Below are 115,343 nucleotides of genomic sequence, written 5' to 3'. Positions count from 1 at the left end.
TAACCGGACGAGAATTATCGGATATAGAAAATAGAATAGGTATAAAAAATAATATAATTTATTCGGGAAATCATGGTTTTGAAATAAAAAGCTATTATAAGTATTTTAAATTAAATTTCTTAACGGAAAACGCGGATACATATATTCCCTTGTTGACCGATATTTTAGACAAGGTCAAAGATATAAGATTAGATAATCTTATATTAGAAAATAAAAAATTTTCTATAAGCGTACATTACAGGCTTTTAGACAATGACAGCGCAAAATATCTTAAAAAAAAGGTCAAAGATATCTTAAACGGAAATCCTGAGTTCAAAAAATATTTACACATCGCAAGAGGAAAAAAAATAATTGAAATAAGGCCTAAAATAGACTGGAATAAGGGGTCCGCATGTAAATATATCACTAAAGAATTACTAAAAGCAGATGCCTTAATATCTCATCGGGTTTTAAATCACGACACTGCCGTCGATAACAACAAGATCAGCATTCTCAAGGTAAGTCTGGGCGACGACGTCACCGACGAAACGATGTTTTATGATGATTATTCATTTACCGAAGGGAACATTGCCGCTGACGTATATACTATAAACTGTGTCGTAGGCAAAAAACAATCGGCGGCAAATTTTTATATCGAAAACCATAACTATACCCCTGCTTTTATTAAGAAAATTCTAACAACATTCGATGAGAGACACTCAACTAAAACCTAAGCTTTAAACCTGCCTCTGGACCTTCAAACTCTAAGCTCCCATCCACGCTATTCGTATCAACGTGAACCTTATCATAAACGTAGTCTGCAAAAACGGAAAGAGGACCTATGGCTTTATAGTCTACTCCGACATTTACGTGATAGTAATAACCGGTAGAGCCCAAAGCAAATCCTTGAAATTTTCCCACAAACGAAAAATCGTTTAATGGAGAAATTCTCAACCTCACACCCATTAACGGTATGGGCAGATTAACATCTTTCGACTCCGTTGCATATAAGGAATTGAGTTCCGTTTTAACGGTTATAAGATCTACGCCGACACCTAAACCTATAGACACGTAGTTGCTTATATCAAAATTACGGGTGTAAAACATCTTATAGCTATAAATGTCCAATTGCGACGTGACATCAGTATTGACGTCATATGTTTTCCCGTTAAAATCAATCTTTTTTGATAATACCCTTGAACCGTTATAAACATACGGAACATAGGTGAAAGAAATTCTATTATCGTATAACATTAGAAATGCAACTTTAAACATGGGTTCGGTTTTGGTAGTTCGTAACCCTATATCCGAAGGGGTTATATTAGTAGGACCGTAACCGTTTATAGAATTTCCAATCTTTAAGTGCCCCGAAAGATTCTGAAAATAGGCTCCCCCTTTAAATTCAATCCCAAGCATGCCGGAGGCATAAACCTTCGGCGCGCTTACCGTTCCGATAAATATTAAAATTAAACTCATCAAACCCGTCAAGCTGATTAAACCTACAAAAAAAGCACGTGCGGATTTTCCGGCCAACAACGTAAACATGATAAAATCCTCCATCTTAGTTATAGTTAGTTTAATTAATTAAATATTTATTATTGTTTAATCAATTTATTTCTGGTCTTAGGCAGAGACTGGGGATACTTATCCTTAATAAAGGCTATAATTTTTTCTCTTACAAAACATCTTAAATCCCATAATCTTGACGAATCGGATGCGCTCATAAGTGCCCTTAATTCAAGCGTTTGTTCCTTTGCATCGGTAACCTGAAGCCCCCACGTTTTTTTGTCCCACAGGTCAGTCGTCTTAAGTATGTTTAATAACTCCTCCCTAACATAGTCCACATTAACACTGTAATCCGTGTATATAAAAACGGTACCTAAAAGATTAGCGGAAACCCTGGTCCAGTTTTGAAAGGAGTTTTCGATAAAATAATTTATCGGGATCACAAGCCGCCTTAAATCCCAAATTTTTAATACTACATAAGTAAGAGAAACTTCTTCCACTCGTCCCCACTCCCCGTCGATGATCAATACGTCGTCTATTTTAATCGGCTGAGTAATTGCTATTTGAAGACCCGCTATAAATAAATTTAAGGTTCTCTGCGCGGCGAAACCGGCAATTATACCTATTATTCCGGCGGAAGCCAGTATTGCAGTCCCTATCTCCTTAACCTCTCTAAACTGCATTAAGATGAACGATAAACCTACCAATGCAATTATTATAATAAGAATTTTTTTAAGAAATTTGGTTTTCGTGTAAACCTTGCGCGCCTCAAAATTATTTTGCGTTTTTATATTATATTTTCTTATAATAAGCTCTTCGAGAATATAGGTTGATTTTATAATACCAAAAGCAAAAATACCTATATAAGAGATAATTATAAACTTTGAAGCAATAATAATCGTCGTATTATTATTAAAATGCAAAAAAGGAAAAATAACGGAAAATGCAAAAATAATAATTAGAATCCTTGAGAAAAATCTCATGTGTTTCGGTATTAAATCGGAATTAGGAATATACTTAGTGATATAAGGATAGATCTTGAAAATTAACAGGGTTAATAGATAGCCGACAATAATAGATCCTACGCCTGCTATAATTACCATAATGAGATCGCTGATGTTTTTTAAATTAAGCATAAAAAAATCTAATTTGAAATCTTAATAAGTTTATTTTTAGCCTTTAATCCTTTAATAATTTCTATATTTTTTTTGGGAATATTTAGAATCTCGGATAGATATTTTATTATAGCCTTATTAGCTTTGTTATCAACGGGCCTTTCCAAAATATAAAGCTTAATTTTTATACCGTCCGCTCTTTCGGATATCTCAAATTTTTTTAATTTTGAACCCGTTTTTACTTCTATTTCAATTAAACAAGGTAAATGACCAAGTATCATTAGATATTATTATATATAGCTTTTAATTATTGTCAATATTTATTAAAAAACGATTCATTATAATAAAACAATACGAATCAAGGATTTTCGGCCGAAAGTTGGAATTTGCGTCTTAACAAGCCTCCGCCGGCTATCATAGCGAATATCGTAAATACCAAGCTAAACAATATCACGTATGTATATCCAAAATGCGTTGCTATTACACCGCCTATAAATCCTCCTATTACGTTATCGAAGCTTTGAAGCATATTTGCAACACCCAACAGCTCTGACCTCTTTGATTCATTTACGAGTCTAACTATACTGATATTCATGCCCACGGCAAGAAACGACCAGGCAATAATCATGAAAATAAAGCCGATCACGCCTAATAGATGCAGCGACGTATATATACCTAAGAACATCAATACAAAACTCAATATGTATAAAAATATACCGATATTAAAAGAAAAAAAGGGGCTGTGCTTTTCGGATATTTTCCCCGCCATTATGAAAAAAACTACGCCTAATCCGGTGCTAATCGCATAAATTAGAGAAGATAACGACTCTTTAACAAAAAACATATGTTTCATTAAAAGAGGATACATGGCATAAATAGGCGCAGCCGCCAATAAGGCAAAAATCCAGCCAAGATTAATTAGTAATATCCGCTTGTTTTTGAGATGGAGAATATGTTTTATTTTAAATCTATGATAAAAATATCCAGTAAATATCTCGGAGAAATGCATTTTTGGTTTCAACAAAGAGGAATTAAGCTCGTGATGTTTGGCGATATGATTATGATATCGTGCTAAAGGAATATAGGATAAAAAACCTATGATCAAAAAGGGAACGGCAACTATGGCATTTGTATAAGCCGATACGATAAGTAATCCGACGACGGTTCCAATCGTCATAACCGCCTGCATTAACGATATATATTTATCCCACTGCGGTTTATCGTAAGTATTCGTAATAATAACACTTGCAAGCGCAAAGATACCGGCTGCAAAAAAACCAAAAACAAATACGAGCGGTATTAAAAATGCGTTATGGAATAAAATTATCAACAACCAACCGACGCAAGACAGGATACTACTTGCAAATATAAGGTTTTTAATCTTTATCGTATGCGATAGAATGCTCCACATTATCGCACCTATGCCGATACCCATATTTAACATAGCAAACGCCAATCCTGCTTTCATGCTTGTTTGCGCCAATAAGGGTATGACCATGATGCCGATACCCCAAACCACTCCGTTCACTATGGAAAAGGGAAGGGCCAAATGAAAAAAATTAGGCTTTTTTTTAGACTGTTCCGTAAGCTTATACCCCTCTAAAAAGTATAGGATAGATCTTTTCAAAGTTCAACAATAAATAGGGCGTTTTTCTCGTCTTCTTTATGGTTGCGACATTAAAACTCTTCATGCTAAAAAAACCGTAACCGCTATTCTCTCTATAATCCCCTCTTACCCAAGAACCGAACGAAATAATTTTCTCAACTTTACAGCCGGTTTTTTCTACTTCTCCGTTAATTATAGCACAAATCAATTCATAAAATATTTGAACAGCTGACAGTATGCTGTGCTTTTTTCTTAACGGGTTCGATTTTAGTCTTAGGTTTGAGCAGTGTGGGGCGCCTCATCCTTCATGCGGAAAAAAAGAATATTTGTTTTAACTGGTCGGGACGACTGGATTCGAACCAGCGACCCCTTGCTCCCGAAGCAAGTGCGCTACCGAGCTGCGCCACGTCCCGAAAATAAGCAGAAAAACAGGATTTAATCTATCTTAGGTCGGATATCAAACTATTTGCTATTATACCATATTTGCTTGACGCTTTTCATTAAATTCTTTCTCTCATCTCGTCAATCGTTTTTTTATAATCGTCCGTATTGAATATTCCCGAACCGCTGACAAAAATGTCCGCTCCCGAATTGGCGACATCTGCGATATTTACTACCTTTATCCCGCCGTCCACTTCCAAAAACGTTTCTAATTCTCGCTGTATTATAATTTTGCGCATCTTTTCTATCTTAAACAAAGAGGAATATATAAAATCCTGACCGCTAAAACCCGGATTAACGGACATAATCAAGACTAAATCAATATAATTAAGTATTTCGCTTAAAAAATCCACGGGTGTAGCCGGATTTATAGCAACACCGGGACTTGCATCAAGTTCCCTTATTGTTTCAACCATTCTGTGCAGATGAATGGCACCCTCATAATGTACAGTTAAGATATCCGCTCCGCTTTTTACAAACTGTTTTATATATCTTTCGGGTCTGTCTATCATTAAATGGACGTCTAAGGGAATATCCGTCCGAGATTTTATAGCCTCAACAATATTCCACCCTGCAGTAATATTAGGGACAAATATACCGTCCATGATATCTATATGTATTAAATCAGGTGCCGCCTCTTCTATAAGTTTTATTTCTGCCGCAAGATTCAATAAATTCCCCGAAAGAATCGAAGGTGCTATCTTTTTCAAAATGCCTCCCTTTTTTATTTTTTATTCACCAGCTTTTATTCTATAACCCATCTTGCATATTTTAAACATTATATTTATGCGATGCCGTTTCTTGCCATTTCTCTAAGTTTTCTAATTCTATCTTCCGTAGGGGGATGTGTACTGAAAAGTTTTTTAAACGTGACCCCTTTAATGGGATTGACGATAAACATATGAGCAGTAGCATTAGTCATCTGATTTGTAGGCATAGGCGTTTTATCGTTTCCGGCTTCTAATTTATTTAGCGCGCTTGCCAGATATAAAGGGTTGCCGCTTAATTTTGCGCCCCCTTTATCCGCAGCATACTCTCTCTGCCTTGATATGGCAAGCTGTATTATGGTAGCAATAAGAGGAGCTATTATAGCCATGGCAATTATACCTATTATATTTCCTTCCCTATCATCGTTTCCTCCTCCAAAACCGCCTAAGATAGCTCCCCATTCTGCCATCCATGCAAGTATACTAACTGCACCCGTGACCGTAGCGGCAATAGAACCTATGAGTATATCCCTATTTTTTACATGCGTCAGTTCATGCCCTATAACGCCGGACAGTTCGTTATCGTTTAAAATTTTCATAATACCCGTCGTAACGCAGACGGCGGCATGTTGAGGATTTCTTCCGGTAGCAAAAGCATTAGGGGCATCTTCTTCCAATGTATAAACCTTCGGCATCGGAATATTACCCCTTGTTGCGAGGTTTCTAACTATGGAATAGAGCTTGGGTTGTTCGGATTCTGTCACCGGCGTCGCATGATATATAGATAAAACAATCTTATCACTGAACCAGTATGACCCGATATTCATTGCGGCCGCAAGTACCAGTGCTATAATCATGCCTGTTTCTCCGCCCATTATTCCTCCGGCTACAATAAGAATAGCCGTAAGAAACACCATCAGCAGAAAAGTTTTAAAATAATTCATCGTACAATTAACCCCCGCAAAAATCCGACAAATAAGTATATATAATATAAGTTTCTCTATCTGTTTTTTATATAGAATTTACAATATAACATTATATATTATATCATAAATTCAGTGAATATAAAATGTTATGCATTCCACTGCATGCCCCGTGATATTGCATATCGGCATATTCGCAATTTAGAATAATCGTCCATCACTGTCTTTATTGTTATCGTAGTCCGAATCCGCGGGATGCTCGTCCCCCGCGTTTTGCGCCCCGTCGTTTTTTTTAATCACGTCTTCCATTTCTTTAACTGAAGGCAGATCCTTTAAATTGCCTAGATTAAAAACCTCAAGAAAGTAATCGGAAGTTTTGTAAATCAACGGTTTTCCGACAATATTCTTTCTACCCGCAACCTTAATAAGATTTTTTTCTAAAAGAAATCTTATTATACTAGCAGAATCAACCCCCCTTATCGTATCTATTTCACCCTTCGTAATAGGCTGCTTATATGCAACAATTGATAATGTTTCAAGCTGTGGACCGGTAAATTTTATCGGCTTAATCTTTAAATATTCCGATACTGCGTCAAAGTATTCCGGCTTTGTTTTAAAACTTATACCGCCATCATTGATAGATAAATATATACCGCGGCTATTTTTTTCATTAAACTCTTTTTTTATATATTCAAGCGCCTTTAGGATGATATCCTTCTTTGTCCTGTTCTCCTTTCTTTTTTTATCTTTAATAATCTTAACCTTATCGCCATTAGCATGTTCCTTTTTCTTTATGCTTTCATCGTCGTCTATATTGAATACATCAAGGAGCCTTTCTATAGAAACAGGCTCTCCGGATGCAAAAATTACCGCTTCTATTGCTGGAATAATTTCTTCTGCATTTCTCAAATAATTATTTAATAAACCGGAATGACTCATATATTATACACCAAAATATCACCGACATCCTTACAACTGCCGACACACATCGCCTGCGGCAATTTGCTCATCGGAGTCATATGCCGCATATTCAATTATAATAGCATATTTTAATTAAAGAGAAATGGGTAGAAGGCTACTCGCTCAGGATTATTTATTTGGAATATATTCCTAAATTCAGATTGTTGAACCAGTTCAAAAACTTGCCGACCATATCCTTTCCTTTAAAAATTAAACCATGTTGCGGAACTATCATTTCTACGTCCAGCTTCGAAACCCTATCTATCCAAATTTTCTTCGGTTCATTGGAAGGCATAAATCGCTTATGAAAAAATTCCATATATTTAGTATGATTATCAAAGTCTTGAACAAAAACGTTAGGTCTTCTCTTGCCTTTCAAATCCTCTTTAGGAATTAATGCGGCTCCAATATCCCCTGTAAAAAGTATTTTGGATATAGGGTCGTATAGATTTAATTGTCCCGGAGAATGCAAATAATGGGCAGGTATTATATCGAAAGCATAATCTTTAGTCATATTAAACTTCATACCCCCGTCTTCGACCATAATCATATTATTCGGCTTTGCCCCGTAATGCGAAATAAAAGCCGACCAGATTCTATCTATAATAATCTTGGAATCGGTAATGGAAAGCCATAGCGCCAAAGCCGAAACTACGTCCGGGTCCTGATGCGAAGAAAAAATAAACTTCACGTTCGACATCCTGACTTCGCCGGCAAAGGCCGATGAAACCGATGAAAACATTTCAATTCCACCGGGGTCTATAATCGTTGCAACCTCATCATGAATTAACAGATATTGATTCGTATCTATAATATAATCAGGTCTATCTACATCCTTGCCTATATAAATAAATTTATGATTCGGAGACTCGTATAAAATTTCTGACGTCATAATGCAAAATCCCCCTTTATATTATTAAAGATATATAAAATTATAAACTAAACCGACCGTATTGCAATTATACGCAGAGGTCGCCGATTTTACCGTCGATATTTTTAATGATTTTCATAAGCCCTTCATTCAATTTGTCGTCTATCCTAAGCATATCGTTAAGTTTTGCGCTTACTTTTCTTATCCCGAAAAGCACATTAGATATTTCTTTAGTCGAGCTTGACGATTTTTCCGACAATTTCCTTACCTCATCCGCAACTACGGCAAACCCTCTCCCTGCCTCTCCGGCTCTTGCAGCTTCTATTGCAGCATTCAACGCCAGCAAATTAATCTGATTAGTGATAGAAACGATAGCGCTGAGAATCTCATCGGTAAAAAGAGTAAGTTTATAAAGCTCGACGGAATCGTCATATGTTTTTCCGAGCATGGAAAATGAACTTGAATACATATGAGCCAAGGAATCCACGAAAATTTTAATGACCGACTTTGTATCTTTGCATTTTGAGGTAAATTGATTAAATTCTTCGGTAACCTTCGGAAGTTTTTCAGAATCCCTTAAGCATGAATTTAAAAGGTCGCTTTTACCGGCAATATCATCCTCAAGCGAAGCGATTTTAGATTTTAAGTCTTCTAACTCGTTTTCGTAATCGTTTCTTACTGAAGAAATCTCAGAATCCTTTCTTCTCAGGGATAGCTCTAAATCGTTATTTTTTCTTTTAAGCCCCCCTATTTCGCTTATTAATCTTTGATATTCGCCACCGGATAAAAATTTCATAAAACACCCGTTTATTTTAATGTTTAAAATTAATAAAATCCTAAAACTCCTTGGGCTTATTTTATATTTTTTAAGGTACGATTGCAATAAAAATCTTAATCTACGGCACCTATTCGATTTGTTTTATTATTCGCTACCGGTCATGTTTTCGGCTTCGGGTTTTTAAACCGTCTTTTGATAATACCCAATCTTTCAATATCTTTCGGCAATTTTTGCCGCTATTGCCGCCGCACACTTAATTCCATCCATAGCGCTTGTCATTATGCCGCCGGAATATCCGGAACCTTCACCGCAAGGATACAAGCCCTTAATGGATACAGACTCCAAATTCGTTCCCCTTTTAATTCTCACTGCTGACGACGTACCCGTTTCCAACCCCGTTAAGACCGACCTGTCACCGAATCCTTTGAATCTCGATTCAAATTCAATTAACGACCCTGCAATAGATAGGTTTAAGATATTAGGCAACAGTTTAAACAGATTGAAATATTTAACCGAAGGTGAATAAGACGGCTTCGGCATCTCGTTCATTTTAATTTTTTTATTTTTATAATCGGTCTCAATAACCCCGTCGGCAGCCGCAGCAATGTCCCCTATATAATCCTGGGTATATTGAAACGGAGCGCCATAATTTCCGCCCCCGGCTTCAAATGCATTAATCTCTAAATCCTTTCTGAATATTAGACCACCGGTTCCCGAAGCATACCTATCGTTATCTAAATGCTCGAGTATTTCCGGTCTGACTGCGGTAACCACGGCGCTGTTGGAATTTTCCATATCCCTGCCGGAATAACTCATGCCGTTTATAGAGAGAAGGTTTTTGTCAGGGCTTGAATTTATAACTAAGCCTCCCGGGCACATACAAAATGAATACCCCCCATATTTTTTAGAGGATATATTATAATACAAGCCTTTAAGTTTAATGCCTTCTATGCCTTCATTTCCCTTAAAAAACAGTTTGTCTATAAAATCCCTTTTATGCTCTATCCTAAAACCCACAGCAAAGGGCTTTTTTTCCATATAAACTGCTCGCTTTCTCAACAGTTCATAGGTATCGTAACTGTTTGCCCCCGAAGCCAGTACCAAAAAGTCCGTCTCGAAAGATCTTTTGTCCGTGATAATAGAATGCATTGCCTTATGCTCGTCAATACCCATATCTTTCATTTCTTCATCAAAATAAATCTCTACCCCTCCTCGAATAAGATATTCTCTGATGTTTTTAAGTATAGAAATCAAACCGTCGCTCCCGATATGCGGCTTGTGTTCGGTTAAAATACCCTTTTTAGCCCCCATTTTTACCAAAAAGTTCAAAACGTAAAACACTGCGGGATCGTTTTTTCTAGTCGTAAGTTTGCCATCGGAAAAAGTTCCTGCGCCGCCCTCTCCGAATACCGTATTGCTTTTTTTGTCAAATACGCCGGCGTTAAATAGATTGTCAACATCTTTTATTCTATTCTCAATGGACATGCCCTTCTCTATTAATACCGATCTTATACCCCGTTCCAATAGATAAACGGCGGCAAAAATTCCTGCAGGACCGGTTCCTACTATTAAAACCTTGGGTTTAATATTTTTTACACCGTTTTTATCGGACAGACCCCCCTCGTTACGTTTATCACACGCGTTGCACTCGCTATATTCATCCCCCGCACTACTCGCTTTTACTCCGTTTTTGTTTAAAAAATTAACAAGGGCATTCTCTAAATCCGGCACGTTGACATCGTCTGCGGCTTCGCCGGTTTTATGTTCGTATGCGGCACGCTTAAACTTAATTATTGCCTTAAAAACCGCTTTAGCCTCTTTTTGTCTCAAATCAAGTGATTTTTTAATGATTTTTATTTCAAAGGGCAGGCCTGAATACCTTAAATTTTCGCCGGTTTTAGAAAAAAACTCAAATTTACCGGTAAGCAAACTCAAACTATCGAGAAAAAGCTCTTCACTCCCCTTTTCTTTGCGCTTATCCGAGCTATTTATCGGAATCTTGAAATCGTGAATAAGTATCATAAAATTAATTAAGTGATTACTAAATATGAAAATTTTCGGGATTAGAATTTTACTAAGGGTTTATCAAGGATATAGCCGGGTCTTTAACCAATTCATCCTCCGTCGACTCTACAATATTTTTTAGAGGAATTAAAAGTACGGGACAAATGGAATTTTTTGCAACGGCAAAGGAAACCGACCCAAAAACAAACTCTTTAAAACCTATTCTTTGATGCGTCCCTATCGCGATTATATCAATACCTATTCTTTTTGGAAAATTAAGGATCTCCGATGCCGTTGCACCGAAAGAAACAAATATTTCATAATTTAAATAGTGTAACCCCGTTTCTTCCAGTTTATGCTCTACCGACTTACGAGCCTCGTCTGTTTTTGACTGAAGCATTTTTTTTTTATTTATAAATGAAAATGCGCCGGCAGGGACTATGTGCAAAACATAAAACTTAACCGAAGCCTCCCTGAAAAGAGATACTGCAGACCTCAATATAAAAGGAGTTTCGAAGTTTAAATCAATACCTATCAATACCTTTTTTTCGATTTCCATATTTTTAATATTATCTGATTAGACTATTTTTTTCAAGATGAAACTTTTATACGCCTCAATTCTACAACGGTGAGGATTATTTCCCGCAATAAAATAATCCTTTTCAAAAAAAGCTCTTATATGTTATAATTACTGTTGAGTAATCCGACGACACGGTGTTGAGGTTGAGAACCCCGCCAGGGTCGAAAGGCAGCAACGGTATCAATTCAAGGTGCGTGTGTCTTAATCGGATTGCTCTTTTTTCTTCTTTGTTTAAAACTTTAATCGACCGCAAGTTCAATTAAATGATTAAATATTGGCTATTACTATCAATAATAACTCCAAAGCTCTTCTAACAGGAAACGAAGCAATAGCTCTAGGCGCATATGACGCAGGTGTTTGTGTCGCTACCGGTTATCCGGGCACTCCAAGCTCTGAGATTTTACCATTCCTCTCAAAATTAAGCGATGCAATGGTGAACTAGTCTATAAACGAAAAGACTGCACTGGAAATTGCCGCAGGCGCATCTATCGGTTATAAACGATCGATGTTTACGACAAAGCATGTCGGTTTAAACGTAGCCTCCGATCCGCTCATGACTCTTGCAATTACCGGAGTTAAAGGTGGTTTAGTCATAATTACGGCAGACGACCCGAATATGCACAGCTCCCAAAACGAACAGGACAATAGATTTTACGCTAAGTTCGCCAAAATACCCCTATTGGAGCCCTCGGACAGCGAAGAGTGTTTGAATCTTACATCTATGGCATTCGACATAAGCGAAAAGTTTGATACTCCGGTGATTATAAGAATTACAACGAGAATATCCCATTCTGGAAGCATAGTCGCTATGCCGAATGTATCCAATGAGTACAATCGCCGTTGTCGTACCCCGCAACCGTATAAAAAAGATATAAAAAAATTCGTTATGGTTCCGGTTTATGCCCGGGAAAGACATAAAACGGCAATAGAAAGGCTTGAACGCCTTAGGGAATATTCAAATAATTCCGGTATTAATAAAATAGAATATAACAGCAGAGAGTTCGGTATCGTTACGAGTGGTATTTCATATCAATACGCTAAAGAAGCGGCGCCGTTCGCATCTTTCTTAAAACTTTCTTTCTCTTACCCCATTCCAGACTTACTTATTGAAAAATTTGTAAAAAATATTAAAAATATAGTAGTCATTGAGGAATTAGAGCCTTTTATTCAAGAAGAAATATCGTCTTTAGGTTTAAACTCAGTCGGAAAAGAATATTTCGAAAGGTACGGAGAGCTTACCCCGGATTTAGTCAAAAAAGGACTGATTAAGGCGGGCTTTTTATCCGTCGATAATGCTAATACCGACGTTAACATTAATAAAAACGTCAAGGTAAATTGTGATGATTTGAACTACCTTTATAAAATGCTGCCCTCAAGACTACCTGCATTATGCAGCGGATGCCCTCACACGGCAATATTTTACGCTCTGAAAAAATTAAGGGTTCCGGTTATGGGAGACATAGGGTGTTACACACTCGGCGCTCTTCCGCCGCTTAGCGCCATGGACAGCTGTATATCTATGGGTTTGGCTTTCGGAGCGGCGCAGGGGTTGGCTATGACAAATTCGTCCGTTAAAAAAATAACCGGCATAATGGGCGATTCCACCTTTTTCCATTCCGGCATAACATCTCTGATAGACGCAAAATATAATAACGCATGCTTTACTGCAATTATTCTGAATAACTCGACAACCGCAATGACCGGCGGGCAGGACCACCCCGGAACGGGTAAAAACTTATCTCTCAATCAAACCGTCTCTAATAAAATAAATATAAGGAAAGTCGTGGAAGGCATCGGAATAGACGAGATTTATACCGTAGACACTTATAATTATAACGAAACATATGCAACACTAAAGAAAGCCCTGGATTCCAAAAAATTAAACGTTGTCATTACCGACAGACCATGTGTATTGTATCCAAAAAAATTATACATAAGAAAAAAATTTAAGGTTTTGAGCGGATGCAACGGATGCAGTCTGTGTATGCAAATAGGGTGCCCTTCTATCCTGTCTTCTTCTAACCACCCTATCGGCGCAGATGAAAATATACCTCTTATAGATGACTCCTGTGTAGGATGCTCCATCTGCATGGACATATGCATATTTAATTTTATAGAAGAAATAAAATGAAAATAAACGACACGCAAGGCGTACAGAATATTTTAATATGCGGCATAGGGGGGCAGGGGGTCGTGCTTGCCGGCAAAATTATCGGCGCAGCCGCTTTTGAAAGCGGTTTGGATATTAAAAAATCCGAGGTTCATGGTATGTCCCAAAGGGGAGGATCTGTATCGACACATATAAGGTTCGGCGAAAAGATTTTTTCTCCATTGATACCGAAGTATGCCGCATCTACGATTCTTTCATTCGATATTTACGAAACGCTTAGATATGTCAAAAATTTTGCGAATAATAAAACGGTTGTAATATCGTCGGATTACGGCATGATGCCTTTATGGACGTCTAAAAATAAAAATGATAAACTAGGAAACGGCCCGATTACCGCAGAAAATATTTCTAACGCATTGAGAATAGAATTTAAATATTTACATTTAGTAAACAATAAAAAAATTGCCGCCAATTTAGGAAATATTAAGGTTTCCAATATAGTATCTATAGGATTGCTATCTAATTATACCGACATAGAAAAGGAAATCTGGTTAGGGGTCATCAGGCAAAATGTTCCTGAAAAGACGGTAAATTTAAATTTAAAAGCATTCCTGATAGGCAGAAATGAAGGAAACAAATAAAAACTGAAAATAGTAAAAATAAAGCCGATAAGGTAATTAAAACAGTGTTGGATATAACTTATTTCGATAAAAAATATGAAACTATCGACCTTTCCGAGTTAAAAGCCCTCCAGACGGAACGGTTCAAGAAAACCCTTAAGCAAATTTTTACAGGCGAGAGTAATCCCCTGAAAGCCAAGCTGAATGAATCAGGCATAAAAAACATTAATGATATAGAGAGAATTAAGCGCATTGCCGAAATCAAAAACATTCCTTTTACGTCAAAGTCAGACCTCGTGAACAATTACCCCTACGGCATGTTTTCAAGTCCGTTAAGCAATATGGTCAGGATCCATGCTTCGTCCGGCACGACCGGAAAACCGATTATAGCCGGCTATACCAAAGGGGATATAAAAACATGGTCAGAGCTAATGGCGAGAGTCCTTTGCGCGGCGGATATTTCTAAACACGATGTCGGGCAAAATGCATATGGATACGGTCTTTTTACGGGGGGACTCGGATTTCACTATGGGGCAGAGAAACTCGGCATGATGATTATTCCAATGTCCACCGGCTTCACAGAAAGGCAGTTTACTATGATGCAGGATATAGGATCTACTGCTCTTTTTTGCACTCCGTCTTACGCCCTTTTTTTATCCGAAGAAATCGGAAAATATGTAAAGGATAAATCAAAAATTAAATTAAAAAAGGGCATCTTCGGCGCAGAACCCTGGTCAAACGAGCTTAGAAAAAAAATAGAGAATTCTCTCGGCATAGATGCCTACGACATATATGGATTAAGCGAGATTTTAGGACCGGGAGTAGCTTTCGAATGCGTATATAAAAATGGATTACACATAAATGAAGATAATTTTTTTCCTGAAATAATAGATCCGAAAACAGACGAGGTTCTTGGGGACGGAGAGACCGGTGAATTGGTCCTTACGAGCCTTAATCGGGAGGCAATGCCCCTCATAAGATTTAGAACCAAAGACATAACAAGACTTATTCGCGAAAAATGCGATTGCGGAAGGACTTTCGTCAGGATGGCAAAAATTAAAGGAAGAACCGACGATATGATAATAATAAAAGGGGTGAACGTATTCCCTTCTCAGATAGAGTCTGTCCTATTCCACTATAAGAACTTAGAACCGGTTTATCTAATAGAACTTTATACCGATAATCTTCTTGATACGATAAATATCGTGATAGAACCTAAAAAAGAAATTTTTAATGCCGGCAAGGATAGAGTCGACAGAGTAATAAAAGAAGTTTCTCATTCAATATACGAATTAATTGGAATAAGGGCAAAAATAACGGCAGTCCCCCCGAAAACACTTGAGCGGAGTAAGGGGAAAGCAAAGCGAGTTAACGACCTCAGAAAAAAGATTTAAGGGGATAATGCTATTCTTCCGATAAGCTCGCTCAAGGCACTTATGTCTACGAATGTATCCCTGCAGGGCCCGTTGGGTCTCATATTGGATAAACCGTAAACCGGCAGCGGAAAACCATCTATAATCCCGGAGCTTAAATCTCTCTCGCATGCAACTGCAATCACCGCTTGAGGTCTTTTTTCCTCTAAAACCATTCTTGCAAGGGTGCCACCGGTCGCAACAGCAATAAACATGCCTTTTTTATCCGCCAGTATCGCAAGCTCTTTAATATTGCACTTTCCGCAACTGAGGCAGTTATGGATATCGTCCGTAATTTTAGCCTTGCAATTATGCAGCTGCAGGCAATGAGGAAGGAGAATTAAAATTCTGTCTAAAGACACCTGCTTATTCATGGAAAAGAGTAAAAAATTGTTTATATCTATAAAAGAATTCTGCATCTTATCCCTGTTTATTCTAAAAATAGACGTAATAAAAAAAGCCATCGGATATAAGATTTTAATCAAAATATACCTGGACGGATAAACCAATAAAGATTTATTTTTACCATGTTTTTTAAACAAACCGAGTAAAAAAATAAAAATAATTAATAACAAAGCGGCGTCTAAAAATAAAAATATATATACCGGTAAATTGGGGCTTATCTTTTCCAATCCGCCCGAAATAATCCAAAAGAGAAAAGACAGGATGAACAGTATAATAAAAATAGAAACCGATATTATTTTTAAGAAATAAATATGCTCCTTTTTTATCGACATATATCTCCCGGCTTTATCCTGTAACCGTTAATAAAATCTATATAACTTATGTCTTTTTTCCCTTCCGGTTTTAACCGTAAAAGTTTGATATAAACCCCATTTCGAGTCGTGGCAACGATTAAAGATAACCTGTTTGCCGCAACTATCGCCCCCGGCGAAGATTTAACGTCTTTTGGTAAGATATCATTATTATCCATTCCCGAAGACAAGGAATTAACATAGTCGTTGTAATTATAAAGCAGACCGTCTTCGTCCTCGGAAGCGGATCTTTTGTACTCTTTGCCGTTAATAAATAATTTTGCTTCAATAAGTTTAACAATTTTATTCCTAAAAATGAAATATGCCCCTCCGACCCCGGTAAATGCCCTTATCCTGTTATAGATTTCTAACGGTTCGTCTTTTAAAAAATCAACCCTTCGTTCATCTAAGCCGATTAACCCCGTAGCGGTTAAAGCATTATTGTCCGCGTCAGACTGTACAAATCCGGATTCCGACATATTTACCTTAATTTTAAAAATAGTTTTTATAACCTCTGATAATAAGACTGAGCCTGCAGTGGATAATCGTTCATAGAGGCTTTCGCAATATTCATCTTTTCCTATATCGACCTTTTGTTGAGCTATAATGGGACCGGTATCCACTCCGGCATCTAATGCCATTATGGAAACGCCGCTGAATATTAACCCTTTCAATATAGCGTGATGAATCGGGCTTGGACCTCTTAAATCAGGCAGGAGAGAGGGATGAAGGTTTAAAACGCCGTATCTTGGAATATTTAAGATATCTATGGGTAAAATATGTCCGAACGCAACCACTATAATCAGGTCTATGTCTAAGGATTTTAAAAAACTTATCTCGTTAGCGTTTTTTTTAAAGGTTATAGGTGTTCTTACGCCTATATCATGCTTCAGCGCTAATCGGTTTACCGACGACATGACAAGTTTCCTTTTTTTATTATTCCAGACAGGAGGTTTTGTATAAACCGATTTTAAATTTAATACGCTTGATTCCTGTAATTCTAAAATACATTGAAGCGATACCGAGGCAATATTCGGGGTACCCATAAAAACAATGTTCAAAAGAGGCATAAATTATTTTAGTTTTTATAAGAAGTAGAATAAATTAAATATAACTCGGACTCTTTCCGCGCTTCGCTACTCCGGCTTTTTTTAAAAAAGCATTATGCAGAGAACGTTTTAAAGGGGAAACTTTATCTATGAACAGGGTTCCATTAAGATGGTCTATTTCATGTTGAAAAGCAACGGCAAGCAAATCCTTTGCCTCTAACACAACCTTTTCTCCGGAAACATTAATCGTTTTAACCCTGATATATTCCGCCCTTTCAATATCTGCGTTAAATCCGGGTATCGACAAACATCCTTCTTCATATACGGTCTTTCCGTCTCTAAAAATTATTTCCGGATTTACAGCGATAACAAGTCCTTCGTTCTCCGTAAGTATATTAGACTCACCCAAGGAAAATATTTTACTTTTATTACTTTTCCTGCTCATATCTATTACTATTACACGTTTGTTTATACCGACCTGAGTAGCGGCAAGCCCTACTCCATCCGCCTTGTACATAGTATATGCAAGATTTTTAATAAAAGAAATATCCGCAGATATATTGTCTTTATCTAAGGGTTTTGCTTTTATCCGCAACTTTGGATCCGGATATTTTAATATTTCAATAAGCTCCATACCTATATTATAGTATAATGCAATAAAAAAATAAACATGGTTAATGACCGTTCCCTACTGCTCCGTTAAAATTAAACCTCTTTTGGTAAATGACCAATCCGTGAAGCGTTAGCGGCATATTATATAAATGCCGGGTAACAGCGTTAGGTAAGGGGTGTTTTACCGGATTGGGGGGGATCTTTAAAGCGGCAAAACCGGCGGGAATATTCTTCTTTTTTACCTTTAAGAGCGGACCATGCCTGAGAGGCGAAGGGATATCCTTTTGAATCGCTATGCCAAACATTCCGTTTATTTTCTTTGAATCAAACCATATTCCCTTGTTCCAAAAATAGTAAGTATCGTTATAACGGTAATAAACTTTTCGGTTTTTTTTGTTTATATATGCCTTAAGATTCTTAGACATTTTAAGTATAATAAATTCTTTGTTTTCCGTATAAAACTTCTTATTATGGCTACTATTATCGGCGTATCCCAACCGCTTTGTAAGATTTTTCGACCGGGCAAAACCGATGTTGGGAATTAACGAGATAAAAACCGCGATAGACAAGCCGAATATTATGATCGTTAGTACCCCGTTTAAAGCCTGACCAATACTGAGCCGTCCGTCTAATTTAATTTTAAATTGTTCATGCATGCAGGTTTCACCTGTTTTTTTGTTATATTTTTATTTCATTTATGTTTTTAATTATACATTATAAACGATAAAAATCAACTTTAGAGAGGAACGATGGACAGATTATCGAAACGGAAAACTTAGAGACGTTACATCTGAAATAAACTATTATTTAACGTATCCTTCCATAACTTTCTCTAAAAATGCAGCTTCTGAAACGGCTCCGGTTACTTCGGCAACATCATTCATTACCGTTTTCGGAACGCTGAAAACTTCATATCTGTCTGAAAGGTTAGGAAATTCTTGAATTTCAACGACATCTGAAGTAATATTGTCGTTCATAATGGCAAAATTGTGAGCAAGAACCGCCGCCGGCGGACAGTGAGGTCAAGTGGGGGTTACAAATACCTGAACATTATAGGGCTTCGTGATTTCTTTGAGTCTTTCGACAGTTTTCTCCGAAAAACCGATATTTTTAGTAGAAACATTTATTATGCCATGAACTAAGGTCATAAACTCATGACCCGCCGGTATTCCGTAAAAACGAACCCCGTAATCCTTGTCGCCTTCTATAACTATTGCAGGCGCTCTTTTCACGGCATACTGCCTTACCTTGTCTGCATCATTATCGAAATCATATTCTTCAATGCTTATTTTATCGCTGAGGTCTGCTACTTCTATTAATATTTCTTTCGCTTCTTTGCAGTAAAGACAATTATTTTCCGACTTAAAAAATATGAGATTAATATTATTTTTAAGTTTATCGTTAAAATCTTTTTTTAAAAATCCGGCATCTTGTTCACTTAACAGAGACATTTTTCCTCCCTTTTGCGTCTATCTTTTTGACGACATACAATAATATTTATCTTTTTATATTGTAAAATATTTTATATGCAAATTGCAACAGTTTAAATTCTAAAGCAAAATTATAACATTCTTTAATTCCGCTTCATTTTATTCCCAGCTATCGGTTTACATCTGATGTTTACTCATCCGTTATCCTTTTTTACTCCTTAAATTATTAAAATAAATATTGAATTATTCTATAAATATGGTATAAGTATATTATGTAAATGTTTTTATTATTATCAATAACTTAATCAATAGGGGACTATAAATATTCAATAATCAATTATGCAGCCTAAACTCCATAACTATTGTATAGAAAAGACTTTCGAGCTTTTATATAACGATTCTAAAGAAAATGTTTTAAATACAATTTTTGACCCTAAAATTTCAAGCGTTCGAGCCGATGAACGAATTAACCTTATGCAACACGGTTCATATATTATTGATAGACTCGCAATAAAAAGACTGAGAATCCACTGGTTCGGAGGACACTATCTCTATCCCCATTCGCATGCAGGTTATATCAGCGGTTTTTCCGATGCAGGCACAAAATGCCTTCAGCTGTTTAATATAGCCGTAAGGGATTGGAATCACGGCAGGTTTAAAAAATCCTTCATAGCCCTCGGGGGGGCAACTCATTTAGTCCAGGATTTATGCATTCCTTTTCACACTACAAACTTAGCCTTAAAAAAACACGTGGTTTTTGAAAGATGGATGTCGGTGCATTATTTAGACATAGATTTAAAATTAGAAGGGGGTATATACGAATTTAGGTCATTGAGAGAGCACTATAGGGATACTGACCCTTTCGGATGGGTAGATTATAATGCCCATAACTCTTCGATGTTTTTACCCGAATTGCTATATGCTAGAACAAAAATAGAATACTTTAATTCTATGAATAGAATACTGCCGGAAGCGATAAGAACATCTGCAGGTTTTCTTGAGTTATTTACTAAAAAAGTAAATAAAATCGAGAGCAAATAGCAATCGTGAATAAGACATCCTTTAACGCGTCTTTATGCCACGGCGGCAACATTTTAACGTATGGTTGCAACAATGGAATTATAGACTTTTCCGCCAATATTAATCCTGCCGGTTTATGCAAAAATGCAGTAAAAATACTAAAGGATTTTAAGAAAATAAGATTTTTTACGGAAAATTATCCGGAAACATATCCGAAATCATTTATAAAAACACTGTCGGATTACCATAACATAGATAAAAGATTTATCCATACCGGAGCCGGGGCTACCGACCTGATTTTTAACATTGTCGATATCTTTAAACCTGCAACCGTAGTCATAGTAGAGCCTTCTTTTGCCGAATATGAAAGGGCGGCGCTTGTTTCTCAATCAAAAATTATACATATAAATACGCACCCTTCGGAAGGCTTTGAACTTAAAGAAAAAAGCCTATCAAGTCTTTTGGAGCGTATAAACAAAATCGGAGAAAACGATCTCGTTTTTATCTCCAACCCTTCAAACCCCGCCGGAATAATAACATTTAAAGATACCTTAACCGAAATATTAAACCGTTTAAAAAAAAAGGGGGCTTTTTTAGTTTTGGACGAATCTTTTATGGATTTTTGCGAGGAATTCTCTGCCAAACATATGATAAAATATTGCGATAATTTAATTGTTATACGTTCTTTGACTAAATTTTTCGCAATGCCGGGGCAGAGATTGGGTTATACCCTTGCAGATCATAGAATTATAAGAAAACTTGCAGAAACAACCGCACCATGGAAGGCAACATCTCTCGGAACGGAAATCGCTTCGGCTTCCCTGACAGACGCAGAATATATTTTGAATACCCTAAAATTAATAGATAAATTGAAAAAAGACCTTCGGGTAAAAATTGAACGGTTGAAGACATTTCAAATAATACCGGGAACGGCTAACTTTTTTTTGTTGAAGATAACAAATGCCGGAGAATTTAACGCCTTAGATTTAAAAAAATATTTAATTAAATCCCGTATCTTAATAAGATACTGTGGAAATTACCGCGGCCTTAACAATAAATATTTCAGAATAGCAATCAGGAAAAAATCAGAGAACGATTATCTCATAAAAAAATTAAAAGAATTCATAAGTTAAAATAATCGTATATATTCCTTGCCGCTTTTTTACTTATGCCCTTAACGGCGGAGAGTTCTTCGATCGAACTGTTTTTTATATTTTCGATGCTGCCCAAACCGACTGTTAGATTGATGTACGTTTTTTTTCCTACACCGTCGATATTTAATAATTCCGAGGTAATCAACGATTTGGTCTTAAGTTTGGAAAAATACGTTAACGCAACCCTGTGCGCCTCATCCCTCAATCGCATAAGTAAAAATATCGCATTCTTATTCCTTCCGAAATTAACCTCGTTCTTTCTATCGGACATATAAATTTTATCCGTTTCGCTTATTTTTTTTAACGGCTCTCCTGTTTTCATTTTTAAAACTTTTGTCTTGGCTATTGCAATTAATACCGGCATATTCTCGGTTTTTACAATATCATGACCCTTATTCCTTTCTCTAAATTCTTTTGCGGCACCGACGAGAACGTTTAGTTGTCCCTTTCCGCCATCGACCATAATAATATCCGGTAAGGGGTCTTTTCCATTAACCGCATTATTAAAACGCCTGCATAAGACTTCATACATCATTGCATAATCGTCGGGGGTGTTTTTTGATTTTATCCTATACCGCCTGTACAACGACGTATCCTTTACACCGTTATTAAAGACTGCCTTAGATGCTACGGCATATGTTCCTGAAATATTAGAAATGTCAAAGCATTCTATAATATCTGGCACTTTGTTGAGATGCAAAATACTTTTTAACGCAATCAATGCGTACCTTACAATACCATTGGCGTCTTCATCTTTGTCCCGGTCGATATACTTTTTCCCGTGAATATCGATATTGTTATCAACGGCACTATTCGCTTCCTCATCAGCATAAAATTTTTCCATAAAGTTCTTTTTTGCATTTTCTATTGCCATTGCCGTAACAATATCATATCTATGCCTCTTTCCGCTTTCTACATATATGACCTTAACATTCTTGGAGGAAAATTGCTTTACGTAGGATACGAGACAATCTTTATCTTCATCTTCTATTTTTATCGGAATTAAAATCTCATCGGGAATATTTGCGCTTATCTCTAAATTTTTTAAATAGTATTGATCTAAAAAAGCCGCCAACATCTCGCCGTCATTCAAATAAACATTTTTAAAAAAGAAATTTTTTGTTCCGATAATCCTGCCGTCCCTTACAATAACGACAACAACGTCGGCTTTGCCGTCCAGGGAATAGAATCCCATAACATCCATATCTTTTTCGTTTTTAAATACGGCGGTCTGTTTTTCGCTGATTGTTATTATCGCATTAATTTTATCCCTTAATTTTATAGCCGCCTCAAAATTTAACCTCTTAACGTGAATATTCATAGACCGTTTTAATTCTTTTAATAATTGTCTGTTTTTACCGTTCAGCAAAAGACGTATTCCATCTATTGATTTCCCGTATGCCTTGTCGTCTACATATCCGCAACATGGGGCACTACACCTGCCGATTTGATAATAAAGGCAGTATTTTTTTCTAATCGCGTAAGAATTAAACTTATTTTCACTGCATGTTCTTATTTTGAAAATCTTATTTACCGTTTTTATTACCTGCGTTACGGCAAATACACTGGAATATGGACCAAAATACTCTCCCTCTCCCTTTTTAAAATTTCTTGTTTTGATTATATAAGGGAAACCGGTCTTTGAGCTTGCTATTTTTATATAAGGATAGGATTTATCATCTTTTAGGCTTATGTTGTATTTAGGTTTATACCGCTTTATCAGGGTATTTTCAAGTAAAAATGCATCAAGTTCGTTTTGAGAAACTATTGTTTCGATATCGCAAATCTTTGAGATAAGATGCTCTGTCTTTATGCTTACATTTTTACCGGAAAAGTACTGTGACACCCTCTTTTTTAATTTTTTTGCTTTGCCGACATATATAATGTCCCCGTTAATGTTTTTCATAAGATAAACGCCGGGGGACACGGGTATACTTTTAAGTTTCGCCGTTAATTTCTCGTTCATCTCTCAAACACTGTCCATCAGCAGCATATTCTTTTTAATAGAATTAATTTCATCTCTTATTAGAGCGGCCTCTTCAAAATTTAATCCTTTGGCGGCTTTTTTCATTTTCTTGGAAAGATTTTTTATTCTCCTTTCCGCCTCTTTAGGGTCTAATATCAAAGGAGAATTATTATCGAAACCACCGGATATATCGATATAATCCTGTTCAAATATGGTGGTTAATAATCCCGGTATATTCTTTTGTATGGATTTTGGGGTTATATTATTTTTATCGTTATAATCTTTCTGAATTTTTCTTCTCCTTTCCGTTTCTGAAATTGCAAACCGCATAGATTCGGTAATTTTATTTCCGTACAATATGACTCTCCCCTTAATATTCCTTGCCGTCCTCCCTATGGTCTGAATTAGCGAGGTTTTAGAACGTAAAAAACCCTCTTTGTCGGCGTCCAATATTCCTATCAACTCAACCTCCGGAATATCCAATCCCTCCCTTAAAAGATTTATACCCACTAAAACGTCAAAATCGCCGCGCCTCAACTCTCTGATAATTTTAAATCTCTCTAAGGAATCTATATCGGAATGTAAATACCTTGCACTAATACCGCTGTCTATTAAAAAATCGGTTAAATCTTCCGACATTCTTTTTGTCAGTGTGATAACAAGCACCCTGCCGCCTTCAGCCACTGCCTTCTTAATTTCACTTATTATGTCATCGACCTGATTCGTCTCCGGTCTTACCTCTACCATAGGGTCGATTAAACCTGTAGGACGAATTATCTGCTCCACTACGGTAGAACTTACGCTTAATTCATACTCGGCAGGGGTTGCCGAAACAAAAACAAGATTTTTTATATGAGATGAAAATTCTTCAAAATTCAGGGGTCGATTATCTAATGCGCAGGGGAGCCTGAAACCATATTCTACAAGCGTAGATTTCCTAGAAATATCCCCGTTATACATCCCTCTGATTTGCGGAACGGATACATGAGATTCGTCAATCATAATAACAAAGTCATCCGGAAAATAGTCGAGAAGCGTTGGGGGCGGCTCACCCTCTTTCCTACCCGTTAAATGCCTAGAATAATTTTCAATACCGGAACAATAACCGATCTCCTGCATCATTTCAAGGTCATATATCGTCCTCTGTTCAAGCCTTTGCGCCTCCACTATCTTGCCGAGGGCTTTAAGCTCAATCAATCTGTCTTTCAACTCCTCTTTAATGGATTTAACGGCACTTTTCAATGTCGATTCGTCTGCGACGTAATGTGACGCAGGATAAATAGCTGCCTTAGAAAGCCTTCGTATAATCGACCCTCTTAAGGGGTCTATTTCCGCTATCATAGAAATCTCGTTTCCGAACAATTCTATCCTGATTGCAATCTCTTCTTCATAAGCCGGAAAAATATCGACCGTATCCCCCCTAACCCTGAAAGTACCTCGATGAAAATCTACGTTGTTTCTTTCGTATCTTATATCCGTCAGTTTGCTTAAGACATCGCTTAGATTGACTTCCTCTCCCTTTTTAACTTCAAGAAGCATGCCTGCATAACTCTGGGGGGAACCGAGACCGTATATACATGAAACCGATGCGATCACGATAACGTCTCGTCTTGAAAGAATAGACCTCGTGGCAGAATGCTTCATTTTATCAATCTGGTCGTTAATTGCGGAGTCTTTTTCTATATAAAGGTCTTTTGACGGAACATAAGCCTCGGGCTGGTAATAGTCGTAATAACTTATAAAAAATTCTATTGCATTTTCCGGAAACAACGATTTGAATTCGGAATAAAGCTGTCCGGCAAGGGTTTTGTTGGGGGCTATTATAATGGTAGGCCTCTCGAGTTCTTTGATGACATGTGCCATCGTAAACGTCTTTCCCGAACCCGTAACCCCCAAAAGTGTTTGGTATTTTAAGTTTTTATCCCTTATTCCCTCAACTAACGAGTTTATCGCTTTAGGCTGATCTCCGGTCGGACTGTTTTCCGAAACAAGATTAAATAACGCCATAATAAGATTACTTTAACATTTTTCGGGATTTTTTTAAATGGAGCGGGCAACGGGGGTCGAACCCGCGACACCAAGCTTGGGAAGCTTGTACTCTACCAACTGAGCTATACCCGCTTGTCTTAAGTAATGATTAAGATATATCATAAAAACAAAGAATTGTAAAGAATAATAGGGGGTCGGCGTCATTAACCGCCCGATCGCTAAAAACTATCGGACCCATATTTCTTTAACCGGGTTTAAATTTTACACCTATATCGGCATAACCGCATGCTTAGGCTTAAGATTATAAGTATCTCGAAAAGATTTGACCATAATATCGGAAAGATGCCCAAAGCTTAATGTATATAAACCGAAATGAATGCCGGTTTTTCTCATTTCCTGCTTTATACCGGTAATGTTATTAAAATAATCCGAATTAAAACTGCCGCCCTCAAATAACTCCAAATGTTCGGCCGGATTATAATCTACATAAATAGAGCCGTGCTGTAAGAATGCAGATTCATTTCGTCTCTGCGAATTACCGCAAATTTTCTTGCCGTCAAACGTTATTTCATACGAATGTGTTTTCAAAAAACAGTTAAAACCATTCCCTCTTTTAGACGCAACATTACTTTTTTCGTTTACCTTTAGAGAAACCTCGTTATCGGGACTTAAACCTAAGTTGATAAAAAACATATATATAAACTTTCCGACCTTCTTATATGTTTCTAAAAGTTTCCCCGCAAAAATACCCTCTTTATAGGATGCTGCTATACTGTAAGTTATTTCACTCTTGTGCAGTACTGCCCTGCCTCCGGTAGGTCTCGAAACGATATCGTAGCCCTTGTTTTTTGCCTTTGCAATAATACCTTCATCTATATTTTTATCTTTTTGGAAAAACCCCAACGAAAGAGCAGGCGGGTCAAAATAGTAAATCCTCAATGTCGGACGACTTGAAAAATCCGAAATCATTTTGTACTTATTCAGCAAGGATAAGTCGGCTGACATATTAAAACTGCCGGCACAACCCGACGACACTATCAGATTAAAATATCCATCGTTTTTAGCGCTTATCATGTTGCTATTTCACGACGAAAATCGGCTAAGCATATCCGCATTTTACTACTCGCTACTTTTCAAATATTCTTCATATTGACTCTGTTCCATCAAGTTGTTTAACTCATCTTCGTTCGTAAGCTTGACCTTAAGCAGCCATCCGGAATCGTAAGGTTCCTCGTTAACAAGCTCCGGCTCATCCTTTAACGATTCGTTAATACTAATCACATGACCGCCGACGGGTGCATATAACTCCGAAACCGATTTGGCAGACTCTATGGTTCCAAACGATTCATTTTGTTCCAACTCATAGCCCACCTCCGGTAAATCCACATATATTATATCTCCCAGCTGATCCTGCGCATGATCGGTAACCCCGATAAGCGCATTGTCCCCGTCAACTTTAACCCAGATATGTTCAGAATTGTATTTCAAACCCTTTGGAAAATCCATAAATCCCCCCTTTTTTATCTTTTCTCACATATTAATTATACGCTTCATTTCCCATAAGACTATGTTTATATTTTAATAATTTAACTCCTGTATTTGCAAGGTAAAAATTAATAATTAATTCTCTTTATCCTTCTATAAATCTCTGAGCATACCCTATGTCAAATTTACCGGAGATATAATCGCTATCGTTCAACATTTTTCTCAGAAACGGGATATTTGTCTCTATCCCCTCAACCCTAAACTCATTAAGAGCGCTTTTAGCTCTGTTTATGGCGCCTAAACGGGTCGTATCATAAACGATAAGTTTTGCTATTAAAGAATCGTAAAAAGGCTGAATATTGCAGCCGCAGCAAATAAAGTCATCGACTCTTACGTTTAAACCGCCCGGTTTATTATAAAATGTTATCGTACCCGGTGAAGGTTTGAAATTTATCGAATTCTCGGCATTAATTCTAAGCTCTATACTGTGACCTTTAATCTTAACGTCGTCCTGTTTAATCTTAAGCTTATCTCCGTTTGCAATTTTTATCTGTTCTTTAACGATATCGGTATTAGTTACGAATTCCGTAACGGGATGTTCTACTTGAATCCTCGTGTTTACCTCCATAAAATAAAACTCTCCGTTATCTGCCAAGAGAAATTCAAAGGTAGCCGCATTGACGTAATTTATTTTTTTAACTACTTTTAGTATTAAGTCCCCCATTTTTTTTCTTGCAGCAGATTTTACCGCAATAGACGGTGCCTCTTCAATGATCTTTTGATGTCTCCTTTGAATAGAGCAATCTCTTTCTCCAAGATATACAGCGTTGCCGTGCCTATCCGCGAGTACCTGAAACTCTATATGTCTCGGATTTTCACAGTACTTTTCCAAATAAACGTCTTTATCTCCGAAGAAGGATTGAGCTTCCTGTCTTGCCTGATGATAAGCCTGCGATAAATGAGCCGGCGTCAGGACCATTCTTATACCTCTTCCGCCGCCCCCCATAGATGCCTTAAGTATTAATGGATAACCGATTTGTTCGGCTGCTTTTTTTATATCTTCCTCATCGCCCCCTATGTCGTCGCTACCTGACAAAACCGGAATACCAAGACTCTTTACTAACTTCTTTGCATTTCTTTTATTTCCTAAAAGATTCATATTAGAAGAGGTCGGACCTATAAACTTAATACCGCAATTCTCGCAAATCTCCGCAAAGTTAGCGTTTTCCGATAAAAAACCATAACCGGGATGAATAGCCTCACTATCGGTTATTTCCGCAGCGGATATTATAGACGATATATTAAGATAACTTTTTAAGGATGGCGGAGGGCCTATGCATATGCTTTCATCCGCATATTTCACATGAAGACTGTCTCTGTCGGCGGTAGAATAAACCGCAACAGTCTTTATATTCATCTCCCTGCATGCCCTGATAATCCTGACGGCTATTTCGCCCCTGTTCGCTATTAAAATCTTTCTAAACATATTTTTATTGATTTATGAATCGTGAAGAAGTGAGCTATTTTTAATATATCTATTTTTTTTACTTATAGAGGTTCTACGAGGAATAACGGCTGTCCGTATTCTACCAACTGCCCGTTTTCCGCCAAAATGGATACAACCCTGCACTTTATATCAACTTCTATTTCATTCATTATTTTCATGGCCTCTATGATACAGACCGGATTCCCTTTCTCCACTATACTATCCGCTTCGACAAAAGGAGATTTTTCCGGAGAAGACGACCTGTAAAAAGAACCTACAAACGGAGAGGTTATCTCTTTAAGCTTGTCATTCCCCGTTGCCTTTCCGCTCGTCAGCTCTGTTTCCAATATTTCCGACCTGCGCATTGCAAAGTCGGTAAGGTCGCTTTGCTCGGCTTCGGAAATTTGAGAGGCATATTCGCTTTTCTCGAAAACCACTTCTTTTAAATTATGCCTATGAGTACCCTCACCGCTTAACTCAATCCTAATTTCTTCGTCGCCTTTTTTATAATAAAATTCCTTAATTTTACTAGACTTAACAAATTTTATTAAGTCTTTTATATCCTTTATATTCATATCTCTTCCTTAAACCTTTGTATGATAAAGTTATTGTTTAGAATTTACTCTCTCAATATATGATTTTGTTCTGGTATCTACTTTTATCATATCCCCTTCGTTTAAAAAAAGAGGTACGTTGATTACAAGACCGGTTTCAAGCACCGCCGGTTTATTCGAACCGGAAACAGTATCCCCTCTCAATCCCGGCTCAGTTCGTATTATTTTCATATTAATAAAATTAGGAACATTGATATTTATCGGTTTACCGTTGTAATATAGAATGTTCACCTGAATATTCTCCAACAAAAAATCGGCACTTTCGGCCGACGATTCTTTATCTATATTTATCTGGTCGTATGTCTCGTTATCCATAAAAATAAAACTATCGCCTTCGGCATATAGATACTGCATATTTTTCTCTTCGATATCGGGTATACCGACCTTTTCTCCCGCCCTTAGCGTTTTATCTATTACCTTTCCGGAAATAAGACTTTTTAATTTAGTCCTTACGAAAGCCCCGCCTTTTCCAGGTTTTACATGCTGAAAATCTATAATTTCATAAGGCTCTTTATCTATTTCTATCCTTAAACCTTTTTTAAAACTAGTAGTAGGGTACACTGAAAACCTCCGCTTATTTGTATTCCTTAACTGCAATTCTATAATTTAAAACAATATAGAATAAAAATCAACCGATAATTTCATTAATTTAAAACTTCATAGCTAAATAATGCCCATATCTATAAGTCTACATTGACTTTTATTTATATTAGTAATAAGCCTTGCTCTATCTTTTTCTACGTAGTACATGTCCTCTATCCTTACGCCAAACTCCCCCTCTATATATATTCCGGGTTCTACGGTGAAAACCATTCCCTCACAGACGATATCATCATTTCTTTTACTTACGTAAGGATGTTCGTGAATATCAAGCCCTACACCATGCCCGAGAGAATGAGTAAAATACTTACCATAACCCTTTTTCTCTATATAATCCCTTGCCGTTCTATCCAAATAACTAAATTTAACCCCCGGCTTTATTTTTGAAACAGCAAGCTGCTGAGCCGAATAAACCGTATTGTAAACATCCAAAAACTTGCCGTCCGGATTTCCCAAATGAATCGTTATAGTCTCATCGCTCTTATAACCGTTTCGTTCCGCCCCGAAATCGCAAAGCAAAATGCCGCTCTTATTTATTTCCACATCCGACGATATGCCGTGTGGCAAGCTGGAATTACTGTCGGAAAGCACTATGGTCTCAAAAGATTCTTTAGAATAGCTATCTATTAAGCTCTTTTTATAAATTAAGGTCAAATCGCGTTCCGACTTAACGGATTTCGAAGATACGCCTGAATCAACAGTTTTATAAGGCAAAATAGTTTTTATATCCGGAACGTCGAAACCCAATAAAATCCTCAGGGAATCTATCATAGATTTTTCTGCGATAGAAACCGCCTTAATAATAAGGCTAAGTTCCTCTTTATCTTTTAACGACCTTATCTTAGATATCGCATTATGAGACGGAATCAATTTAACTCTGCGTTTAAATCCCGCTCTAAACCCCAAAAACTCTTCATACGTAAAATAATCCGATTCAAAAATAACGGTCGACTTATTATTGCCTACATCGGCGTTACCCGGATTAATCGCCCTATCCGTAAATTTATCGTTAAAAATAATACCGCATATATCTCCCGCAATATCATTATAAACCTCTCTTATGCCGATAATCCTTATATCCCCGACGCACTCTTTCTTTGCTCTCTCCGTATATCTTCCGTCGATATATAAACTAATTTCTCTGTTATTTGAAACATAAACGTAACCCTCGCCGGAAAAATGCGTAATATAAAATATATTAGAGGGTTTTTTAATTAAAATCCCGGCGGCTTTTTTATCGATTGCAGACGTCACGCGCTCGTAAACATTCAACATGAGTATGAGTCAATATAAAAACAAGGCATCTCGTTATGTTTATGCAGGACTATTTTTATAAGCATATGTCTTATGCAGGAAACCTTCAAGGACGGATATTTGAGTATCCATTATCTTCTTTCGTTCGCTATTCTTTTCTTGAATTAACGACTGCAATCTTTTAATGCTTTCCGTTAATTTTTCGTCTAAAGGACTTCCTTTCAAAAGGTCTATGTAAATATTCAAGGCATCCTCATAATGCCCCTGGGATTCGTATATTCCAGCAAATGTCTTTGTTTTCTCTTCTATAGCCATATTAATTTTTTACCATAATATGTCGGTATTAGTCAAGTTTAAAAAACATTCCGAATCCCGACTTATAAATTACTTATTTAAGTGTATTTTATCATATTATTTCAAATTTACAAGAGCATTGCGATTAAAAAAAATGATAACGTAACGGTTACCGTGAAAACGTATATATCATCATGAAATTCATCATATTTTGAGACGGATTCCCGTCTCCGTAAATATCTTGATTCGAAAGCTGATGCTCAAATTCCAATCTATATTGAATATTCTTCATAATTTTAATATTCGGTCTTAATCCTATGGTTAACGTATAATCAAAATAACGGAACGCCTCTCCGGGAATACTTGCAGTTTCCCATAGGCCCTGCGGGTCTGAAACATCGGTCAGCCTTAAAGTTTGAGAAAGCCTTCCAAAATTATACGCCTTATAATGATGAATATAAAAAGCGACTCCGGAAAAGCGACTCTTGTTGAAGGTTGAATCGGACGTCGAAATAAACTGATTCGGATACGCGCCTGAAGAGGGAAGGCTGTTAATATTTATTGCGTTGTTATAAACGAATGATTTGTTTATCCCTCCGTTCAGACCTGCTTCATAATCTAAAACGAAATCATAGCCCTCAAAATACGAAAATTCTGCGCCGATAAAGTTGTAAAAAAACTTATTTAGATTATCGGGAATTAAATTATTACCGTATATAATGAAATTTTCCGCTCCGTAGACCATTCCTTCATAAAACACAAGATAGTTCAGTGGATTATAAGTGAGACTGAATTCGTATGTAGGGTATCGGTCGATAGGAAACATCGCGCTATCGGTAAAAGCGATACCTATTGTGCTTTTTAAATTTTTAAGAAAATGATAATTTAAGAATATACCGGTTAATCCGCCCGGTTCTGCCGCTGCTATGAGCGAATAGGTATTGTTCCATGTCCTTGAAAGGTTATAAGACTCATAACCTATTGAATAATTTTTCTCTCCGATATCCATTTTTAAGCCGGAACCGACAGGAAATCTAAAACAAATATAGGCTTGTCTAAAACCCCATGATTGCTTATCGTACATATCGCGGGTATAATAGGAATAGTTACCGGTATAGGGTCCGACGTCTCGAATATTTTGTCCCGTATCTAAACTAATCTTAAAACCGGATGTTATGAAATTATCGCTAACGGGCGGTTCTTTTGAAATAGTAATGTCAAATTCATTTATAGTCGGTCCGTTTATCTGATAATCATCTGTGCAGTTCTCATTCTTATTACCGTAAGGAAAAGCAATGGTCGTTGATGGTGTTGCGAAATTAAATGTATAAGACGAAGCAAAAGTTCCGTACAATTTTGTTCCCGCAAAAAATGGAGAATTTCCGTCTGATATCTTTGAAGTTAAAATAGCATTGTATTTGTAGCCGTATGAAGTATTCAAAAAACCTATCGACACAAACAAACACGCGCATGCAAAAATAAAATATCTTAATATTCTTTTATGTTTTGACTGTTTACTGTATTTCATTTTTCAATATCATTAATGTTGTTTTTCAATTTATCAAGCGCATTTAATTCATTCAGATAATCCAGCATTAACAGATTCAAAAGTTCATCTATCTTTATTTCCCACGAAATAAAACCGTTACCGTCAATGCCTTCTTTTGCAAGTTTTTCTATCTCTTTATTGAAAGCTATATTCGCCATATTTTTTTCAATCCTATCAAATTTACATGTATCGAAATAAACGGAGGTCGTGCCGATATATCTGATATTATTTACGTTCCAAGGGATATTGAAGCAAAGAAATTTCGCGGCTACCCTTAGCAAATAGTATAAGCGTTTCGATTGACGTTGCTTATCACAGCGATACGATCGGTATCAGACACATATTTTATGTCGAAAAATTAAAGAATTTAACGGATAAAAATGAATAAAGGAAATATTGGCATGAAAACATAATTAGACCTCCCGCTAATTAAGATTAATTGATTTAAAGCGTCTTGAAAGTCAGGTCTTCCGGCTTAAACGTGCGAACATTCCGCCTTCCCGGCATATATAAATTTTGCCAGTGGCATATCTGAATATTCTGAATAACGATTTTTATAAACCGTTATCAGTTCTTACGGCTGCGGGAACAGCACAGGATTTACACCTGCTTCCCTTAACAATTAAGACAATTTTTCTTGATTTAATATATACAATACATTGATACTTGTCAAGAAAAAATTTAAAACGGCTTACGATATAATTCATTGCATGTAACGATTGGATTATTATATTTCTCTTATAATCGTCTGTTTAATTTTTCTAATATGGAGTGGATTTTTAATTTTATTCCCATAGTCGTTTTTTACGTAAAAAGTGTCAAAAGCCTTATTCCCCTGGGTCGTTATCTTAGAAACAAATATATCTATATTAAATCCGTTGAAGATCCTCCCAAGGTCGTAAAGCAGTCCTTTTCTGTCCAATGCCGTGATTTCTATAACGGTAAATTCGTCACTTATATTATTATAAATTTCTACCGAATTAAAAACGCGGGGGGTACTTTTTTTATACAGGCTTTCGCTCTTGTCCTTTTTTTTAAACATTTCATTCAACGAAATATTTCCGTTAAAAACTTTGAAAAAGGTATTTCTCAACCTGTGCCAGTCTACATCTTCACCGACATTTTTATATGTATGATTTACGAACAACGTGTCGATAAACCTTCCGTCTTTTCTAGTATTAATATCGGCACTCATTATATTAAAATCAAAAAACGAAAGAACCCCCGTTATGTCTGAAAATATGGTCTTCTTGTCTTCTCCGCATATAACTATCTCATAATAATCTTCTTTTATGTGCGGTATGGCTACGAAGTTAAACCCATGCTTCAATGAAATTTTAGAAAATAATTTCAAATGAAGCATAATATTCTTAGGATTTTCTCTCGTCAAGTATTTATTGGGTGAATAAAATTTATCGACATAATCCGTTATAAATCCCTTTAAATCGTTTATACCGTTAAGAAAATTATAACCCCTGTGTCCTTTTAAGCCATCTGCAAGTTTATACACCTCTTCGATATAATACAAATCGCTCTTTAAATATCCTTCGGTATTTTCTAAAAACGATAAGACTCTGTCGTAAAGCTCCGTTAAAAGCATCTTTCTCCATGAATTAAACCTTGTCTTTGATACGGCCATCGAATCGCAAATGCTTACAATGAAAAGAAGCTTCAAATGCCTCGCATCCTTGACGGTATTGGCAATGGACTTAATGGTTGCGGGATCATGAATGTCTCTTCTTTCCGACGTCAACGGTAGAAGAAAATGGTTTAAAATTAAAAATCCGATATAATCGCGAATATTATTACTCAATCCAAGTCTTTTTGCAATTTTTACAGCAATTCCGGCGCCTATTATCTCATGACGGGCGGAATAACCCTTTCCTATATCGTGAAACAAGAGAGAGAAATTCAAAATAAGTATATCGTCTCCACTCAAATCCTTAAATATCTCCTTAAACTCCCTGTGGATTTTCAAATTGACCATATTTTCCAAAAAATATACGCCGTTAAGAGAATGGGCATCTATCGTATAAATATGATAAACATCATTGGTCGAAAGGGAATTTATCTTTTCAAATTCCGGAATCAACGCACTCAATATTTTCGTTTCATGCATAATCAGCAGGGTCTGATAAACCCTTTTTTTACTTTTTAGGAGACCTACAAAAAAGTCTTTTGCAAAACCGTTATTTTTAATAAATTTCCAGTATTTCTCTCCCGCTATTTTTAAAAAATTGACGGATTCCGTCTCTAATCTATATCCGGTTAATCTGTATGTATTAATGAGATTGAAAATATTATTTACGTCAGACATAAATAAATCCTTGTCATGCAGGGAGAGCAAACCGTTCTCTAAATATAGATTTTTTTCCAAATTTACGTTAGTTTCATAACCGGAATTATTATTTCGGTTATGTTTTCGTATTAAAACTCTCGGTTTCACCAAGAGATTTATTATAAGCATAGATACTATGTGTATATTTTTAGCATTTAAATAATAGTCATGCATAAAATATTCTATTTTATTCAAAAATTTGCCGTCTTTATAATAAAATGCCCCTGCAATATCCTCCTGAATATCAAAAGTAAGCCTATCGACTTTTTTTTGCGCAAGCAGATGCATCATTATCCTAACCTTTAGCACGAACTTCTTTCCGTTATAAATATCGATAATATCCCTTGCGCTTAAAGATGTATTCGGCATAATAGCCCTCAATGTTTCGGTTATTACATCTTTATCTATTTTCTCATCTTCACCCGTTAAAAATTTATTTTTTCCGAAAATTATGCTCGATATCATATTCGAAGTGCTTCCAGAAAAATTCAAACGACATACCCATTCACAGTAAGAACAATCTCTTAGCCCACCGATGCCTTCTTTTACGTCGGGTTCCAGGAGAAATATGTCGTTATCCGCCATAACGTTTATTAACCTTCTTCGCCTTAAATTTTTCATAAACTCAACCAAAAAAATGGATTTTGCGTCTATTTTTTCCAACCTGTTTTGAAAATCACCGAATAAATCCTTGTTTCCGCATATATACCTTGCATCGATGAATGATGTATATGTACTCAGGTCCTTTTTCATAAGAAGAGTTGCGTCCATAACCGACATAACGCTTCGAGCAATATCTATTCCGGCATCCCAGAATAGATAAAAAAAATCCCTCAGATTTTTTGCCGTGTTTTCCCGACTCAAACCGTCTTTTATGATTATCATTATATCGATATCCGAATATGGGCACAATTCAAGCTTGGAGTAACTGCCGCCCGCCGTTACACAAAAATCTTCCCGACCGTTAATACCGGAAAAAACCTCTGTAATAATGGAATCGTAAAACATAGAGATCTCTCTCGCAGTGTGAAAGGAATCATAATTTAGAAGGTCGTCTTTTAAGCTTTTATATTTTGATAAGATCCTTTTCCTTAAATCTTGCGGCGTCAAACGGCTCCCCCTTCATTTTCATTTTTTTTATTTTATTCCTTGTTTGTTACGCGGTCATTTCCTTCGAATATTTCTCGGATGAAACTTTAGGTGCTGCTCCTTTATATGCGTTATATCGGTATGAGTGTAAATCTCTGTAGTGGATATACTAGAATGCCCCAGCATTTGTTGTATAGACCTCAAATCTGCCCCTCCTTCTAAAAGATGTGTGGCAAAAGTATGTCTTAGCATATGAGGAGTAATATTTTTACCGATATTTGCAAGCGCCGCCGCCTTTTTAATTATTTTCCACAATCCCTGTCTTGTTAGCGAAAACCCTCGCTCCGTTATAAACAGATAATTTTTATCGCCTCTCTCATATTTTTGCCTTAACGGCAGATAGGTTTTTAAAAGGTCTTTAAACGGGGTCCCGAACGGAACCATTCTCTCCTTCTGCCCCTTGCCGTATACCCTGATAAAATTCATATCAAAATTAAAATTGTCCGGCTTTATAGTCGCCAGTTCGGAAATTCTTAATCCGCTGGAATATAAAAGTTCTAATATCGTCTTATTCCTCACGTTCATAAAATCGGCAACAGCACTCCTCTCCTTCTTAACCGATCCCTTTTTCTCTGCATACCGTTTTGTGAAATCTACGGATAGAATCCTGCCTATTTCATCCTTAGTAAGAAAATCAGGTAATTTCCTCACTACAAAAGGATATCCTATATCTTTAAACGGAAATTCGCCGATCATCCGGTGTCTGAATAAAAACTTGTAAAATCCCTTTATCGACGAATAAAATCTTGCCCTAGTTTTTCCGCTTAGATTCTGTTTTTCAAGATAACTTAAAAAATCCTGGAAGAAAAATGGAGAGGGTGTTTTAAAATCGACTTTTTCCTCCATTACGTAACCATAAAATTTTACTAAATCAAGGTAATAAGAGGATATAGTATTAAGACTTAACCCTCTTTCTATCTTTAAAAATGAAATATATTCCCCTATAAGACCCTCAAGCTCGTCTTTTTTAATGTTTCCTATCCTTTTTGCACCGCCGTTTCTTGCTTCTTTCATCTTTTAATCCGATTTTGTCAAATTTTGTTTGTCTTTAAAATATCTTCTGGCAAATATATCAAAAAATATCGCCTGGATCGTCAAGGAAAATAAAACCACTATAAAAACATAAGTAATTATTTTATAACGCATATATAAATTTAAAGGCAAAGATAATGCCATGGCTATGGGCAAGGCACCCTTGAGACCTCCAAAAACGAGAAATTTTTTATACGACTCGTTAATGGTTATGCTATGAAAAAATATCTTAAATCTATTCCTGATTTTATTAATTACCGGCGAGATAGAATAGACGGCGATAAAACGAGAGAATATGACTAATACTATTACAAACCATGATATAATCCACAAATCAAAAATTTTAAATAAATTTATCTCTATGCCTATTATTAAAAATAAAAGAGAATTTATTATGAAAGTCAAATATTCGATTACTATCGGAAACACCTGCAGTGTTCTATCGGAAACCTTTCTTTTAAATCCGTAGTTAGCTAGAACTATCCCGCTAAATATAATAGCCATAATAAAGGATACATCGATGTAGTACGCCAGCATCAACGATGCATAAGCTAAAAGCAGCGATATCATAATTTCCGTAGAATAATCGGTTATAATGGACAGTATAAAGGATGCCAGGTAACCTAGTAATACTCCGAGTATCGAACCACCTATTGACGAATACAAAAATCGCAGCGTCGATTCCCCTATTATGCCGAATACGTATTGAAATATATGAATTATACCGCCATGTAAAAAGATGGAAGCGGAACCGCTAAAGTTTAAAGCCAAAAATAGTTCGAATAAAACAAGGCTAATACCGTCGTTGAACATACTTTCGCCGGCAAGGAGAGTTTCTATATCGTCTTTGCCGTCAACGACAACATTTTGACTTTTACCGCCGATACCTCCGGAAAAACCGGCATCGGTACCTATATCAATATCTTTATTCTTAATGTTGGTTTTTTTAATCATCCTGTTTTTTAACAAAGCAAGTATGGAGACGGGATCGGTCGGAGCCACTATTGCTCCGAAAATCAAGGACTGTTTTAGCGGAAAACTCAAAACAAAATGAATAACAACGCCTGTAAAAATAGTAGAAATTATCGTCCCTAATACCGACAATAGGCTTATAGGGAGGGCATTGGATATTAAGGGACGCAACTTAATGTTGACCGCCCCTTCAAAAATAATAATGGGAAGAAAAACATAATATATTAAAGAAGGGGTAATTTTTAAGCTTGGGAAAATATGAAGAATGCCTACTATAAATCCGATTATGACAAGAATGGAGGTGTAAGGAATCTTGAGATATTTAGTTAAAATACCCCCTATAGAGGCGATAGAAAGTAAAAAAATTGCAGTTATTATTATCTGTTGACTGTTTTCGTGCATATATCAAATATAAAATCGTGTATAAACCCAAAGTCTAATTTTTTTAATTTATAGTTCCCTATGTCTTCGATTAAAACGAACTTAATCTGTTTTTCGCTTACCTTTTTATCTAATTTCATTGCGTTTACATATTGTTCAGCCGTAAATTCAGGAATTTTGACCGGCAACCCCGACTTTTCAATGAGATTTTTAACTCTTGTAACGGTTTCATCGGTACAAAGACCTATTTTTTTAGACAACATAGTCGCAAAAATCATCCCTATAGATATAGCCTCGCCATGCTTTATATTCTCGTAATTATACAATGCTTCTACGGCATGCCCCATGCTGTGACCGAAATTCAGCACCGATCTGATTCCGGCTTCTTTTTCATCCTCGCTTACTATGTCGGCTTTAATGGCACACGACCTTTCTATTACATATGCAAGAGCAGACTCGTCATAAGAAAGGACCCTATCGCAATTATTTTCGAGATATGAAAAAAACTTACTGTCTAAAACGACACCGTATTTAATAACCTCGGCAAACCCGTTAGCAAGTTCCCTTGCATCTAAGCTTTTAAGCAAGCCCGTATCTATTAAAACGACCTTGGGCTGATAAAAAGCACCGATAAGATTTTTACCCTTAGAATGATTTATGCCGGTCTTACCTCCGACGCTTGAGTCGACATCCGCAAGTAAAGTGGTGGGCATTTGTATGAAGTTTATACCCCTCAAATATGTTGCCGCCGCAAATCCTGCTAAATCGCCTACGACTCCACCGCCGAAGGCTATTATAAAGTCGCGTCTCTCTGCCTTACCGTTAATTAATTCGTCATAAATATGAAAAAGATATTTTTTACTCTTAGTGTTTTCACCATCGGGCAGGATAATAGTTACAGGATTAATACCGGCGTTTTCAAAAAAATGAGTGATAAGGCTGCCGTATAAATCCGAAACGGTTTTAGACGTTATAACAAAAGCGCGTCCCCTCAACCCTACTGAGTTAAGAATATCAGTAATTTCGCCTTTCGGTTTAGGATTTATAATGTCGGAACCGATTAAAATTTCATACCCATATCCACTGCCGGAACGGCTCAAATCTACTTTTATTTTCATTTATAGGATTTTATTAGCTCCGTATTTATTTTTCGGAAACCTGCGCTTATGCTATATTATATTTTATTAATTTTCTTTTTTCAAGGAAGCTGTCTCTAATACCGTCAACTATTAAAATACTTACCGAAGAGGGTTTAAACTGCAATATTCTGATTATCCGCAGTGTTCCTTGTCTTGGAAGTTTAATTCTAAAAAATCTAAAGTTAAAATATCAAGGTTTCTTAATCAATTTCTCTAAATCCATTTTTCTTCTATAAGCCCTTATGTCTAGTCTGTTGTACGCCAAGATATCATCACATAATTCTGCTGCTCGCTTATAATCGCCGCTGTTAAGACATAACATTGCGTCACTTTCCAATTTTTTAAGATCGCGAATAGTATAATATTTTACATTTGAATGTAGATAATTTTTGAATATTTTGAAATCGCAGTTTTCCGCAAAAATATAGTCGTCGTCTGAATATCTGAATTGCCATTTATCAAGCAAATGATAACCGTTCTCTATATCATATTTTCTTCTCCCCTCCGTCTTTTCCTCAAAATGAACGAGCATGCTTCTGGGATTAAATATTATATCTTTTCGTGCTTCTTTTATTTTTAAACATAAATCCACATCCTCGAACCCGTTTTTGTATATCTCATCAAACGAGTCGATCGAAAAAAACAACTCTTTCTTTAAAAGAATGGAGGCAGCCGTAACCGCGTTATATTTCTTATACATTATCGTATTTTTGGCATATAATTCTTCACATCCGAAAATGCCCATCCCCTTATACTGATGATACGGAGAAACTATGCCGTCTATGCTTACAAAAACTACCCCTGCATGCTGAATTTTTCCATCCGAATACAACAATAAAGAACCTACAGCCCCGAAGCGATTACCTGCTTTAAAAGCGGTATTGACAAGTTCATCTATTGCACCTTTAAAAACAATCATATCATTGTTTAGAAAATGCAGATACTTGCCTCTGCTCGCTTTGGCACCCTGATTGCAGGCCTTTGCGTAACCCGAATTCACATTGTTATTAATTACGGTAAAATTGTTCAGACAAGAAAGCCCCTTTAAGTAATCTTCTGTACCGTCCGTCGAAGCATTATTTACGACGATTATTTCAAAATTAACCAAGGGATGATTTTTAAATATGGACGTTAAGCAATTTTTGGTATAGTCTATATTATTAAAAACAGGAATTATTATGGATACGTCATAGCAGACAGCCTCACCTTCATTACTCCTCGCATAATTGACCTTATCGCTCATTAAGTCGTAGGACGGAACGCATAATCCGTCCGCCAATTTAAACATAAAACCTCCGCCGGCATAAAAAGAAGACATGTTAATTATTTCCGCTATTATTTTCAATGAAAGCCCGCTATCGTTTCCGCCTTTAAAATTAAAACTCAAAATTTTAAAATCATTTAAATTGAAATAAGGAAAATCCTTCGCGGCTAGATTTAAAATAGGCCTCTGCTCTTCGGTCTTAATGTATTCGCCGTCTAATATAAGAAACGGCTCATTCTCTTTTACACCATGATTTTCTAAAAATTTATTGGCGGCTTTTATATCATCATTATCGGAAAATACATCCGGTTTGCCGCTATCAATATGCTTTAAGGGATAATCTATTTCAGGAAGACTATCCGCATCTTCTGTATTAATAATATAATCCACCGATTCTTCGGGTATAATGTTGCTTAAGTATTTTAAGTAGACATTATTTTTAAAAAAGTCGCGGTTTTTATCGATAACAAGCAGTAAGTCCCATTTATTAAAGGCATTATGCAAATTTCTTATAAAAACACTGAAACTAAATAAATCTTCAAATTTATCCGAATTCATTTTAAGCAAAACTCTCTTCGGCATGCTCGCAAGTTCCTTCAAACCAAGTTTAACGGCGTTTATTTTAATTTTTCCAGCCGTATATTCACCTATAGTCGTTTTTGAGAATACGCTTACAAACCCGCAATACTCAAGATACGCCCTTAAGAGCTCAGAGGAATAGGTTGAGTTTAACTTATTATTCTTTAAAAAATAATCCAACATATTTTCCGGTGAAAAAAAATTGTATTGTTCATCCGCCGACTTTTTTATAATTTTTTCATATTCGGTAATCTCGTCTATGGCGTCAATGGACTTTGACCTTATTTTATTGTACTGGTTAAAAAAATTTATGTAAAAAGGAATATCCTTGCATTCTATATATAACTTGCCTCCGCATGCTATAAGCCGATAAAATTCCTTAAAAATAAATTCATTCTCATTATAGTCAAATTCTTCTATAATATTTTTAACGGTTATTTCTTTTAACAAATTAAACGGAAGAGATAAAAGACAGGTTTTGAAATATAAAAAATCTAACTTTCCGTGCGAGTTGCCCGATCGTTTACCGTCTATATCAAGCGACAGCGTTTCAGGGTCAAATTTTAATACCGGCGGTCCGCCCGCGGCGAATATTGCCTCGTTTACGGCTCTCACGGCGATATCCATTGACACTAACGTAATCATTACCGATTTCAGACCCTGTTCTAATTTGGTTATTAATATATTATTTTCGACAAGTTTTTCCTCAAAACTCCCAAATTTCAAATAGTCTGTGTCAATTTCTTCATTCACGATATTTTCATGAGTTAACCGCTCTTTTATCTCTTTCACGAGCTTCCCCATGTTTTCTTCGACGGATATATCTATCATAATTGATTAATTATTAAAAATAACTTATGTTTAATTTTACCATTTCTTAAATTGATAATATTTTCACCCTCACATATTGACTCCTTCAGGGGTGCTTTTATAAGGGAGAATTTTAAATATATCAACGTAAATTCAGATCTGACCGATGTTTCCGTTAAAGTATCAATTCATCTTTAAGATATTCCAGTACTTCCTGCCATACTTCAAGCTCAGGCTCCATTTCAAACTCTATCGTATCGGCAAGCATAATATAATCGCGGTTTTTTTGCATTTCTAAAATTTTAGACAAAGTCTCTTCCAAATCGTCAAAATATCCCTTTATCGTCTTTTCTTTATAAGTATAAATCGAGTAATCTATTTTTAAAAATACCGCAATTTTATCCATCATCTGAACAAATGATGCTATGCCCTTTAAATCCGCCGCAAAGTTATTAAAACCGTCCTTATCGTTTCCAACCCTCAAAAGATCGGAAACTTCATTTAAGCTTATTGACAGATCGTTAAAATAATTCTTTATAGCGGCAATAGACTCCTTAATCAAATCGCTTGAAGTCATAGTGGTGACATTTAACTCTCCATCTCCGTCTATCCTGATAGTCTTAGTTTTTTCGTCGTTTACCAACAACTCGTCAAATTTAATTCCGTTCAAATATATATCTTTAATTACCGAACCCTTAGGTATAAAACCTGCAATATCGTTAGAAATAAAATCATACAAGGTGTGCGACTTATCGCTAAGGGCGGACAAATCCACATTATTCTCATCTACTTTTATCTTCATCATAAATAAAACCTCATTTGTTAAGATTAAATTTTTCGTTACTCCTCGTTGAAATATTGCGCATCATTTCCTCATTAAACTCCAAAATCAATCTCTTATAATTTTGCAGATAAAGTTTGTACTTGGAAAAATTCTTAAGAGAGTCCACACAAAACCCAAACAGATCATAGCTGGCAATACTTTGTTTGCAGGATTTATACATAACGTTTAATACAAAAAGCTCGTCATATATAAGGCCGTTAAAAAGCAAATTTAGATCCGAATTTTCAATCGCATTCAGGGCGGCAGTTGCTTTATTGTAATCTATTCTCAAACCGGTTATATCTTTCAGGATAGATTTTAAATCCTTCATGGCATTAGAGCAAAAGTTAATCATTTTATCCGCGATCGTAAGCAATTCGGTCATATCCGAAAATATATTTTTATCTTCATCTGTATTATCGGAGTAATTATTTAATACTTCAGTGATATCTCCTTTTGTAACGGTGTCCGGGATGTTTTTATTTAACACTGATTCCATGGACAGTTTAAATATTTTTAACCTCAAATCGTTAAAGGAAAGCCTTATTTTTTTTAAAGGGATATAATCCATAAATCCGAATTTATCAAACTTGGATATAAGCGGATTAATTTTCCCTAAGTCTAAACCCTCCAGATTTTCTCTTTCAAGCCTATTTTCTAACTTTAATTTAACGATTTTGAAAATACTATCCGGAATAATATAATCTGCGCATATAAAGTTATTGCACTTAACCGAAAAATCGCATGGAAAACACGGAATATTCGGCAAAATCAGTACTTGATTCTCCGCATAAGGACCGGTCTCGAAATATCCGGCCTGACCGGTATAAATAACTATAATATCCGTTCCCACACCGGCGGCAATATGCATTGTTCCGGTATCGTTAGTGATCAAAATATCGCTTCTTTTAACGACATTTACAAGTTCCGAGACCGATGTTCTCCCTGTTAGATCAACGATATTATCTTTAAATTTGCTTTTCATGTTTTCCTTTATATATTCTCCCGTAACCTTATCGTACTCTGCGCCTAATATTAAAATCCTGATATTTTTATCGTCTTTTATCAATAGCATTGCAAGCTCAAGGAAGTACTCCTTTTTCCATTTTTTCAGTTCGGACGATGCCCCCACGGCAAACGATACGACGATATCGTTCTCTTTAACGCCGTTCTCGGATAGAATCTTTTTAGCAGATTCGTAGGCATCAGGTTTTTTTGAAGTATTTAAATAAACCCTTCTTGTAGGCACTTTTTGAGGCAGCATCTCCGCGTAAATATCTACCAAATTTATACAACTCGCCTTTCTTATCTTTGCGACACCCGTAAAAAAAAGTACTATTTCTCCAATTTGAATTAGATTTCCTTCCCTACTCCTCGAAAAACCGACAAACTTATCGGCTTTTAATAAATACATAAAATATGAACTCATTACATCATGCGTCAAATTAAAAACGATTTTATAATTTGTCTCGGTAAATCTACTTAAATAATTCTCTAAATAATCATATATTCTATAGTTAAAATTATAATTATTTTTAAATATATCGCCGGATATATTCGTTATGTCAAATGTTACCACCTCATCTATGCAGTCAAAAAATCGGGTTATTTCATAAAACTCCGGCAGTACAATAAGGGTAACGAAACTATCGGGATAAACCACCTTAATTTTTCTAAAAAGAGATGTAGATTCAATCAAATCTCCCATTCTCGTAAGGTTTATTATTAATATTTTTACTGATTTCATTTAGTGAATAACCAAAATAAAAATTAAAAAATAGTAATTTTTTGTCTAATTTGCTGAATAAGCAAAAGTATTGCTTCCGCCTTCGAAAGCCTTCCGCCACCCGACTTGACATATTCCGCCAACTCGTCCACCGAAACCTTTCCGCCCTTTATCAAGCCTTTGTCTATCATAGACTTAATAATATTATATAATTCTTCGTTTTCTTTTATCTCGTCGAGTAGTTTATCAATGCCTACCCTGCGGGAAATAAATTTAGATTTAAAACTATCGAAAGAATTGATTAGGACAATATTCATTATATCCCTTACACGTCTCTCGTATGTATGATATTTTCCGACCTTCTCGTATCCATGCCTCGCTATTTCGTCCCTTTCGTCTTCATGCTCTAAATAGTATGCTATTTTTCTCTTCAAATCTATGATGTCCTTAAAAACCGCGAAATCCTCACCCGGCTCAAACTCAGGCTCCATATATTTCCTGTAATCGACAAGTTGAAAACCCCCGCATCCCATAATTTCATAAAAACGGGGATTTAAAAAATCTCCTTCCGGGTTTATGTCCCAGTGATAACTCGACGAATGAAGATTGATATTAATCTTTGCGTAATTATATATCTTAACTGCCTCTTCTTCGGTAAAACCGTTATTATTATTTTTTATAAATAAACCGAGAGGAGAGTTTGTGTCCCAATCCCTCCCCCATATTTTAAAACCTTGTATATTAGTAAGTTTTAAAAACATGTTCCTTCTATTATAATACCCCGCCCCCGCAAAACTTACGTTACTTCCGTAAAAATCCATATCCTTTTTATTAATCTCATATGCATTCAGTTTTCTGTGAAAATCAGGAAGACAGGCAAGTTCCATATAATAATAGTTATTTATGCCTAATCCCTTTAATCTTTCTAAAAAATCGTCTTTTTGAATCGTAAAAAAATAATCGACAAACGGGGCAATTTTATCCCAGTACGTAATTAGCCTAAAGTCCTCGACAAACCAGTAGGCAGTTTTGATACCCATTTCCCTTATTTTTAATAAGACCGCCTGGTTAACGGGTGCTTGAGCCATAAATAACACTAAATCAGGGGGATTTTCCCTTATTTTTACCATTAATGTCTCCCCCAAAACATTAAAAAAACTCTGCCTTAACGCTTCAAGGTCGGTGCTATTCGCAGTATAGTTCTCGAATGATTTATATGCTTGATAAAAATGTGAAAAATCGATAATATCGGCATTGTATCCTTCGTTTAAAAAAGCCTTATGGATATAATTTCCTATCGTAGAAGAACCGCCGTAAACCGGCTGAACGACGGATATTTTAAATTTTGAAACATTGAAAAGCTGACCGATGGTGTACTTTTTAAATATTAATGAATAAATATCGCCGAATATTTTTTGATAACTGGGAAGAGAAAACAATAAAAGATTATATTCGGACAAATTAAGGCTTTTCTCCGACTCGATATCCTCACCATGATCGTAAATAATTATGTTGATATAATCTAATATATCGGAAAAGTCAAAGTTTTTTAATAAAAACAACAGCGTTTCCAATGCGGGTTCTATTACGTCGATAACCGGCATTCTGCCCTTCTTGCCGGTTTTTTGAAGCAGTTCTTTTATTATTTTTTTGACATGATAACCTGCCCCCAAACCGAATATTATAATCCTTCCGGACTTATGGCCGGAAACATTCAAATTGGCTTTAACCCATTTTATTGCTTCGCTTTCAGGGTCATAAACGGAATGAATCGTAATGTTATTTATCCTTAGAGAATTAAGACCCTCCTTTTTCGTTTTTATAACGGCTAAGTTAAATTCTAAATCTAAATTATTACCGGAAATTAATAAATTATATAAATTAATATTCTTCCGCTTTATTTTTTCTAAATTTGTTTTAAAAAAATCCATTTATATAATTAATAAAGTTTTAGATCAATGTTAAACCACGCTATATCCGGTTAGAGCCTATCTTATTCAGCGTAATATGCGCATTTTCTAAAAAACAGGCAATATCGACAAAAGACGACTCTATATAGTTTTTATCATTCATGTCAATACCGAATTGAATCTCGTTAATAAAATAACTGAGCAAAAGTGACAAATGGGGATAATTTATTGCAAGACTTTTTAAAAGCAAGATAAAATTATCGGAAATTTCATTTGTTCTTATTTTTAATGCGTCAACCGCTATGTTTTTAATAAACATTATATCATCATTAACTAATTTAACAATATCTAAATCTAATATAAAATATTCGGTTAAATAACTGATTATACCATTATAACCAACGTCAATTTTTTTACCCGAAAGAATCCTGAACCATTCAAATTTAAAAATCTCGGAAACAAGTTCCGTCTTATCAATCTTCGACTTAAATACCGAAACGGGTGAAAGTATATAGGTAGGCGTGAAGGTCATCATATTGCCGGACATTCTATGAAGATTAAACCTGTTTTCCCCGAAACCTTTTTCTAAATCCCTCAGAGAAAAGTCATCGTCGCCAACCAACAGTATTAACTTAACGACGTTAAAAACATCCTTCGCCTTAATTCTTTTTTTGCATTCGTAATCGAACTCGCACTTTAAATGCTCAAAACAGGGATAGCAATCTATAATCGGAGAAATGACGTATGAACCCTCCATATACGGACCTGTTTCGTATATATTTGCATTTCCGAGAAAAATTGCCGTTATTTTAAGCCCTATAAAAGATGCAATTTGCAAAAGTCCCGTATCCGGAGAAACTAAAATGTCGCCGGTTTTTAGAATTTCAATGACCTCAGGTAACGATGTTTTGCCTACGATATTTAAAATATGAAAATCTATATCGTCTTCAATCCGTTTTGCATAATTAGACTCTTCTTTTAAACCGACCAATATAATTTCAAAATCAGGATAATCGACGTGTATCAACCTGATAATCTCCGCCAACTCGCAGCCGTCCCACTGCCTTTTTATAGAGCTTGCTCCTACGGCAAATATAATCCTTTTAATGCCGTTATCACATTTCTTCTTTTTATCAAATCTATCAAACGTCAATGCCATTTTGCCGAGTATTTTTCTGCGGGTAGGATAAAAATGGGGGCTAAAAAGACAAAATATATCTGCAATATTAATTCTGTTTTGGTCTCTATGTCTTATGGAGTTAAAAAAATAGTTTGCCGCTTTTAAGGGATACACTATTTTCCGCCTGCCGTCTCCTTTTCGGTTTGCTATAAAACCGGACTTCGATCCGGCAGGGATTATATTTAGAACCAAAGAATTTATCAAACTGTAATTGAGATTTACGGCTGCATCAAAAACAACGGCTCCACTCTCAAGATCAAGAAAATTAACATCCGCATTTACGCCTAAATCTATATTGTAAAACTCCTTAAAAAAATCGCCTAAATCCATCAAAACAATATTCGGTTCAAAAAAAGGCCGTAATACTTTAATGCTTTTATCGACTACCATATATAAACGATCTTCATCGTCAAATCCCGACAATATATTCTTGATTGCGGGAAGACTCTGGAAAAAATCGCCTACTCTTCTCCGTTGGAATAAAACGATTCTGGAAAAATTATCGCGGGGCACGACTAAGCTAAAACGTTAGCAGTTAAATTAACAACATCCGCCCCGTCGCTAACGCTATTTATGCCGTCTAATGCTCGTTTTTTCTCTAATTCTACAATTTCAACCCAGCCGTTATGAAGTGTTTCAAGAATTTTTACAGCTTCATCTATCTTGCTTATATCCTTTTTTAAATTTGCCGTAGTTAATTGCATCGATAGAAATATATATAAATCATTTAAATTTTTAGCGGTTTCTCCGCCTTTTTCTATATCGAGTCTTGAACGCAATTCGTTTATTATCGCAACTGCATTGGATATATTAATCGACTTTCCGGCATAGTCGTTAACAGACAATTTTTCCTTCGCAATCTTAGCAAAATTTATTGCCCCTTCATATGCCATTAAAATAAGCTTACCCTGGTTTGCCGTCGTTACATTGGTATCTTGGTAATTGTCATAGTTGTAACCGCTATTTCGCATCGTTTCACTCCTTAATATACTGATTAATTTATGTATTATTCATGTCAATCACGGTAAATGATTAATTGAACTTGCTAAAGATTGACTTGTACTCTGCATCTGACCGATATAGGATTCGAGTTGCGAAAACTCTTTTGCGTACATTCCCATTCGCTCCCGGACTAAGCTTTGCTTTAACGATATTTGATTGCTAAGATTAGTTATATCGCTATTTATCCCCGCCTCTTTATATTGAATAGTGCCGACAGCCGGATTCGTATAGCCGTTTAAATAGGTTACCATACCCCCTGCCTGTGCCACGCCGTCTGCACTCGGCGAACCATCAAATAAGGAACTAAAATATTGCTGTGCCTGCGCGGGATTAGAGGTTAATATGGAATCAAGCGTGGACGAACTAAACTTAATTTCCCCCGAACCGGATGAGTCCGCAGTTATTCCGTAAGTTGAAGCAAGCCCGTTATCCCCCGTTAAGCCGGGAGACTCCGATGCCATAAGCGACATAAGAGAACTCTTTAACGTCATGAGGGTTGCACTGCCACCCAACGGACCGGTAGATTTTGTTTTGGCACTATACTGAAGTTGCAAATTTATATCTGATATTAGCTTATTATAGCTTGAAACAAAATTGCTTACGTCTGAATTTATTGTACTGCTGTTTAAAGCAACGGTTATAGATGCCGAACCCGTTCCCGTAAGGTTTAAAGTAACACCGGGTATTGCATTGGTTACGGTATTGGATTGACTGGTTATATAATCGTTTCCGTAATCTATAACGGCATTCTGAGCGGCAACCATTTGAAAATTAAAAGCATCTAACGAAAACTTATCGCCCGTCGAAACAGTTTGACCATTATTAAAGGTAAGTTCTAAACCGCTATTAGTGGAATTTGACGAAGTAGAGCCGTCTATGTAATAAGAAGTTGTTCCGGTTTCGGTTGAAGGGACAGTAAAACTCCCCGACTGCCCCGATGGGTCGGTCCAATCGTAAGTAATCGCATCGGTTCCGACCGTTCCGCTATTTTGAGCGGTGAATGTATACGTTTGGGTCTGCGTTCCCGTATAAGTTCCCGTATCAGACGGTAGAGCATCCGTTGATGCAACCTGATTATCCCAGTATGTCGGGTTTATACTCGTTGAATTTAAATTAAGGTTGACGGCACCGCCGGATAGATCATTCGTAATGGAAATTGCATTGTCAGTTCCCGCAGTCTTACTGGTTAAAACCAGCCTATAAGGGTCGTTTGCGCTTCCATCGTTTACTATTGCGGCGTTCACGCCTGCACCGGCATTGTTGATAGACTGCGCCAAATCAGACAGAGTATAGCCGGTGGTAGAATCTAAAGCAACATCGGTCGTTGTGCCATTAACGGTTATGTCAAACGTACCAGTCCCCGAACCGGCAACGGTAGTAGATGTTAAGGCTATTCCCTGAGAACCTATCTCGTCAGCCTGAGCGAGTTGATTAACCGTAAAAGAGTATGTCCCCGGAAGAGCGGAGGAAGAAGCCGTTGCGGTTGCTACTGAAGTATCTGAAGAATTAGCGGTATAATTTTGCATAATATCGGGATTTGCTAAAGCCTGCGCAGCGTTGTTAAGATTCTTCAAACTCGTCCCCATCGTCTGCCATGCACTTAACTGACCCTTGTAAACCCCTTCCTGCATCTGCAACACGGTTATAGGTTCAGACAGATACTGCCGTAAAGCGGAAAGTATCTTTGAATAATTAATTCCGGACGCGGGACCGGTTCCCATAGTAATCAGACCTTGGTTAGGATAGGCTGCGGTCGAACCGCTTAGACCTGATATAGACATATTTTATTCACCTTATATTTATTAGTTATCGTTACATTCAACCATATTTTAAGACTTATCGTTATAAAACATTCCTCTATGATAATCTTTTAAATATTTAAGTACCTGCGAAGGCGGAACCGTGCCTATAATCCTGCCGGTTCTATTATCCACTATATCGATAACGACTGCTTTTTCTTTCTCATCCCAATTTAATATATAAGCGGTCGGGAGCATAGGCGGAGGATTTAATTCCTTTCGTATCCTATGCAACATTTGAATAATCGCTTTTTTTTGATTGCCGTTATTTTTGCTCTTGGCAGGTTTAGTTAAATCGAAATTAGAATCGGGTTTGAATTTATTATTTTTATCGCTGCCCGGCGTAACATTACCTGAAAACGAAAAATTGTTATTACCGTTCGTCTTGCGATTACCTGTTCTGCCACTGTTTATGTCCTTAAAATTCAACATAGCATAAACATTACTGATAACGCCCTCTATTCCGTTCATAATATTAGCCTTAATTAATGATATAGAATAAGGAGGGTATATAATGAAACATATATACCCCCTTATTCTATATCTCTTGCCTGCTTTATTTAAGTAACGTTAAAAGCCCTTGAGGGATCATGTTCGCCTGGGCAAGCATGGCTTCCCCGGATTGAGCTAAGGTCGACAACAATGTGTAATGAGCCATCTCCGAAGCAAAATTAACATCCATAATTTGAGAATAAGCAGCCTTAGTATTTTGTCCTTCGGTCTGTAAATTGCCCAATATCTGAGTTACTCTGTTTTGATACGAACCGAGCTGACCACTCATTCCTGCAACCTGAACATTTGCGGCCTGAACTGCGCTGAGTGCCGTTAAGGCATCGGAATTACTCGACAGGTCGACGTTATTAACCGGAGAATAAACAGTAGCAAACGATGAACTGGCCGAGGCACTGGTTATCCCATCCGTTGCCAAGTTGATAGTCGTAACTCCTCCGGAAGCCGTTGCGGAATAATAATTAATTCCTGTTAAAGAAATGAATTCGGTAGCGGTATAGGCAGTTGTTGCCGAACCCGTAAGATATATCGTCCCTGCATCTTCTCCCAACTGAGAAGACTGCGCCCCGCTGATGGTTACCGCTATTTGATTAGTAGCAGTAGCCGCGTTATAGCCTATTTGAAAACTAAAAGCACTTGCAGCCGTATTGTACGGAATAGAACCTGTGCCGCTCGGCACGTTTATATATGGATTGCCGCCGTTGGCATTTAAAAGATGCAATCCGTTAAACTGATTGGACTGGGAAATCTGTGTTATTTCCGAAGCCAACTGATAATATTCACTAGTAAGAGCCTTTAAATCCTGACTGCTTTCCGTTCCGTTTGCCGCCTCCGTCGCCAACGTCTGCATGGTTCCGAGCATTCCCTGAATAGTGGAAAGACCGCCGGAAGCAATAGAAACCAATGAATTGGCATTGTTAGAGTTTCTGGTTGCCTGACTGATACCGAGGCTTGAAGAATTTAACCCTTGGGCAATTTGATAACCTGCAGGATCGACATATGCCCCGGTGATTCTTAAACCGCTGGACAACCTGTCTAACGAGGTTGATAAAGAATTAGAAGTATTTTGAAGATTGTTTTCCGCAACGATTGCGGACTGATTTGAATTGATAAATAAACCGCTATACATTTTTTTATCCTCCGTGATAAATTATTTCGGCATCCGTGCCAAAATTATTAATTTGTAAAAATTAGTGCCCTTGCTTTATATTTTCTATTCACCTCCTTTTTGACCTATTTTTTCAGACTAATGCAACGACAACTAACCTTCTCTTTCATTAAAGTATCGTCAAATTTTTAATTAAACTTTAATTTTTTATTTTGTTCCATAAAAAAATCTCTATTTCACCCGAGACGCCCGACAGGGTTAACCCTTCCGTATAGATTGTCATATTCGCTTTCCCGTAAAATTTTTCTCTTTCACCGAGTTTATCCTCAATCTCTTTTTCGCTAAAACCGTCCTTCCCCAAAACGGGTCTATGTCTTTCACTCTGTACCCTGCCGTAAATCGCTTTGCTGTCCGCCTTGAGATATATTATAAACCCTATATTCTCAAGTATTTTCATGTTATCGTTAAACACAGGCATTCCTCCGCCCGTGGAAATTATCCACGGTTTATTCCGCCCGCTTATTATTAAGCCTTCCGAATCCGATGTGGTATCGATATATCTCGTAACAACATTCAAAATATCGTCTTTGTCTTCTCTTATATCTCTTAATATTTTACCCTCTATGTCCCTGAAATAATCCTCTCCCTTTTGTGCGAATATTTCGCTTATGTCGATACCCTCACAACTTTCTATCAGAAAATCCGTATCTATAAAGTTTAATCCGGAGTTTTTCGCCAAAAGCCTACCGACCTCGGTCTTTCCCGCTCCCATAAATCCTATTAAAATAATATTTGTTTCCATTTTAAAATTTTATTTAATTTATTTTTTCGCATTTGTTTACAAAATCATCTATACTTTTAGTCCATCCTTCATAATTGCGCCTAATCTCCTCAAGACCGTCTCCTCCGAACTTTTTTAAAAAGAACAGGCAAATAGAAAAAGATAATGCGGCTTCCGCGACTATTGAGGCGGCCGGAACGGCGCAAACATCGGAACGCTCACGAAACGCCTTTTTAGCCTCGCCCGTTCTTAAATCCGTAGTATCTAAATACGGCTTCATGAGCGTAGGAATCGGCTTCATCGCACACCTGACGCTTATAACCCCTCCGTTGGACATTCCGCCCTCTATGCCCCCTGCATTATCTGTCTTTCTGTAATAAACTTTTTTAACATCGTCGTAGTAAATAGAATCCTGATACTTTGAGCCCTTTATGAAAGCCGACCTCACCCCTGACCCTATTTCGACGCTTTTAATAGCCTGAATACTCATCAAAGACATAGCAATATGGGCATCTAATTTCTCGTCCCACTGCGTAAAACTCCCGAGCCCTACCGGAACGCCTACTGCCTGAGCGGCTATCAATCCCCCCACCGTATTCCCTTCCGCCTTCATTTTGTCTATCGCAGCCTTTACCCTGCTTTCCGATTCGGGATAAGGCATTCTTAGTTCGGATTTTCTAACGTTTTCAACGATATCACCATCAAAAAGATTGATTTCGGTATCAATGTGCTCTTCTCCATTATAAGATATGTGGTTTTTTACATTAACCTCGCCTATATCAAGTACCGCCGAAGAAAACTCTATGTCGAAGTCCCTCAACAATATTTGACATATTGCCCCTACCGCCACTCTTGATGCGGTCTCCCTTGCACTAGAACGTTCTAAGACATTTCTTATATCGTCAAGACCGTATTTTAACGAGCCGGCAAAATCGGCATGTCCCGGCCTCGGAATATGTATCTTATTTTCTCCGGGAATAGGTTTATATACGTCCATTCTGCCCCGCCAGTTTTCGTAATCCTTGTTTTTTATAAAAAACGAAATAGGAGAGCCGGTCGTATATCCACCCCTGACTCCGGATAAAAACTCGATCTTATCCGTCTCTATTTTTTGCCTTGCGCCCCTTCCGTAACCAGACTGTCTCAGCCTCAGCTTTTCGTTTATAAAATTCTCGTCAATCTTGACCCCTGCCGGAAAATTATCCATTATAGTTATGAGTCCCTTTCCGTGAGATTCGCCCGCCGTCAAAAATCTTAGCATATATTCTCCATTACCCCTCAATCATAGCATAGGCATTATGATTATGAATGCTTTCAAAGTTTTCGGCCTCAACCCTGAACCATTTTATGCTTTTGTTTTTTTTAAGGATATCCGCCGCGCACCTTACCACATCCTCGACAAACATAGGATTTTCATAAGCACGTTCCGTTACGAACCGTTCATCCGCTCTCTTTAAAAGTGAGTATATCGGAGCGCTAGCGCACGATTCTATATCGGCTATTATATCCTCAAACCAGATCAATTTAGAAAATTCAAGTGAAACCGAGACTACTCCCCTTTGATTATGTGCGCCATATTTTGATATCCCCTTAGAACAAGGGCATAGCGTATTTACCGGCACTTTAATCCCGATAATAATGACGCTCTCATCCTCATTGCCTTTTTCTGCGTTCTCATAGTCCGATTTTTTACTCTCAATAGTGCCATTATAACGACAAATATACTCCATCAGGCTTTTTTTCTTACTGACCGGGGCGGTTTTTTCTATAAAATAAGGAAATTCTATTTCTACAGATGCCGAACCGGCATTTAGAACCCTCTTGATTTTCCTTAAAATATCGGGAAACTTGATAATGCTTATCTCTCCCCTATATTCATTTAAAACCTCAAGAAAACGGCTCATATGCGTCCCCTTAAAATAATGGGGAAGATCGACGTACATATTGATATTAGCTATGGTATGCTGAAGATATTTTTTTTTATCAAGGACAGAAATAGGATAATGAAGATTTTTTATCCCGACTTTATCTATAGCTATTCCTCTTTTATCCTTTGAATTTTGGACATCAATAAACATTGCTGTATTTTAACAAAAAACACACGCTTAAGCAACGTCAAGAAATGATCAACCCTTAATAATTCTAGGCGTAATGAATATCAAAAGTTCATCCTTCGAATAACTGATGTTTCTGGACTTAAAAATCCAGCCGAGTAACGGAATATCCATAAGTCCGGGAATTCCGTTATTGGAAACGGTCTTGCTTAGCTGATAGACGCCGCCGATTACCACGGTTTGCCCGCTCTTGATTATAACGGTAGAATTTGCACTTTCGGTGTCTAACGTCGCCTGCGCACCGGAAATAGGTGGAGCAATCGTATTATTGGTGGAACTTATAACGAGTTTAACATTACCGTTAGACATAATATGTGGTGTTATTTTAAGTGCAATTTGCGCGGTAATTGCCTGCGGGGCCGCAGTCGCGCCGACGCCGGCAACACCCGGCAGATATAATGTCTGTCCTTTTTCGATAGTCGCCGTCTGATTATTAAGGACTACTATCTTCGGCGAAGCAATAGACTTTGCTTTAGATAAGCTTTCAAGAGCATGCAACGTTACATTTATACTGGCATATTGATTCAATATCCCCATGGAAAACGTCCCCGGACTGGCTTGAGTTGTAAGAGTGGGGCTTAGTCCTGGACCTGACGGAGAGCCTGTCGTTTCTCCCCCAAAATAATTAGGCGTTACTGCGGCGTTGGAAGAAGTCGGAGCACTGCCCAGATAACTTCCGCTCCAATTTATTCCTAATTGCTCCGAATAGTTTTTATTAACCTCTACCATTTTTGCTATAATCTCTACCTCGGGGGTTCTTTTATCCAACATACTTACTAACTTTTCCGCCCTCGCTACACCGGAGGGAATATCGCGTATAAGCAAGGCATGTAAGGATTTATCGTACATAACCTTGCCCTCCGGACTTAGCACCGTCTTAACTTTTGGCATAAGTCCCGTTATGCTCACATAGTTTACCGGTATTATTTTTGTTATCTTACGTTCCGAAATTGCCCTTGCCTTTTTTTCCGCGGAAACAACCGAAGCTATCGTTTCGGATGAATTTATATAATATATTCCGTCCTTTTTAACCATACCCAGACCGTATGCCTCCATAACGACAGACAAGATATCTTTAAGAGGGATATTGGTCATTTTCATCGTAACGGTACCTTTAACGTTAGAGCCAATCAAAACGTTCATATTGGAAATTTTTGCTATCATCCTTATTACATCAGTTACACTTGCATTCTGAAAATCAAAACTGACCTTCATATCCGTCGGATCTACAAAAAGTTTCTTAACCGTTTTGTGTATAGTTTGCGTTTGTCCGTTGCCTGCATGAACAAACCGGGCATTACCGGAAAGCATCCCCGCATACGTAATTGGAACGGAAATAAAAAACGGAGACAGAAAAAATATAATAACCGGCAGTAAATATGTTATGAATTCAGACTCTCGTTTTTCCATCATTGTTTCCTCTTTTATTTTATCTTTAATTATTATTTTATATTCATAACAACGCCTTCGCTCCGCATCTGCCCGATAGCATTATATGTCCTCTCGACTAACTTTACCCCATTGCCGTTTATTGACATCACCCTTGCCCTATCCACTCCAACAATCGAACCTACGGTAATGATATATGACCTGCTGCCCGGTGTCTTGACCATTGCGAAATATTTTCCCTTCCTTTCTATAATCCCCACTATTTTTAAAGAGGACAAACTGTACTGAAGAAGCGGCAATTCCCCTACTTTAAACGAAGTAATATGCTTTCTCGTATATAAAAACGTCTGAAAAGGATTTCCGCTTAAAACATAAGGATAAACCATTTGCGACTGAGATCTTGCAAAAGATTTTATCGGCGAACGCAAGAAGCAGTAAGTCGTTAATATAATCGTGAATGCCAAAAGCGAAATAATTTTCATTAATCGCGCCTCCTGTATTTTTTTGCCCGTCCCGTATGCTTGACCGAAGAAACCCCTATAAAAGAAAAAGCCGTCCCCTTGAATCTAACCGAAATTTTATGCCCCTTAGACGTCCTTGACATGGAGACATCGTGAACATCGACTATCCTTTTCATACTTGCAAGCTTATAGAAAAACTTATAAACATTATGAAAATTTCCACTAATACTCATTGAAAACGGTACCTCTTCATAAAACCCCTTGGCAACCGGCTTTTCCGGTTTGAACATTTTCAGATTAAGCGAAAGAACCTTTTCATAGTTCGAAATCTCCATTAAAAACTGAGGTATATTTTTTTTTGACGGTAATTCTAAAAGCAGAGAGGCAAATTCTTCCTTTAACTTTTTATCTCGTTTTAACAAAACGGGATAGCTTTTGACCAGCTTTATATAAGATTTATATCTTGTCGTTACACCCGTCAAAATTGTTTCTCGTTGCGATAGTTTGGTCTGTAGTCCGGAATAAACGGAATAATAATAAATTCCTATTATTACGATAAACAAAACCACGCTTATTGCCGCCAAAAAAACCGCCGGATTTCTAAAATCCATTTTAAATTGAAGTTTTTTAAAAGCCATTTTCACCGCCTCAACGATTTATCGTTGTCCGCCCTGATAAAACCTTAATACCCTTTACGGACAACCTTAGACTAAAATTTTGAAGCTTTAACCCCTGTTTTTTAACTTCAGAGGTCTGAACTAAATTTATATTATCGAAAAATCCGGTATTTTCTAAATTTTTCATAAATATCGATACTACCTGACCGTCTAACGCTATTCCGCTTATGCGCATATTGCCGTTAGTCGATTTTAAGGAATTAATCCATGAAAATTTTGGAATCGCACTCGTAATGTAATAAACATAACCTATGGGACCCATCTGCTCTTTTTTTAAAGCCTTTATGATATTAATCTTTTGAAAAATTTCCGATTCTCTCTTTCTTATTGTGTTTACCGCCCGAACTTTCGGCATCAGCATCGCTACCCTGCCGTTATAAATCTTTATGCTTTTGTTTACGCCGCTGATTCTCGACTCGACTGAAGACTGCAAAAAAAATATCGCTGCGGCGGCAATAACAACCGGAACTATAAAATAAATCGGCAAACCGCCCATTTTTATTTTAACCTTTATCTTCTTAGATTTTTTATTTAAATTAATTTTGATCAATTTATCATGCTCCCCCTTTTACGCCCCTTAATGCCAATCCTACTGCCACGCCAAAAAAATGACTGTTATCGTCCATAGCATTCCCTTTAAAAAGCAAATTTCTAAAGGGATTAATGACGACAGACGCTATGTTAACCTTATTTTCTATATCTTCTAAAATACCGGCTAATCTGCCGGAACCGCCGGCAAGATAAATTCTCTTGGGATACTGTTTATCATTATTTGCGGCAAAATAGTCTATAGTTCTCTGAATTTCCGTAGTAATTCTCGATAGTATCATATTTAGATAAATTGAGTAATTAGCCTGAAAATCCGGATTCATGTTGTCGATATTTCCCGTCTTCATATTTTCAGCGGCGTTCACGTCTATCTGAAATTTCTTCGCTATTTCTTCCGTAATATTAGAGCCGCCGATGGGTATATCCCTTCTAAATAAGTTTAATCCTTTTTGAACGATATGGACATTCGTTTCTGAAGCTCCTATTTTTACAATGGATACCAGTTCGTCGAATTCCTCCGGATAATTGAAGTTAAACATGTTTTCTACCGCTATGCAGTCAACATCCACGATATGAGGATTTAATCCGCATTCATGAATAAAATCTATCTGATTTTCGATAATATCCTTTTTTCCAGCTATTATCATTATCAAATTATTATTTGGGTCGTTGGGGGAATCTCCGAGTATTACGTAATCGAAAAAAACTTCTTTGATGTCATAAGTGATAAATCTTTGAGCTTCATAGTAAATAGAGGAATCAATCTCTCTCGCTTTCATTTTGGGCATTTCTATCGTTTTTATTATAACATGCTTGCACGGTATTCCAATTACAACCTTTTTTTCTTTAATACCGAGTTTGGAAAGGGAAGTTTTTATGTAGGAAGCAACGGAGGCCTTGTCGTTCACGATACCGGCATTAACCGCGCCGATAGGTAAGTCAATGATGTCAAGACTCTCGGCATAATATTTATGACCGGATTTAGATATTTCAAGCACCTTAACGGAACTTGAACCGATATCTATTCCCACGCCTATTTTTGAACCGAGACCCAATTTAAAAGCCATATCAACCCCGCCGGCATTAAATGTATATAAAGTTTATTCAATTCAAACGCTAAAGCAACGAGCTAAAATACATCATCTTTTATTCAAACATTTGTTAAAATACACTGATATAATCGGTTGATATAATTAAGATACCTGTAATTATCCTTATTGTCAAGTTTTTTTATTATTTTTTATAAAAATCGTTAAACTAAAAATAATTGGTTTAATTATAATCTTAAAAATCGTATAATGTTTTTAAAAAATATAACAAACTATGAATAAAAACAAAAAAATTTCATATTCTCTTATCGCCGCACTGATAATTCTTTTTATAATCAGACTCATACTAACCACAAAGGTTGATCTTATTCCGGAAGAAACTTATTACTGGCAGTGGTCGAGACATCTATCGCTGTCATACTACGATATGTCTCCGATGGTTGCTTATACGATAGCGCTAACAACGTTTTTCGGCAAGTTTAATTCACCGTTTTTTGTGAGATTGGCGGCACCGGTAATCTCATTATTGCTTTCCGTTTTTGTATTTATCGCATTAAAAAAAATAACCGGCAAGACTCTGCCTTCATTGTTGTGGGCAGTTCTCTTGAATGCCATCCCTATTTTTAATGTCGGCTCTATCTTAATTGTTTACGGCAACCTGCAAATGCTGTTTTTTTCACTGACAATACTGTTATTGCTATATCTGATCCTAACAGGTAAGGACTATTACTGGTATTTCATAGGAATTTTCACCGGATTGGCTCTTCTAAGTAAATATACGGCTGTTTTTATTTACTTGATAATATTTATTTTTCTCATTTTAAGTAAAAAATACCGCGGACATTTCTTGAAAAAGGAACCGTATTTGGCATTTTTGATATCCGTAATTTTATTCGCCCCTGTAATAATATGGAATTATTTTAACGATTTTGTGTCCTTAAGACATATTTTGACATTATCCGGGGGTTATCAAAATTTTAGCGTTTTTTTATCGAATCTTTTGCTGTTGTTCGGTTCACAGGCGGGTATAATCTCGCCGTTCATCTTTATTATTATCTTGGTTTCAATTTTTTTGGGTATATATTTTGGATTAAAGGAAAGAAACGACGTATATATCGCGCTCTCTACCGCTTCTCTCGTTCCCCTTTTATATTTTGTATATCAATGCACAAAAACGACGGTTCAACCTAACTGGCCGGTATTTCTATATTTTCCGGCTTTTCTGCTGTCTTTTTTAATGACCGTCAGGTTATATTATCATATAAAATCGGATAAAATGAAAAAGATTATGGTTTATTTTTACGCGGTTTCGTTTTTAACCGGGCTTACATTTTCCGTGATTATTTTTATGGAACCCTATTATCCTCTCATTAACATTAAAGTCAATAAAAGCCCCGTAAGAAATATACTGGGATGGAAAAAAACGGGTAGGGAAATAGACAAAATCCTTACGATGCACAAAAAAGACGACCTGCTTATAGCCGGAAGAAGATTCCAGATAGCAAGCGAACTTGCGTATTACGTCAAGGGAAGACCGCAGACATATTCGTTTAATTATTTTATAAGAGACAATGAATATTCATTCTGGAATAATTTTAAAGACAAAAAAGGAAGAAACTTTCTTTACGTAATAGATACAAAGTATGGCAAACATATAGAGAAAAAATTATGCCTTAATTTTAAGAATTGCTCTCTTATAGAAAAATTGGATATAAGAAACAAAAACAACAAAAATATAAGAACTATCAAAGTCTATATATTAAAAGATTTCTTATATAAAGATAAATATATATTCGGAAAATTCTCTTCAATGGAATTCTAAGCGCCGGATATCCGTCCCGATAAATACCGGTTTTACGTTAACGGCGCCCTTTCCGTTTGGGTTTTTTAAAAATCTTTTTCCCGGAGTATCTTTATGGGTCCGGAAATCATATCCTTAATTTCGGCTTCTTTATCGGAAAACCCGAAAGCTAAAGCCATTAACTGCGTAAGATAAACAACCGGAAGCTCTGAATCTTTTCCGAATTTTTCGACTATTTTAGGTTGGTTTACGTCTAAGGCTCCAGCACATTTCGGGCATATGGTCACTATAACGTCTGCGCCGGCTTTTTTTGCCTTAGAAAGAGTTTGCGAACACAACGCAAATGATGTTTCTTCATCTTGAACCACGTTTCTGCCACCGCAACACTGAACCTCATTACCATAGGAAACAGTCTCTGCACCTATGACCTCAAGAAAATCATGCATAAACCTCGGCCTTTCCGAATTATCCATTTTAGGGTCTTTATCCGTAAAAGTGTACATAGACGGCCTGGAGTAAAGACACCCGTAATACGGCGCAACCTTCAAACCCTTCAGTGGTTTTACAGTATTTTTCTTTGCCTCTTCCGTTCCCTTTTCATTATATAAAAATTCCAGAAGATGCCTTACTTTGCCGTCCGGCACAAACTCGTCTTTCGTTTCTCCGGCTTCATTGAATATTGAATTAACCGCTTCCAACTCATTTTTGTTTTCTCTCACTCTTGCAATAGACCTACTAATCTCGTGATAGCACACGGAGCAAGCCATAACCAAATCTTTTGAACCCAGTTTGGATTTTGCAAGCATCATGTTTCTTAGAGACAGATATATAGAAACCGCACCCTTCGATTTCATTTCGCCGATCCCGCAGCAATTATAATCCGGTAATTCTACGAGCTCTACGCCCATCTTCTTAGATACAAGCTTGGCACTACTGTTATATGCCCTATCTATCGTAAGCAAGGCGCATCCGGGATAGTATGCCGCCTGATTTTCCTTTAACATATCCATTAAGACCCCCGTTGATTAGTTCTTTATTATTCTATAGTTTTACCATGTTTAATTTTTTTCAATAGTATCTACTTCCTTCAAATAGCCTTCTATAGCCTGCCTTGATTTTTTCCAGCCATGAGGCTTACCGAGTTGCAATAAGGAAAAAGCCCTTCCGTCTTTCACCATTTTCAAAACGGCTCCCCCCTCTATCCTGTCTACAAGCTCCTTGGTTCTCCCCATTTTGCGCATTGACGAGATATGAAGTTTTGCCAGATCCAATCTCCCGTTTCCCAATATCATGTCTTCATATATCTTTTTAACATCCTCATCAACTTTCAGCTTGCTTTCGACCTCCTTGGGAAAATACTTTTTCATTACAAGCGCAAGGGCTTCCATCATCTCAGCCGGATTGACCTGCTTGGGACATCTCTGCGAGCATTTATAGCATCCGACACACCGCCATGCTACATCCACATACTTTTTTAACTCTTTCATGTTGCCCAGCTGCATCATATAAATAAACGCTCTCGGATTAAATCTTCGATATAAAGGAGTGACCGTACAGCTTGCCGTACACATCCCGCACTGCCAGCATCGATTTATTCTTGAACCGACAACGGTTTTCTTAATCTCGCTAAAAAACGACCTGTCAAACTTGGAATTAACCCTCGAAAAAATAAACGTATTCCACCTACCCGAAACATCAACCCCGTCAATAACCAAATTCTTTTCTTCTTTAATGTAATCATCTTCAATCAGATGTCTCGCTATGATATGTTCACCTTTTGCCGCAACCGGTCTTTTTTCCTGCTCTTTCAAAGCCATAAGCCCCCCATTAATAACCCGATAAATCCTTAATTTATAATTTAAATATCCGTCATATATGCGCTGCTCTGCTAACCGACGGCTTCGGTTTCAAATAGTTCCAATTTTTCGACCCCCAGCAGCTTTTTCATTAAAGTAAAACCCTCAGGCACGCCGATAGATAAAGACTTGGATTCGGCATACACCATTTTATAAACATAATCCGAATACATGTAGCTTAAAAGAATATCGACTCCGTAAGGCGGTTCTACGGCAAAGCCATTCTTGTTGGATAACTCGTATAAATAATCCACTTCGTCTCTCATTTCCATGATGCTGAACGGCATAATATAAGGGTTTCCGTCCCACGTCCTCTTTAAAAAATCAGCCATATAAGGCAGGCATCCGGTCCCGTTATCCTGCCTATAAACCCACGATGTCCATAAAACGTTTTTATCGGGTTCATAAAAATGCAAGACCTCCATGGCTATATCTCTTTTAACGATAATGTTTTCGTAGATAAACGACTCTAAAAACCTACCTAATCTAATTTCCGTAGATTTTTTAAAATCGCTTAAACAGATAAACCCCTTGCTAAGACTGCCGACGTCAACCGTGTCTATGATTTTTTCCCTATGTCTTCTCACGGAAAAAATTAACGACAATATCTTATCAAATTCGCTTTTACCCAACTTTTCATTTTGAACATCCGATAAAAACTCTCTGACAATTTCCGTCTTTCTACTCAAAAGATTATTAAATAACCGTATTTTATCGTCCGGTAAATTATCTCTTATGATTTCAAAAAACTTTTCCTCATATCTTTTGTCTATCTTATTATTTTTTAAAATATACGGCATAAAAATTATACATTATTTGTTTTTAACTGCATATATATAGGCATCCATTGCGGCAGCGCCGCCTTCAACGATTGAATCGGAAATAGCCTTGGGTCCGGTGCATGCACCCGCCAAAAATACACCCTCTTTATTAGATTTAAAGGGTGCCAATGTTACGTTTTGCGGCTTTAAAAAACCGTGCTCATTAAGCTCTAATCCTATTTTATCAACCATTTCAGAAGACTGCGGTCCGCCTTCCATGCCCGAGGCTAAAACTACCATGTCAAAAGGAATTTCGAACGGTCCCCTTAAAAGCGTATCTTCGCCTTTGCATATAACAGTATTATTCGGACCGGACGTAATCTCTGCAATTCTTCCCTTAACTATCTGGACATCATGTTCTTCCATAGCCTTCCAGTATAAATCCTCGAAAAATCCGTAAGTCCTAATGTCCATATAAAATATATAAGCGTCACAATCTGGAAAACGCTCCCTTAATTCAATAGCCTGCTTGACCGAAACGGTACAACATACACGCGAACAATATTGATTCCCAACATGCCTGTCTCTTGAACCTACGCATAATATAAACGCGACATTCTTCGGAGGCTGCCCGTTTGACGGTCTGACAAAATTATTCTCACCCATCATTCTTTCCAAATCCTTAATATCTATCACGTCATCAAATAATTGATAGGAATATTTTGCGTCTCTCGCCGGATCAAAATGTTCGAAACCGGTAGCAATGATAACCGAATCAAAGGTTTTAGTCTCACTTGCATCCGGCGATTTTATCGTTACATTAAACTTCTTTTCGTTTTCTTTAAAATTAGAAACATTCGAAGAATAATATACTTTTATACCGTCGTTCTCCTCTGCCCTTTTGATTAGTTCGCCGATAACATCATCCGCCGGCTGCATGTCGGGAAATAAAAATTTATACTTAAATTTTTTAGGGTTTCCGCCCAAAAACGAATCTCTTTCAACCAAACTGACGTTTACACCGATATTTGCAAGCGTAACCGCCGAATGCAACCCCGCCGGCCCTCCGCCCACCACTAAAATATTTTCAGCCATATAAAATCCTCCGAAGTTATTTATATTATTTATTAGTTTTAACCTTTGTTTGTTCTTCCGGATATTCGTATAAATTAACGGTCTTTCCCCCTGCTCTCAATTCTTCCAAATAAGCCTTGTATTCATCTTCCGATTTTTTCCAATCTATTCCTATCTTTTCACATAACGGTCTCCAGTCTGTCGTATGCCATTGAAGCTGAACGATTTTATACACGTCGGCTCCACAAGCCAAAGCGGCAAACATAACGTCCGACATAACGGGAACCTGTTCAGTATAACCCATAGCCTTTCCTATCCACTGATTTTTATCCAATGTAGTGGTACAACCGGTATCCTGTGTGATGCAGAGATCGGAATGTGCTTCTCTGACCATAGGTCTGATTTTTCTATCCATGACAAACGACCTGGATGCCTCCCTCTCCGTCAAAATATGCCTAAAACCGAATCCACAGCAGTCGTACCAAGTCGAATAATCTGCTACCTGAGCGCCGAGAGCAAGCGCAACACCTGTGGAAATAGCAGTTCTTTTCCCTCCATAAATCTCTTTATCATAGATACAGTCTTCGGGAATCATCTTATAAGCATGACAGGCGGGATGAACCGTTACTATAACATTGCTTAAATCGTATTTTTTTAATTTGGCTATTTCGAAACGCAAGACGTGAAGCCACTCGCTATAATGCACGATATATTCGGGAATGACGAGCTCTCTGCCTATTTTATGCATTATTCTTTTGACCTCGTCTCTTAGTTCTTTATGCTCAATTAACATATTCCGCATTTCTTTGTAATCGCCGAAAGTAGTAGCACAATGAAACAGCGGAAATAGCCCCAGCTCGTATGCTCTATGCCAGTTTCTGACGGCAACCGCCGCAAGCCCGACCGGATTTGATGTACCGGAGCCATGATAGTTCCAAGCGGTACACGACGTCTGATTTCTTTCATCTACATACTCTAAGCCCAATTTATTCATAAACCAAAGAATGGATACCGGATAACCGGGGATATTTCCACACTGTCCACATGATTTATGATGCCATAATTTATTTGTGGGAATCTTCTTTTTCCAGCCCAATAAGGTTTCGGCTTCGATAGGCTTATTCTCTTCTTTTATGTGTATAACCTTAACCTCACCCTTCGCTTCAAGTTCTAAAAGCCGTTCATGAATATCTTCAAGTTTTCTTCCGGCGACATGGACATAATCGGATTTAACGCCGGCAAGACCCATTCTGTTATTAATTTCAATAGCCATATATATTATCTCCCGCTATGTAGGTTATAATTATAATGCATTTTTATTAAGAGTTTCTGACGTCATCGACAATATCCTCGATAATTTCATACAGCGACGGGTCGACACTTTCAATGATTTTAAATACGCCCGCTTCGTCGAAAATATCATATAACTCTTTCATTGCTTCGGGCGCTACATCCCATGCTAAATTTGTCACCTGCAACGTCGGCATGGGAATTGCCTTTCTTTTTATGGCAAGGTCGGCAGATGCATAGCCTATATGTGGTCCCCAGTCCGGAAAAAAATCCGGCTGAATCATATCCGACGATAGTTGGTTGCCGTAAGCCGTAAGTTTTAAAAGAACTCTCGAATAGGGCTTTAAGACCTTTTTTGCAGATTCCAAACCCCTCCTTACCGCAATCTCTCTTAGTATTGCAATGATTCCACCCGGACTGTTTAAAAAAGGACATATCATAGCACATGTAAAACACTGAAAACATGCCCAGACATATTCATCCATCATTGCCCAAATAAGTTCCGGATCTTTAGACTTCATCTTTTGAAGAACTATCCGAGGAGAAAAATCAAAAAACCTGTGCGGAGGACATCCGCCGGAACATACGCCGCAGTTTAAACAGCCCCTCACATATTCTTCATATCTAAAATCCTTCTTCGCCTCTTCAAAAATTTCCTTTTTAAATTCAGAGGGGACGATACTCACGCCATTCTCGTCATATTCCATAGATTACTCCCGCTTTATTGTTTTTATTGTTTATAACAGGCAACCGAAATACACGGTAAAACTAATCAGATCTTTGCCGTATGCTATTGATGGTATCATAATAAATCCAAAAGTCAAATAAACACAAAAAACGAAAATTGACTTCAAAGTCATTGTGCTATATAATTGATTTTTATGGCACGGAATAATAACGTCAACGGTGAAACTACACCCGCCTCGATAAAAACGCTTCTAATCGCAATACTTTCTATCGTTGCCCTTGCGGATTTCGGACTCGGATTAAATATCGTAGTACTTCCCCTTTATGCAAAAAGCCTCGGGGCAAGCATAATTACCATAGGCTTGATAATAGCATCGTTTGGTTTAGCCCGCATATTTATTAATATTCCTATAAGCATAATCAGTAAAAAACTTAATTCGCAGTATATCCATATAGGCATGCTGTTTATTCTGACGGGTGCAATAGGATATTTTCTCTCTACGGCATATTACCAGTTATTTATTTTTAGGTTTCTTGAGGGCTTCGGTTCCGGCATTATAAATACGTCTTTGATGATAATCCTTACGAAGCGCCTTCATCAGAATAAAAAAAGAGCGAAGATTTTAAGCAGATATATGATAGCAAGGAGGCTTTCTATGGGTTCAGCTCCTTTTCTCGGTGCAATAATAGCCTATAAATTTTCTGATAAAACCACTTTTTTACTTTACGCGATTATAATGGTGATAGGGTCTATAATTGCCTTTTATAACAGGAAACTCTTAACTATCGCAAACTTGGACAAACTAAGAGACCGGAACGATTCAAAGCCGAAAAAGCCGGAAATCAAACGCGCCGTTATTCCTTTGTGGGCTAAAATTAAATCCCTTCGCTTCAAAAAATACTCTGCCCTTCTTTATAATTTTAACTTTATGATGCTGTGTTTTTTAACGTTTTCTTTTTTCTTTTCCCGAATAGGCTCGAGAAGGGAATTGGTGCCGCTTGTCGGCTATAGCGTTATGAGCTTAAATAAGGCGGATATAGGGCTGCTCGTATCGATATCCGCCATAATCGGCGTAACTCTGACATATTATTCGGATAGGGTAATACGAATAATGGGTATTAAAAAATCTATAATAGCATCGTTTGTTATAACCGTAGCCGGCATATTAAGCTTTATAGTATTTCAAAATATCGTTACATTCAGTCTTTCGATTGTTTTATTAAGTGCAGGGGGTGGTTTTTCCGGTCCGGCAAAAAACCTTTATCTCATGGACAGCGTGGACAAAAGTCATTATGACGAAGCAATAGGTATTTACAGAACTTTAAGCGATTTAGGGTTCATCCTGGGGCCGTTTGCCGCAGGGGCGGTATTTTATTACTTCAATTATCTGTCCGCATATAGCCTAATTGCGCTTATTCTTATTTTGGCTGCCGTTCTATTCGGTTTCTTTTCAAAATCCTTTGAACCCGATGTAAAATATTAAAATATCCGGCGTGAAATTCCTCGGCTCACTCGGATTATTAAACCGATCCGTTCAGAAATACATCAAAAAGTACTCAATTGTTATAAATGAATTGAAAATTGAATTTTCAGCATAGAAAGTATCAACATTAATGCAACAATTTATATTGACATTGTCCATACAAAGACATATCATGGAGCATTAAAATGGGCCGTTTACTAAGAAAGGATATAAAACTAAATTTACCATATATAAACAAAAAAACAAACCGTTTTGAAAAGGGGTAAAAACAATAAATAATACTAATTTTATAGACAAAGAGAAAAGGCAATAATGGAGTATCTAAATAATAAGGATATAGATTCGGTTGAGAACGATAAAAAAAATATTGAAGATCCCGAAAGTACTGCAAAAAGCCATATCGAAAGACAAGATAAGAAGATAACGCTCAGAATTTCCGAGAGCGAATTAAATAGGATAAAACTGATTGCCTCCAAAGGAGGCTTGCGGTATCAGACATTCATTAAGAGTATTTTGCGTCAATACATGGATAAAGACAAGGATTACAACTAACCCGATAAATTTTGACAAAGAGGCGAAATCCTATCTTTGCGTGACATAAAATAGATTGTGATTTTAAAGTAGCGGAGGGTCCGGGTTGAAAGCTTCTATTCTATCGTTCAAGGACGTCAGCATTAAAGTATTGATGATCGAAGTGATTCTATTTTTTGCCGTTATATTAACAGCCGGCTATTTTTTTGACCGCAGTAATCCTCTATCTATCCATGGTTCCATAAGCTACCTTTTAATTTTTATGGCCGTGATTACCTTATACTACGGCATATTCGCAGGGCTGTTGGGGATAATTCTTTCTGTTCCGGCTTTGTTTTATTTTTATAAACCGTTTCCCTTAGACTTTTTCCTGTTCAACCTGATCATGGTCCTTATTTTCGGAGAGTTTTATTTCTACTGGAGTAAAAATAAAAAACGCTTAGAGGAAAAAAACGAATACGTAGAAGAAAAATTTAATGAATTAAGAAAAAACTATTTTTTTCTGAAGCTTTCATATGACCAGATGGAGAAAAGTTACGTTACTAAGCCCGTTACGATAAGGGGAACCGTTCAAAAAATAAAAGAAATATTCGCAAAAAAAGGTGCGTCTTACGAAGAGCTTATAAAAACTATGGCGCAGCTGTTTAATATAGAAAGGGCATCGTTGTTTGTTAAGGATGTTTCATTCAACCGAGTTGCTTTTATCGGAGAACCGATAACCATAGATATGAAAGACTATCTCGTAATGGAGTCACTGAGAAAAAAAGCCGTCACATACCTGCCCTCCATATTAAAAGAAGAGCATTCTTCTGAATATTTAGCCGTTATACCTATTTTTTTTATGCAAGACGAAGCAAAGGCCATGCTGTTAGTCAAGGATATTTCATTCACCGACTTTAACAGAGAGAATTTACTTCTGATGCACCTGTTCCTGTTTTATTTTTTCGAAAGTTTAGACGCGGCTTCTAAAATAAGTAAAAGTCTAGCGAAATATCTAAACATATTCGACATAGATTTTTTGATAGAAATGAACAGGCTTTACAATATATGGAAGAAATTTAAAATAGACAGCGCCGCGGTGATTTATCTTATCCACGACGAGGGGGATAATTCTGAGTTTGCCTCGTTTATGAGGGATAATATAAGGAATCTGGACATGATTAATTCCATAAGGAAGGGTGGTGTATCGCGATTTATCATTCTGCTGCCGTTTACGGCAAAATCAGGTACCAAAAGCTTCACCGATAGAGTAAACGGTAAAATAACAGATAAATTCGGAAAAACTTTCTTAGAAAAAATAAAACAGGGAACTATATTAATCAGCAAGGAGCCCGAGTTCTTACTTGACGGAATATTTGCCGATGAATAAAATAATTTTAATTGCCATTTCACTCGTAACGGAATATTATGCCGTGATATCGCTCCTGAACGGTGGTGCTTATTGGGCTTCCATAATAGACTTTTTTTGCTTACACGCGCTATCAGCTTTATGTATAAGTTTGGCTATGTATTACGAGATACCAAAAAAATTCGGGAAGAGCATTGTCCGCAATATTCTTGTTTCGTTTCCTCTATTCTTCTTTCTTCCGGTTATGGAATTCTTTGCTTTTATTTTATTTATTTTACTATTTAAAAAACAAAAAACAATTCATCGAGAGTCTTTATCTATAAACCCGGAGGAGGAATTAGACTTTAAAATATTTCCTTCTTTAAATAGGCAATACGGCGAGGGTTCCATCATATCAAGATTAGCCGATCCTAATGCCTCTTCTAAGCTAAAACAGTCTTCACTTTTATACCTGATAAACAAAAATCCCACCGTATCTTACGACTTTGTCAGGGATAATATGAGGCATAGGTCGAACGAGGTAAGGCTCCTCGCATTCAGTCTTTTATCGAAAAAAGAGAACGAAATAAACAAGAAAATATTTTCATTGAAAAACACTCTGTCAGATGAGAAAGAGAGAGACTCTGGAAAATTACACTTCGAGCTTGCCTATTTATACTGGAACTTGGTTTATATGAATATTTCAGACAAAGAATTTGAAAAATATAATTTAGAAATATCCATGAAATACATCCTGAAAGCTATGAATAAAAAATACCGGTATTACGAATCTGCATTTCTTCTCGGCAGGATAAGCGCCAAGCTTAAAGACTATAAGGAGGCGGAAAGATATTTTAAGGACGCCCTTGCTTTAGATGCGCTGCAAGATAAGGTAATACCCTATCTTGCGGAGGTTTATTATATAACTAAAGATTATAAGAAAGCCAAAGAACTGTTTGATAAAATTTCCAGTCCGGTGATTAATAATAAATTAAAAAATATAGTTGAGCTATGGGTCGGTTGATAATAGAAAATAAAAAAAAACCTATTAAGGTCTTGTTATTGTGCGAAGGGACTTTTCCTTATATAAAAGGAGGGGTTTCGACATGGATTTATCAGCTTATAACAGGGCTGCCGGAGATAAATTTCGGCATTGTATTTCTTGGGGCCAACCGGAACGATTATGGCGGATTACAATATGAAATCCCAAACAATCTCGTTTTTATTTTAACCGATTTTTTATTCGATGACATTAATATCGCTAACATGAAAAAAAATGTTTACAGGAAGGAAAATAAACTATTTAATAAGGCTGCGCGGGAAAAATACGAATATATCAGGTTCTTTCACGACCGATTTAGGTTAAAAAAGCAAGGGGATCTTCCTGACAAGATAAGGCACCTTGATTTTTATTTGGATTACATCACAAAGCAGTTCTTTTTACACGGCAAGCCTTCATGGGATTACATAGAGTCGCAGTATCTCGAATTTGCCGAGAATTCTTCCTTTACAAGTTATTTCTGGACGATAAGAAACGTCCATATACCGATATGGAAAATAGTCGAAATAGCGTCTGCCCTGCCTCATTTTGAAATAATCCACAGCCCTTCTACCGGCTATGCCGGTTTTCTCGGCAGCATACTGAGATATAACAGAAAAGCCCCCTTTATCTTAACGGAACACGGCATTTACGTTAAAGAGAGAAAAATCGATATATTGGACAGTGATATATTTTCCTCACACCAATCCTTATTGGACACCATGGATGGCGCGGAACACCTGAAAACCGTGTGGATTAATTTTTTCGAGGACATGGGAAGGTTTTGTTATTCCTCTGCCGATTTGATAATTTCACTCTTTGGAGAGGCAAAGAAAATTCAGTTGAGTCTTGGAGCGGACGGCACTAAGACAAGAGTTATCCCTAACGGTGTAGATATAAAAAAACTTTCGGCGTGCTTCCGTAAAAGAGAAAATAACATCCCTAAAATAATTTCTTTCATAGGCAGAATCGTCCAAATAAAAGACGTTAAAACGTTTATTAAGGCGATAAAGCTAGTCTTGGAGCGTATTCCCGATGCACGGGGCTGGATAGTCGGACCATATGACGAAGACCCGCATTACGTTGAGGAATGCAAGAATCTTGTTTACATGCTGGGCTTAGAAAATAACTGCCTGTTTCTCGGCTTTAGGGATATTGCGGAGATTTTACCGGAAACCGGTATTTTGACGCTTACGTCTATAAGCGAGGGCATGCCGTTAGTCGTGCTTGAAGGATTTGCGGCAGGAGTACCTGCCGTTTGCACCGATGTCGGCGCATGCAGGCAGCTTGTCTGTGGAGGGATAGATGAAGCAGATATCGCCATAGGTATGGCCGGAGAAATAGTCCCGATAGCAAATCCCAAAGCTATAGCCGATGCTTATATCGACATTCTAACTAAAAAGGAGAAATGGTATAGTGCCCGTAATGCCGGATTTAAAAGGGTAAACAGATATTATTCAATGAAAAGATTTCTAAATAATTATTCAAATATTTACGAGGAGTTTTATGGAAAATGGCAGGAATTTCAATTGAGCTGAAAAGAAAACTGTCCGGAAGAAAATTGTCTTCAATATTTCAAACCTTTGCGTATTCCGCGTTTTTGAGTTCGGGGGCGTGGGTTATTTCCATATTAAGCATTATTCTGGCTTCCTATATAGCTGCAAGGCTCATACAGGATAAAAGCATTGTGCTCAAATTTCAAACCTCTGTAACCTATTTGATAGCCTTCAGCCTTATACTGTCCGGGCCTTTTCAGCTCTACTTCTCCCGTTTTGCCGCTGATAGAATTTTCGAAAAAGACTATAAAAATATACTTCCTAATTTCATGGGGCTAATAGTCTTTAACATGACGATAGGCTTTATCCTATATCTACCCTTATCCATTTTTTTATTCAGGAACGTGTCTGCGATCTATACGCTAATATCTCTGTTTTCATTTGTAATTTTATGCGGAATGTGGATTGCTACATCACTCTTTACGGCATTAAAAAGCTATAATTTCATTGTATATTCTTTTATTCTCGGATATGCCGTCACTATTTTAATGGTGGGCTTTCTGGGACATTTCGGCCTTAACCTTTTAATGTTTGCCTTTTTTGTAGGTCAAACTATTATATTTATATTTATGGTATCCGCCATTATATACAACTATCCGTCCGACAAAATAATCTCTTTCGATTTTCTAAAAAAGAAAAATATTTATATATCTCTAATATTCACCGGTTTTTTTTATAATTTGGGTATATGGGCGGACAAATTCGTATTCTGGTTCTCTCCTATCACCGGAAACACGGTATTTGCACACCTGAGGGCATCTGCCGTCTATGATGCACCCATATTTTTAGCATATCTCTCCATAGTTCCGGGAATGGCGGTCTTTTTTCTGAAGCTTGAGGGCGAGTTTGCGGGGTATTATGAAGAATACTACAGAGCCGTTATTGAGGGCAAGACCATAGAAGAAATATATAATGCCGGAAATAAAATGATATCATCTGCGAGGGGTGTCTTTTTTGACGTCATGAGGATTCAGGCAATAGCCGATATAATACTGATTTTGTTCATGAACGACCCTGTTTTTAAATTATTCGGGATCTCTTTAGTCTATATCCCGCTGTTTCATATACTGTTAGTCGGCACTATGCTTCAGCTTTTATTTATAGTTGCTATAGGATTCCTTTTTTATTTCGATAAGAGAAACGCTTCGCTGTTTTCTTCAATGGTTTTTTTCTTATTAAATCTAACACTGTCGATAATTACCGTCAACATGGGACCCTATTATTACGGATACGGCTACGCGGTGAGTCTTTTAATTTCCATAATCATAAGCGTAATCTTCATAAGGAGATTTTTGAATGAGATTCATTATTATACTTACATGTTTATTTAGCCTGTTTCTTACGTCAACGGTCAAGGCATACGGTAAAACGGCAAGCAAAGATATAAATTCCGTAGGCTTGATATATGGTGGAAAAATATCTACCGGCATATATCATCTTTACGACTGGCTTGTAGTAAATCCGGACAATAGCAGCTTAAAGATATTAAGGCAAAAGTTCTATCTCAAACATACGGCAAAACTTATCGCCTATGTCAGCATAGGGGAAACCGGTAAATCTGTTTCCTATTACAACAGAGTAAAAAAATATGCCATAGGAAAAAATAAGATATGGAATTCAAAAATAATGGATATAGAAAATAAAAACTACAGGAATTTCATACTCGATGAAATACTGCCTAAACTTGCAGAGAAAGGTTTCGACGGATTTATGTTTGATACGATGGATTCTTACAAGCTTGTCGTTCATAGGAATAAATGGCCGAAGTTCCGCAATGCCGAGGTAGAATTTATTAAAGATGTCAGAAAAGAATTCCCTAATAAGATTATCGTCGTTAACAGGGGTTTTTCAATAATGAACAGGATACATGGAGACATAAACGGGGTTATAGCGGAGTCTCTTTATAAAGGGCTAAATAAAAATCTTAACTATATTAACGTCGACAAGGGAGAGACAAATCGTCTTCTGTCAAAGCTTAAAACAATAAAGGATAGATACAAGCTTCCGGTAATTGTTGTCGACTATGTAAACCCAAAAAATAAGAGTGAGGCTGTTTCCGACGCAAAAAAGATATCCGACGACGGATTTATCCCATGGGTTACCAATAAAAATCTAACAATGATCGGAGTTTCAAACTTTAAATTCATTAAAAGAAGGGTGCTGGTCATCTGTAATTCTAAGCTTGACGATAGAAGGCCTAATCCTGATTTAGTAAGAATGCCGCTTGAATACCTTGGTTTCGTACCGGTGACTTATCATGTAAACGGTAAGCTTCCCGGCGGTTTTCTGTCAGACAGGTATGCCGGAGCAGTGGTTATCGTCGGAAAAGTAAAGAGACCTATAAAGTTTTACACGTGGGTACGCAAGGCAATAAAATCAGGTTTAAAGATATTTTTTGTAGAAAATTTCGGATTTCCGGAAAGAGCCGACCTTCTTTCCAGGTTAGGAATAAAGGTTTACGACAATGAAGCTACTATCGCCAAGCCGTCAAAAATAATTTATAAAGAAAAAGGCAGCGGTTTCGAAGTCCCCTTAACCGTAATTTACCACAACACGCTACTGGAACCTCGCGAAGGAAAACAACTGATAAGCATGAAAAACCTGTACGGTCAAAAGTCATCCCCTTTCTCCATAATGCCGTGGGGCGGATATGCTCTTGACAACTCTTTGGTGAATAATCGCGGATTATGGGTTTACAACCCGTTTAAAATTTTTGCAAAATTGTTCCGAAAGGAATTTTTTCCGGTTCCGGACATCACTACGGAGAACGGAAGGATAATACTTTTTTCTCAAATAGACGGAGATGCAGATTTCGGGCACACCGATTTTAATCCCGACGAATTTATTGCAAGCTATGTAACTGAGCATATCCTCGAATATTATAAAATACCGGTTACACTTTCGGTTATTACGGCGGATTTAATGGGACCCCCTTACGGCCTCCATGTAAAAGAAGCCTCAAAATTAAGAAAAATATTCAGGCATATTTTTAAATATAAAAACGTGGAAATAGCGAGCCATACTTTTTCACACCCCTTTAACTGGCCCGCACTTGTCAATGGGATCGACAAACCCGGCTATCAGCTTCCGGTGCCGGATTACAAGTTTAGCGTTAAGAGTAACGTGGAGGGTTCCGTAAACTGGATAAACAAAAATCTTGCCCCAAAAAACAAAAAGGTAAGGGTTATATTGTGGTCTGGGGATAACCGTCCTCCGGAAACAGCGTTAAAGATGGCATACGATATTGGAATTTACAACGTAAATGGCGATAATACCGATATTGTAAATCGCCGACCGTTTTTAATGCATGTAAAACCTATGGGGAAGAATGTAGGCAATTTTTTCCAGGCCAATGCGGCCATTACCAATGAAGATATTTATACAAACTTGTGGCTCGGTCCGTTCTGGGGCTTCAGGAATGTCATACAGACGTTTAAATTAACGGAAAAGCCGAGAAGGCTGAAGCCGATATATATATATTATCACTGGTATTCCGGACAGAAGATTGCTTCGGTTAAAGCGCTCAAAACGGTGTATGAATGGGCATTAAAACAGCATCCAATCCCGGAATTCGTTTCCCAGTATGCCAAGAAAACCTTAGATTTCAGGGCTATGGCTATAGCAAAAAGCCAAGACGGCTGGATTATACGCTCGGACGGAAATCTGAGAACGGTAAGGGTACCAAAAAGCTGGGGCTATCCGAATATGAATAAAAGCATCGGCGTAGTCGGATACAGGATTATAAACGGAAGGGAATACGTGAGCTTGGATAATTCGGGAAATTATTATCTCGTTTTCGGTAAACGTAGGCCTGCCTTCAGGCTCGTAGAAGCTAACGGCATGGTCAGGTATTTCAAAAAAACGGAAAACGGGTATACCCTTATTCTGAAGAGCGACTACTATGTCCCGCTACATTTTAAGGTTCAATCCTCATGCAGCATTAAAATAAAAGGAAACGGAAGATATATAGAACGACGCAAGGGAAATATTTTTAATTTTAAATTTATAAAAGGCGAAAAAGCGTATGTCAAAACGATTTGTCGTTAAGCAATTTTTAAATGTCCATGAGATAATAGTTTTTGCGATCGTGGTTTGCGTCATTCTCGTCCTGTTTTTTCCTGAGAAAGAACTTGTATCCATAATGATAAAATATCCCGGATATATACCCCCTAAATACATAAATGCCGTTATTAAGGCAAACCCCAGCGAAAATTTAAAGATTGCATTAGTAAGACACTATATAAATTCGGGACATTACGACAAGGCCGAGAATGCATTAAAGAATATCAATTCTGATTTCAAGCAGATTAATTTTTTTGATTACGCAGGCTTGAAATACAAGCTGTTAACGGAAAGATTCTTTATTGCGGGAAGCAGCCGGGAAAGATGGATTATTAAAAATAAAATTAAGACATTATTGTCAATGCTTATCATGGCCGGACATAACGAATATAGAAAATATCTGCATTCCAGCGGTAAGAAGTGGACGGTATGGCTTCTTGATGGATACAAGTTCGAACTTGCAGTAGGAGATAACAGGCTGGCATTAGGCCTACTGAACCATTATTTAAAGGCTTATCCCGAGTATAGAGAAAAATACCTGAAAAACTTGGCGGTTTTATACGCAGTTACGGGAGAGAACCGAAAGGCATATGAATCGGTTAATTCCTATATTAAAACTCATGTTAACTACCGAACAAATGCCGCTTTATTCAAAACGGTAATAGAAAAGGCTATTTTAGAGAGAAATAAAGAACTAACAATGCTTTTATTAAAAATTTACGGAGAGAAATTTTCAAAAGATTTAAGAATGGAAAAATTTATCCTCATCTACGCCCTTCAATCCGGAAACCCGTATTTTGCAAGGGATATAGCGATAGAATTATCAAAGGAAAACCGATGATAAATAAGAAAATAGTATATTATCTTTTTCTGTTAATTTTTCTCGGCATTATGTTATCTGGAAATCAGACGTATGCCGATAGAATAAACCGTGATAAAAAGAATCGAAATACCGTTTCTAAAAATATGGCAGGCAAAGAGCTAAATGAGGTATTGAGGTTGAAATTGAAGATTTTTCTCGGAGTGGGTGATTTTAAGAACGCTTTAATTATATGCAGGGAGGGCGTCAAGTTTTTTCCGGAGAATTATTATTGGCGGGAATGGTTGGGTAATGTTTCAATATGGCTCGGAAATCCTTTCTACGGGATTAACGATTATTATAAAAGCTTCGTCTTAACCGGCGATAAAGAACTGGCAAAAAAAACATATCATTTAGCGACGGCATTCCACAGGTGGGGTATAGCCGAAAAAATGATAGATGTCATAGGGGACTCCGTAAGTTTGAAAGATACGGTTTACGTGTATCAAATGGCAGGCGATCCCGTAAAGCTGATAAGCCTTTTGGAGAAAAAATATAAGAAGAAGAAATCCAAAAAGATTTTGATATATTTAATAAACATATACTGGGAAATGGGAAATATAAAAAAAACGATAGATACGCTTACGGCTTTAAAGAATAATTTCGGCTTGAGTGCAGATAACGCGCTGATGTATTCCAACGCCTTGATAGCGGAAAGAAAATACGACAAAGCACTCGCCATGCTTAAAAAGAGCCGGGATAAAGCCAAAAAAACGAATTATAAATTCTGGAACGAAATGAGCGATTTAAGCTGGATGCTTGGGGATTACAAAACGGCGGTGGAGGCTTCCCTTATATTGGTAAATATGAAACCGGAATACATACGGGTCGTAAAAACAGCTACAAACAAGAATATCTCTAAAACCCAGATTAATTACTATATAGGAAGAGAAAACGATTATGAAAGGATTTCAAGGTATTATTACGCAATTAGACCGAAAATTGCGATTAAATATTCTCTTATAGGATGGAATAAATACCGGGCGGCTCCCCTCTTCTACTGGTTTGTTTATACAGCCGCAAGGCAGAAAATGTGGAAAGACATAATAAAAAATATTAAGAAATTAAATAGAAAGGAGTTCGATCATCTTTCAAGCAATGTTTATTTTGTTTTGACGTACGTAAATGCCTTAGCAGCAACCGGGCAAAATCAAAAAGCTATGGATATTTGTCTGATGCGGCTGCGGGAGAAGTTCAATTCCGACTTCCTTTCAAGGCTTATTTATTTGAATCTGAACGATAACAATGCAAGAATGCTGCGCTATATTCTTAAGACTTGGAAGAATGCGCCTATGGAATATCACAACCTTATCGTTCCGTTTATATCGATGTATATATATTTGAAGAACGGGCATGAAGCCTTAAGGCTCGCGGAATATCTCAGAAAGAATCGTTCGTTAGGTCATGAACTTCTTTACGCCGATATCCTATCCCTTTACGGAAACACGCATGAAGCCAAATACATAAGGTATAAGGTGTGGAGAGAAATGAAGAAAGAAATAAAGAAAAATCCGTCATCGGTTGAAAATGCCCAATTTTTAGAGTCTTTTTTAAACGTATCTATGTATTTCGAAAGCTATGAGCGCTTCAAAAAGACTCTGAGGCATTATAAAAATATCTTACCGACAACATCTTTTAATAATTTTACACTTTCCTACCGGTTATTTTATAATTACCGCGAAAAAGCCCTCTATATCAAAAGAAAGTTGGGGTACTCATTGAAGCCATGGATGCTTTTAAATATCGCAATATGGGAAAGGGATACATACCTTCAGCATAGGCTGCTTAAAAAATGGGCCGCCATTCTTCCGGTAAACGGCAGGGTGGAAGCATTAAGGCAAACCGGAAATATAGGCGAGGCTTTTGATTATGCATTCAAAGGACTTGAAGAAAATAGGGATGACTCGCTGTTATATAGGCAATTCAGGAATATTGCCGATAAATATGCGAACAGGATTAAGACATCCACCCAACTTATAAATTGGGAAGGATATAGGGAGATATTAGAAGACGCCTATGTAAAATATAATATAGAAGGCGGATTTAATCTCGCTACGTCAATAAAAATCGGGCATGAGATCTCTTACGATAAAAATAGAATCATAAACGTGCCGCATAGGCATTACAATATGAGATTGACCGTCGATAAGCAATACGGAACATGTAATTACAAGGCATCCATCGGTATTACGGGCTCTCTTAAAAATAATGGATATCTTTTGTTAGAGCCGGACTGTAAAATAACCGATTCAACTAAACTAAAATTTACTTATGGAGAGCATATCGAAGACGACTCAAGCCTGTTTTTGTATATTGGAGGCTTAAAAAGAGAATTTAAGGTCTCGCTGCTTAAGAACATAAACCGAAGAACATCTTTCACCACCTCGGTATCGCAGGACTGGTATATGTCTCAAGATAATACCAACATTGGAAGCGGCAATAGCCTATATACAGAATTGTCTTATAAACCGAATCAAGGCTTTTTAGAGGATATGTTCATAAGGATATTCGCCCGGTCTGACCATTACTATAAAAACGGAAAAAACGGAGATATGGCTCAACTATCCCCATTTTCCGGTTTTGACCCGCTTCCGTCAAGTTATAATCTTGTCGGTGCCGGTTTTTCTATCGGAAGTACTTATAAGGACGATCTTGAAAAATCATGGCGTCCTTTTCTAAGCGGAAATGCTTTTTACGTAACCGATTCCGGCATGGGTTACAATATCGGAATCGGTTACGGCGGTTCTATTTTTGGAAATGACAACCTAAGTTTCGGCATAAATTGTTACACTAATTTTCAGGGAAGTTCCGTCTCATATCTCAAATATTTTATTGACTATAACATATATTTTTAAACTAAATACAAAAACGTTAAATGAGGAGCGGATTATGAAAAAGACATTCATAGCTTTGCAAATGTCGATTCTGATTTTTTTGTTGTCGGCATGCGCAGTCATGGTAGTAAATTCCAGCAATTCCAAATTAATAGAGAATAGTTCCTATCTCGTCGTTCCCTTCAAAAACTACACGCAGACCCCAAACGCAGGATATAGAATAGCATCCATTTTAAACGGAATATTACGGTCCAAAAATTACAAAATATTTAATTATCCGCAGCTTTTAGAAAATAACGGCGTTAACAATAAAAATATCATTAAGACACTCAATCGGGCTAAAAACAAGGGAATCAGGTACGTTATATCTGGTGATGTTAACGAATTTAGATATAAAACAGGCATAGAGGGAGAACCGGCGGTAAGCATAACCATCTTCGTTTATAATTCCGATAGCAAAAAAATAATCTGGAGCAGTACCGGCTCGGCCACGGGATGGTCAAACCAGTCGATAACGACCGTTGCTCAAAATCTGTTAAACAGGTTATTGCATTTCTAAATCGTAATAATTATATGCACAAAGCCGGCCGGCACGGAGCATCTATTGAAAAATTGTGCATAGAATTACGTCGTTTCTCTCTGCTTTTATAGACTATTTTGCTGTTTTTTAAGGATACCGATAATGAGATGCCTTGCAGTTTTAACTGGTGCGTCCAGCGGGACTCGAACCCACGACCCACAGCTTAGAAGGCTGTTGCTCTATCCATCTGAGCTATGGACGCACAAATAAATTTGGTTTCTTTTAAGGAATATATTACCATTTTTCGCTTAATTCTGTCAAATTAATAAAATCTGCTTTCAACCTATTATTTCTTAGACTTTTTTATTAAAAAACATTATTCTCCAAGCCATAATTAATATTATTATACCCCGCAAGCTTTAATTTCGACGGTTCCTGCCCTATTTCCATCGTCTATTTGTCCATTGAACGCCCAAACGGATTAATCGGCATTCTTTATTACTTTGCCGAATTAGGTTGTTCCGATTCTGCATAAATACCGGTACAACCCTTATCGTTTTTTTCTACCCCGACCTCTGCCGTAATCTCTCTTTTCGTTCCTCCGGCAAAACCGTTAGATATGATGGCATAGTATGTGCAGCTATCGATGCTGCTTAATTTACCTTCCGCGGCACAAAAAGTAGGAGTATAGTTGACGCCGTCCGGCAGATTACCCTGTATATTTCCGGAAAGATATTGTACTGCAGTCACAGTCGTCTTCTGCGCAAGTACGGGAGACAACGGACAGCCGCTCGGTCGGGTTTCCAAGAAAGCGCCACCCTTTTCTATTTGATAAAATGTTATCTCTACGCCTGATTTTGCCGCATATTTAGCCTCGGCACTCAATAAATTAGACCGCGAAACAATACTTCCGCTTGCAATAAGATAGGCAAAAACCGACCCTGCCAGCCCCAAAATTATGATAATTATGATCGCCAAAATTATCGAAATGCCTTTGTTTGATTTAATAATTCTATTAGGAAATAATTTTACCATAAGTACTTATATTATTTTAACTCTTATATCGCCGATATAATCTTGTCCTCTATCATCAAAAAGACGTGAACAATATTAGGGCTGCTATTTTGACATACTCCCCCGTAGCTAAGGCAAGGGGATTCTAAAAATCCTCAAGCTAAAGGTTAATTAGCAACAATTACCGAAACCCCTCCTATTTGCGAATACCCCACTGAATTCGTTATGACGAAATTTATATTGCAAGAATAAATCCCTGTTGTTTTATTTTTCTGGCAAACAGATGGACTCGAAGTAGGAATCGGAAGCGGAGCCGATGGTAAACTGTAGCCGCTTAGAACTGACCCTAAACTAAAAATTAATATTCTAATATTATTAGCAACGGGATATGGCGTAGTCTGGCCGGCATCGTTAGTCACCTCTTCGTATAATATTTTGTTATACACGCAAAACACGACAAGCTGCGTGACCGTCCCCCTGCTGGCCGCATTTATATTTTGATAAAAAGCGATTTCATTACAAGCAGGACCGCTCGCTCCGCCGCAAGTTGTCGTCTGTTTTGATAAATTTGCCCTGACAATAGGCGTATTGGCGCTGGTTTTCGGATTAATGGACTTGGATAACGGGCAATATGCCGACGTCGAAGGGGATATAATAGACGGCGGCATAACCGCATTTACCAAATTTCTTCTGAGTACGGATATGGCATAAGTCATTGAATTATTTGAATGGAGGTAATGTTCGTTCATTATGTAATCATTTATGCCTAATATCATGGCTTCATACAGCCCAACCGACAATATACCCGTTAAAACAATGGTCATAACTAACTCGATGAGCGTAAATCCTCTTTTATTTTTACACTCTTTTCCTTTAAAAATCTTTAAATTTTTCACGAAATAATTATACCACATATATCACGACAAATTATCTATATCAATACCTTTATGTTTAATCATCAATAATTTGCATAAATGTTGGAAAGCGTAACCAAAGGATAACTTGTGCCTGCCGAAGGAGTTCTGCATTCTCCGTCGATTAAAGCGAACCACCCCGTTTGAACTATGGTCTGAATATAATCCTTGGAGCTCCCGTTACCGTTGACTATAATCCCGCCAGTATCGGAAAAATCGACATTTTGAGCCTTTATAGTCGTGTAAAAACACTCATTATTTACATTCGTAGGACCTTGCGGAGAGGTGTAAAAAACGAGGGAGGAAATGTTATTTGCAGTACACACCCCCGACACGCTTCCTCCGTTTCTGCAGTAATTTAATTCCGCCATCGTCTGCTTTGCCACATTAGCGGCTATTTCTTCGTTCACGATATTTGAGCTCTTTGCCGAACCGACTATAAAACTTTCCGTAACGGCACTCATTGCAAGCCCGATTATTATAATCGTAATCACCGCCTCAAGAAGACCAAACCCGCCTATTCCTATACCTTTAACATTAAACATTTTGTTATTATTTTTTTAATTCCTGAATATTAAATATTGTTAATCTATCCCGTAAAATAATTATACTTTAATGTAAAACTGTTTTCAATTTACCAAAAATATAAAAATCTGTTATAATTTAAAATAAACAATAATGACGATAATAACAATAGGGTCAACCAAATGGACGACATCAGGATAGGGTGCGGCTACGATATCCACAAATTCTTAGAAATCGCTATTTTCGATAATGCCGCCAAAAGGCTTTTTCTCGGCGGGGTATTAATAGAGGGACATATAGGCGTCGCCGCCCATTCGGACGGGGATGTTGTTCTTCACTCCATTACCGATGCCCTTCTCGGCTCGCTCAGCCTGCCAGATATAGGGGTTCTTTACCCTGACAACCTTAAATCGACAAAAGGAGTAAGCAGTATAGATATTATAAAATATGCATATAAATTAGTTAAAGAGAAGGGTTATAAATTAGTTAATGCCGACATTACGATAATAACTCAGACTCCTAAGATATCGGCATATAAAGAGCGAATGATAGAATCTACGTCTGCCGCCTTAGGCGTGGATAAATCCCGTATTAATATTAAAGGGAAAACCAAGGAAGGTCTTGACGCAGTAGGGAAACAAATGGCGATAGAATGCTTTAGCGTCTGCCTCATATCTTCAAGCTAATTACCGACTGCTTTTTATTTTTTATAATTTTATAAAATTTGTTATATTCAAAGGGGGCGATTATGAAGAAATTACTGATTTTTGTTTTTGCAATTTTGCTTATTCCAAGTATCGCCTACGGTTTCGGTTATTGCGGAGAAGCGCCGTCGTCAAAACATGTGCTTACCAAGCAAGATAAACAAAAAGCCGATCGCCTGCTTAAAACCGTAAGCAGGGACAGCATTAAAAATAACTGCATGGATTGCCACTATATGATTAGTTTGGTCTCTAAAATGAATAAAAAACAGCAGTCCAGATGGTTCGACGGAATAAGAGACTTAAGAGGGGTCGTTAATGAAATTAACTCCGGGTCTAAAATAATAAAAAATAGTAAATAGGATATGAAATTATACGCGATATTGCTTGCCGCCGGAACGGGTGCCCGCACCGGACTTTCGATTCCCAAACAGCTCATAAAGATCAAAAATAAAGAAATAATAATTCACAGCCTTGAAATATTTGCGAAATCCAGTATTAAATTTGATGGAATAATAGTGGTCATTCCCCCGAGAGATGTCTTTAATTTCAACTGGAAGAGTTTTTTTAATCAAAAAGCAAGAGACATCGCAGAAGGCGACCGCTCACGTCTTTATATAATAACCGGCGGAGGCACGAGGCAGGATTCTGCAAATAATGCCGTAAAATATTTAGAAAATATTTTACCCTCCTCCGAAGTAAAAGACGCCGTAGTCTTTATTCACGACTCCGCAAGACCATTTGTAACGGATGGGGAATTAAATCTGTTGCTAAATAAAACTATAGAACACGGTGCCGCTTTTTTATGTTCCGCAACAACAGAAACTATTAAAGAAATCAAGGGTAAATTACATCAAACGCAAATCCGGTCTAATCCGGTTAGGCTTAAAACGCTTAACAGAGACCGTTTAATATCCGCCAAAACCCCCCAAGCGTTTAAATTAAACATTATAAAAAAGGCTTTTGAGGAAGCCGCTCGAATAGGTTTGGTATCTACGGACGATATATCGCTTGTGGAAAATTTAGGCTTAAACATCGTACCAATATTATCGACCGACTCTAATATAAAAATAACGACCGCTTTAGACATCGAAATTGCAGAATTTATTTACGATAAATTAAAATTAGAGGACTGCTGAACCTGCTCCTTCTCATAGTTTATTTTTGCAAATATCATTCTACCGCTTGATGTCTGAAAAACACTCGTTACAATAACTTCCGGTTCGGAACCGACTAACTTCATCGCGTCTTCCACAACCACCATGGTTCCGTCATCCATGTATGCAATACCCTGATTTTTTTCTCTGCCTTCTTTCGCAATCAGGACGGTCATCATTTCACCGGGAAGCAAAATAGGTCTAAGCGCCCTTGTGAGGTCGTTTATGTTTAATACACTGATGTTTCTTACCTGTGCAACCTTATTAAGATTAAAATCGGTAGTAATTATTTTGCCGCCTCTTTCTTTTGCAAACGCAATAAGTTTTGCATCCACCTCTTTTATATTAAAATAATCTACATCGGTAAACTCTATTTTTATATTTTTATCATCCATTAGTTCTTTTAATATATCGAGCCCCCTTCTCCCCTTCACTCTTTTAAGCGGATCCTGCGAATCGGCAATATGCTGAAGTTCATGCAGGACAAACGTAGGTATTACCAAAATGCCGTCGATAAAACCGGTTTTTGCGACATCAAGTATCCGTCCGTCTATTAAGGAACTCGTATCTATTATCTTGTAACTGCAATAATCGGAAGGTTGTTCGTTAGAAATATTTTCAGAAACAGGCTTATTTTTCAGGTTAGACCTGGAGGACGAATCTGCCGCGATGCCCATACTGAAATCGTCACTCACCCTGAGACCGATGATGAGTCCCATATAACCTGCCACAAAATTAACAAAGGCATAAGTGACATAGCCCAGAACGGAGCTGGTAAAAAAAGCCTTAAATAACTGATAAGTAATATAGTTAACTATCAAAAGGCCAACAAAAAGCCCTATTCCACCCGTTAAAATCTTTCTCGTGGAGATAGACCCCATACTTCTTTCCACCAGGACAACTATAAAACCTATAGTAAAACCGAATACGAATCCCACATAAGATAAGAGATCGTTATGCCAATACTCCTTACCAATTAAATAACCGAGAATCGCAGAAGTCAAGACAAGCATTATCCTTATAAAAAAAAGGACAAACTCTTTATTCAAAATTTTCATTAAAATATACCGTTTTAAATTAGTATAGATAAAATAAAAAAAACAGTTAATTATTTTTGATTATTTATCAAAGTGATTTCAATTGGCAATTTGCTGGGATTGTCCCACGAATATTTTCTTTATTTTCTCCTCCACAAAGGTTTCCGGTCTGTTCATAACCGTAGATAACTCCTTTATTATTAAATACTTGGCTTTTTCGAACATCTTTTTTTCCGCAAAAGAAAGCTCCTTTTCGCGTTTTAAAATGTAAAGATCCCTTAAAACCTCCGCTACCTCAAAAAGACATGAGGAACACAGTTTTAAATTATATCCGTTAAACCTTTTATTCCATGATTCTTTTCTTGCAAAAGGTCTTTTAACGCATTTTTCTTCTAATACGTCAAAGACTTTCTGTATCTCATCTTCTCTAATCAAAAGACGGAGCCCGACCTCCAAGGTATTTTTGACCGGCACCATAATTTTAGCATTGTTTTCCATAACCCTGATATTGTAAAAAGAGAGTTCCGACGAACCGATTTTTTGGGCAGAAATAGATTCAACGATACAGACACCATACCCCGGATAAAACACAAATTCATCTAAGCTAAACATAGTCTTACCTCCCTAAACTCTTTTTAAATTATTTAATTAAAAACAATATTATATAAAGTATCCCTTTCGGTCGGTATTTTACCTGTTTCTTCTATAATCCTTTTTACATTTTTAACGCTGAGTCTTGCAGGATTAACTGAACCGGCATCATGCGATATTTTCTCATTGACTAATGTTCCGTCAAAATCGTCAGCGCCGAAAGATAGAGATACCTGCGCAAGATTAATGCCAAGGTTTACGAAAAATGTTTTTATATGCTTGAAGTTATCCAAAAAAAGGCGCGAAACAGCAATCATTTTGAGATCGTCATATCCGGACGTCAAACCGGAATTCTTAACCGCGGTATTTTTAGGCTGAAATGCAAACGGGATAAAAGACTTAAAACCGGCAGATTCATCCTGCGCTAACCTTATATCACCTAAATGGTTTACCCTGTCCTCATAGCTTTCTTTTACTCCGTACAACATAGATGCATTTGACGGTATGCCGAGGTTGTGTGCCGTCTTATGTATTTGAATCCATCTATCCCCGCTTATTTTTTGCGGACATAGCCTTTTTCTTATTGCGAAATTAAATATTTCGGCTCCCCCTCCCGGAAGGCTATCCAAGCCGTTTTCCTTTAAATCTAATAGTACTTCGCCTACGGATAGTCCGGAGATCTCAGATAAATAGTCTATCTCCACTGCCGTAAATGCTTGAATTAGAAGAGACGGAAATTCTTTTTTGATTCTGCGAATCATATTTACATAAAAATAGTAGGGAAGCGAAGGATGGAGACCTCCGACTATATGAACTTCCTTGAAATTATTGGTTGGATAATCTGCCTTGATATACTCTATTATTTCCTCGACATTCATAGTATATGCATCTATTTCTTTCCCCTTCCTGTAAAAGGCACAAAAAGCACACCTGTTTACACATATATTAGTATAGTTTATATGAATATTGACTATATAATACGCTTTGTTTCCGTTGACTTGAAAATTTTTAAAGTCCGCAAGCCCGCCTATTGAAAGCAAATCGTCGGATTTAAATAGATATAAAGCATCGTCTTTAGAAAGCCTTATATTATTATAGACCTTTTCTTTTATTAAATCAAAATTTCTATCAATCATAACCCTCCCATCTCTTGTAAATATCGTTTTCTATACCTAATCCATCCAGAATTTTACCCGTTATAAAATCAATGATATCATCGACGGTTTCAGGCTTATTATAGAAAGCGGGGATCGGAGGAAGAATTACCGCACCCGACGCAGTCAGTGAAAGCATATTTTTAAGATGTATATCGTTAAACGGTGTTTCTCTCGGGCACATGATAAGTTTTTTCCTTTCCTTGAGCATTACGTCAGCAGCCCGCTCTATTAAGTTTCCGGAGTTTCCGTTTGCAATTCTGGAGAGACTGCCCATGGAACAGGGGACAACCGCCATACCCTTGACGCGCTTAGCGGAACCGCTCGCAATCTTCGATTCAAGAAACATTTCGTCCAAAAATATAAACCCACCGCTATCGTTATGCAACCCGAATTTATCCGCTATTTCTTTCTTAATCCTGGTTTTAATCCCGTCGTTAAAACCGTTCAATAACCCGTTTCTCTCCGCTGCGCCTTTATCTACCGCATTATTAGCCGTATTTGCATGGTCCGAAAAAATATCGGCAAACATTCCGAGTTCTTCCTTAATAACCTTAAAACCTGGTTTTGAAATTATAAGATAAACGAAAAAATGCCTAACGACCAATGCCTTAAGAAGGCTAAACCCGTATATAACCCCGGATGCTCCCGTTATTGCGACTATATAAGAGTTAGAATGCGTCTCTTTCATTTTTATAACCTGAAATGAAAATTAGTGAATACAACGTTTATAAAAATAAAGACGAAAAAAGTTATGGATATATATCCGTTCATCGCAAAAAACGCCGTATTTATATTATTTAAGCTCTTATAAACGAGATAATGTTCATAAGCAAAAAGACCTACGACTAAAATTATTCCGATAATATACAAAAAATTAAAATTAAACATGAAATATAGGCTTACGAGGCACAATAATGCCATCAAATGCAATATTCTTGAAATAATAACGGCGTTCTTTACCCCAAACCTTGCCGGAACGGAAAAAAGCCCCCTTGCAATATCAAAATCATAATCCATTATGGAATAAAGAATGTCAAATCCCGCCCCCCAAAAAACAACGGCAATGCCCAGAACCAATATCTTATAGTCTAAACTTCCGGTAACCGCAAGCCACGCCCCTATGGGACCCATAGCCATGCTTATTCCCAGAACGAGATGTGAAAAAAAAGTAAACCTTTTGGTATATGAATAAAACGTAACAAAAGCAATCACGAAAGGGGTAAGAACAAAACAGGTAAAATTTAACTCATATGCAGCAAGTATAAGCACAAGATAAGAAATAACCCCGAAAGTAACACCATAAAGAGTCGTCAGCTCGCCCTTAGGAAGCGTTCTCCCCTTAGTTCTCTCATTTTTTGCGTCTATTTTTCTGTCTATTACCCTATTAAAGGCCATAGCGCCACTTCTTCCTGCGGCCATAGCTATAATAATCCATATTATTTTATAATAAAAAAACGGGGTTCCGAAAGATGCCGGGTATTTATCGTAAAAGGCAAGTAAAAAAGCGCTCAGGGCAAAGGGCAGGACAAATACGGTATGGGAAAATTTGACCAACTCTAAGGTATTTTTTATCTTTTTAAGCATTTTAAATGCGTATCTGTTAAACTTATAAATTTAATTGAAACCGTATTCTTTCCATCTTTCGTCGACGAGTTTTTTTATATCCGGAGACATTACTATGTCGTTCGGCCATCTTCTTTTGTATCCTTCCGATGCCCATTTTTTTGTTGCGTCTATCCCCATTTTAGAACCGTAATTGGGAATATCCGATGCGTGTTCAAGTACATCTATGGGGCCTTCTACAAACGTAATGTCTCTTTTCGGATCTATATTATTCGATATTCTCCATATAACCTCGTTTTTATCCTGAACGTTAACATCTTCGTCTAATATGACGATTATTTTCATAAACATCATGAGACCGAGACCCCATATTCCATGCATAACCTTTTTTGCATGACCGGGATAACTTTTCTTGATACTTATAAAGACTAAGTCATGAAATATCCCTTCGAAAGGAAGATTTATATCTATAATTTCCGGAAATATTTTTTTTATAGCCGGCAAAAAAAACCTTTCCGTCGCCTTGCCTATGTAGCAGTCTTCCATCGGCGGCCTGCCTACAATAGTGGCCGGATATATCGCATCTTTTCTATGCGTTATAAGCGTTACGTGGAATACCGGATAAAAATCTTCGAGCGAATAATACCCCGTATGGTCTCCGAACGGTCCTTCAAGCCTAAAATCTTCGTTTGGGTCTATATAGCCTTCCAGCACAAACTCCGCGTTTGCCGGAACCATCAAGTCGTTCGTTTCACATTTTACAAGCTTTACCGCCTCGCCCCTTAAGAAACCCGCAAATATCATCTCTTCTATATCCGGAGGAAGAGGCGCCGTAGCGGAATAAATTACCGCCGGGTCGGAGCCTATAACAACTGAAACGGGAATCCTTTTACCTATTTCTTTATATTTTTTAAAATGCCTCGCGCCGTCTTTATGTATATGCCAATGCATACCGCATGAGGTATCGTCGTAAACCTGCATCCTGTACATTCCTACATTAGTGGAGCCGTTTTCGGGGTCTTTCGTAAAAACAAGCGGAAGCGTGATAAACGGTCCGCCGTCTTCCGGCCACGTTTTTAAAACCGGTAAAATGTCTAATAGGGGGGGTCTATCTAAGATAACATCCTTGCATTTGCCTGTTTTAACTATTTTCGGTATACAATCGGCAAGTTTTTTAAGCTTAGAAAGGGATTTTATTTTTCCTAAAAAACTCGTGGGTATTTCCGGTTCAATTATTTCCGATAATTTATCGGCAACGTCGTCAAGATTGTTAACCTCAAAAGCACTCAGTATCCGCTTATTCGAACCGAACATATTTATCAAAACAGGAAATTTAAAACCCTTGACGTTTTCAAACAACAGCGCCGGGCCCTCTCTTTTGACAACTCTGTCGGCAATCTCGGCTATTTCTAAAATTCTATCTACCGGAGCGGCAATCCTACACAAATCACCGTCTTTTTCCAATACATGGATAAAATTATGCAGGTCTTTATAGGCCATTGGTGAATAATATTATTTTGTTTATAATTTCCTAACTTTCGCAATATTATATCAGAATTTAAAAGAAAAAGATATTTAAAAATATCCCCTTATTGCCTTTTTGTCCTATAATTATCCCTCTTAACGGTATATTCGATATGATCAAAATATTCCAATAAAGGGATAGCATACTTTCTGGAGACACCGGCAATTTCTTTCATATCTTTGGGCTCAAGTTTTTCGTTAGATTTGAAAAAATCATAGAGTCCTTTTTTTATATCTTCCACTTGCTCTTTTAAGTAAAAAATATCCCGCTTGACCTTAATGACTCTCCCCTCCTTTATCATTAAGCTTAGAACATAATTCAACGCTTTCCTGCCGGCTCCGGCTTTTTTCTCTAATTCGGCCAAATCGGGAACACTGTTGTTGTTAGTCTTCAATAGACTTTCTACACGTTTAATTATGGAGATATATTCGTCCGGTAGATTTTCTATGCCGGTTTTATTTTCAAACCCCTTCGATATTATCGTTCCATCATCGTTTACAAGCTCTTTTCTATACAGTAAATCGTCCATAAGGATATCGAACAGGCTTTCCGGTTTATTAAAATTTCGTTCAAAAATGCCGCATAACTCTTGCCTGCCTATCCCGTTTTTAAAAGCATTTTTTTTCTTTTCGGTTTCCGATTTAATACTGCCGCTTACCGTTTCAATCAGAAAGGATTTGCCGGCGTCAAAATCTTCTCTTGGAAAAGCAAACTTATTTTTTCCGTCGGCTACTATCAATTCATCTTTTTTTAATTTTTCTATCGTCGATGTAAAATCCGCGAAATTAAGGTTTAATCTTTTATAAATTTCTTTCAAATCGCCATTGCCACCCGCCGCGATGAAACTGTAAACTGATTTTTCATAATCGTCCGAAAGCATTCCCTCGTAAATAGATTCCTTGGATTCGTCGTAACGATAATCGGCAAACGGGTCTATTATAACCCCTCCCCCGACCGTAACGGCTGCCCCGGCATCCCTTGTAATAAACCTCTCCCCGGACATCGTGGATATTTTATTCTGCAATTTAAATAATACATACGCATAATCTCCCGGTGCCGGTCTCTTTTTTCCGCTTAGAATAAATCCTTTTGCACCAACGCTAATTCCTCCGGTCATAAAGGTTAACAATGTGCGGTTTTTAAAATCCTTTTTATTCGCAGTATCATAAAAAAATCGGGTAAAAACCGAATCGGTCTCAATAAGACTATCTTTAACGCATATTACGTCACCATATCTTACGTTCTCTTTTTTTATGGAAGGAACGTTTATGGATATCCTCATGGCTCTACGCGCAAAGGGAATTTTTTTATTGTGCGATTCCATATCCTTTACCCTTGCGGTAAAACCGGCGGGCATAATCTGCATTTCATCGCCAACGGAAAAATTTCCATACTTTAACGTACCGGCTAAAACGGTTCCGAAGCCCTTTAAGGTAATAATTCTATCTATTGATAAAAAAATCTTTGACGGCATAGATTTTAAGGCGGTCCTTTTGGCATTATCACCCTTTATCGCTTTTTCTATTTCGCTTTTTAGTTCCGATATGCCTTTTCCTGATTTAGCCGAAACCCTTATAATATTCTGGGATGAGTTGATATAACCGTAAGATTTTAAAAAATACTTTATCTCTCTTTCCCTTATTAAAATAGTTTCATCACTCACGATATCTATTTTTGTTAGGACGGGTATGATCATGTCTATTCCCAGCAATTTCAGGATAAGGAGATGCTCGCGGGTTTGTGCCATTATACCGTCGTCGGCGGCAATCACAAATAAAACGCCATTCATTCCCGTAGAGCCGGAAACCATGGTCTTGATGAATTTTAAATGCCCGGGGACATCAACGATTCCTATGGATATTCCCGAGGGAAAAGATATGTCGGCATAGCCGAGCACGATGCTGATACCACGCTTTTTTTCTTCCTTAAGCCTATCCGGCTCTATACCCGTCAGTGCCCTTATGAGCGCAGATTTTCCATGGTCTATATGTCCCGCCGTACCTAGTATAAAGCTGTCCATATGTTTATTATAACATCATACTGCAGATAAAAATAAATAACCCGGCTCTTTTTAAAGAACCGGGCCACCTTTAGGAGGAGTGATGGAAAGTGTACGATTAAACTTACTATTTTGAATACGCAAGATAAAGTTTCATATTTCCTCTTCTTATGTAGAATAAAAATTGCTTGGACTTTTTCGCTCTATTTATATCGCTTACGTATTGTTTTATATTACTGATAACCTTATGATTTATAGACTGAATAACATCTCCGGGCATTATGCCTATCTTCTGTCCGATACCCCCGGGTATAACCTTTGATACTATAACTCCCCTATGGACATTTTGAATGCCGTATTCCTGCATATTTTGAGATGTCAACGGTACAACAATTATGCCTAACTTCTTAGCCGAAACCTTTTGGGTTTTATTGTTGAAAGTATTTCTCGGGCTTTTCCAGCTCCCTATAGTAATCATAAGGGTTATCCTCTTTCCGTGCCTTATAACCTCCATCGGAACCTTCGTTCCCGGTTTTATATTTCCGACCAACCAGGGAAGCTGAGACATTTCCTTGACTTTTTTACCGTCAAGCCTTATTATTACGTCCCCGCTTTTTAGTCCTGCTTTTGCCGCCGGACTACCCTGAAGGACAGAGGAAACTAATGCTCCGCGTGACGTTTTAAGTTTAAACACCTTCTTGAGCGCCGGAGATATTTTCTGAATTTCTATCCCGAGCCATCCTCTCGTGATCTTACCAGTCTCAAGCTCCGGAAGAACCTCTTTCACTACATTTACCGGCACAGAAAACCCTATACCCTGAGCACCCTTTATGATAGCGGTATTTATCCCTATCACCTGCCCTTTCATGTTTATAAGCGGACCTCCGCTGTTGCCCGGGTTGATGGCGGCATTAGTCTGCAAAAAGTCTTCGTATGGTCCGCCTATGGCTCTGCCCTTTGCACTTACGATACCGTTCGTAACGGTCCATCCTAATCCGAACGGATTACCTATAGCCAAAACCCATTCCCCTATCTGTGTTTCCCTTGAATTGCCGAGAACCGCCGATGGAAGATTGTTGCCGTCGTCTACTTTTAGAAGGGCAAGATCGACTTGCGGGTCTTTGCCTATTACCCTTGCCTTGAGGGTACTTCCGTTATAAAGCTTAACATATATTTTACTTGCTCCTTTTATAACATGATCGTTAGTAATTATATAACCGTTTTTACTAATAATTACACCGGAACCTAAACTTTCTTCGGTATATGTACTGCGGGGAACATTGTTAAAGAAGTTTTTAAAAAAATTACCGAAAGGGTTCTCCTGATTTCCAAATGGATTTCGATACATTTGAAACGGATTGCTTTTTACCTGCTGCGTCGTTCTTATATTTACGACAAACGGCTTATCCTTTTTTATCAAAGCGACAAAATTGCTCGGACCGTTCTGTGCAGGCACTTTGGAATTATTGGTAGCATATACTATGGGAGCACTTCCATCGGCCATAGATTTTTTTAATAAATGCAAATTTGCCGTAACTATAACACCGGCGATTATACCAATGAGCACTGCTACGCTTGCGCCTATGATTTTCGAATCAGATTTTAAACTCATAATTTAAAAACTCCTTAATTAAAAGTATTTAATTATTATATTATCATGCAACAATAATGCCAAAATTTATTTTTTATGTATAACGGTTTAATTCTAATATCTAAAGGTACATAGGATTTCATCCGCCGTTTTTATCTTTGTTATTTTGTCAATATGACAACTATCGCTTGTCAATATGACAAATATAACTCTTTTAAAACATTGACAGGAACTGCTCAAATCCCCGCCTTTGATCTCGGTCAGAAAATGAAGGTTTTCATCTGCACGTTTATTAAAACATGTCTGTCGTACATGAGAACAATACGCAATAAACTCCGGCTGATGCGGAGAATATGCTGTTTAAACAGGCTTTGCCTTAACCGTTTTTTCAATGATGACACTGTCTGTTTCTTCTTTATAATCCAAAACGATATAATCTCCCGTCGTAATACCACCCGAAAGCAAATCCATAGCTATTTTGTCCTGTAAAAAAGTCTTTATAGCCCTCTTTAAAGGCCTGGCTCCGTAAATGGGGTCATAACCCTCCATAGCTATAAATTTAACTAATGAATTCGTATACTCCGCATCAATTCCCTTTTCTTTCAATATATTTTTAAGCTTGTTTAGTTGAATCCCTACTATTTTAAAAATATCATCCTCGGTAAGGGTATGAAATATTATTATGTCGTCGAGTCTATTAAGAAATTCCGGTCTGAAATAGTTTTTTAAAAGTCCGGTAACATTATTTTTCATTTCCTCGTAACGCTCTCCGCTATATCCCTGTATTACGTCCGAACCGATATTGGATGTCATAATGACAATCGTATTTTTAAAGTCCACCGTTCTGCCCTGCCCATCCGTTAACCTGCCATCGTCTAACAATTGAAGTAACGTATTGAATACATCCTGATGAGCCTTTTCTACTTCATCGAACAAAACGACACCGTAAGGGCGCCTTCTCACTGCTTCGGTAAGCTGTCCCCCCTCCTCATAACCGACGTAACCGGGAGGGGCGCCTATTAGTCTGGACACGGTATGCCTCTCCATATACTCGGACATATCTATCCTCACTATACTATTTTCATCATCGAATAAAAATTCGGCAAGCGCCTTTGCGAGCTCGGTCTTCCCTACCCCCGTAGGCCCCAAAAACATAAAAGAACCCATAGGCTTGTTCGGATCGGAAAGACCCGCCCTGGAACGCCTTATGGTATTGGCTACGCTGCTTATCGCCTCATCCTGAGATATTACGCGATTATGTAAATGCTTCTCAATAAGCAAAAGCTTCTTCTTTTCCCCTTCTATAAGCTTTGTAACTGGAATTCCTGTCCATTTTGCTACAACCTTCGCTATATTGTCGGCATCCACTTCCTCCTTTAAAAAACCCCCTTTCTTCCGCATTTCTAAAACCTCTTTATTCAAATCTTCTAATTCTTTCTCTAATTCGCTTAGCTTGCCGTATCTAATTTCCGCAACTTTATCGTATTTTCCCTCTCGCTCATACCTTTGCTCTTCTATCTTTAAAGAATCTATATCCTTTTTGATCTTCCCTATCTTTTGTATAAGATTTTTCTCATTTTGCCATTTAGCCTTTTTTTGATTAAAATCTTCTTCTAAATTCGCAAGCTCTTCGTCTAACTTATTCAACCTTCTCTTAGATTCTGCATCGCCTTCTTTTTTTAATGCTTCCTGCTCTATTTTGATTTTTATTATATTTCTCTGAATTTCATCAAGAAACGTCGGCATAGAATCGATTTCTATCCTTAATTTCGCCGAGGCTTCATCCATTAAATCTATCGCCTTGTCCGGCAAAAATCTGTCCATTATATACCTGCGGGAAAGGGTGGCTGCTGCAATTAACGCAGAGTCTTTTATTCTTATTCCGTGATAAGCTTCATATCTTTCCTTTAATCCCCTTAATATCGAAATCGTATCTTCAACGGAAGGTTCGTCTATAAATACCGGTTGAAATCTTCTTTCAAGCGCAGCGTCTTTTTCTATATATTTTCTATATTCGTCCAACGTCGTGGCCCCCATAGCCCTTAACTCCCCCCTCGCTAAAGCAGGCTTTAAGAGATTAGATGCATCCATTGACCCCTCAGATTTGCCGGCACCTACAAGATTGTGAAGCTCATCTATAAATATTATAACCCTGCCTTCCGACGCTTTTATTTCTTTTACTACAGCCTTAAGCCTGTCCTCGAATTCTCCCCTGTATTTTGCTCCGGCAACAAGGGAACCCAAGTCTAAGGAAAGAACATCCTTACCCTTTAAAATTTCCGGAATATCGCCGTCCGCTATTCTCTTTGCTAATCCCTCCACTATCGCCGTTTTACCAACACCGGGATCTCCTATTAAAACCGGGTTATTTTTCGTTCTCCTTGATAAAACCTCCATAAGCCGCCTTATCTCGCTATCTCTGCCAATAACGGGGTCTATCTTCCCTAACTTTGCAAGCTGAGTTAAATTAACGGTATATTTTTCCAACGCTTGATATTTATCCTCGGGATTCTGGTCGGAGACCTTAGTATTTCCCCGTATCTCCATCAAAGCCTTTAAGACTGCGTCTTTAGTTAAAGAGAATTTTGTCAAAATTTTATAAGACTGCGTATCTTTAACGTCAAACATTGCAAGAATAAAATGCTCTACGGAAACAAAGTCATCCTTCATAGTGTTTTTATTTTTTTCCGCCGCATCGAGTATGCGCTTCAAAGGTGGAGAAAAAAACGGCTCAAGCCCCCCCTCCACTGTTGCAAGTTTAGACATGGCATCTTCTACCTCATCGGAAAACTGCTTTATGTCCGCGCCTATTCTTTTTAATATTGAAACGGCTATGCTGTTTTCGTCGTAACTTAACAGTGCATATAGAAGATGTAAATCGCTAATCTCTGAATTTTTGGCTTCACGAGCCTTATTGGCGGTTAATTCTATTACGTCTTGTGATTTTATGGTGAAATTATTTAAGTTCATACCCTATTCCTCTAATTTACCGATATAAAATTTTATCTATTTTTTCTCGGAAATATATGCCATTCTGATGTCATACAATACATTCTCAACAAGCTTTGTTTCGTTTTCATCAAGATTTCCCTTTGTCTTTTTGGAAAGCATCTCTATCGTATCTATAAGATACTTTGCCATTTTTACATCTTTTTCATACTTTCCCGTCGAAGGGTTCGGAACCTTTCCGAGAAAAAGCAGCGCCTGAGTATTCAACGAATAGATAAAAGTTGCAAAATCAGCTCCAAACGTGGGGGCTTCGGAACTATTTTCCGATTCCTTGCCTGTTTCTTTATCTGCTACATCTACCGGTTTAGAATCCTGTTTTGGTGCCGATTCTCCCTCCGGTTTTACGTCACTCTCTCCGACGTTTTCGTCTTCGGAAAACCTCCTTTTATCCACCACCTTAAACTGCTGCTTATCATTCTTTTCTTCCTTTTCTTTATTCTTAATATCGCGTTCCGAGTCTTTAGACATAATCTGGCTCCTCCTTGTATTTTTTTTCTTTATTTTTATTCTTTCTTGCGTTGCCCTTTATTGCCTTTTTCTTTTTAAAAACGACGACGTTGCCGTCAATCAAATCCGCTACAAAACTGTCGCCGTCTTTCCATTTAAGCGTTAACGGAACCTTTACGGCATCATCTATATTGCGCTTTAAAAATCTCGCCCCGAATTTCGTGCTATAACCGGTCTCCACAAGTTTGTCTAACGCTCCGTTCGTAACCGCCAACTCTTTCCCGTATCCCGCCATAGTCTTTTTTATAGTCTCTATATGCATTAATGCGATTTGCCTAACCTCTTTTTTGGCAAGCGGCGAAAATATTACTACATCATCCAGCCTATTGATAAATTCCGGGGAAAAGAAGTTTTCTACTTCTTTGTTTATGGCTCCTTTTAACGACTTAGCCATATCATCAGATTCAATAAAACCTAACGGTTTTGTAAATTTAGAAAATTCATGAGAACCGAGATTGGAAGTCATAATAATGACCGAATCAGAAAAATAAACCCTTTTTCCCCTGCCGTCCGTAAGAAAACCCTCGTCAAAAACCTGAAGAAAAAGATTAAATACCTGATCACTCGCTTTTTCTATTTCGTCTAAAAGTATGACCGAATAAGGATTGTCTTTTATCTGATTAGTAAGCAGCCCACCCCTTGAAGAACCGACTATCCCTCTCGGCATACCTATCAATTTATCGACGGAAATAGAACCGTCCTTATATTCCGACATATCTATTCTTATAATATGCCGACGGGAACCGAACAAATATTCTGCCATTACTTTTGCGGTTTCAGTTTTGCCTACACCGGTGGGACCTAAGAAAAGCAGAACCGCATCAGGTCTGTTAAAGTTTTCCTTGAGAGGACCCTTGTTCAGCCTTAAATGCTTGGCAAGAGAATTTACCGCCTCTTCCTGCCCTACTATGCGGTTAGAAAAAAAATCCTCCATATCCTGAAACCTTTCTAAAATATCCCTTTTTATCAAATCTATAGGTATGCCTGTTTCTTGAGATATAACCTGATAAATATTTTCCCTCCTGACAACCTTGTCCTCGTTATAGATTTCAGCCTTAACGCAACCCGAATCTATCCAACCGATAGCTTTATCCGGTAACCTCAATGATTTGGAATAGCGGGAGGATAACAGCAGAGACTCTTCTATCGCAGGGTCTTCTATCTCTACACCGTAAGTATCTTCGAATCGCCTCTTTAACCCGTAAAGTATCCTTTTTGTATCCGCTATGGACGGTTCCTTAACATTTACGACCCTAAATCGACGAGCCAGAGCCTCGTCTTCGGCAATGAACTCCTTATATTCGGACAGCGTAGTTGCTCCGATAATTTGCACTTCACCCCTTGACAGAGAAGATTTTAATATATTGGCGGCATCACTTGGCACAGCGGTAGCGGAACCAGCACCTATAATGGAATGAACCTCATCCACAAACAGGATTATATTTTTTCTTGATTTTAGCTCGTTTATTATTTTTTCCATCCTATCTTCAAACATACCTCTAAAAACCGTACCCGCAACCAAGGAGTTCATTTGAAGATTAACTATAATTTTATTCCGCAACCTTGGTGGAACGTTGTAGGGCTCAAGCTCTATTTTTCTTACAAGCCCCTCCACAACGGCCGTCTTTCCAACACCCGGCTCACCTACTATAATAGCGGAATTAGGCCTGCCTATGTGGCACAGTATCTCCATGACTCTCGTAATTTCCTCTTCTCTTCCAAAAACTAAAGACAGCTTATCCATAATAGCCAGCTTGCTTAAATTCATAGCATGCTGCCTCAACGTGTAAGGTAAATCATATTTTCTTCTGTTTTCGTCGCTCCGATATCTTTTTTCTCTCATTTTCTGAAAAATTTTATCGGCAATTATGACCGAGTCTACGCCTAAACTTTTAAAGACCTTTGTCGGCACGGAATTAGATTCCTGAAACATAACCATCAAAAAATCCGTCGACTCTATAAGATTTCTACCCGAACTCTGTGCGTAATCATAAGCGTTTTTAAATAGATTTCTTGTCTGAAGGGTTATTTTCATCCCTTCGCCTATATATTGTTCGGACGACATCATAAAATCGTTCAATAGCTTTGCTACATTTTTTTTATCTATTTTTAATTCCTTAAATATTTCACCCAAAAAATTTTCATCTACTACGGTTAAAGCATAAAATATATGCTCAAGCCCTAAATAATAATGCTTTCTTCGTTTCGATTCCTCTATGGATATAGTAAACACCCTATATCCGCTTTCGGATAATTTATCTTCATAACGATCCAAGTTAAGCATAATAAATCTTACCTTTTTATTAAGTTATTTAATAGAAGTATAACTATCTATGTATCGTAACTACGTTATAATTATACGTCTTCTATTTTTATATCGGTAAAATTAAAACCGCCGGTTTTGTTTTTTTTTGGAATAATTATCTCAAGCAGTCCTTCGTCAAAAGAGGCGCTAATCGAATTGCCGTCAAAACGATAAGGTAAATCAAATACCCTTTTAAAAAAACCGAACGGCCTTTCCATTCTTTGAAAACTATCCTCTTCCGCAAATCTCTTGCGGCGCTTCATTCCGCTGATTTCCAAACGGCTGCCGTACACTTCGACGTTTATATCCTCTTTTTTTACGCCTGCCAATTCTATCTGTACGACGACAGAATCTGCTGTTTCAAACATATCCGACATCGGAGCAAAATAATACATTTTATTTTATACTTTAAAAATTTATGATTTGTAGTTATAATTATACCAAATTAATCTTTAAAAACAAATGCAATATGTTTAAATTCGCATTAAAACCTATCTTTTACAAATACCTTATAATGATTGCAATCAACGTTACCCCTTTTATAGGGGGCAAATACATTTCCACCGCATACGCCGTTTACAATAAAATGAACCCTTACGCAAGCATCGCATTGATAACCGTCTCGGAAACATTATTATGCCTCGTGTTTTTCTATGTAGGTTTAAGGTTAAAATCGTTGAAATGGATTCATAAATTAATAAGCCCAAATAAAACAAAGAAAGCGCATAATTATATATTAAAATATGGCTCCGTAATAGGACTTTTTGTGGGACAAATGTTTATCGGAGCACCACCTATATCCTTTGTGCTCGGTTTGATATACGAAAGTGACAAAAATATCTTCCTCTACCTTTACATCCCTCTTTTTACCAGTATTTTTCTTTATGCCGTATTAAATTTTTATCTCAATACCGTGGCAATAACGTCCATAGAAAACATATTCCATTTTGCTATTTAACGTCCACGACTATTACATTATTTTTGGCCGAATATACTTTCGCGTTTAAATATGATTTGATAAAATATTTTACTCTTTTAAAAAATTTTATCATATTTCCGTAGTATAAAATCTTTATCTCTACAAAACTATCCGAAAAAGACGACACATAAAGGTTTTTCAAGTGTCTTGAATATTTTATCATCAATTCCTGTAACTTATTAGAATTAGCATACTTGAAATTTCCGATAAACTTCACGTAATATATATTGTAAGATGCCTTTCTGATATTGTTTTTATTTGTCGGCTTAATTATTTTAAAACCAAAACTTTTCAGTTCATTTATTAAATTCTTTTTTCTTACATAAACATTCATTTTAATATAATAAAGATTAAAATATTCTTCAGTATCAATGATCTTGAAAGAGTATATATACCTCAACATAAAAGGAAACAGTTGCGTATTGAGTATATTTTCGTTATTTTTATTAGAAAGGATTTTTTTGCCAATTAATTTCAAAACGGCTTTTTTTAAGGATAGTCTGATCACTTGTCTTATCGCTAAAGATTGTAGTCCGGCAGCATTTTTTTTTGAAATAATTATATAGGTTTTAGTAGTTATGTTCATACCGGACGCATTCTTTAAGAAAAAGAAAGACGCACCCGATAATAAAATAGATAAAATCACCACAGATAAAAGCTTGCCTAATCCCTTGTTTCTCATTTTTACTCTACTCTTTAATTGGCATTAATTATATTATAATAATAATTCAAAAATCTTTTCTTTCAATAAATTTTTATTCTCTCCAGTCTTAGCCGATACCAAAACCACGGGTTTACCCATCAATCTTTCTAATTTTGTCTTTAAAAAATCAGCCCGTTCGGCAGATAACAAGTCTATTTTATTCAAAACCACGATCATCTCTTTATCTCCGACCCCTATTTCGTCTAATGTTTTTATAACCTCTTCCGATTTATACAGCACGTCTTTTTGGGTAGGGTCTATAACATGCAGCAACATATCTGAATAGGCAGTCTCTTCAAGCGTAGCCTTAAAGGATTCTATGAGAAAAAGCGGTAAATTCTGGATAAATCCAACCGTATCGGATACTATAACCTTTTTTCCTCTGTTATTGTCGTAAATAGAAGCCGCCTTAGTGCCAAGCGTAGCAAAAAGTTTATCTTCTCCTTTTTCGCCTTTTCCGGTTAGATTTCGCATAAGCGTGGTTTTCCCGGAATTAGTGTATCCTACGATAGCGGCGGTAGGTAATCCCTGTCTGTCTCTCTTCGCCCTGTGCAGTAATCTCGTTTTTTCCGCTAACTTCAGTTTATTTTTTATATGTGTTATTTTTTGCCTAACCTTCCTCCTGTCGGTTTCCAATTTAGTTTCCCCGGGACCCCTCGTGCCTATTCCGGCTCCCGTACTGGAAAGCATCATGTATGCGCCCTTAAGCCTCGGAAGGATGTAATTCATCATTGCAAGCTCGACCTGACACTTACCCTCCGCCGTCTTTGCATGAGCAGCAAATATGTCAAGGATAAGCCTCGTCCTATCCACTACGTTTAAATCAAAATACTCCGATAGATTATTTTCCTGCGCAGGGCTTAACGATGCATCTATTATAACGATATCGGCATTGACCGAAAGAACCAACCCCTTAATATCTTCAAGCATGCCCATAGAGAGATAGTATGCCGGATCTATCCTTTTAATATTTTTTAAAACGGAAACTGCATTCACGGCACCCGCAGTTTCGGAAAGCATCGCAAGCTCTTCCAGCGAATCCATACTCCTTTCCCTGCCTGAAATATTCAAATTTATACCGATGAGAACGGCCTTCTGTATCATTTTAAGAAATCCTTTATTAAATTTGCCGTAAAAATAACTCTCTCGCTTAAACCAACGCGATTAATTTCTACAATGTCTTTAACCTTTCTAAAAAAAGTGGCCTGCCTCTTTGCATATTGCAGCGTGGAGGAAATTATTCTCAAATACAACTCGTCTCTTGTTTTAATGCTGCCGCTTAAATACAGTAAGCCTTCCTTGTAGCCTATACCGCCGAAGGGCTTTGAATCCGCCTTATAATTCATATTTAAAATAGTTTTTATCTCATCCGTCAGTCCTTTTTTTAAAATGGTCTCCGTCCTTTCTTCTATGCGTTGTTTTAAATAATCCCTGGGAGGAATTAAACTGAAATACATAAAATCATACAAAGGCTTATCAAACGGTTTCTTGGTCAAATAGTGGGAAAAAGGCCTTCCCGTAGCCTCAAAAACCTCGTATGCCCTGGTAATTCTTTGAATATCATTCTTTGATATTCTATTCGCATATGCGGGATCTATCTTTTTTAATCCTTCATAAGCGATATTTACCCCTAATGTTCTTATTAATTCTGCCGCTTTTTCCCTATAAACCGCTTTATCTGTCTCCGATATAGGTATAAGGGAAAGACCGTAAATCAGGGACCTCATGTAAAGTCCGGTTCCGCCGATAAAAAGCGGTATTTTACCTCGCGTTATTATATCATTTATCGTAAGCCTCGCATCGTCTGAAAACATTTGGGCGTTATACTCTTCGTCCGGATTTTTAATGTCGATAAGATGATGCCTCACTGCCGCTCTTGCCGCCGCTTCCGGTTTCGCCGTTCCGATGTTGAAATGTCTGTAAAAACACATCGAATCAAAATTTACGATTTCAACCGGAAAAAGATTGGATAATTCAAGCGAAATTTCGGTTTTGCCCGAACACGTCGTACCGCCTATAATTATTATCTTCTGAAGATTGGACATCCCTATTTATCGTTCCCTAAAAAGCACAAATCCAATTTAATCTACCGTTAGTAAGTTAATAAGTCAAATCTGGTATTTCATCCAATCTTTTTAATTCCTCAGACTCTCTTGATAAGGTTTCGTCGTTTTTACCCATCAGCAGGTATGCAAATTTTTTACCCTTCTCTACACCCGGCTGATCAAAAGGATTTATTTTAAGAAGCATGCCAAGAACCGCTACCGCCTCCATACACATAAAGGACAGCTCTCCGAGGCTGAATTCATCTATTTTATCCAAGGTAATCCTGAATGATGGTCTTTTGTCTATAGCCAGGGCAAGCTCGACGCCTTTTAATTCGTTAATGAGAACTTCGGATAACTTTTTGCCGTTTAAATAGTTAAATTCTTCAAATCCGTCGGGATTAAGCGTAAAATCTTCGCCGTAATCCTTTAAGCAGAAAAATCCGATAAGCTTATCCTGCGGTCCCTGCATATAAAGTTGAAGCTGAGAATGCTGGTCTGTTGCTCCGACGGCCGGTACGGGCGTAGGCGAAGTAAGTTCCTTTCCCAAGCTTTCCGCAAAAAGCTGCCGGAACCACCTTGAAAACTCTTTTAAATAATCGCTGTAAACGAAGGGTATAAAAATATTTCTATGCTTTTTTTTGTAAAAAAGATATATAACCGATGCCAAAGTATAAACGGGATTGTTTTCAAAAACAGCCTTATTGAGCATATCGTCCCTGTAAGACACCGCTCCGTGTAAAAACTTATCTATATCCAACCCCATTGCATACGCAGGAAAAAGGGTTCCGGCGGTTACTATGGAATACCTGCCTCCCACATTTTTTGCAATATCCAATGCGGCTATCCCGTTTTCATCGGCATATTGCCTCAGAAATCCACTATTCTTATCGGTTATAAACAATAAATTATCCTTGTAATTTCCGGACATTTTTTCAAGTATTTCTTTTATTATAAAAAACTGGGACACTACCTCGATAGTGGAAGCGGATTTAGAAACAAAGCAAAATACGGTTTTTTTCATATCGATCCGGTCAAAATTTTTCTTGATATAACAGGGGTCTATATTCTCCGAAAAAATAACGTTGATCTTTTTCCCCATCCTTTTTTCGCAAGCCGCTCCTTTCATCGCCTCCTTCAAAAATATAGCGCCGAGGGACGAACCCCCCATTCCGAAAACATACAAAGTATTAATATCTTTAGAGAACAATTTTTCGGCAATCTCCTTAACGTCGTTAACCATTGCCATGTTTGATATTTCATCATAAAAACCTATCTCTTCGTCCCTCCTAAGGTCGTTAAGATTTCTCCTTACGGTAACAAGTTCATGTTCTAAGGAGCGTATTTCCGCTTCTTCTATTCCGTTCTCAAAAATTGCCGAATTCAAAATATACTTAAAATTAAATTCAATCATATTAAGCCCCCGTTTTCATTTCCCGTTAGAATATTTTTTCATGATATACCTTAATTCATCGTCCTTAGATTTAAGTTTGCCGTCTATTTTTAACAGCATGACCTCGTTTAATATTTTTCCGCATAGCCTGCCCTCGCAAATTCCAACGGATTTAACGTCATTTCCGTTAACAGCAGGCTTTATAAGCATCAACTCATCTAAATATTTTACTATCATTTTTTTTAAATTCAAGTCAATTCCATCTTTACCGCTGTTTTTAAACAGATAAAATAAAATGCTGCTCGCGTCGAACCCTTTAAACGCCGTATATATTTCACTGTTTTTTAATTTTAATTTAAAAAGACCGCCCCTCGCAGATTTGCTTAATTCTTCCGATTCCAAATATATCTTTTTTATTCTGTTTTTTATTCTGTTTCCCAAATTTAATCTTTTGATTGCGGAATCGAAATCTCCGTTTTTTAGACAACTGAGAATTTCGGCAAGATAAAATATATTTATATCTGCAATGACGTTTTTATCTGTTTTGTCTGCCTGATTTTTCTTAAAATATAAATAAATTCTTTTAAAAACCACCTTGCTTTCTTCGCTAAATTCTAATTTATCGTAAACACCTCTTAAAATACCGAGATTTTCAAGCCTTTCAAAATAAATCCAGGGTTTGTTTTCCTTTAATAAGAGATACAGTTCGGCGGTTATTCTTTTTCCGGAGATACCGTCCATGACATTCTCATCCAGGGCTGACTTCATATACTTTAATGTCCTGCATTCTATCTTAAAGCCGAGTCTTTTTTCGAACCTTACAATCCTGAACATTCTGGTGGAATCGTCTATAAAACTACGCTCATGCAATACTTTTACCTTTTTGTTCAATATATCCGACAATCCAAAGGCATAATCCTTAATATCAAGGAAATCATCGTCGTTGATAGAAAGCGCAATAGTATTTATCGTAAAATCCCTTCTGCGAATATCATTCTCAAGCATCGCTTTTTCCGTATTTACTATAGGCAGGGCTCCCGGTTTTTTATAAACTTCGGTCCTTAACGAAGCAAAATCCGCCTTAAGCGGCATGTCGTTAATCAGAAATTCTATAAGAACCGTCCCGAATTTCTTATGAACATTCAAATAGCTTATTTTAAAATTAGAATTTTCTTTTATCCTGCGGGCAAGTTTTTCCGCCGAGCCTTCCACGACAATATCCAAATCGAGGAAGTGGCTATCAAAAGGTTTATTATATGCAGATTTAAACAAAGAAGCAGCTTTATGATTTGTTTTAGCGAGGCGTATAATTATATCCCTTACGAAACCGCCGATTAGAAAAACTCTACAGCCTATACTTGCGGAAACGTCTCCGATACTCCCGATAAAATCAAATGCCGAGCTTCCATAGCCGTAATAGTCGAAAACTTCCGATATAGATTGTTTAATTGAATTCTTGTTAAATTCTATCAAACCGGCCATATCTTTTCTTTGCCGTTCTTTAATCCTTTTTTTATCTTATAAACGACATAAAAATGGTATATAAGCCCAATGATGATACCGATTATCACCGCGAAAAATACTATTATAGAAATAGGAAACTTTATCGATTCGAACTGCAAAAATTTTACGTTGACAAGTTTGGAATTCTGAGCGGTGAAAATTACGGCTACGGCTATAAATATGATTACAAGAACGAGGTCTATGTATCTTATCATTTTTAATTTTAAAGTTCTATTTTTTTAAAATCACCTATTAGTTTATTGTATGTATCGTCTAATATCTCCGAAACAACCCTTAATTCAGAACAAACGGTATAAAAACTCACGTCCCCTTCCCACCTCGGTATTATATGAAAATGTAAATGCCGTTCTATTCCCGCCCCTGCAGCCTTACCAATGTTCAGACCGACATTAATAGCATCGCAATGATAAACTTTCTTAAGGATATCACAACTTACGGAAAGAAGCTGCATTATTTCTAATCCGGTCTCACTAGAAAGCCCGTTAAGCTCTTTGGTATGGGTAGAAGGAATTACTAATAAATGACCGCAATTATAAGGAAACGTATTTAATTTAACGTATGAATACCTTCCTTTGAAGAGAACATATTTATCTTCATAGCATGCGCTATCGTCGCAAAAAACACATTCGTCCTTAGATTTGTCTTTAGCTAGATAATCCATACGCCACGGGGCATAAACAATTTTCATAAATTTAAAAATTTAATCCTGCATCGTTAAATGAAACAAGGCCGATACTTTTAAAAAAAGATCTACCGCCGATATTGTCAATAAAAGATTTTACCGTCCTTTTTATGATTGATTGAAATAAATCAGAATGCCTTTTTATTTGATATATAACAGTCGGTCTCCCTGTTATTCCCGCTATTTTTCTTGCGTAATTTACGGCATCTTGAAAATCGCCTAACTTATCTATGAGATGTAATTTTTTTGCCTGCTCTCCTGAGTATACCATTCCGTTTGCAATTTTCTTTACATAAGAAACCTTAAGATTTCTACCCTTAGCCACAGCGGATACAAATTGCCCGTAAACGTTCATAACTACGCCTTGAAGTTTTTCTCTCTGTTCCGGAGTCATCTCCTTAAAGGGAGTGCCTATGTCCTTATATGGACCGCTTACTATATAGTTATATGAAACCCCTATCTTTTTCATCAACTTGTAAACATTGGGCATTTCCATTATAACTCCGATAGAACCGGTCAAGGTTCCCGGCTCTGCGAATATTTCATCAGCCGCCGAAGAAACATAATAAGCCCCGGATGCGGCAACGGAACCCATTGATACTACCACTTTCTTATGCTTTTCAAACTTTGTCAGTTGCTCATACATAGCTTGAGAGGGAGCAACCTCCCCTCCGGGAGAATTCACCCTTATAACCACGGCTTTTACGTAATCGTCCCGTTTATAATAGTTCAGAAGATTTACAAAATTGGACGAACTCGTAATCGTACCCGTAAGGTTTATAACGCCTATAGCATAAGGAGACGAACCCCTAACAACGTTATAGCCCGATTTCACCTGAAATTTGAACAATATAAAATAAATAAAAACACCAAATATCCCTAAAAATACCATTAAAAATAGTAAACCGCTTAAAAAGGGATGCCTGTTTACGCTCATGATTTATTTTTATCTGTATTAAGAAGGGATAGCCCTATCTTCTGTTCGTTCACATCCAGCATAATTATTTCGGCATTTATTGGAGAGCCTACAGAGATATCGTCACCCTTAATAAAATTTTCAGGAATTTTAGAATTATGAACAAGCCCTTCTATGCCATCTTCAATCTGCACAAATATTCCAAATTCCATTATATTGGATACCGTCCCCGATATGACCGTCCCGGTAGAGTACTTATCTTTGACACTGTGCCAAGGACTCTCTGTAAGTTGCTTAATTCCCAAATACATCCTTTGCTTTTCCTCGTCAATGCTTAAAACCATCGTTTTAATTTCTTCTTCCGGCTTAAATAATTCACGCGGATGCCTCGTCCTTTTAGCCCATGCAAAGTCGCTCTGTTTTACATATCCCTCTAAATTTTCCTCTAACGTTACGGAAATTCCAAATTCGTAAATATTTTTAATGACTCCCTCAACAATCGTACCTTTCGGATATTTATCCTTCAACGCATTCCACGGATTTTCCGTAAGTCTCTTTAAGCTTAGGGATAATTTTCTTGATTCCGGTTCTATGCTCAAGATAGATATCTTTACTCTCTGCCCTTTGGTCAAAAACACCTTGGGATCTATCTGTTTTTTCTCCCAGCTCATTTCAGATAAATGTATAAGACCCTCCACATCATCATCAAGCTCGACGAATGCACCGTAATCGGTAATATTAATAATAACGCCTTCCACTATATCTCCGGGTGCATGCCTGTCCAAAACATCGTGCCACGGGTCTTCGAACAGCTGTTTATAGCCAAGCGACACCCTATGCCTCTCTTTATCGTATTTGATAACTTTAACGTTTATTTTCTGCCCAAGGCTTAATACTTCCGAAGGATGAGATATTCTTTTCCATGAAATATCTGTGATATAAATAAGCCCGTCCATGCCGCCAAGGTCCACAAAAACACCATAGTCAGTAATGTTTTTAACTATGCCCTCCAGAACGTCGCCCTCTTTTATATCGGTTAACACATTTTCTTTCAGTTTCTTAATTTCATCCTCTATAACCTTTCGCCTCGACACTATAACGTTACATGCCCTTTTATCCACACTTATTACTTTTAAATCTAAGGCTTTTCCGAGAAAAGCATCAAAATCCCTCGTAAGCTTTACGTCTATTTGTGAACCGGGCAAAAATGCAGTGACGCCGTTTAAATCAACGATTAAGCCGCCTTTCGTCTTTGCGACCACTGTACCGTTTATCAATTCGTTATCCTTGCATACCTTCTCAATATCGTCTAAAGCATAAACGCTTTTCGCCTTCTCTCTAGAACATATCAAGTAACCCATACTATCGTCATAATTTCCAACGAAAACTTCTATGGAATCGCCTATAGATATAGATGTAATATCTACATTGCCTCCAGAAGATATCTCTTCTACGGTAATTATTCCGTCGGATTTATCACCAACATTTACATAGATGTACCTTTCATCGATGTTTAAAATTATGCCCTGTCTGACAAGCCCTTTGCTATTCATATTCTCGTAAGAGTCTAATAAAAGTTCAAACTCCGTAGGGCTACTTTCGGTAGATTGATTTCCCTTAAAACTTTGTTTTGCCATAAATATCTTACTACCTCCTAAATTTGATAAGATTAATCTAACATATTTAAACAAATTAAGCAAATATTTTTGTTTACGTAAATATTTTGCTTAACCGGAAGTATCCATATCCTGAACTCTTTTTAAAACTCGCTCTATTATCCAATCGGGAGTGGACGCGCCGGCGGTAATACCAACCCTGTTGACATTTACGAACCATTCCGGATTAACTTCATCTTCGGTTTCTATATGATATGTTTTTTTTTGAATCTCCATACATATATTTTTCAGTTTATTCGTATTTGCGCTGTTATAACCGCCCACTACTATCATGACATCTACATTGGAAGCCAATATTTTAGATTCTTCCTGCTTTATCATGGTTGCATCGCAAATGGTGTCGAAAACGGTTACATCGCTCTTTGCAATTTTATGTACGTCTTCTATTATGCGCTTATAAAAATTTACATCCTGCGTAGTCTGGGAAACCAGGGCCAGCTTTTCCGATATCGGAACCCTTTTAAGGTCGTCGATACTGTTTATAACCAGAAATTTGTTTTTATCGGCAAAACTAATTACGCTCTGGACTTCAGGGTGATTTTCGTCGCCGACCATTATTACGAAATAACCGTTTAGGGCAGCCTTGCTTATATAATTCTGGGCCTTTTTTACGAATGGACAAGTGGCATCTATCACTTTTAACCTCTTATTGGAGGCTATTTTCTCCATAATCTCCGCTTTAACGCCGTGAGAACGTATCAACAGGGCATTATGACAACCGTTATCAATGTTTTCTATGGGATAGACGCCTTTTTCTTCCAAGGATTTAACCACCTGAGGATTATGAATAATAGGGCCTAAGGTATTTAATTTTTCTTGCAGATTACTTTTTTTCGCCGCATCTAATGCCATATTGACCGCTCTTTTAACCCCAAAACAAAACCCCGCGGAAGGCACTACTATTATTTCCATAATATGATTAATATACCGGCAGCCTTGAAATAATATTAAAAAACTCCGGAAACGAAGTATTTATACACCTTATATCATGAATCTCCGTTTGTCTATTTTTAAGCAGCAATCCCATAATCACCATAGACATCGCGATCCTGTGGTCTCCGAATGAATCTAAAATTATCGGAACGGCTTTAGATTCATTCAAATCCGGATTACCGATTATCTCGAAACCGTCTTCTGATTCCTTTATTTCTATCCCAATCCTGACTAAATTGGAAACAATTGCTTTAATTCTATCGCTTTCTTTAACGCGTAATTCTTCGGCACCGGTTACTGTGGTTTTTCCTTCTGCAAAAGAGGCAATTACCGAAAAGACGGGAAACTCGTCTATCATATCGGAAACCGTCTCCGACGGAACCGTCACCCCTTGAAGCCGTGAATACTTGGCCCTTATATCTCCGACCCTTTCCGGAAACTCACCTGTAACGGTTAAATCTAAGTTCGCACCCATCATTTTTAAGATTTTTAAGATACCCGTTCTTTTTTCGTTAAGCAGAATATTTTTAACGGTAATTTCTGAATCCTTGCACAAAATGCCCAGCGCTATAAAAAACGAGGCGCTGCTAAAATCCCCGGGTATAACGATTTCAAATGGGTGCAATCCACCTCCGTTATTGCCTTTTATTGATATAAGACTGCCTCCGGCGCGGTGCGTTTCTATTCTGACAGGATAACCCTGAAGTTTTAATAAATTTTCGGTATGGTCCCTTGTTGCCTTTTTCTCATATATCACCGTATTTCCCTCCGCAAAAAGGGCGGCAAGCATAATACAGGATTTAACCTGAGCGCTTGGAACAGGGACTTCATAATAAATTGACTTCAATTTTCCGCCTTTAAGGACGGCAAGCGGGGGATAATTTCCGCCCCTGCGTCCCGCTATTTCGGCCCCCATAAGACTTAACGGCTCTCTTACACGCTTCATTGGACGAGAATTAAGATACTTATCACCGGACAAAACGGAAAAGAAATCGTTTCCGGCAAGAATTCCGATTAAAAGTCTTGTAAGCGTCCCTGAATTAGCCGTATTGATTATTGATTCAGGCTCTTTCAAGCCGTAAAGCCCCTTGCCGGTTATTATGAAATCTTTGCCACTGCCGGTTAAATTTTGTTTCTTGATATTGATGCCGAGTTTTCTAAAAGCGGCAATGGTAGCCCGATTATCTATTGATAAGGATAAATTGGAAACCGAGGATTTTCCGTCTGCTAAACCTCCCAACATAATTGCCCTGTGAGATATGGATTTATCGCCTGGAACTTCTATGTCTAAGGATACTCCGCCGGCAATGCCGGTTATTAAAGCTTTATCGAGTTTTAAATCTATCAAAAACCCACCTCTTCCCGCCGTTCTGCAATTTCTCTTATTCTGGTGCTCAAACCCTCTCTGTCTCCTGTTTCTATTAAGCCTTTTAAAATATTTGCGGAGACCATAAAATCTTCTAACGATGCAAGTATATTTTCGCTATTCATAAGAAATATATCCGTCCACAATTCCGGGGATGAAGAAGCAATTCTGGTAGAGTCCTTAAACCCGTTTCCGATAAAATCTAAAACTTCTACTCCTTTCTCCTTTTCTCTTCCCTTTTCCCTCAGAATAAAATTCAAAACGGCACCGGATAATAAAAAAGAAATCAGGTGAGGTAAATGGCTCGTATAGGCGGCTATATTATCGTGAGAATCCGCAGTAGAATAAATGACGTTCATTCCTATCATCCGCCAGAATTCCGCCGTTTTTTCTATCTTGTCCGCTCTGTCTTTATCGGTTAAATCAAAATCTTCCCTCATAACTATGCAGTTTTTTCCATTAAACAGCTTAAAATCGGCATTTTCAGGACCGGACTTATCCGAACCACACATAGGATGCGAACCTACAAAATTTTCAATGTTTTTTATTCTTGCATTTGTCGTAATAGCATCCTTAATGCTTCCGATATCCGTAACTACCTGCGCATCTCTAAAAAATGCCTTATACGCATCTATCAAAGAAACAATTGCCGACGGCGGAGCACACATTATTATTAAATTATCGCCTCTGCAATCGCAGATATCCGATTCTAAATTCAGTACATCATCAATCAACCCGCAGGATTTACAGTAACGGATATTATTTTGCGCTATATCGTATCCGGTTATTCTTATTTTTGAATTTTTGGCTTTGACAGCTCCCGCGATAGACGCCCCCATAAAGCCTAATCCTATTATTGAAATCTCATTGAACATGCTGAATTAATCCGCCAAATTTTGATTAAATATTTCTGTTAACGGCATTCGCAACAAGCTTAGCCTTGCCTATCAGTTCGCTGAAGGTATCATATTTTAACGACTGAGCACCGTCGGAATAGGCTTTTTCCGGCATCGGATGGACCTCTATCATAAGTCCGTCAGCTCCCGCCGCTATAGCCGCGAGCGAAAGCGATTCTATATAATACCATATCCCCGCCGCGTGCGAAGGATCAACGATAACCGGTAGGTGTGAAAGCCTTTTTAAAACCGGAATAGCGCTTAAATCAAGCGTATTTCTGGTCGACGTTTCATATGTCCTTATACCCCTTTCGCAGAGTATTACGCTTTCATTGCCGTTTGACATAATATATTCGGCAGACATCAGGAATTCCTGTATAGTAGAGCAGAGACCCCTTTTAAGTATTACCGGTTTTTTAACCCTTCCGACCTCCTGAAGCAGTCTAAAATTTTGCATGTTCCTTGCACCGACTTGTATTATATCGGCATAGCGGCATACAAGGTCTAAGTCTCTCGGATCCATTACCTCCGTAACAACTAAAAGCCCAGTTCTCTTTCTGGCCTCCCCTAAAAACTTAAGTCCCTCTTCGCCAAGCCCCTGAAACGTATAAGGACTCGTTCTCGGCTTAAATGCCCCGCCCCTTAGAATCACCGCTCCGGCATCTTTGACGTTTTCGGCTATATCCGTAATATTCTCAAGTGTTTCGACCGCACAAGGCCCCGCTATTATGGCTATTTTATCACCGCCTATTTCGACATTCCCGATCTTAACAATGCTTTTTTCCTTACCGATTTCTTTAGACGCTAATTTATACGGCTTGGATATTCTAATTGCCTTATCCACCCCCGCAAGCGCTTGCGCTTCTCCAAAAAATGTTTTAACGGCATCTTCATGCCCTATGCAACCTACAATGGTAACATCGGCACCCTCGGAAATGTGAGGCTTAAGACCTGCCTGCTCTATTTTTTTCAAAACATATTCAACCTGATCTTCCGTTACTCCCTTTTTTAAAATCAAGATCATCTATCCCCCCTATTAAACCGAATTTTAATTATTTTCCGTTACTTTCAAGATTTATTTTACTCCATTGAAAAAAAATTGTAAAACCTTAAATAATCCTATGCAACACCCTGATCAACTTAATGTTATCGGCATGCGTACCGATAGTGATTCTAAGCATGTCGTCATATCCAAACCTATCCATCGGCCTTACTATAATGCCTGCATCCAAAAGCTTTTCACATATATGTACGGCTTTTTGCCCTTTTAGTTTTACCAATATAAAATTAGCTCCGGTCTCTATAAATTTTATATCCATTTTTCTAAACTCTAAGTAAAGATA

General features: G+C 37.4%; 105 protein-coding genes, 3 tRNA genes, 1 other RNA gene and 1 riboswitch (2 of these 110 cut by a window edge). Of the genes, 22 read left to right on the top strand and 87 right to left on the bottom strand.

Features of this window, described 5'->3' with window-relative positions; all coding sequences use genetic code 11:
* Positions 1-713: the 3' portion of a trehalose-phosphatase gene (gene otsB, locus ACMCNP_RS08235; protein WP_419316243.1), read on the top strand. It extends 214 nt beyond the left edge of the window; the window shows 713 of its 927 coding nt (coding positions 215-927); the start codon falls outside the window, past its left edge; it ends in the stop codon at positions 711-713.
* Here the strand turns inward: otsB and ACMCNP_RS08230 are convergent.
* The 13 genes from ACMCNP_RS08230 to ACMCNP_RS08170 all read right to left on the bottom strand — a co-directional run bounded on the left by ACMCNP_RS08230 (position 703) and on the right by ACMCNP_RS08170 (position 11,449).
* The gene (locus ACMCNP_RS08230; RefSeq protein WP_419316241.1) at positions 703-1,524 is read right to left on the bottom strand and encodes a porin family protein; all 822 of its coding nucleotides are present in this window, start codon (positions 1,522-1,524) and stop codon (positions 703-705) included. The genes otsB and ACMCNP_RS08230 overlap by 11 nt on opposite strands.
* Positions 1,525-1,574: 50 nt before the next feature.
* Positions 1,575-2,588: a mechanosensitive ion channel family protein gene (locus ACMCNP_RS08225; RefSeq protein ID WP_419316239.1), complete on the bottom strand. Its 1,014-nt coding sequence runs from the start codon at positions 2,586-2,588 to the stop codon at positions 1,575-1,577.
* A 41-nt stretch (positions 2,589-2,629) separates the two neighbouring features.
* Positions 2,630-2,881: a DUF167 domain-containing protein gene (locus ACMCNP_RS08220; protein WP_419316237.1), complete on the bottom strand. Its 252-nt coding sequence runs from the start codon at positions 2,879-2,881 to the stop codon at positions 2,630-2,632.
* A 77-nt stretch (positions 2,882-2,958) separates the two neighbouring features.
* A complete protein-coding gene (locus ACMCNP_RS08215; RefSeq protein ID WP_419316235.1) occupies positions 2,959-4,227 on the bottom strand; it encodes an MFS transporter in 1,269 nt (422 codons plus the stop codon).
* The gene (locus ACMCNP_RS08210; protein WP_419316233.1) at positions 4,190-4,414 is read right to left on the bottom strand and encodes a hypothetical protein; all 225 of its coding nucleotides are present in this window, start codon (positions 4,412-4,414) and stop codon (positions 4,190-4,192) included. Before ACMCNP_RS08210 ends, ACMCNP_RS08215 begins: the two co-directional genes overlap by 38 nt.
* 128 nt (positions 4,415-4,542) lie before the next feature.
* Positions 4,543-4,619: transfer RNA gene (locus ACMCNP_RS08205), tRNA-Pro, on the bottom strand.
* 87 nt (positions 4,620-4,706) lie between these two features.
* The gene (gene rpe, locus ACMCNP_RS08200; protein WP_419316231.1) at positions 4,707-5,357 is read right to left on the bottom strand and encodes a ribulose-phosphate 3-epimerase; all 651 of its coding nucleotides are present in this window, start codon (positions 5,355-5,357) and stop codon (positions 4,707-4,709) included.
* Positions 5,358-5,431: 74 nt separating this feature from the next.
* A complete protein-coding gene (gene htpX, locus ACMCNP_RS08195; protein WP_419316229.1) occupies positions 5,432-6,298 on the bottom strand; it encodes a zinc metalloprotease HtpX in 867 nt (288 codons plus the stop codon).
* A gap of 180 nt (positions 6,299-6,478) precedes the next feature.
* Positions 6,479-7,216, bottom strand: coding sequence for an SMC-Scp complex subunit ScpB (gene scpB, locus ACMCNP_RS08190; RefSeq protein ID WP_419316227.1), 738 nt, complete (start codon positions 7,214-7,216; stop codon positions 6,479-6,481).
* Between the two features lie 154 nt (positions 7,217-7,370).
* Positions 7,371-8,129: an oxygen-binding di-iron domain-containing protein gene (locus tag ACMCNP_RS08185; RefSeq protein ID WP_419316225.1), complete on the bottom strand. Its 759-nt coding sequence runs from the start codon at positions 8,127-8,129 to the stop codon at positions 7,371-7,373.
* A 67-nt stretch (positions 8,130-8,196) separates the two neighbouring features.
* Entirely contained in the window at positions 8,197-8,904 is a 708-nt protein-coding gene (locus ACMCNP_RS08180; protein WP_419316223.1) for a methyl-accepting chemotaxis protein, read from the bottom strand.
* A gap of 192 nt (positions 8,905-9,096) precedes the next feature.
* Entirely contained in the window at positions 9,097-10,908 is a 1,812-nt protein-coding gene (locus ACMCNP_RS08175; protein ID WP_419316221.1) for an NAD(P)/FAD-dependent oxidoreductase, read from the bottom strand.
* Positions 10,909-10,960: 52 nt separating this feature from the next.
* The gene (locus ACMCNP_RS08170; protein WP_419316219.1) at positions 10,961-11,449 is read right to left on the bottom strand and encodes a universal stress protein; all 489 of its coding nucleotides are present in this window, start codon (positions 11,447-11,449) and stop codon (positions 10,961-10,963) included.
* Positions 11,450-11,588: 139 nt separating this feature from the next.
* Here ACMCNP_RS08170 and ffs point away from each other — a divergent pair.
* The 4 genes from ffs (at position 11,589) to ACMCNP_RS08150 (ending at position 15,594) form a co-directional block, all read left to right on the top strand.
* Positions 11,589-11,687: signal recognition particle sRNA small type (gene ffs / locus ACMCNP_RS08165), an RNA gene on the top strand.
* Between the two features lie 228 nt (positions 11,688-11,915).
* Complete coding sequence (locus tag ACMCNP_RS08160; RefSeq protein ID WP_419316265.1) at positions 11,916-13,601, top strand: thiamine pyrophosphate-dependent enzyme; 1,686 nt, start codon at positions 11,916-11,918, stop codon at positions 13,599-13,601.
* The gene (locus ACMCNP_RS08155) at positions 13,598-14,221 is read left to right on the top strand and encodes an indolepyruvate oxidoreductase subunit beta (protein WP_419316217.1); all 624 of its coding nucleotides are present in this window, start codon (positions 13,598-13,600) and stop codon (positions 14,219-14,221) included. The genes ACMCNP_RS08160 and ACMCNP_RS08155 overlap by 4 nt, the downstream gene beginning before the upstream one ends.
* A gap of 53 nt (positions 14,222-14,274) precedes the next feature.
* Positions 14,275-15,594 (top strand): phenylacetate--CoA ligase family protein, encoded by a 1,320-nt coding sequence (locus ACMCNP_RS08150; protein WP_419316263.1) that lies wholly within the window; start codon positions 14,275-14,277, stop codon positions 15,592-15,594.
* On the opposite strand, the gene ACMCNP_RS08145 is transcribed toward ACMCNP_RS08150, so the two are convergent.
* The 5 genes from ACMCNP_RS08145 to pdo form a co-directional block, all read right to left on the bottom strand.
* Complete coding sequence (locus ACMCNP_RS08145) at positions 15,591-16,349, bottom strand: DUF116 domain-containing protein (protein ID WP_419316215.1); 759 nt, start codon at positions 16,347-16,349, stop codon at positions 15,591-15,593. The genes ACMCNP_RS08150 and ACMCNP_RS08145 overlap by 4 nt on opposite strands.
* A complete protein-coding gene (locus tag ACMCNP_RS08140) occupies positions 16,340-17,437 on the bottom strand; it encodes a methionyl-tRNA formyltransferase (protein WP_419316213.1) in 1,098 nt (365 codons plus the stop codon). The genes ACMCNP_RS08145 and ACMCNP_RS08140 overlap by 10 nt, the downstream gene beginning before the upstream one ends.
* A 34-nt stretch (positions 17,438-17,471) precedes the next feature.
* Positions 17,472-18,050, bottom strand: coding sequence for a peptide deformylase (def, locus tag ACMCNP_RS08135; protein WP_419316211.1), 579 nt, complete (start codon positions 18,048-18,050; stop codon positions 17,472-17,474).
* Between the two features lie 40 nt (positions 18,051-18,090).
* Complete coding sequence (locus ACMCNP_RS08130) at positions 18,091-18,684, bottom strand: hypothetical protein (RefSeq protein WP_419316209.1); 594 nt, start codon at positions 18,682-18,684, stop codon at positions 18,091-18,093.
* A gap of 147 nt (positions 18,685-18,831) precedes the next feature.
* The gene (gene pdo / locus ACMCNP_RS08125; protein WP_419316207.1) at positions 18,832-19,479 is read right to left on the bottom strand and encodes a protein disulfide oxidoreductase; all 648 of its coding nucleotides are present in this window, start codon (positions 19,477-19,479) and stop codon (positions 18,832-18,834) included.
* A gap of 318 nt (positions 19,480-19,797) precedes the next feature.
* Here pdo and ACMCNP_RS08120 point away from each other — a divergent pair, with 318 nt between their 5' ends.
* Together ACMCNP_RS08120 and ACMCNP_RS08115 are read left to right on the top strand one after the other, a co-directional pair.
* Positions 19,798-20,499: a zinc dependent phospholipase C family protein gene (locus tag ACMCNP_RS08120; RefSeq protein WP_419316205.1), complete on the top strand. Its 702-nt coding sequence runs from the start codon at positions 19,798-19,800 to the stop codon at positions 20,497-20,499.
* A gap of 5 nt (positions 20,500-20,504) precedes the next feature.
* Positions 20,505-21,611, top strand: a complete 1,107-nt coding sequence (locus tag ACMCNP_RS08115) for an aminotransferase class I/II-fold pyridoxal phosphate-dependent enzyme (protein WP_419316203.1) — start codon at positions 20,505-20,507, stop codon at positions 21,609-21,611.
* Here ACMCNP_RS08115 and uvrC read toward each other — a convergent pair.
* From uvrC to pilM, 33 genes are all read right to left on the bottom strand, one after another.
* A complete protein-coding gene (gene uvrC / locus ACMCNP_RS08110) occupies positions 21,601-23,598 on the bottom strand; it encodes an excinuclease ABC subunit UvrC (protein WP_419316201.1) in 1,998 nt (665 codons plus the stop codon). The genes ACMCNP_RS08115 and uvrC overlap by 11 nt on opposite strands.
* 3 nt (positions 23,599-23,601) lie before the next feature.
* The gene (gene uvrB, locus ACMCNP_RS08105) at positions 23,602-25,605 is read right to left on the bottom strand and encodes an excinuclease ABC subunit UvrB (RefSeq protein WP_419316199.1); all 2,004 of its coding nucleotides are present in this window, start codon (positions 25,603-25,605) and stop codon (positions 23,602-23,604) included.
* A 38-nt stretch (positions 25,606-25,643) separates the two neighbouring features.
* Positions 25,644-25,719, bottom strand: a tRNA-Gly gene (locus ACMCNP_RS08100).
* 135 nt (positions 25,720-25,854) lie between these two features.
* Positions 25,855-26,661, bottom strand: coding sequence for a lipoate--protein ligase family protein (locus ACMCNP_RS08095; protein ID WP_419316197.1), 807 nt, complete (start codon positions 26,659-26,661; stop codon positions 25,855-25,857).
* A 45-nt stretch (positions 26,662-26,706) separates the two neighbouring features.
* On the bottom strand, positions 26,707-27,093 hold the full coding sequence (gene gcvH / locus ACMCNP_RS08090) for a glycine cleavage system protein GcvH (protein ID WP_419316195.1): 387 nt from the start codon (positions 27,091-27,093) through the stop codon (positions 26,707-26,709).
* Positions 27,094-27,217: 124 nt separating this feature from the next.
* Positions 27,218-28,558, bottom strand: coding sequence for an acetyl-CoA carboxylase biotin carboxylase subunit (accC, locus tag ACMCNP_RS08085; RefSeq protein WP_419316193.1), 1,341 nt, complete (start codon positions 28,556-28,558; stop codon positions 27,218-27,220).
* A gap of 62 nt (positions 28,559-28,620) precedes the next feature.
* Positions 28,621-29,133 (bottom strand): acetyl-CoA carboxylase biotin carboxyl carrier protein, encoded by a 513-nt coding sequence (accB, locus tag ACMCNP_RS08080; RefSeq protein WP_419316191.1) that lies wholly within the window; start codon positions 29,131-29,133, stop codon positions 28,621-28,623.
* 30 nt (positions 29,134-29,163) lie between these two features.
* Positions 29,164-29,733: an elongation factor P gene (gene efp / locus ACMCNP_RS08075; RefSeq protein ID WP_419316189.1), complete on the bottom strand. Its 570-nt coding sequence runs from the start codon at positions 29,731-29,733 to the stop codon at positions 29,164-29,166.
* 102 nt (positions 29,734-29,835) lie between these two features.
* Positions 29,836-31,026: an aminopeptidase P family protein gene (locus ACMCNP_RS08070; RefSeq protein ID WP_419316187.1), complete on the bottom strand. Its 1,191-nt coding sequence runs from the start codon at positions 31,024-31,026 to the stop codon at positions 29,836-29,838.
* Between the two features lie 60 nt (positions 31,027-31,086).
* Positions 31,087-31,341, bottom strand: coding sequence for a hypothetical protein (locus ACMCNP_RS08065; protein ID WP_419316185.1), 255 nt, complete (start codon positions 31,339-31,341; stop codon positions 31,087-31,089).
* A 148-nt stretch (positions 31,342-31,489) separates the two neighbouring features.
* Complete coding sequence (locus ACMCNP_RS08060; RefSeq protein ID WP_419316183.1) at positions 31,490-32,776, bottom strand: outer membrane beta-barrel protein; 1,287 nt, start codon at positions 32,774-32,776, stop codon at positions 31,490-31,492.
* 68 nt (positions 32,777-32,844) lie between these two features.
* The gene (locus ACMCNP_RS08055; protein WP_419316181.1) at positions 32,845-33,027 is read right to left on the bottom strand and encodes a hypothetical protein; all 183 of its coding nucleotides are present in this window, start codon (positions 33,025-33,027) and stop codon (positions 32,845-32,847) included.
* Positions 33,028-33,312: 285 nt separating this feature from the next.
* Positions 33,313-33,507: riboswitch (cobalamin riboswitch) on the bottom strand.
* Positions 33,508-33,596: 89 nt separating this feature from the next.
* Positions 33,597-36,317 (bottom strand): [protein-PII] uridylyltransferase family protein, encoded by a 2,721-nt coding sequence (locus ACMCNP_RS08050; RefSeq protein WP_419316179.1) that lies wholly within the window; start codon positions 36,315-36,317, stop codon positions 33,597-33,599.
* A gap of 54 nt (positions 36,318-36,371) precedes the next feature.
* Positions 36,372-37,370 (bottom strand): site-specific tyrosine recombinase/integron integrase, encoded by a 999-nt coding sequence (xerA, locus tag ACMCNP_RS08045; RefSeq protein WP_419316177.1) that lies wholly within the window; start codon positions 37,368-37,370, stop codon positions 36,372-36,374.
* A gap of 3 nt (positions 37,371-37,373) precedes the next feature.
* Positions 37,374-38,762 (bottom strand): cation:proton antiporter, encoded by a 1,389-nt coding sequence (locus ACMCNP_RS08040; RefSeq protein WP_419316175.1) that lies wholly within the window; start codon positions 38,760-38,762, stop codon positions 37,374-37,376.
* Positions 38,738-39,859 carry a 3-dehydroquinate synthase gene (gene aroB / locus ACMCNP_RS08035; protein WP_419316173.1) on the bottom strand — a complete coding sequence of 374 codons (1,122 nt, stop codon included), beginning with the start codon at positions 39,857-39,859 and terminating at the stop codon, positions 38,738-38,740. Before aroB ends, ACMCNP_RS08040 begins: the two co-directional genes overlap by 25 nt.
* A gap of 211 nt (positions 39,860-40,070) precedes the next feature.
* Positions 40,071-42,554, bottom strand: coding sequence for a glycosyltransferase family 2 protein (locus ACMCNP_RS08030; protein ID WP_419316171.1), 2,484 nt, complete (start codon positions 42,552-42,554; stop codon positions 40,071-40,073).
* Between the two features lie 154 nt (positions 42,555-42,708).
* Positions 42,709-43,338, bottom strand: coding sequence for a hypothetical protein (locus tag ACMCNP_RS08025; protein WP_419316169.1), 630 nt, complete (start codon positions 43,336-43,338; stop codon positions 42,709-42,711).
* Between the two features lie 10 nt (positions 43,339-43,348).
* Positions 43,349-45,103 (bottom strand): glycosyltransferase family 9 protein, encoded by a 1,755-nt coding sequence (locus ACMCNP_RS08020; RefSeq protein WP_419316167.1) that lies wholly within the window; start codon positions 45,101-45,103, stop codon positions 43,349-43,351.
* 23 nt (positions 45,104-45,126) lie between these two features.
* Positions 45,127-47,013: a CgeB family protein gene (locus ACMCNP_RS08015; RefSeq protein ID WP_419316165.1), complete on the bottom strand. Its 1,887-nt coding sequence runs from the start codon at positions 47,011-47,013 to the stop codon at positions 45,127-45,129.
* A gap of 40 nt (positions 47,014-47,053) precedes the next feature.
* On the bottom strand, positions 47,054-48,685 hold the full coding sequence (locus tag ACMCNP_RS08010) for a glycosyltransferase family 9 protein (RefSeq protein WP_419316163.1): 1,632 nt from the start codon (positions 48,683-48,685) through the stop codon (positions 47,054-47,056).
* A 2-nt stretch (positions 48,686-48,687) separates the two neighbouring features.
* Positions 48,688-49,143: a flagellar export chaperone FliS gene (fliS, locus tag ACMCNP_RS08005; protein ID WP_419316161.1), complete on the bottom strand. Its 456-nt coding sequence runs from the start codon at positions 49,141-49,143 to the stop codon at positions 48,688-48,690.
* Positions 49,144-49,191: 48 nt separating this feature from the next.
* Complete coding sequence (gene fliD, locus ACMCNP_RS08000; RefSeq protein WP_419316159.1) at positions 49,192-50,955, bottom strand: flagellar filament capping protein FliD; 1,764 nt, start codon at positions 50,953-50,955, stop codon at positions 49,192-49,194.
* A 48-nt stretch (positions 50,956-51,003) separates the two neighbouring features.
* Positions 51,004-51,444, bottom strand: a complete 441-nt coding sequence (locus ACMCNP_RS07995) for a flagellar protein FlaG (RefSeq protein WP_419316157.1) — start codon at positions 51,442-51,444, stop codon at positions 51,004-51,006.
* Positions 51,445-51,529: 85 nt separating this feature from the next.
* A complete protein-coding gene (locus ACMCNP_RS07990) occupies positions 51,530-52,612 on the bottom strand; it encodes a flagellin N-terminal helical domain-containing protein (RefSeq protein WP_419316155.1) in 1,083 nt (360 codons plus the stop codon).
* A 178-nt stretch (positions 52,613-52,790) separates the two neighbouring features.
* The gene (locus ACMCNP_RS07985) at positions 52,791-53,393 is read right to left on the bottom strand and encodes a shikimate kinase (protein WP_419316153.1); all 603 of its coding nucleotides are present in this window, start codon (positions 53,391-53,393) and stop codon (positions 52,791-52,793) included.
* 13 nt (positions 53,394-53,406) lie between these two features.
* On the bottom strand, positions 53,407-54,633 hold the full coding sequence (gene aroC, locus ACMCNP_RS07980; RefSeq protein ID WP_419316151.1) for a chorismate synthase: 1,227 nt from the start codon (positions 54,631-54,633) through the stop codon (positions 53,407-53,409).
* Positions 54,634-54,643: 10 nt separating this feature from the next.
* Positions 54,644-55,450: a GTP cyclohydrolase FolE2 gene (gene folE2, locus ACMCNP_RS07975; RefSeq protein ID WP_419316149.1), complete on the bottom strand. Its 807-nt coding sequence runs from the start codon at positions 55,448-55,450 to the stop codon at positions 54,644-54,646.
* 48 nt (positions 55,451-55,498) lie between these two features.
* Positions 55,499-56,899 (bottom strand): type IV pilus secretin PilQ, encoded by a 1,401-nt coding sequence (gene pilQ / locus ACMCNP_RS07970; protein ID WP_419316147.1) that lies wholly within the window; start codon positions 56,897-56,899, stop codon positions 55,499-55,501.
* A gap of 29 nt (positions 56,900-56,928) precedes the next feature.
* Positions 56,929-57,357 carry a pilus assembly protein PilP gene (locus ACMCNP_RS07965; protein ID WP_419316145.1) on the bottom strand — a complete coding sequence of 143 codons (429 nt, stop codon included), beginning with the start codon at positions 57,355-57,357 and terminating at the stop codon, positions 56,929-56,931.
* On the bottom strand, positions 57,357-57,974 hold the full coding sequence (locus ACMCNP_RS07960; RefSeq protein ID WP_419316143.1) for a type IV pilus inner membrane component PilO: 618 nt from the start codon (positions 57,972-57,974) through the stop codon (positions 57,357-57,359). Before ACMCNP_RS07960 ends, ACMCNP_RS07965 begins: the two co-directional genes overlap by 1 nt.
* Positions 57,975-57,984: 10 nt before the next feature.
* Positions 57,985-58,563, bottom strand: coding sequence for a PilN domain-containing protein (locus tag ACMCNP_RS07955; protein ID WP_419316141.1), 579 nt, complete (start codon positions 58,561-58,563; stop codon positions 57,985-57,987).
* Between the two features lie 4 nt (positions 58,564-58,567).
* Entirely contained in the window at positions 58,568-59,629 is a 1,062-nt protein-coding gene (gene pilM / locus ACMCNP_RS07950) for a type IV pilus assembly protein PilM (protein ID WP_419316139.1), read from the bottom strand.
* A 256-nt stretch (positions 59,630-59,885) separates the two neighbouring features.
* On the opposite strand from pilM, the gene ACMCNP_RS07945 reads away from it, so the two are divergent.
* Positions 59,886-61,433 carry an ArnT family glycosyltransferase gene (locus tag ACMCNP_RS07945; RefSeq protein ID WP_419316137.1) on the top strand — a complete coding sequence of 516 codons (1,548 nt, stop codon included), beginning with the start codon at positions 59,886-59,888 and terminating at the stop codon, positions 61,431-61,433.
* Positions 61,434-61,498: 65 nt separating this feature from the next.
* On the opposite strand, the gene ACMCNP_RS07940 is transcribed toward ACMCNP_RS07945, so the two are convergent.
* The 6 genes from ACMCNP_RS07940 to ACMCNP_RS07915 form a co-directional block, all read right to left on the bottom strand.
* Positions 61,499-62,422, bottom strand: a complete 924-nt coding sequence (locus ACMCNP_RS07940; RefSeq protein WP_419316135.1) for a CoB--CoM heterodisulfide reductase iron-sulfur subunit B family protein — start codon at positions 62,420-62,422, stop codon at positions 61,499-61,501.
* A 48-nt stretch (positions 62,423-62,470) separates the two neighbouring features.
* Positions 62,471-63,229 carry a 4Fe-4S dicluster domain-containing protein gene (locus ACMCNP_RS07935; protein WP_419316133.1) on the bottom strand — a complete coding sequence of 253 codons (759 nt, stop codon included), beginning with the start codon at positions 63,227-63,229 and terminating at the stop codon, positions 62,471-62,473.
* 71 nt (positions 63,230-63,300) lie between these two features.
* Positions 63,301-64,068: a hypothetical protein gene (locus tag ACMCNP_RS07930; RefSeq protein ID WP_419316131.1), complete on the bottom strand. Its 768-nt coding sequence runs from the start codon at positions 64,066-64,068 to the stop codon at positions 63,301-63,303.
* 12 nt (positions 64,069-64,080) lie between these two features.
* Positions 64,081-65,124: a CoB--CoM heterodisulfide reductase iron-sulfur subunit A family protein gene (locus ACMCNP_RS07925; protein WP_419316130.1), complete on the bottom strand. Its 1,044-nt coding sequence runs from the start codon at positions 65,122-65,124 to the stop codon at positions 64,081-64,083.
* A gap of 25 nt (positions 65,125-65,149) precedes the next feature.
* The gene (locus ACMCNP_RS07920; RefSeq protein ID WP_419316261.1) at positions 65,150-66,352 is read right to left on the bottom strand and encodes a heterodisulfide reductase-related iron-sulfur binding cluster; all 1,203 of its coding nucleotides are present in this window, start codon (positions 66,350-66,352) and stop codon (positions 65,150-65,152) included.
* Between the two features lie 70 nt (positions 66,353-66,422).
* Positions 66,423-67,100, bottom strand: a complete 678-nt coding sequence (locus ACMCNP_RS07915; RefSeq protein WP_419316128.1) for a 4Fe-4S dicluster domain-containing protein — start codon at positions 67,098-67,100, stop codon at positions 66,423-66,425.
* 174 nt (positions 67,101-67,274) lie between these two features.
* On the opposite strand from ACMCNP_RS07915, the gene ACMCNP_RS07910 reads away from it, so the two are divergent.
* The 10 genes from ACMCNP_RS07910 to ACMCNP_RS07865 all read left to right on the top strand — a co-directional run bounded on the left by ACMCNP_RS07910 (position 67,275) and on the right by ACMCNP_RS07865 (position 81,331).
* Positions 67,275-68,564, top strand: coding sequence for an MFS transporter (locus ACMCNP_RS07910; protein WP_419316126.1), 1,290 nt, complete (start codon positions 67,275-67,277; stop codon positions 68,562-68,564).
* Between the two features lie 312 nt (positions 68,565-68,876).
* Complete coding sequence (locus ACMCNP_RS07905; RefSeq protein ID WP_419316124.1) at positions 68,877-69,116, top strand: CopG family antitoxin; 240 nt, start codon at positions 68,877-68,879, stop codon at positions 69,114-69,116.
* 85 nt (positions 69,117-69,201) lie between these two features.
* Positions 69,202-70,464 carry a PelD GGDEF domain-containing protein gene (locus ACMCNP_RS07900; protein ID WP_419316122.1) on the top strand — a complete coding sequence of 421 codons (1,263 nt, stop codon included), beginning with the start codon at positions 69,202-69,204 and terminating at the stop codon, positions 70,462-70,464.
* Positions 70,457-71,446, top strand: a complete 990-nt coding sequence (locus ACMCNP_RS07895) for a tetratricopeptide repeat protein (protein WP_419316120.1) — start codon at positions 70,457-70,459, stop codon at positions 71,444-71,446. Before ACMCNP_RS07900 ends, ACMCNP_RS07895 begins: the two co-directional genes overlap by 8 nt.
* A complete protein-coding gene (gene pelF / locus ACMCNP_RS07890) occupies positions 71,434-72,999 on the top strand; it encodes a GT4 family glycosyltransferase PelF (RefSeq protein WP_419316118.1) in 1,566 nt (521 codons plus the stop codon). The genes ACMCNP_RS07895 and pelF overlap by 13 nt, the downstream gene beginning before the upstream one ends.
* Complete coding sequence (pelG, locus tag ACMCNP_RS07885; RefSeq protein ID WP_419316116.1) at positions 72,975-74,348, top strand: exopolysaccharide Pel transporter PelG; 1,374 nt, start codon at positions 72,975-72,977, stop codon at positions 74,346-74,348. Before pelF ends, pelG begins: the two co-directional genes overlap by 25 nt.
* Entirely contained in the window at positions 74,314-77,064 is a 2,751-nt protein-coding gene (locus ACMCNP_RS07880) for a bifunctional glycoside hydrolase/polysaccharide deacetylase family protein (RefSeq protein ID WP_419316114.1), read from the top strand. The genes pelG and ACMCNP_RS07880 overlap by 35 nt, the downstream gene beginning before the upstream one ends.
* A complete protein-coding gene (locus ACMCNP_RS07875) occupies positions 77,042-77,920 on the top strand; it encodes a hypothetical protein (RefSeq protein WP_419316112.1) in 879 nt (292 codons plus the stop codon). Before ACMCNP_RS07880 ends, ACMCNP_RS07875 begins: the two co-directional genes overlap by 23 nt.
* Positions 77,917-80,793: a tetratricopeptide repeat protein gene (locus ACMCNP_RS07870; protein WP_419316110.1), complete on the top strand. Its 2,877-nt coding sequence runs from the start codon at positions 77,917-77,919 to the stop codon at positions 80,791-80,793. The genes ACMCNP_RS07875 and ACMCNP_RS07870 overlap by 4 nt, the downstream gene beginning before the upstream one ends.
* A gap of 34 nt (positions 80,794-80,827) precedes the next feature.
* Positions 80,828-81,331, top strand: a complete 504-nt coding sequence (locus ACMCNP_RS07865; protein WP_419316108.1) for a hypothetical protein — start codon at positions 80,828-80,830, stop codon at positions 81,329-81,331.
* 146 nt (positions 81,332-81,477) lie between these two features.
* Here the strand turns inward: ACMCNP_RS07865 and ACMCNP_RS07860 are convergent.
* The 4 genes from ACMCNP_RS07860 to ACMCNP_RS07845 form a co-directional block, all read right to left on the bottom strand.
* Positions 81,478-81,554: transfer RNA gene (locus ACMCNP_RS07860), tRNA-Arg, on the bottom strand.
* A 236-nt stretch (positions 81,555-81,790) separates the two neighbouring features.
* On the bottom strand, positions 81,791-82,270 hold the full coding sequence (locus tag ACMCNP_RS07855; RefSeq protein WP_419316106.1) for a hypothetical protein: 480 nt from the start codon (positions 82,268-82,270) through the stop codon (positions 81,791-81,793).
* A 203-nt stretch (positions 82,271-82,473) separates the two neighbouring features.
* A complete protein-coding gene (locus ACMCNP_RS07850; protein ID WP_419316104.1) occupies positions 82,474-83,220 on the bottom strand; it encodes a PilW family protein in 747 nt (248 codons plus the stop codon).
* A gap of 44 nt (positions 83,221-83,264) precedes the next feature.
* Positions 83,265-83,765: a hypothetical protein gene (locus ACMCNP_RS07845; RefSeq protein WP_419316103.1), complete on the bottom strand. Its 501-nt coding sequence runs from the start codon at positions 83,763-83,765 to the stop codon at positions 83,265-83,267.
* 162 nt (positions 83,766-83,927) lie between these two features.
* On the opposite strand from ACMCNP_RS07845, the gene ispF reads away from it, so the two are divergent.
* The 3 genes from ispF (at position 83,928) to ACMCNP_RS07830 (ending at position 85,585) form a co-directional block, all read left to right on the top strand.
* Entirely contained in the window at positions 83,928-84,431 is a 504-nt protein-coding gene (gene ispF / locus ACMCNP_RS07840; RefSeq protein ID WP_419316101.1) for a 2-C-methyl-D-erythritol 2,4-cyclodiphosphate synthase, read from the top strand.
* Between the two features lie 62 nt (positions 84,432-84,493).
* Positions 84,494-84,808: a hypothetical protein gene (locus ACMCNP_RS07835; protein ID WP_419316099.1), complete on the top strand. Its 315-nt coding sequence runs from the start codon at positions 84,494-84,496 to the stop codon at positions 84,806-84,808.
* A gap of 3 nt (positions 84,809-84,811) precedes the next feature.
* Positions 84,812-85,585 (top strand): IspD/TarI family cytidylyltransferase, encoded by a 774-nt coding sequence (locus ACMCNP_RS07830; RefSeq protein WP_419316097.1) that lies wholly within the window; start codon positions 84,812-84,814, stop codon positions 85,583-85,585.
* On the opposite strand, the gene ACMCNP_RS07825 is transcribed toward ACMCNP_RS07830, so the two are convergent.
* From ACMCNP_RS07825 to ACMCNP_RS07770, 12 genes are all read right to left on the bottom strand, one after another.
* Positions 85,555-86,661, bottom strand: a complete 1,107-nt coding sequence (locus ACMCNP_RS07825; protein WP_419316095.1) for a PIN/TRAM domain-containing protein — start codon at positions 86,659-86,661, stop codon at positions 85,555-85,557. The two genes, ACMCNP_RS07830 and ACMCNP_RS07825, sit on opposite strands and share 31 nt — an antisense overlap.
* Before the next feature lie 78 nt (positions 86,662-86,739).
* Positions 86,740-87,252, bottom strand: coding sequence for a CarD family transcriptional regulator (locus ACMCNP_RS07820; RefSeq protein WP_419316093.1), 513 nt, complete (start codon positions 87,250-87,252; stop codon positions 86,740-86,742).
* Between the two features lie 32 nt (positions 87,253-87,284).
* A complete protein-coding gene (gene mqnE / locus ACMCNP_RS07815) occupies positions 87,285-88,367 on the bottom strand; it encodes an aminofutalosine synthase MqnE (RefSeq protein WP_419316091.1) in 1,083 nt (360 codons plus the stop codon).
* On the bottom strand, positions 88,360-89,076 hold the full coding sequence (locus ACMCNP_RS07810) for a UbiX family flavin prenyltransferase (RefSeq protein ID WP_419316089.1): 717 nt from the start codon (positions 89,074-89,076) through the stop codon (positions 88,360-88,362). The genes mqnE and ACMCNP_RS07810 overlap by 8 nt, the downstream gene beginning before the upstream one ends.
* A gap of 2 nt (positions 89,077-89,078) precedes the next feature.
* On the bottom strand, positions 89,079-89,972 hold the full coding sequence (locus ACMCNP_RS07805) for a UbiA-like polyprenyltransferase (protein ID WP_419316087.1): 894 nt from the start codon (positions 89,970-89,972) through the stop codon (positions 89,079-89,081).
* Between the two features lie 30 nt (positions 89,973-90,002).
* A complete protein-coding gene (locus ACMCNP_RS07800; protein ID WP_419316085.1) occupies positions 90,003-91,451 on the bottom strand; it encodes a menaquinone biosynthesis decarboxylase in 1,449 nt (482 codons plus the stop codon).
* Between the two features lie 89 nt (positions 91,452-91,540).
* Positions 91,541-93,496: a selenocysteine-specific translation elongation factor gene (gene selB / locus ACMCNP_RS07795; RefSeq protein ID WP_419316084.1), complete on the bottom strand. Its 1,956-nt coding sequence runs from the start codon at positions 93,494-93,496 to the stop codon at positions 91,541-91,543.
* A gap of 106 nt (positions 93,497-93,602) precedes the next feature.
* Positions 93,603-95,087 (bottom strand): Do family serine endopeptidase, encoded by a 1,485-nt coding sequence (locus ACMCNP_RS07790; RefSeq protein ID WP_419316082.1) that lies wholly within the window; start codon positions 95,085-95,087, stop codon positions 93,603-93,605.
* Positions 95,088-95,426: 339 nt separating this feature from the next.
* Positions 95,427-98,036, bottom strand: a complete 2,610-nt coding sequence (clpB, locus tag ACMCNP_RS07785) for an ATP-dependent chaperone ClpB (protein ID WP_419316080.1) — start codon at positions 98,034-98,036, stop codon at positions 95,427-95,429.
* A 36-nt stretch (positions 98,037-98,072) separates the two neighbouring features.
* Positions 98,073-98,543 carry a DUF1844 domain-containing protein gene (locus tag ACMCNP_RS07780; RefSeq protein WP_419316078.1) on the bottom strand — a complete coding sequence of 157 codons (471 nt, stop codon included), beginning with the start codon at positions 98,541-98,543 and terminating at the stop codon, positions 98,073-98,075.
* A complete protein-coding gene (locus tag ACMCNP_RS07775; protein WP_419316076.1) occupies positions 98,536-100,866 on the bottom strand; it encodes an AAA family ATPase in 2,331 nt (776 codons plus the stop codon). The genes ACMCNP_RS07780 and ACMCNP_RS07775 overlap by 8 nt, the downstream gene beginning before the upstream one ends.
* Before the next feature lie 71 nt (positions 100,867-100,937).
* Positions 100,938-101,255: an Hsp20/alpha crystallin family protein gene (locus ACMCNP_RS07770; RefSeq protein ID WP_419316074.1), complete on the bottom strand. Its 318-nt coding sequence runs from the start codon at positions 101,253-101,255 to the stop codon at positions 100,938-100,940.
* A 101-nt stretch (positions 101,256-101,356) separates the two neighbouring features.
* Between ACMCNP_RS07770 and ACMCNP_RS07765 the strand changes: the two genes are divergently transcribed.
* A complete protein-coding gene (locus tag ACMCNP_RS07765; RefSeq protein ID WP_419316072.1) occupies positions 101,357-101,845 on the top strand; it encodes a hypothetical protein in 489 nt (162 codons plus the stop codon).
* Here the strand turns inward: ACMCNP_RS07765 and ACMCNP_RS07760 are convergent.
* The 14 genes from ACMCNP_RS07760 to hisC form a co-directional block, all read right to left on the bottom strand.
* Positions 101,838-102,548 (bottom strand): hypothetical protein, encoded by a 711-nt coding sequence (locus ACMCNP_RS07760; RefSeq protein WP_419316070.1) that lies wholly within the window; start codon positions 102,546-102,548, stop codon positions 101,838-101,840. The genes ACMCNP_RS07765 and ACMCNP_RS07760 overlap by 8 nt on opposite strands.
* A gap of 33 nt (positions 102,549-102,581) precedes the next feature.
* Complete coding sequence (gene hflX, locus ACMCNP_RS07755) at positions 102,582-103,673, bottom strand: GTPase HflX (protein ID WP_419316068.1); 1,092 nt, start codon at positions 103,671-103,673, stop codon at positions 102,582-102,584.
* Positions 103,670-104,614 (bottom strand): tRNA (adenosine(37)-N6)-dimethylallyltransferase MiaA, encoded by a 945-nt coding sequence (miaA, locus tag ACMCNP_RS07750; protein ID WP_419316066.1) that lies wholly within the window; start codon positions 104,612-104,614, stop codon positions 103,670-103,672. Before miaA ends, hflX begins: the two co-directional genes overlap by 4 nt.
* Positions 104,615-104,669: 55 nt before the next feature.
* Complete coding sequence (locus tag ACMCNP_RS07745) at positions 104,670-106,028, bottom strand: hypothetical protein (RefSeq protein ID WP_419316064.1); 1,359 nt, start codon at positions 106,026-106,028, stop codon at positions 104,670-104,672.
* 15 nt (positions 106,029-106,043) lie between these two features.
* Positions 106,044-107,489, bottom strand: a complete 1,446-nt coding sequence (locus ACMCNP_RS07740) for a CCA tRNA nucleotidyltransferase (protein ID WP_419316062.1) — start codon at positions 107,487-107,489, stop codon at positions 106,044-106,046.
* Positions 107,477-107,725 (bottom strand): lipopolysaccharide assembly protein LapA domain-containing protein, encoded by a 249-nt coding sequence (locus ACMCNP_RS07735; protein WP_419316060.1) that lies wholly within the window; start codon positions 107,723-107,725, stop codon positions 107,477-107,479. The genes ACMCNP_RS07740 and ACMCNP_RS07735 overlap by 13 nt, the downstream gene beginning before the upstream one ends.
* Before the next feature lie 8 nt (positions 107,726-107,733).
* On the bottom strand, positions 107,734-108,219 hold the full coding sequence (locus ACMCNP_RS07730; protein WP_419316058.1) for an HIT family protein: 486 nt from the start codon (positions 108,217-108,219) through the stop codon (positions 107,734-107,736).
* Between the two features lie 4 nt (positions 108,220-108,223).
* Positions 108,224-109,150, bottom strand: a complete 927-nt coding sequence (sppA, locus tag ACMCNP_RS07725) for a signal peptide peptidase SppA (RefSeq protein ID WP_419316056.1) — start codon at positions 109,148-109,150, stop codon at positions 108,224-108,226.
* On the bottom strand, positions 109,147-110,766 hold the full coding sequence (locus ACMCNP_RS07720; RefSeq protein WP_419316054.1) for a 30S ribosomal protein S1: 1,620 nt from the start codon (positions 110,764-110,766) through the stop codon (positions 109,147-109,149). Before ACMCNP_RS07720 ends, sppA begins: the two co-directional genes overlap by 4 nt.
* A 90-nt stretch (positions 110,767-110,856) precedes the next feature.
* Positions 110,857-111,717, bottom strand: a complete 861-nt coding sequence (locus ACMCNP_RS07715) for a 4-hydroxy-3-methylbut-2-enyl diphosphate reductase (RefSeq protein WP_419316052.1) — start codon at positions 111,715-111,717, stop codon at positions 110,857-110,859.
* 7 nt (positions 111,718-111,724) lie between these two features.
* On the bottom strand, positions 111,725-113,086 hold the full coding sequence (aroA, locus tag ACMCNP_RS07710) for a 3-phosphoshikimate 1-carboxyvinyltransferase (protein ID WP_419316050.1): 1,362 nt from the start codon (positions 113,084-113,086) through the stop codon (positions 111,725-111,727).
* Positions 113,083-113,979 carry a prephenate dehydrogenase gene (locus tag ACMCNP_RS07705; RefSeq protein ID WP_419316048.1) on the bottom strand — a complete coding sequence of 299 codons (897 nt, stop codon included), beginning with the start codon at positions 113,977-113,979 and terminating at the stop codon, positions 113,083-113,085. Before ACMCNP_RS07705 ends, aroA begins: the two co-directional genes overlap by 4 nt.
* Positions 113,980-114,004: 25 nt before the next feature.
* Positions 114,005-115,024 carry a 3-deoxy-7-phosphoheptulonate synthase gene (gene aroF, locus ACMCNP_RS07700; protein WP_419316046.1) on the bottom strand — a complete coding sequence of 340 codons (1,020 nt, stop codon included), beginning with the start codon at positions 115,022-115,024 and terminating at the stop codon, positions 114,005-114,007.
* Positions 115,025-115,109: 85 nt separating this feature from the next.
* Positions 115,110-115,343, bottom strand: the 3' portion of a protein-coding gene (gene hisC / locus ACMCNP_RS07695) for a histidinol-phosphate transaminase (RefSeq protein ID WP_419316045.1). The gene runs 924 nt beyond the window's last position; only the last 234 of its 1,158 coding nucleotides appear in the window; the start codon falls outside the window, past its right edge; the stop codon is at positions 115,110-115,112.

It is taken from the genome of Candidatus Acidulodesulfobacterium sp. H_13, from assembly GCF_048541835.1.
GTDB lineage: Bacteria > SZUA-79 > SZUA-79 > Acidulodesulfobacterales > Acidulodesulfobacteraceae > QIJE01.
Note: the sequence above shows the minus strand (reverse complement) of the source record. Positions and strands in the feature narration are given on the sequence as shown.

What these genes read in the sequence shown, in the direction of transcription:
- ACMCNP_RS08230 (WP_419316241.1), bottom strand. Translation starts at nt 1,524, where the DNA reads ATGTTTACGTTGTTGGCCGGAAAATCCGCACGTGCTTTTTTTGTAGGT.
- ACMCNP_RS08225 (WP_419316239.1), bottom strand. Translation starts at nt 2,588, where the DNA reads ATGGTAATTATAGCAGGCGTAGGATCTATTATTGTCGGCTATCTATTA.
- ACMCNP_RS08220 (WP_419316237.1), bottom strand. Translation starts at nt 2,881, where the DNA reads ATGATACTTGGTCATTTACCTTGTTTAATTGAAATAGAAGTAAAAACG.
- htpX (WP_419316229.1), bottom strand. Translation starts at nt 6,298, where the DNA reads ATGAATTATTTTAAAACTTTTCTGCTGATGGTGTTTCTTACGGCTATT.
- scpB (WP_419316227.1), bottom strand. Translation starts at nt 7,216, where the DNA reads ATGAGTCATTCCGGTTTATTAAATAATTATTTGAGAAATGCAGAAGAA.
- ACMCNP_RS08185 (WP_419316225.1), bottom strand. Translation starts at nt 8,129, where the DNA reads ATGACGTCAGAAATTTTATACGAGTCTCCGAATCATAAATTTATTTAT.
- ACMCNP_RS08180 (WP_419316223.1), bottom strand. Translation starts at nt 8,904, where the DNA reads ATGAAATTTTTATCCGGTGGCGAATATCAAAGATTAATAAGCGAAATA.
- ACMCNP_RS08175 (WP_419316221.1), bottom strand. Translation starts at nt 10,908, where the DNA reads ATGATACTTATTCACGATTTCAAGATTCCGATAAATAGCTCGGATAAG.
- ACMCNP_RS08170 (WP_419316219.1), bottom strand. Translation starts at nt 11,449, where the DNA reads ATGGAAATCGAAAAAAAGGTATTGATAGGTATTGATTTAAACTTCGAA.
- ACMCNP_RS08155 (WP_419316217.1), top strand. Translation starts at nt 13,598, where the DNA reads ATGAAAATAAACGACACGCAAGGCGTACAGAATATTTTAATATGCGGC.
- ACMCNP_RS08145 (WP_419316215.1), bottom strand. Translation starts at nt 16,349, where the DNA reads ATGTCGATAAAAAAGGAGCATATTTATTTCTTAAAAATAATATCGGTT.
- ACMCNP_RS08140 (WP_419316213.1), bottom strand. Translation starts at nt 17,437, where the DNA reads ATGCCTCTTTTGAACATTGTTTTTATGGGTACCCCGAATATTGCCTCG.
- def (WP_419316211.1), bottom strand. Translation starts at nt 18,050, where the DNA reads ATGGAGCTTATTGAAATATTAAAATATCCGGATCCAAAGTTGCGGATA.
- ACMCNP_RS08130 (WP_419316209.1), bottom strand. Translation starts at nt 18,684, where the DNA reads ATGCATGAACAATTTAAAATTAAATTAGACGGACGGCTCAGTATTGGT.
- ACMCNP_RS08120 (WP_419316205.1), top strand. Translation starts at nt 19,798, where the DNA reads ATGCAGCCTAAACTCCATAACTATTGTATAGAAAAGACTTTCGAGCTT.
- uvrC (WP_419316201.1), bottom strand. Translation starts at nt 23,598, where the DNA reads ATGAACGAGAAATTAACGGCGAAACTTAAAAGTATACCCGTGTCCCCC.
- uvrB (WP_419316199.1), bottom strand. Translation starts at nt 25,605, where the DNA reads ATGGCGTTATTTAATCTTGTTTCGGAAAACAGTCCGACCGGAGATCAG.
- ACMCNP_RS08095 (WP_419316197.1), bottom strand. Translation starts at nt 26,661, where the DNA reads ATGATAAGCGCTAAAAACGATGGATATTTTAATCTGATAGTGTCGTCG.
- gcvH (WP_419316195.1), bottom strand. Translation starts at nt 27,093, where the DNA reads ATGGATTTTCCAAAGGGTTTGAAATACAATTCTGAACATATCTGGGTT.
- accC (WP_419316193.1), bottom strand. Translation starts at nt 28,558, where the DNA reads ATGTTTAGAAAGATTTTAATAGCGAACAGGGGCGAAATAGCCGTCAGG.
- accB (WP_419316191.1), bottom strand. Translation starts at nt 29,133, where the DNA reads ATGAATATAAAGGATATAAAAGACTTAATAAAATTTGTTAAGTCTAGT.
- ACMCNP_RS08065 (WP_419316185.1), bottom strand. Translation starts at nt 31,341, where the DNA reads ATGGCTATAGAAGAGAAAACAAAGACATTTGCTGGAATATACGAATCC.
- ACMCNP_RS08055 (WP_419316181.1), bottom strand. Translation starts at nt 33,027, where the DNA reads ATGGCGAATATAGCTTTCAATAAAGAGATAGAAAAACTTGCAAAAGAA.
- xerA (WP_419316177.1), bottom strand. Translation starts at nt 37,370, where the DNA reads ATGAAAGAAGCAAGAAACGGCGGTGCAAAAAGGATAGGAAACATTAAA.
- ACMCNP_RS08040 (WP_419316175.1), bottom strand. Translation starts at nt 38,762, where the DNA reads ATGCACGAAAACAGTCAACAGATAATAATAACTGCAATTTTTTTACTT.
- aroB (WP_419316173.1), bottom strand. Translation starts at nt 39,859, where the DNA reads ATGAAAATAAAAGTAGATTTGAGCCGTTCCGGCAGTGGATATGGGTAT.
- ACMCNP_RS08030 (WP_419316171.1), bottom strand. Translation starts at nt 42,554, where the DNA reads ATGATAGATATATCCGTCGAAGAAAACATGGGGAAGCTCGTGAAAGAG.
- ACMCNP_RS08025 (WP_419316169.1), bottom strand. Translation starts at nt 43,338, where the DNA reads ATGATGAAGATAAAAGTAGATGAGAATAATGTGGATTTGTCCGCCCTT.
- ACMCNP_RS08020 (WP_419316167.1), bottom strand. Translation starts at nt 45,103, where the DNA reads ATGAAATCAGTAAAAATATTAATAATAAACCTTACGAGAATGGGAGAT.
- ACMCNP_RS08015 (WP_419316165.1), bottom strand. Translation starts at nt 47,013, where the DNA reads ATGGATTTTTTTAAAACAAATTTAGAAAAAATAAAGCGGAAGAATATT.
- fliS (WP_419316161.1), bottom strand. Translation starts at nt 49,143, where the DNA reads ATGCGAAATAGCGGTTACAACTATGACAATTACCAAGATACCAATGTA.
- fliD (WP_419316159.1), bottom strand. Translation starts at nt 50,955, where the DNA reads ATGTCTATATCAGGTCTAAGCGGTTCGACCGCAGCCTATCCTAACCAA.
- ACMCNP_RS07995 (WP_419316157.1), bottom strand. Translation starts at nt 51,444, where the DNA reads ATGAACGGAATAGAGGGCGTTATCAGTAATGTTTATGCTATGTTGAAT.
- ACMCNP_RS07990 (WP_419316155.1), bottom strand. Translation starts at nt 52,612, where the DNA reads ATGTATAGCGGTTTATTTATCAATTCAAATCAGTCCGCAATCGTTGCG.
- ACMCNP_RS07985 (WP_419316153.1), bottom strand. Translation starts at nt 53,393, where the DNA reads ATGGAAACAAATATTATTTTAATAGGATTTATGGGAGCGGGAAAGACC.
- aroC (WP_419316151.1), bottom strand. Translation starts at nt 54,633, where the DNA reads ATGCTAAGATTTTTGACGGCGGGCGAATCTCACGGAAAGGGACTCATA.
- folE2 (WP_419316149.1), bottom strand. Translation starts at nt 55,450, where the DNA reads ATGTTTATTGATGTCCAAAATTCAAAGGATAAAAGAGGAATAGCTATA.
- pilQ (WP_419316147.1), bottom strand. Translation starts at nt 56,899, where the DNA reads ATGATGGAAAAACGAGAGTCTGAATTCATAACATATTTACTGCCGGTT.
- ACMCNP_RS07965 (WP_419316145.1), bottom strand. Translation starts at nt 57,357, where the DNA reads ATGAAAATTATTTCGCTTTTGGCATTCACGATTATATTAACGACTTAC.
- ACMCNP_RS07960 (WP_419316143.1), bottom strand. Translation starts at nt 57,974, where the DNA reads ATGGCTTTTAAAAAACTTCAATTTAAAATGGATTTTAGAAATCCGGCG.
- pilM (WP_419316139.1), bottom strand. Translation starts at nt 59,629, where the DNA reads ATGGCTTTTAAATTGGGTCTCGGTTCAAAAATAGGCGTGGGAATAGAT.
- ACMCNP_RS07945 (WP_419316137.1), top strand. Translation starts at nt 59,886, where the DNA reads ATGAATAAAAACAAAAAAATTTCATATTCTCTTATCGCCGCACTGATA.
- ACMCNP_RS07940 (WP_419316135.1), bottom strand. Translation starts at nt 62,422, where the DNA reads ATGGATATGTTAAAGGAAAATCAGGCGGCATACTATCCCGGATGCGCC.
- ACMCNP_RS07935 (WP_419316133.1), bottom strand. Translation starts at nt 63,229, where the DNA reads ATGGCTTTGAAAGAGCAGGAAAAAAGACCGGTTGCGGCAAAAGGTGAA.
- ACMCNP_RS07930 (WP_419316131.1), bottom strand. Translation starts at nt 64,068, where the DNA reads ATGCCGTATATTTTAAAAAATAATAAGATAGACAAAAGATATGAGGAA.
- ACMCNP_RS07925 (WP_419316130.1), bottom strand. Translation starts at nt 65,124, where the DNA reads ATGGCTGAAAATATTTTAGTGGTGGGCGGAGGGCCGGCGGGGTTGCAT.
- ACMCNP_RS07920 (WP_419316261.1), bottom strand. Translation starts at nt 66,352, where the DNA reads ATGGGTCTTGCCGGCGTTAAATCCGATTATGTCCATGTCGCCGGAAGA.
- ACMCNP_RS07915 (WP_419316128.1), bottom strand. Translation starts at nt 67,100, where the DNA reads ATGGAATATGACGAGAATGGCGTGAGTATCGTCCCCTCTGAATTTAAA.
- ACMCNP_RS07910 (WP_419316126.1), top strand. Translation starts at nt 67,275, where the DNA reads ATGGCACGGAATAATAACGTCAACGGTGAAACTACACCCGCCTCGATA.
- ACMCNP_RS07905 (WP_419316124.1), top strand. Translation starts at nt 68,877, where the DNA reads ATGGAGTATCTAAATAATAAGGATATAGATTCGGTTGAGAACGATAAA.
- ACMCNP_RS07895 (WP_419316120.1), top strand. Translation starts at nt 70,457, where the DNA reads ATGAATAAAATAATTTTAATTGCCATTTCACTCGTAACGGAATATTAT.
- pelF (WP_419316118.1), top strand. Translation starts at nt 71,434, where the DNA reads ATGGGTCGGTTGATAATAGAAAATAAAAAAAAACCTATTAAGGTCTTG.
- pelG (WP_419316116.1), top strand. Translation starts at nt 72,975, where the DNA reads ATGGCAGGAATTTCAATTGAGCTGAAAAGAAAACTGTCCGGAAGAAAA.
- ACMCNP_RS07880 (WP_419316114.1), top strand. Translation starts at nt 74,314, where the DNA reads ATGAGATTCATTATTATACTTACATGTTTATTTAGCCTGTTTCTTACG.
- ACMCNP_RS07875 (WP_419316112.1), top strand. Translation starts at nt 77,042, where the DNA reads ATGTCAAAACGATTTGTCGTTAAGCAATTTTTAAATGTCCATGAGATA.
- ACMCNP_RS07870 (WP_419316110.1), top strand. Translation starts at nt 77,917, where the DNA reads ATGATAAATAAGAAAATAGTATATTATCTTTTTCTGTTAATTTTTCTC.
- ACMCNP_RS07865 (WP_419316108.1), top strand. Translation starts at nt 80,828, where the DNA reads ATGAAAAAGACATTCATAGCTTTGCAAATGTCGATTCTGATTTTTTTG.
- ACMCNP_RS07850 (WP_419316104.1), bottom strand. Translation starts at nt 83,220, where the DNA reads ATGTGGTATAATTATTTCGTGAAAAATTTAAAGATTTTTAAAGGAAAA.
- ACMCNP_RS07845 (WP_419316103.1), bottom strand. Translation starts at nt 83,765, where the DNA reads ATGTTTAATGTTAAAGGTATAGGAATAGGCGGGTTTGGTCTTCTTGAG.
- ispF (WP_419316101.1), top strand. Translation starts at nt 83,928, where the DNA reads ATGGACGACATCAGGATAGGGTGCGGCTACGATATCCACAAATTCTTA.
- ACMCNP_RS07835 (WP_419316099.1), top strand. Translation starts at nt 84,494, where the DNA reads ATGAAGAAATTACTGATTTTTGTTTTTGCAATTTTGCTTATTCCAAGT.
- ACMCNP_RS07830 (WP_419316097.1), top strand. Translation starts at nt 84,812, where the DNA reads ATGAAATTATACGCGATATTGCTTGCCGCCGGAACGGGTGCCCGCACC.
- ACMCNP_RS07825 (WP_419316095.1), bottom strand. Translation starts at nt 86,661, where the DNA reads ATGAAAATTTTGAATAAAGAGTTTGTCCTTTTTTTTATAAGGATAATG.
- ACMCNP_RS07820 (WP_419316093.1), bottom strand. Translation starts at nt 87,252, where the DNA reads ATGTTTAGCTTAGATGAATTTGTGTTTTATCCGGGGTATGGTGTCTGT.
- mqnE (WP_419316091.1), bottom strand. Translation starts at nt 88,367, where the DNA reads ATGATTGATAGAAATTTTGATTTAATAAAAGAAAAGGTCTATAATAAT.
- ACMCNP_RS07810 (WP_419316089.1), bottom strand. Translation starts at nt 89,076, where the DNA reads ATGAAAGAGACGCATTCTAACTCTTATATAGTCGCAATAACGGGAGCA.
- ACMCNP_RS07805 (WP_419316087.1), bottom strand. Translation starts at nt 89,972, where the DNA reads ATGCTTAAAAAGATAAAAAATACCTTAGAGTTGGTCAAATTTTCCCAT.
- ACMCNP_RS07800 (WP_419316085.1), bottom strand. Translation starts at nt 91,451, where the DNA reads ATGGCCTATAAAGACCTGCATAATTTTATCCATGTATTGGAAAAAGAC.
- selB (WP_419316084.1), bottom strand. Translation starts at nt 93,496, where the DNA reads ATGGACAGCTTTATACTAGGTACGGCGGGACATATAGACCATGGAAAA.
- ACMCNP_RS07790 (WP_419316082.1), bottom strand. Translation starts at nt 95,087, where the DNA reads ATGAGTTTAAAATCTGATTCGAAAATCATAGGCGCAAGCGTAGCAGTG.
- clpB (WP_419316080.1), bottom strand. Translation starts at nt 98,036, where the DNA reads ATGAACTTAAATAATTTCACCATAAAATCACAAGACGTAATAGAATTA.
- ACMCNP_RS07780 (WP_419316078.1), bottom strand. Translation starts at nt 98,543, where the DNA reads ATGTCTAAAGACTCGGAACGCGATATTAAGAATAAAGAAAAGGAAGAA.
- ACMCNP_RS07775 (WP_419316076.1), bottom strand. Translation starts at nt 100,866, where the DNA reads ATGCTTAACTTGGATCGTTATGAAGATAAATTATCCGAAAGCGGATAT.
- ACMCNP_RS07770 (WP_419316074.1), bottom strand. Translation starts at nt 101,255, where the DNA reads ATGTTTGAAACAGCAGATTCTGTCGTCGTACAGATAGAATTGGCAGGC.
- ACMCNP_RS07765 (WP_419316072.1), top strand. Translation starts at nt 101,357, where the DNA reads ATGTTTAAATTCGCATTAAAACCTATCTTTTACAAATACCTTATAATG.
- ACMCNP_RS07760 (WP_419316070.1), bottom strand. Translation starts at nt 102,548, where the DNA reads ATGAGAAACAAGGGATTAGGCAAGCTTTTATCTGTGGTGATTTTATCT.
- hflX (WP_419316068.1), bottom strand. Translation starts at nt 103,673, where the DNA reads ATGATACAGAAGGCCGTTCTCATCGGTATAAATTTGAATATTTCAGGC.
- miaA (WP_419316066.1), bottom strand. Translation starts at nt 104,614, where the DNA reads ATGTCCAATCTTCAGAAGATAATAATTATAGGCGGTACGACGTGTTCG.
- ACMCNP_RS07745 (WP_419316064.1), bottom strand. Translation starts at nt 106,028, where the DNA reads ATGATTGAATTTAATTTTAAGTATATTTTGAATTCGGCAATTTTTGAG.
- ACMCNP_RS07740 (WP_419316062.1), bottom strand. Translation starts at nt 107,489, where the DNA reads ATGGCCGGTTTGATAGAATTTAACAAGAATTCAATTAAACAATCTATA.
- ACMCNP_RS07735 (WP_419316060.1), bottom strand. Translation starts at nt 107,725, where the DNA reads ATGATAAGATACATAGACCTCGTTCTTGTAATCATATTTATAGCCGTA.
- ACMCNP_RS07730 (WP_419316058.1), bottom strand. Translation starts at nt 108,219, where the DNA reads ATGAAAATTGTTTATGCCCCGTGGCGTATGGATTATCTAGCTAAAGAC.
- sppA (WP_419316056.1), bottom strand. Translation starts at nt 109,150, where the DNA reads ATGAGCGTAAACAGGCATCCCTTTTTAAGCGGTTTACTATTTTTAATG.
- ACMCNP_RS07720 (WP_419316054.1), bottom strand. Translation starts at nt 110,766, where the DNA reads ATGGCAAAACAAAGTTTTAAGGGAAATCAATCTACCGAAAGTAGCCCT.
- ACMCNP_RS07715 (WP_419316052.1), bottom strand. Translation starts at nt 111,717, where the DNA reads ATGGAAATAATAGTAGTGCCTTCCGCGGGGTTTTGTTTTGGGGTTAAA.
- ACMCNP_RS07705 (WP_419316048.1), bottom strand. Translation starts at nt 113,979, where the DNA reads ATGTTCAATGAGATTTCAATAATAGGATTAGGCTTTATGGGGGCGTCT.
- aroF (WP_419316046.1), bottom strand. Translation starts at nt 115,024, where the DNA reads ATGATCTTGATTTTAAAAAAGGGAGTAACGGAAGATCAGGTTGAATAT.